This is a genomic window from Natronolimnohabitans sp. A-GB9 (assembly GCF_030848565.1).
Lineage (GTDB): Archaea > Halobacteriota > Halobacteria > Halobacteriales > Natrialbaceae > Natronolimnohabitans.
The window spans coordinates 57672-169580 of sequence record NZ_JAVDDV010000005.1 but is presented as its reverse complement, the minus strand read 5'-3'; the positions used below and the strand labels follow the sequence as shown (position 1 = coordinate 169580).

Annotated in this window: 114 protein-coding genes and 3 pseudogenes (2 of these 117 running past the window's edge); 50 read left to right on the top strand and 67 right to left on the bottom strand. The window is 64.1% G+C overall.

The features are described 5' to 3' along the window. The 5 genes from RBH26_RS08910 to RBH26_RS08890 all read right to left on the bottom strand — a co-directional run. Positions 1-226, bottom strand: the 5' portion of a protein-coding gene (locus tag RBH26_RS08910; RefSeq protein WP_306757859.1) for a hypothetical protein. It extends 53 nt beyond the left edge of the window; only the first 226 of its 279 coding nucleotides appear in the window; the start codon lies at positions 224-226; its stop codon lies beyond the left edge, outside the window. Positions 227-370: 144 nt separating this feature from the next. Beyond that, the gene (locus tag RBH26_RS08905; RefSeq protein ID WP_306757858.1) at positions 371-826 is read right to left on the bottom strand and encodes a universal stress protein; all 456 of its coding nucleotides are present in this window, start codon (positions 824-826) and stop codon (positions 371-373) included. 2 nt (positions 827-828) lie between these two features. Further along, entirely contained in the window at positions 829-2487 is a 1659-nt protein-coding gene (locus RBH26_RS08900; protein WP_306757857.1) for a cation acetate symporter, read from the bottom strand. Continuing rightward, complete coding sequence (locus RBH26_RS08895) at positions 2484-2912, bottom strand: DUF4212 domain-containing protein (protein ID WP_306757856.1); 429 nt, start codon at positions 2910-2912, stop codon at positions 2484-2486. Before RBH26_RS08895 ends, RBH26_RS08900 begins: the two co-directional genes overlap by 4 nt. 439 nt (positions 2913-3351) lie before the next feature. Then, positions 3352-3708, bottom strand: a complete 357-nt coding sequence (locus RBH26_RS08890) for a nuclear transport factor 2 family protein (protein WP_306757855.1) — start codon at positions 3706-3708, stop codon at positions 3352-3354. Between the two features lie 117 nt (positions 3709-3825). On the opposite strand from RBH26_RS08890, the gene RBH26_RS08885 reads away from it, so the two are divergent. Then, entirely contained in the window at positions 3826-4326 is a 501-nt protein-coding gene (locus RBH26_RS08885; protein WP_306757854.1) for a DUF367 family protein, read from the top strand. Between the two features lie 490 nt (positions 4327-4816). Continuing rightward, positions 4817-5011 (top strand): annotated as a pseudogene (locus tag RBH26_RS08880) (IS6 family transposase); the annotation flags it as partial. A 162-nt stretch (positions 5012-5173) separates the two neighbouring features. Here RBH26_RS08880 and RBH26_RS08875 read toward each other — a convergent pair. Together RBH26_RS08875 and RBH26_RS08870 are read right to left on the bottom strand one after the other, a co-directional pair. After that, positions 5174-5632, bottom strand: coding sequence for a DUF5518 domain-containing protein (locus RBH26_RS08875; protein WP_306757853.1), 459 nt, complete (start codon positions 5630-5632; stop codon positions 5174-5176). A 73-nt stretch (positions 5633-5705) separates the two neighbouring features. Continuing rightward, positions 5706-6371, bottom strand: coding sequence for a hypothetical protein (locus tag RBH26_RS08870; RefSeq protein ID WP_306757852.1), 666 nt, complete (start codon positions 6369-6371; stop codon positions 5706-5708). Between the two features lie 343 nt (positions 6372-6714). Between RBH26_RS08870 and RBH26_RS08865 the strand changes: the two genes are divergently transcribed. Beyond that, the gene (locus RBH26_RS08865; RefSeq protein WP_306757851.1) at positions 6715-6864 is read left to right on the top strand and encodes a 50S ribosomal protein L40e; all 150 of its coding nucleotides are present in this window, start codon (positions 6715-6717) and stop codon (positions 6862-6864) included. A gap of 116 nt (positions 6865-6980) precedes the next feature. Here RBH26_RS08865 and RBH26_RS08860 read toward each other — a convergent pair whose 3' ends face one another. Both RBH26_RS08860 and RBH26_RS08855 read right to left on the bottom strand, forming a co-directional pair. Further along, entirely contained in the window at positions 6981-7397 is a 417-nt protein-coding gene (locus RBH26_RS08860) for a hypothetical protein (protein WP_306757850.1), read from the bottom strand. A gap of 259 nt (positions 7398-7656) precedes the next feature. Beyond that, positions 7657-8268 carry an MBL fold metallo-hydrolase gene (locus RBH26_RS08855; protein WP_306757849.1) on the bottom strand — a complete coding sequence of 204 codons (612 nt, stop codon included), beginning with the start codon at positions 8266-8268 and terminating at the stop codon, positions 7657-7659. A gap of 201 nt (positions 8269-8469) precedes the next feature. On the opposite strand from RBH26_RS08855, the gene RBH26_RS08850 reads away from it, so the two are divergent. The 6 genes from RBH26_RS08850 to RBH26_RS08825 all read left to right on the top strand — a co-directional run bounded on the left by RBH26_RS08850 (position 8470) and on the right by RBH26_RS08825 (position 14231). Continuing rightward, positions 8470-8643 (top strand): DUF5786 family protein, encoded by a 174-nt coding sequence (locus RBH26_RS08850; RefSeq protein ID WP_306757848.1) that lies wholly within the window; start codon positions 8470-8472, stop codon positions 8641-8643. After that, the gene (locus tag RBH26_RS08845; RefSeq protein ID WP_306757847.1) at positions 8643-9209 is read left to right on the top strand and encodes a DUF99 family protein; all 567 of its coding nucleotides are present in this window, start codon (positions 8643-8645) and stop codon (positions 9207-9209) included. The genes RBH26_RS08850 and RBH26_RS08845 overlap by 1 nt, the downstream gene beginning before the upstream one ends. A 127-nt stretch (positions 9210-9336) precedes the next feature. Continuing rightward, complete coding sequence (locus RBH26_RS08840) at positions 9337-9942, top strand: uracil-DNA glycosylase (protein WP_306757846.1); 606 nt, start codon at positions 9337-9339, stop codon at positions 9940-9942. 179 nt (positions 9943-10121) lie between these two features. Then, positions 10122-10781 carry an imidazole glycerol phosphate synthase subunit HisH gene (hisH, locus tag RBH26_RS08835; RefSeq protein WP_306757845.1) on the top strand — a complete coding sequence of 220 codons (660 nt, stop codon included), beginning with the start codon at positions 10122-10124 and terminating at the stop codon, positions 10779-10781. A 1169-nt stretch (positions 10782-11950) separates the two neighbouring features. Then, positions 11951-13150 carry an orc1/cdc6 family replication initiation protein gene (locus RBH26_RS08830; RefSeq protein WP_306757844.1) on the top strand — a complete coding sequence of 400 codons (1200 nt, stop codon included), beginning with the start codon at positions 11951-11953 and terminating at the stop codon, positions 13148-13150. A gap of 247 nt (positions 13151-13397) precedes the next feature. Beyond that, a complete protein-coding gene (locus tag RBH26_RS08825) occupies positions 13398-14231 on the top strand; it encodes a hypothetical protein (protein ID WP_306757843.1) in 834 nt (277 codons plus the stop codon). Positions 14232-14441: 210 nt separating this feature from the next. Here the strand turns inward: RBH26_RS08825 and RBH26_RS08820 are convergent, their stop codons facing one another. Beyond that, positions 14442-14798, bottom strand: a complete 357-nt coding sequence (locus tag RBH26_RS08820; RefSeq protein ID WP_306757842.1) for a hypothetical protein — start codon at positions 14796-14798, stop codon at positions 14442-14444. Between the two features lie 93 nt (positions 14799-14891). On the opposite strand from RBH26_RS08820, the gene RBH26_RS08815 reads away from it, so the two are divergent. Both RBH26_RS08815 and RBH26_RS08810 read left to right on the top strand, forming a co-directional pair. Then, positions 14892-16013 (top strand): tRNA (guanine(26)-N(2))-dimethyltransferase, encoded by a 1122-nt coding sequence (locus RBH26_RS08815; protein ID WP_306757841.1) that lies wholly within the window; start codon positions 14892-14894, stop codon positions 16011-16013. Between the two features lie 279 nt (positions 16014-16292). After that, positions 16293-17609: a YihY/virulence factor BrkB family protein gene (locus RBH26_RS08810; protein WP_306757840.1), complete on the top strand. Its 1317-nt coding sequence runs from the start codon at positions 16293-16295 to the stop codon at positions 17607-17609. A 131-nt stretch (positions 17610-17740) separates the two neighbouring features. On the opposite strand, the gene RBH26_RS08805 is transcribed toward RBH26_RS08810, so the two are convergent. Then, on the bottom strand, positions 17741-18538 hold the full coding sequence (locus RBH26_RS08805; protein WP_306757839.1) for an alpha/beta hydrolase: 798 nt from the start codon (positions 18536-18538) through the stop codon (positions 17741-17743). 130 nt (positions 18539-18668) lie between these two features. Here RBH26_RS08805 and RBH26_RS08800 point away from each other — a divergent pair, with 130 nt between their 5' ends. Continuing rightward, on the top strand, positions 18669-19499 hold the full coding sequence (locus RBH26_RS08800) for a DUF2250 domain-containing protein (RefSeq protein WP_306757838.1): 831 nt from the start codon (positions 18669-18671) through the stop codon (positions 19497-19499). On the opposite strand, the gene RBH26_RS08795 is transcribed toward RBH26_RS08800, so the two are convergent. From RBH26_RS08795 to RBH26_RS08780, 4 genes are all read right to left on the bottom strand, one after another. Beyond that, positions 19496-20128 carry a hypothetical protein gene (locus tag RBH26_RS08795; RefSeq protein ID WP_306757837.1) on the bottom strand — a complete coding sequence of 211 codons (633 nt, stop codon included), beginning with the start codon at positions 20126-20128 and terminating at the stop codon, positions 19496-19498. The genes RBH26_RS08800 and RBH26_RS08795 overlap by 4 nt on opposite strands. Positions 20129-20222: 94 nt before the next feature. Continuing rightward, the gene (locus tag RBH26_RS08790) at positions 20223-20573 is read right to left on the bottom strand and encodes a hypothetical protein (RefSeq protein WP_306757836.1); all 351 of its coding nucleotides are present in this window, start codon (positions 20571-20573) and stop codon (positions 20223-20225) included. Positions 20574-20655: 82 nt separating this feature from the next. Continuing rightward, on the bottom strand, positions 20656-21669 hold the full coding sequence (locus tag RBH26_RS08785; protein WP_306757835.1) for a single-stranded DNA-binding protein: 1014 nt from the start codon (positions 21667-21669) through the stop codon (positions 20656-20658). 193 nt (positions 21670-21862) lie between these two features. Beyond that, complete coding sequence (locus tag RBH26_RS08780) at positions 21863-22852, bottom strand: EamA family transporter (protein WP_306757989.1); 990 nt, start codon at positions 22850-22852, stop codon at positions 21863-21865. A gap of 260 nt (positions 22853-23112) precedes the next feature. On the opposite strand from RBH26_RS08780, the gene RBH26_RS08775 reads away from it, so the two are divergent. Further along, the gene (locus RBH26_RS08775; RefSeq protein WP_306757834.1) at positions 23113-23910 is read left to right on the top strand and encodes a helix-turn-helix domain-containing protein; all 798 of its coding nucleotides are present in this window, start codon (positions 23113-23115) and stop codon (positions 23908-23910) included. A gap of 31 nt (positions 23911-23941) precedes the next feature. Here RBH26_RS08775 and RBH26_RS08770 read toward each other — a convergent pair whose 3' ends face one another. Then, positions 23942-25519, bottom strand: coding sequence for an HTTM domain-containing protein (locus tag RBH26_RS08770; RefSeq protein ID WP_306757833.1), 1578 nt, complete (start codon positions 25517-25519; stop codon positions 23942-23944). 343 nt (positions 25520-25862) lie between these two features. Beyond that, positions 25863-26381 carry a hypothetical protein gene (locus RBH26_RS08765; RefSeq protein WP_306757832.1) on the bottom strand — a complete coding sequence of 173 codons (519 nt, stop codon included), beginning with the start codon at positions 26379-26381 and terminating at the stop codon, positions 25863-25865. 226 nt (positions 26382-26607) lie between these two features. On the opposite strand from RBH26_RS08765, the gene RBH26_RS08760 reads away from it, so the two are divergent. Together RBH26_RS08760 and RBH26_RS08755 are read left to right on the top strand one after the other, a co-directional pair. Next, entirely contained in the window at positions 26608-27567 is a 960-nt protein-coding gene (locus RBH26_RS08760) for a hypothetical protein (protein ID WP_306757831.1), read from the top strand. A 67-nt stretch (positions 27568-27634) separates the two neighbouring features. Beyond that, complete coding sequence (locus RBH26_RS08755; RefSeq protein WP_306757830.1) at positions 27635-27781, top strand: hypothetical protein; 147 nt, start codon at positions 27635-27637, stop codon at positions 27779-27781. A gap of 69 nt (positions 27782-27850) precedes the next feature. On the opposite strand, the gene RBH26_RS08750 is transcribed toward RBH26_RS08755, so the two are convergent. Then, a complete protein-coding gene (locus tag RBH26_RS08750; protein WP_306757829.1) occupies positions 27851-28675 on the bottom strand; it encodes a hypothetical protein in 825 nt (274 codons plus the stop codon). A 294-nt stretch (positions 28676-28969) separates the two neighbouring features. Between RBH26_RS08750 and RBH26_RS08745 the strand changes: the two genes are divergently transcribed. From RBH26_RS08745 to RBH26_RS08735, 3 genes are all read left to right on the top strand, one after another. Continuing rightward, positions 28970-30952: an FAD-dependent oxidoreductase gene (locus RBH26_RS08745; protein ID WP_306757828.1), complete on the top strand. Its 1983-nt coding sequence runs from the start codon at positions 28970-28972 to the stop codon at positions 30950-30952. A gap of 221 nt (positions 30953-31173) precedes the next feature. Next, positions 31174-32097 carry a CBS domain-containing protein gene (locus tag RBH26_RS08740; RefSeq protein WP_306757827.1) on the top strand — a complete coding sequence of 308 codons (924 nt, stop codon included), beginning with the start codon at positions 31174-31176 and terminating at the stop codon, positions 32095-32097. Positions 32098-32219: 122 nt separating this feature from the next. Beyond that, positions 32220-33809, top strand: a complete 1590-nt coding sequence (locus tag RBH26_RS08735; protein WP_306757826.1) for an HTTM domain-containing protein — start codon at positions 32220-32222, stop codon at positions 33807-33809. A 249-nt stretch (positions 33810-34058) separates the two neighbouring features. On the opposite strand, the gene RBH26_RS08730 is transcribed toward RBH26_RS08735, so the two are convergent. Further along, positions 34059-34268: a hypothetical protein gene (locus tag RBH26_RS08730; RefSeq protein WP_306757825.1), complete on the bottom strand. Its 210-nt coding sequence runs from the start codon at positions 34266-34268 to the stop codon at positions 34059-34061. A gap of 360 nt (positions 34269-34628) precedes the next feature. Between RBH26_RS08730 and RBH26_RS08725 the strand changes: the two genes are divergently transcribed. After that, complete coding sequence (locus RBH26_RS08725; protein ID WP_306757824.1) at positions 34629-35399, top strand: glycosyltransferase; 771 nt, start codon at positions 34629-34631, stop codon at positions 35397-35399. Between the two features lie 89 nt (positions 35400-35488). Beyond that, positions 35489-35878, top strand: coding sequence for a pyridoxamine 5'-phosphate oxidase family protein (locus RBH26_RS08720; RefSeq protein WP_306757823.1), 390 nt, complete (start codon positions 35489-35491; stop codon positions 35876-35878). A gap of 429 nt (positions 35879-36307) precedes the next feature. Here RBH26_RS08720 and RBH26_RS08715 read toward each other — a convergent pair whose 3' ends face one another. Continuing rightward, positions 36308-37501: an NAD(P)/FAD-dependent oxidoreductase gene (locus RBH26_RS08715; protein WP_306757822.1), complete on the bottom strand. Its 1194-nt coding sequence runs from the start codon at positions 37499-37501 to the stop codon at positions 36308-36310. A 271-nt stretch (positions 37502-37772) separates the two neighbouring features. On the opposite strand from RBH26_RS08715, the gene RBH26_RS08710 reads away from it, so the two are divergent. Further along, the gene (locus tag RBH26_RS08710) at positions 37773-38273 is read left to right on the top strand and encodes a small multi-drug export protein (RefSeq protein WP_306757821.1); all 501 of its coding nucleotides are present in this window, start codon (positions 37773-37775) and stop codon (positions 38271-38273) included. Positions 38274-38420: 147 nt separating this feature from the next. Here the strand turns inward: RBH26_RS08710 and RBH26_RS08705 are convergent, their stop codons facing one another. The 3 genes from RBH26_RS08705 to RBH26_RS08695 all read right to left on the bottom strand — a co-directional run bounded on the left by RBH26_RS08705 (position 38421) and on the right by RBH26_RS08695 (position 42610). Then, positions 38421-39188 carry a Nif3-like dinuclear metal center hexameric protein gene (locus tag RBH26_RS08705; RefSeq protein WP_306757820.1) on the bottom strand — a complete coding sequence of 256 codons (768 nt, stop codon included), beginning with the start codon at positions 39186-39188 and terminating at the stop codon, positions 38421-38423. Between the two features lie 106 nt (positions 39189-39294). Further along, positions 39295-41751, bottom strand: a complete 2457-nt coding sequence (locus RBH26_RS08700; protein ID WP_306757818.1) for a cbb3-type cytochrome c oxidase subunit I — start codon at positions 41749-41751, stop codon at positions 39295-39297. A gap of 364 nt (positions 41752-42115) precedes the next feature. Continuing rightward, on the bottom strand, positions 42116-42610 hold the full coding sequence (locus RBH26_RS08695; RefSeq protein WP_306757817.1) for a universal stress protein: 495 nt from the start codon (positions 42608-42610) through the stop codon (positions 42116-42118). A gap of 166 nt (positions 42611-42776) precedes the next feature. On the opposite strand from RBH26_RS08695, the gene RBH26_RS08690 reads away from it, so the two are divergent. Together RBH26_RS08690 and RBH26_RS08685 are read left to right on the top strand one after the other, a co-directional pair. Beyond that, positions 42777-43700: an acetamidase/formamidase family protein gene (locus RBH26_RS08690; RefSeq protein WP_306757816.1), complete on the top strand. Its 924-nt coding sequence runs from the start codon at positions 42777-42779 to the stop codon at positions 43698-43700. A gap of 184 nt (positions 43701-43884) precedes the next feature. Then, positions 43885-44715: a hypothetical protein gene (locus RBH26_RS08685; RefSeq protein ID WP_306757815.1), complete on the top strand. Its 831-nt coding sequence runs from the start codon at positions 43885-43887 to the stop codon at positions 44713-44715. 146 nt (positions 44716-44861) lie between these two features. Here the strand turns inward: RBH26_RS08685 and speB are convergent, their stop codons facing one another. Both speB and RBH26_RS08675 read right to left on the bottom strand, forming a co-directional pair. Then, complete coding sequence (speB, locus tag RBH26_RS08680; protein ID WP_306757813.1) at positions 44862-45710, bottom strand: agmatinase; 849 nt, start codon at positions 45708-45710, stop codon at positions 44862-44864. After that, positions 45710-46084, bottom strand: coding sequence for a translation initiation factor IF-5A (locus tag RBH26_RS08675; RefSeq protein WP_306757812.1), 375 nt, complete (start codon positions 46082-46084; stop codon positions 45710-45712). Before RBH26_RS08675 ends, speB begins: the two co-directional genes overlap by 1 nt. Before the next feature lie 182 nt (positions 46085-46266). Between RBH26_RS08675 and RBH26_RS08670 the strand changes: the two genes are divergently transcribed. Then, positions 46267-46848, top strand: a complete 582-nt coding sequence (locus RBH26_RS08670) for a hypothetical protein (RefSeq protein ID WP_306757811.1) — start codon at positions 46267-46269, stop codon at positions 46846-46848. 82 nt (positions 46849-46930) lie between these two features. Here the strand turns inward: RBH26_RS08670 and RBH26_RS08665 are convergent, their stop codons facing one another. The 4 genes from RBH26_RS08665 to RBH26_RS08650 form a co-directional block, all read right to left on the bottom strand. Continuing rightward, complete coding sequence (locus RBH26_RS08665) at positions 46931-48010, bottom strand: hypothetical protein (protein WP_306757810.1); 1080 nt, start codon at positions 48008-48010, stop codon at positions 46931-46933. A gap of 30 nt (positions 48011-48040) precedes the next feature. Continuing rightward, positions 48041-49690, bottom strand: a complete 1650-nt coding sequence (locus RBH26_RS08660) for an AarF/ABC1/UbiB kinase family protein (RefSeq protein ID WP_306757988.1) — start codon at positions 49688-49690, stop codon at positions 48041-48043. A gap of 76 nt (positions 49691-49766) precedes the next feature. Then, a complete protein-coding gene (locus RBH26_RS08655; protein WP_306757809.1) occupies positions 49767-50132 on the bottom strand; it encodes an Hsp20/alpha crystallin family protein in 366 nt (121 codons plus the stop codon). 145 nt (positions 50133-50277) lie between these two features. Next, on the bottom strand, positions 50278-51099 hold the full coding sequence (locus tag RBH26_RS08650; RefSeq protein WP_306757808.1) for a GIDE domain-containing protein: 822 nt from the start codon (positions 51097-51099) through the stop codon (positions 50278-50280). A 102-nt stretch (positions 51100-51201) separates the two neighbouring features. Between RBH26_RS08650 and glp the strand changes: the two genes are divergently transcribed. Continuing rightward, positions 51202-52497, top strand: coding sequence for a gephyrin-like molybdotransferase Glp (gene glp / locus RBH26_RS08645; RefSeq protein ID WP_306757807.1), 1296 nt, complete (start codon positions 51202-51204; stop codon positions 52495-52497). A gap of 59 nt (positions 52498-52556) precedes the next feature. Here the strand turns inward: glp and RBH26_RS08640 are convergent, their stop codons facing one another. The 3 genes from RBH26_RS08640 to RBH26_RS08630 form a co-directional block, all read right to left on the bottom strand. Further along, the gene (locus tag RBH26_RS08640; protein ID WP_306757806.1) at positions 52557-53684 is read right to left on the bottom strand and encodes a serine hydrolase domain-containing protein; all 1128 of its coding nucleotides are present in this window, start codon (positions 53682-53684) and stop codon (positions 52557-52559) included. Positions 53685-53744: 60 nt separating this feature from the next. After that, positions 53745-54089 carry a hypothetical protein gene (locus RBH26_RS08635; RefSeq protein ID WP_306757805.1) on the bottom strand — a complete coding sequence of 115 codons (345 nt, stop codon included), beginning with the start codon at positions 54087-54089 and terminating at the stop codon, positions 53745-53747. Between the two features lie 131 nt (positions 54090-54220). Continuing rightward, complete coding sequence (locus tag RBH26_RS08630) at positions 54221-55699, bottom strand: MATE family efflux transporter (RefSeq protein ID WP_306757804.1); 1479 nt, start codon at positions 55697-55699, stop codon at positions 54221-54223. A gap of 223 nt (positions 55700-55922) precedes the next feature. Here RBH26_RS08630 and RBH26_RS08625 point away from each other — a divergent pair, with 223 nt between their 5' ends. The 3 genes from RBH26_RS08625 to RBH26_RS08615 all read left to right on the top strand — a co-directional run bounded on the left by RBH26_RS08625 (position 55923) and on the right by RBH26_RS08615 (position 58956). Continuing rightward, positions 55923-57785: a molybdopterin biosynthesis protein gene (locus RBH26_RS08625; RefSeq protein WP_306757803.1), complete on the top strand. Its 1863-nt coding sequence runs from the start codon at positions 55923-55925 to the stop codon at positions 57783-57785. A 140-nt stretch (positions 57786-57925) separates the two neighbouring features. Then, complete coding sequence (locus tag RBH26_RS08620) at positions 57926-58579, top strand: helix-turn-helix domain-containing protein (RefSeq protein ID WP_306757987.1); 654 nt, start codon at positions 57926-57928, stop codon at positions 58577-58579. 113 nt (positions 58580-58692) lie between these two features. Then, positions 58693-58956, top strand: coding sequence for a glutathione S-transferase N-terminal domain-containing protein (locus tag RBH26_RS08615; protein ID WP_306757801.1), 264 nt, complete (start codon positions 58693-58695; stop codon positions 58954-58956). A 69-nt stretch (positions 58957-59025) separates the two neighbouring features. Here RBH26_RS08615 and RBH26_RS08610 read toward each other — a convergent pair whose 3' ends face one another. The 4 genes from RBH26_RS08610 to RBH26_RS08595 all read right to left on the bottom strand — a co-directional run bounded on the left by RBH26_RS08610 (position 59026) and on the right by RBH26_RS08595 (position 60688). After that, positions 59026-59229 carry a hypothetical protein gene (locus tag RBH26_RS08610; RefSeq protein WP_306757800.1) on the bottom strand — a complete coding sequence of 68 codons (204 nt, stop codon included), beginning with the start codon at positions 59227-59229 and terminating at the stop codon, positions 59026-59028. Between the two features lie 95 nt (positions 59230-59324). After that, a complete protein-coding gene (locus RBH26_RS08605) occupies positions 59325-59954 on the bottom strand; it encodes an HAD family hydrolase (protein WP_306757799.1) in 630 nt (209 codons plus the stop codon). A 62-nt stretch (positions 59955-60016) separates the two neighbouring features. Continuing rightward, positions 60017-60400 carry an LWR-salt protein gene (gene lwrS / locus RBH26_RS08600; protein WP_306757798.1) on the bottom strand — a complete coding sequence of 128 codons (384 nt, stop codon included), beginning with the start codon at positions 60398-60400 and terminating at the stop codon, positions 60017-60019. A 6-nt stretch (positions 60401-60406) separates the two neighbouring features. Further along, positions 60407-60688: a 4a-hydroxytetrahydrobiopterin dehydratase gene (locus RBH26_RS08595; RefSeq protein ID WP_306757796.1), complete on the bottom strand. Its 282-nt coding sequence runs from the start codon at positions 60686-60688 to the stop codon at positions 60407-60409. 148 nt (positions 60689-60836) lie between these two features. On the opposite strand from RBH26_RS08595, the gene RBH26_RS08590 reads away from it, so the two are divergent. Then, positions 60837-61016 (top strand): hypothetical protein, encoded by a 180-nt coding sequence (locus RBH26_RS08590; protein WP_306757795.1) that lies wholly within the window; start codon positions 60837-60839, stop codon positions 61014-61016. Between the two features lie 78 nt (positions 61017-61094). Here the strand turns inward: RBH26_RS08590 and hemA are convergent, their stop codons facing one another. From hemA to RBH26_RS08570, 4 genes and pseudogenes are all read right to left on the bottom strand, one after another. Next, positions 61095-62423, bottom strand: coding sequence for a glutamyl-tRNA reductase (gene hemA, locus RBH26_RS08585; RefSeq protein WP_306757794.1), 1329 nt, complete (start codon positions 62421-62423; stop codon positions 61095-61097). After that, positions 62420-63076 (bottom strand): bifunctional precorrin-2 dehydrogenase/sirohydrochlorin ferrochelatase, encoded by a 657-nt coding sequence (locus RBH26_RS08580; protein ID WP_306757793.1) that lies wholly within the window; start codon positions 63074-63076, stop codon positions 62420-62422. The genes hemA and RBH26_RS08580 overlap by 4 nt, the downstream gene beginning before the upstream one ends. Before the next feature lie 179 nt (positions 63077-63255). After that, positions 63256-63384 (bottom strand): annotated as a pseudogene (locus RBH26_RS08575) (Lrp/AsnC family transcriptional regulator); the annotation flags it as partial. A 183-nt stretch (positions 63385-63567) separates the two neighbouring features. Next, a complete protein-coding gene (locus tag RBH26_RS08570) occupies positions 63568-63969 on the bottom strand; it encodes a DUF5778 family protein (protein ID WP_306757792.1) in 402 nt (133 codons plus the stop codon). 118 nt (positions 63970-64087) lie between these two features. Here RBH26_RS08570 and uppS point away from each other — a divergent pair, with 118 nt between their 5' ends. Further along, positions 64088-65041 carry a polyprenyl diphosphate synthase gene (gene uppS / locus RBH26_RS08565; RefSeq protein ID WP_306757791.1) on the top strand — a complete coding sequence of 318 codons (954 nt, stop codon included), beginning with the start codon at positions 64088-64090 and terminating at the stop codon, positions 65039-65041. Between the two features lie 165 nt (positions 65042-65206). Here the strand turns inward: uppS and RBH26_RS08560 are convergent, their stop codons facing one another. Further along, positions 65207-65812, bottom strand: coding sequence for an undecaprenyl diphosphate synthase family protein (locus tag RBH26_RS08560; protein ID WP_306757789.1), 606 nt, complete (start codon positions 65810-65812; stop codon positions 65207-65209). A 232-nt stretch (positions 65813-66044) separates the two neighbouring features. Between RBH26_RS08560 and RBH26_RS08555 the strand changes: the two genes are divergently transcribed. Next, positions 66045-67394 (top strand): DUF92 domain-containing protein, encoded by a 1350-nt coding sequence (locus RBH26_RS08555; protein ID WP_306757787.1) that lies wholly within the window; start codon positions 66045-66047, stop codon positions 67392-67394. A gap of 84 nt (positions 67395-67478) precedes the next feature. Here the strand turns inward: RBH26_RS08555 and RBH26_RS08550 are convergent, their stop codons facing one another. The 3 genes from RBH26_RS08550 to RBH26_RS08540 all read right to left on the bottom strand — a co-directional run bounded on the left by RBH26_RS08550 (position 67479) and on the right by RBH26_RS08540 (position 70164). Continuing rightward, positions 67479-67718: a hypothetical protein gene (locus RBH26_RS08550; RefSeq protein ID WP_306757786.1), complete on the bottom strand. Its 240-nt coding sequence runs from the start codon at positions 67716-67718 to the stop codon at positions 67479-67481. 86 nt (positions 67719-67804) lie between these two features. After that, complete coding sequence (gene dnaG / locus RBH26_RS08545) at positions 67805-69208, bottom strand: DNA primase DnaG (protein ID WP_306757784.1); 1404 nt, start codon at positions 69206-69208, stop codon at positions 67805-67807. Positions 69209-69318: 110 nt separating this feature from the next. Further along, the gene (locus tag RBH26_RS08540; protein ID WP_306757783.1) at positions 69319-70164 is read right to left on the bottom strand and encodes a helix-turn-helix domain-containing protein; all 846 of its coding nucleotides are present in this window, start codon (positions 70162-70164) and stop codon (positions 69319-69321) included. A gap of 536 nt (positions 70165-70700) precedes the next feature. Here RBH26_RS08540 and RBH26_RS08535 point away from each other — a divergent pair. From RBH26_RS08535 to RBH26_RS08525, 3 genes are all read left to right on the top strand, one after another. Then, positions 70701-70994: a DUF3311 domain-containing protein gene (locus RBH26_RS08535; protein ID WP_306757782.1), complete on the top strand. Its 294-nt coding sequence runs from the start codon at positions 70701-70703 to the stop codon at positions 70992-70994. Continuing rightward, a complete protein-coding gene (locus RBH26_RS08530) occupies positions 70991-72466 on the top strand; it encodes a sodium:solute symporter family protein (RefSeq protein ID WP_306757781.1) in 1476 nt (491 codons plus the stop codon). Before RBH26_RS08535 ends, RBH26_RS08530 begins: the two co-directional genes overlap by 4 nt. Before the next feature lie 201 nt (positions 72467-72667). After that, positions 72668-73453 (top strand): SDR family oxidoreductase, encoded by a 786-nt coding sequence (locus RBH26_RS08525; protein ID WP_306757780.1) that lies wholly within the window; start codon positions 72668-72670, stop codon positions 73451-73453. Positions 73454-73889: 436 nt separating this feature from the next. Here the strand turns inward: RBH26_RS08525 and moeB are convergent, their stop codons facing one another. Further along, positions 73890-74732: a molybdopterin-synthase adenylyltransferase MoeB gene (gene moeB / locus RBH26_RS08520; protein WP_306757779.1), complete on the bottom strand. Its 843-nt coding sequence runs from the start codon at positions 74730-74732 to the stop codon at positions 73890-73892. Between the two features lie 147 nt (positions 74733-74879). On the opposite strand from moeB, the gene RBH26_RS08515 reads away from it, so the two are divergent. The 3 genes from RBH26_RS08515 (at position 74880) to RBH26_RS08505 (ending at position 78633) form a co-directional block, all read left to right on the top strand. After that, positions 74880-75065, top strand: coding sequence for an HVO_0416 family zinc finger protein (locus RBH26_RS08515; RefSeq protein WP_306757777.1), 186 nt, complete (start codon positions 74880-74882; stop codon positions 75063-75065). A 515-nt stretch (positions 75066-75580) separates the two neighbouring features. Next, positions 75581-77446: an ATP-dependent helicase gene (locus tag RBH26_RS08510; RefSeq protein ID WP_306757776.1), complete on the top strand. Its 1866-nt coding sequence runs from the start codon at positions 75581-75583 to the stop codon at positions 77444-77446. Further along, the gene (locus RBH26_RS08505) at positions 77443-78633 is read left to right on the top strand and encodes a M24 family metallopeptidase (RefSeq protein WP_306757775.1); all 1191 of its coding nucleotides are present in this window, start codon (positions 77443-77445) and stop codon (positions 78631-78633) included. The genes RBH26_RS08510 and RBH26_RS08505 overlap by 4 nt, the downstream gene beginning before the upstream one ends. Before the next feature lie 65 nt (positions 78634-78698). Here the strand turns inward: RBH26_RS08505 and RBH26_RS08500 are convergent, their stop codons facing one another. Both RBH26_RS08500 and RBH26_RS08495 read right to left on the bottom strand, forming a co-directional pair. Further along, a complete protein-coding gene (locus RBH26_RS08500) occupies positions 78699-78839 on the bottom strand; it encodes a hypothetical protein (RefSeq protein WP_306757774.1) in 141 nt (46 codons plus the stop codon). 51 nt (positions 78840-78890) lie between these two features. Then, on the bottom strand, positions 78891-79181 hold the full coding sequence (locus tag RBH26_RS08495; protein ID WP_306757773.1) for a hypothetical protein: 291 nt from the start codon (positions 79179-79181) through the stop codon (positions 78891-78893). A gap of 129 nt (positions 79182-79310) precedes the next feature. Between RBH26_RS08495 and RBH26_RS08490 the strand changes: the two genes are divergently transcribed. Next, positions 79311-79916 carry a riboflavin synthase gene (locus RBH26_RS08490; protein WP_306757772.1) on the top strand — a complete coding sequence of 202 codons (606 nt, stop codon included), beginning with the start codon at positions 79311-79313 and terminating at the stop codon, positions 79914-79916. Between the two features lie 29 nt (positions 79917-79945). On the opposite strand, the gene RBH26_RS08485 is transcribed toward RBH26_RS08490, so the two are convergent. The 3 genes from RBH26_RS08485 to RBH26_RS08475 all read right to left on the bottom strand — a co-directional run bounded on the left by RBH26_RS08485 (position 79946) and on the right by RBH26_RS08475 (position 81813). After that, positions 79946-80296 carry a hypothetical protein gene (locus tag RBH26_RS08485; RefSeq protein ID WP_306757771.1) on the bottom strand — a complete coding sequence of 117 codons (351 nt, stop codon included), beginning with the start codon at positions 80294-80296 and terminating at the stop codon, positions 79946-79948. A gap of 70 nt (positions 80297-80366) precedes the next feature. Then, positions 80367-80615 carry a hypothetical protein gene (locus tag RBH26_RS08480; RefSeq protein WP_306757770.1) on the bottom strand — a complete coding sequence of 83 codons (249 nt, stop codon included), beginning with the start codon at positions 80613-80615 and terminating at the stop codon, positions 80367-80369. A gap of 193 nt (positions 80616-80808) precedes the next feature. After that, positions 80809-81813 (bottom strand): PrsW family glutamic-type intramembrane protease, encoded by a 1005-nt coding sequence (locus tag RBH26_RS08475; RefSeq protein ID WP_306757769.1) that lies wholly within the window; start codon positions 81811-81813, stop codon positions 80809-80811. Positions 81814-81926: 113 nt separating this feature from the next. On the opposite strand from RBH26_RS08475, the gene RBH26_RS08470 reads away from it, so the two are divergent. Both RBH26_RS08470 and RBH26_RS08465 read left to right on the top strand, forming a co-directional pair. Next, complete coding sequence (locus tag RBH26_RS08470) at positions 81927-82115, top strand: hypothetical protein (protein WP_306757768.1); 189 nt, start codon at positions 81927-81929, stop codon at positions 82113-82115. A gap of 61 nt (positions 82116-82176) precedes the next feature. Then, entirely contained in the window at positions 82177-83598 is a 1422-nt protein-coding gene (locus RBH26_RS08465) for a DUF402 domain-containing protein (RefSeq protein ID WP_306757767.1), read from the top strand. Between the two features lie 33 nt (positions 83599-83631). Here RBH26_RS08465 and RBH26_RS08460 read toward each other — a convergent pair whose 3' ends face one another. Together RBH26_RS08460 and RBH26_RS08455 are read right to left on the bottom strand one after the other, a co-directional pair. Beyond that, positions 83632-84090 carry an NUDIX domain-containing protein gene (locus tag RBH26_RS08460; protein ID WP_306757766.1) on the bottom strand — a complete coding sequence of 153 codons (459 nt, stop codon included), beginning with the start codon at positions 84088-84090 and terminating at the stop codon, positions 83632-83634. A 111-nt stretch (positions 84091-84201) separates the two neighbouring features. After that, positions 84202-84351, bottom strand: coding sequence for an FmdB family zinc ribbon protein (locus RBH26_RS08455; protein ID WP_306757765.1), 150 nt, complete (start codon positions 84349-84351; stop codon positions 84202-84204). A gap of 59 nt (positions 84352-84410) precedes the next feature. Here RBH26_RS08455 and RBH26_RS08450 point away from each other — a divergent pair, with 59 nt between their 5' ends. Further along, entirely contained in the window at positions 84411-84644 is a 234-nt protein-coding gene (locus RBH26_RS08450; protein WP_306757985.1) for a hypothetical protein, read from the top strand. Positions 84645-84801: 157 nt separating this feature from the next. Continuing rightward, entirely contained in the window at positions 84802-85077 is a 276-nt protein-coding gene (locus RBH26_RS08445) for a hypothetical protein (RefSeq protein ID WP_306757764.1), read from the top strand. A gap of 15 nt (positions 85078-85092) precedes the next feature. On the opposite strand, the gene RBH26_RS08440 is transcribed toward RBH26_RS08445, so the two are convergent. The 5 genes from RBH26_RS08440 to RBH26_RS08420 form a co-directional block, all read right to left on the bottom strand. Then, complete coding sequence (locus RBH26_RS08440) at positions 85093-85863, bottom strand: hypothetical protein (protein WP_306757763.1); 771 nt, start codon at positions 85861-85863, stop codon at positions 85093-85095. Between the two features lie 88 nt (positions 85864-85951). Continuing rightward, positions 85952-88528: a dihydropteroate synthase gene (gene folP, locus RBH26_RS08435; RefSeq protein ID WP_306757762.1), complete on the bottom strand. Its 2577-nt coding sequence runs from the start codon at positions 88526-88528 to the stop codon at positions 85952-85954. Positions 88529-88622: 94 nt separating this feature from the next. Beyond that, the gene (locus RBH26_RS08430; protein WP_306757761.1) at positions 88623-88817 is read right to left on the bottom strand and encodes a hypothetical protein; all 195 of its coding nucleotides are present in this window, start codon (positions 88815-88817) and stop codon (positions 88623-88625) included. A gap of 79 nt (positions 88818-88896) precedes the next feature. Continuing rightward, complete coding sequence (locus tag RBH26_RS08425; RefSeq protein WP_306757760.1) at positions 88897-89358, bottom strand: DUF5518 domain-containing protein; 462 nt, start codon at positions 89356-89358, stop codon at positions 88897-88899. Between the two features lie 89 nt (positions 89359-89447). After that, a complete protein-coding gene (locus tag RBH26_RS08420; protein WP_306757759.1) occupies positions 89448-90233 on the bottom strand; it encodes an ABC transporter ATP-binding protein in 786 nt (261 codons plus the stop codon). Between the two features lie 176 nt (positions 90234-90409). Here RBH26_RS08420 and RBH26_RS08415 point away from each other — a divergent pair, with 176 nt between their 5' ends. Further along, positions 90410-92071, top strand: a complete 1662-nt coding sequence (locus RBH26_RS08415) for a hypothetical protein (RefSeq protein WP_306757758.1) — start codon at positions 90410-90412, stop codon at positions 92069-92071. A gap of 229 nt (positions 92072-92300) precedes the next feature. Here RBH26_RS08415 and carB read toward each other — a convergent pair whose 3' ends face one another. The 6 genes and pseudogenes from carB to RBH26_RS08385 all read right to left on the bottom strand — a co-directional run bounded on the left by carB (position 92301) and on the right by RBH26_RS08385 (position 98854). Further along, positions 92301-95516 carry a carbamoyl-phosphate synthase large subunit gene (carB, locus tag RBH26_RS08410; RefSeq protein ID WP_306757757.1) on the bottom strand — a complete coding sequence of 1072 codons (3216 nt, stop codon included), beginning with the start codon at positions 95514-95516 and terminating at the stop codon, positions 92301-92303. Between the two features lie 307 nt (positions 95517-95823). Next, positions 95824-96360 (bottom strand): DUF5815 family protein, encoded by a 537-nt coding sequence (locus RBH26_RS08405; RefSeq protein WP_306757756.1) that lies wholly within the window; start codon positions 96358-96360, stop codon positions 95824-95826. 81 nt (positions 96361-96441) lie between these two features. Continuing rightward, positions 96442-96702, bottom strand: a pseudogene (locus RBH26_RS08400) (ABC transporter); the annotation flags it as partial. Positions 96703-96778: 76 nt separating this feature from the next. Continuing rightward, positions 96779-97189, bottom strand: coding sequence for a hypothetical protein (locus RBH26_RS08395; protein WP_306757755.1), 411 nt, complete (start codon positions 97187-97189; stop codon positions 96779-96781). A gap of 65 nt (positions 97190-97254) precedes the next feature. After that, positions 97255-97491, bottom strand: a complete 237-nt coding sequence (locus tag RBH26_RS08390; protein WP_306757754.1) for a hypothetical protein — start codon at positions 97489-97491, stop codon at positions 97255-97257. Positions 97492-97615: 124 nt separating this feature from the next. After that, a complete protein-coding gene (locus tag RBH26_RS08385) occupies positions 97616-98854 on the bottom strand; it encodes an FAD-dependent oxidoreductase (protein WP_306757753.1) in 1239 nt (412 codons plus the stop codon). 180 nt (positions 98855-99034) lie between these two features. Between RBH26_RS08385 and RBH26_RS08380 the strand changes: the two genes are divergently transcribed. From RBH26_RS08380 to RBH26_RS08355, 6 genes are all read left to right on the top strand, one after another. Then, positions 99035-99631, top strand: a complete 597-nt coding sequence (locus RBH26_RS08380) for a DUF6149 family protein (RefSeq protein ID WP_306757752.1) — start codon at positions 99035-99037, stop codon at positions 99629-99631. Positions 99632-99751: 120 nt separating this feature from the next. Beyond that, complete coding sequence (locus RBH26_RS08375) at positions 99752-100984, top strand: MFS transporter (protein WP_306757751.1); 1233 nt, start codon at positions 99752-99754, stop codon at positions 100982-100984. 103 nt (positions 100985-101087) lie between these two features. Continuing rightward, positions 101088-103757: a methyl-accepting chemotaxis protein gene (locus RBH26_RS08370; RefSeq protein WP_306757750.1), complete on the top strand. Its 2670-nt coding sequence runs from the start codon at positions 101088-101090 to the stop codon at positions 103755-103757. Positions 103758-103912: 155 nt separating this feature from the next. Next, positions 103913-104794, top strand: coding sequence for a homoserine kinase (locus RBH26_RS08365; RefSeq protein ID WP_306757749.1), 882 nt, complete (start codon positions 103913-103915; stop codon positions 104792-104794). Positions 104795-104809: 15 nt separating this feature from the next. After that, a complete protein-coding gene (locus RBH26_RS08360; protein WP_306757748.1) occupies positions 104810-105136 on the top strand; it encodes a hypothetical protein in 327 nt (108 codons plus the stop codon). A gap of 78 nt (positions 105137-105214) precedes the next feature. Further along, on the top strand, positions 105215-105439 hold the full coding sequence (locus tag RBH26_RS08355; protein WP_306757747.1) for a hypothetical protein: 225 nt from the start codon (positions 105215-105217) through the stop codon (positions 105437-105439). A gap of 48 nt (positions 105440-105487) precedes the next feature. Here RBH26_RS08355 and mutL read toward each other — a convergent pair whose 3' ends face one another. The 4 genes from mutL to RBH26_RS08335 form a co-directional block, all read right to left on the bottom strand. Next, complete coding sequence (gene mutL, locus RBH26_RS08350; protein WP_306757746.1) at positions 105488-107701, bottom strand: DNA mismatch repair endonuclease MutL; 2214 nt, start codon at positions 107699-107701, stop codon at positions 105488-105490. A gap of 182 nt (positions 107702-107883) precedes the next feature. Beyond that, positions 107884-110028: a hydrogenase iron-sulfur subunit gene (locus RBH26_RS08345; RefSeq protein ID WP_306757745.1), complete on the bottom strand. Its 2145-nt coding sequence runs from the start codon at positions 110026-110028 to the stop codon at positions 107884-107886. Positions 110029-110222: 194 nt separating this feature from the next. Next, positions 110223-110621: a hypothetical protein gene (locus RBH26_RS08340; RefSeq protein ID WP_306757744.1), complete on the bottom strand. Its 399-nt coding sequence runs from the start codon at positions 110619-110621 to the stop codon at positions 110223-110225. Positions 110622-110674: 53 nt separating this feature from the next. Continuing rightward, positions 110675-111736, bottom strand: a complete 1062-nt coding sequence (locus RBH26_RS08335; RefSeq protein ID WP_306757743.1) for an NAD(P)-dependent glycerol-1-phosphate dehydrogenase — start codon at positions 111734-111736, stop codon at positions 110675-110677. A 161-nt stretch (positions 111737-111897) separates the two neighbouring features. Here RBH26_RS08335 and RBH26_RS08330 point away from each other — a divergent pair, with 161 nt between their 5' ends. Beyond that, positions 111898-111909, top strand: the 5' end (the start) of a protein-coding gene (locus tag RBH26_RS08330; RefSeq protein WP_306757742.1) for an MFS transporter. It continues 1164 nt past the right edge of the window; the window shows 12 of its 1176 coding nt (coding positions 1-12); its start codon is at positions 111898-111900; its stop codon lies beyond the right edge, outside the window.

The following is a 111909-nucleotide window of genomic DNA, read 5'->3' as shown; positions in this document are numbered from 1 at the left end:
TGTTCGACAGCCGCGGCGTGAATCCGCCGGTGAGGATGACGGCGACGACGACCAACGCCGCCGAGAGGACGACGAAATCAGCGCTTGGCTCGTAGCCTGCGAGACCGGCGCCGGTCGAGACGACGAAGATCGCGAGGGCGAAGACGATCGTCGCGAGGAGGCCGATGACGAGGATTCCGATGACGCTGGCGAGGAGTCCCCGCAGGACGGAGCGAATCGGTGGCATCGTTGCACTCGGGTTCGCAGCGGGAGACCGTAGGCATTGTGACATCGGTCTTCCGGTCGGCCCGGTCGCTGATACGCGCGTCCGAGTGCTGGCAGACTACCGACCAGTCTCCCGTCGCGTCGAAACTCGGTACGGCCGTCCGTCTCAGTCGTCTCCGCGGGCGTCGACGACTAACACCGGCAGTTGCGTGGTTCTAAGCGTTCGCTCGGCGACGCTGCCGAGAATGGCTCGACGGACGCCACTCCGTCCGGCCGACCCCATCACGACGAGGTCGATTCCGTTGGCCGTCGCGTATGAATCGATCACCCGATGTGGCTGGCCAGCTTCGACCGACTCGATTACCTCGAGGTCGTCGGCCTGTTCGGTGACGCTACTGGTCGCCGCCGTGGCGCGCGCTTTCAGCTCGGTCATCTCACCGAACTGACCCCCTTTGATGCGCTGGACCTGTTCGGTGCCGAGGCTGATATCGATCGCGTCGATGTCGACGACGTACAGCGCGTGCAGCGTCGCATCGTACCGTCGTGCGAGGTCGATCGCGTGATCGATGGCGTTTTCGGCGACGTCGCTTCCGTCGGTCGGAATGAGTATGTTGTCGTACATCGTTAGTCGTCTGCGGGAGTGCCACCGTCAGTGGCGACGTCTTCTGCGGAGTCCATCTTCGACATCGGCTTTGGACTGTGACACTGTCGGACGAGGCGTTTGACGTCTTCCGGCGGATCCTCGGTGAACATCGAGACGACGATGATCGTGAGCATGACAGCCGGGACGCCGACGAGCGACGAGGACGTCGCGGGGACGATCGTCGCGAACGTCGGGAAGATCGCGTCGCCGGACAGCGCGCCGATGTACTGCGGGAGGATCTCGTTTAAGATCGATCCGAAGCCGAAGAACAGCCCGACGAGCATGCCGGCGATCGCGCCCTCTCGAGTGGCGTCTTCCCACCAGAGTCCCAGGAAGAACACCGGGAACAACACGGTGCCGGCGAGTGCGAAGGACATGCCGACGACTTCGGCGATGAGTGCTGGCGGGCTAAGCGCCAGGTACGTAACGATCGCACCGAGCACGAGGATCGTCGAACGACCGACGATCATCTGCTCGCGAGCGCTTGCGTCTTGCTTGTAGAGATTGGTGTAGATGTCGTGTGCAGCCGCCGAGGACGCGGAGATGAACAGTCCGGCGGTCGTCGCCAGTCCGGCCGCGATCGCACCGGCGGCGACGAGGCCGACGAGCCACTCCGGAAGTTCGGCGAGGTACGTGGTGAGGACGACGAGCGTGTCGGCTTGCTGGCCGGTCATCTCGGTGTAATCGCCACCGCTCTGTTCGTATAGCAGGGTGCCGAACGCGGCGTAGACAGTCGTTCCGAGGAACAGCAGCAGGGTAAAGAACAGCCCCCAGACGGTCGCCCAGCGAGCGTTGCGCTCGTTGTCAGCGGTGTAGAACCGCACGAGGACGTGGGGTAGTCCACAGGTCCCGGCGATCAGACTGACACAGAGGGCGATCCAGTGGTAGTAGCTTGCGTCCGTGAACGGCTCGGTGAACTGACGGTCGATCTCCGTCGCGATTTCGGTCGACTGTGTACCGTACTCGATAAACGGTAGGACCGTCGACCAACCCTGGACCCAGCCGGTCGCGTACAGCCCGAGCAGGAACGCGGAGATAAGGATGACGTACTGCAGCGCCATGTTCTTGGTCGCGCCCAGCATCCCCGAGAGGGCGACGTACCCGATCGTGATCGCCATCAGGAGGACGACGCCGACTTCGTAGGAGACGCCGAAGATGTACTGGGCCATCAGGCCGAGGCCGTTCCCCTGGGCGATGATGTAGACGAACGCGATCAGAAGCGTCGTCGTTGCAGCGATTGCCCGGCCGAGATCGGAGTAGTACCGGTCACCGACGAAGTCGGGTGCGGTGTACTTCCCGAATCGGCGGAACTGGGCGGCGAGGAAGATCAAGAGGATGAAATATCCTGTCGTCCAGCCGACGACGTACGCCAGCCCGAAGTATCCCAGGAACGCGATCGTCGACGCCACGCCCAGGTAGGCAGCGACGCTCATCCAGTTGGCCGCAATCGCCATCCCGTTCTCGATCGATCCGATCGAGCGGCCGGCCACCCACATGTCGTCGACCGCCGCAACACGGAAGAAGTAGCCGACTCCCAAGAAGATCACCAGCATCGCGGCGAGTGTCAATGCAGGCAGGAGTTTGAAGTCTCCCTCTAAGAAGTCGGTTGCGACTCCCTCAAGAAGGATCGGTTCGATCATGGCTTTTCACCACCGTCGGCGGCGACGGCCTTACCGGCTTCCGCTTCGGCTTCGGCCTCGGCTTCGGTCTCGTGGCTGACGCCGTACTCCGCGTCCAGCCGGTCGCGCTGCCACGCGTAGGCCGCACACAGCACGAGCACGCTGACCGGCGAACCGATCGCGGTGAGGAAGTAGTGGAGCTGGAAGCCGAGCACGTGAGTGCCCGTCATGAAGTCCGTCGCGAGCAGCGTCGCGGTCACCGGACCGAACGTGAACACCACCCAAACGGCAAACAGCCCCCAGATCAGCTTCAGATGATCCCGCATAAACGGTGTCGCGGGTCTGAACATGTGGATTTTCTCGTCGAGATAGTCGACGGTCTCGTGACCACCGTCGGTCTCGAGTTGGCGTTGCTGTCCGTCGGTAGTAGACTCGTCGTCAGTCATCGGCTAGAAACTCACCCGAAATCCACCGTTCCGTATCAGCTAGCCTCGAACTGACCGGCCCACCCCCAGACGATAATAATCGTATCTGATATTCTATATTTTGCGGTGTGTTGCCACGAATGCCACTCATGCACGCCAGTATAATTTATTATGATAGTTAAGGGTGCACAAACTCACAATACTTGCCCAAAACCGCAAGGAGGGACAAGGGTAACGGTACCTATCCACACAGTATTATACGCTACTATTACCTTGATAAATGGAACCATACCGCTGAATATCGGATCGGTTTCGCTATAACGATACATATCAGAAATATGTCCTTTGGCGGTAGACACGCCGAAATCCACGGGGCCGTACGAAAAGCGATGTCTCTCGAACTACTCGACTCCGAGCCTGCTCACCGGCTCTAACGAGGTCGGTCTCCGGTCACCACGTGTCACTGCGTATACGTCTCGAGTCGACCGATCCGACCATCCTCGAGTACGAAGAAGTCCGCGAACTCGAACAGCGCCGTCTCGCCATCGAACACCCGGCCGCGGACGGCGACACGATCGCCGTCGGCGACGACGGTCTCGAGTTCGTGTTCAGTATCGGGGTTCGGCCGCGCGTCGCGCATGAAACAAACGAATGCCTCGCGACTTTCGAACGTCCTGTCGGGACGACGCTGGACGAACTCGCTCGTAAGAACGTCCTCGAGCGTCTCGTAGTCGTGCTCGTCGAGGGCCCTGTAGTATTGCTTGACGACCGAGACGGGATCGGTGTCGTCCGAATCCGACGGTGAAACGGCGGGCATACCGGAACGTTCGTGGCCACCGCCAAAAGTGTCGGCGCTCGCGGTTCTCGAGCAAGCGGTTGTGGTTCCGTGGGTCGATCCGCGATTCTTTTGAGTCGGCTGGCCCTACGGCTTCGCGTGGAGTGTCACGTCTACTACGAGGGCGACGACGACCCGAACAAGTGCACTGCGCGTCGCCTCGAGAAGTTCGACGAGGCGACGCTCTATCGGAAGATGGAGCAGGTGCCCTACGGTGTCGTCCTCAACCCCCACGCCGAGCAGGCGCTCTCGCCGGCCGACGCCGAAGACGGCCTGGGTACGCTCGTCGCGCTCGACTGTTCCTGGGAGTCCGCCGAAGCGGCCTCGTTCCGGATGAACGGCGTTCACCGCGCCCTGCCGTTTCTCGTCGCCGCGAACCCGGTCAACTACGGTCGGCCGTTTCGGCTGACGACCGTCGAGGCGCTGGCGGCGGCGTGTTGTATCTTCGACGAGTACGACCGCGCCGAGCAGCTCCTCGAGCCGTTCCGCTGGGGCGAGACCTTCCTGACGCTAAACGAGGAACCCCTTCGCCGCTACAGCGAGTGTGCGGACTCGAGTGAGGTCGTCGCAGTACAGGAGGATTATCTGGCTGACGACTGATACTGTTTGACAGCACGAGTCGACGATCGGTCGCGCGACTGCGGCCGTCCCGAGGGTGACGGCCCGCGTTCGCGACCGACGGCTCACTGACTGCTGTCCGACAGTATGAGACGGTTTCCACTGCTATCCCGGTGACTCGAGGCCGACCGACCTACGTTGGCACACCCATTCACCGACACAACATGACCTACTGTGGAGCCGCCGGCACATCGATACAGGAGATCAGACGAGACGTTCGGCGGTGATCAGCACCTCAGCATTGGTCTTTAGTTAGGACTCAGCTGCCGGTTTGATGACGGTAGCGAGTTGTTCCTGAAGAACTGGCCGTTGTTTGTGGATCTTCTGCGCGTCGGCGATCGGCCGATCAAGCAGTGGCGGTGGAGAGTACCTTACCGCACCATCCTTTTAACACTTGATAAGTTGCGTCGCTATAGTTCGGTCAAGTTCGTCCACAGCCAGTACCCTTCAGTAAACTTGCACAAATAGAGTCTCGGCGGCGTTCCTTCACCGGCTCACTGAGAAACACGACGTCTCGGAGACCGAGTTTTTGGTTGACGGCGGCGGGTATCTAACTGCTCTCCTTCGCCACGAATTGAGCGGTCACCTCAACTATAGCGAGCGGAACCACATCGAGAAGTGGTTCCAGACGGTCACAATGCGTATTGACTGCTTTCATTCGTGCTGGAGAGAAGGTAGCGGCTCAAACTCGTCACGGACTTCAGTACACGATAGGAAGTCCAGGGTCGGTATTATCTGTTGTTATCAACTTCTATGATGTTCTCTCATTTTAGGTCCAAATCTGAGGGATGGAATGTGATTAAAGTTGTGTGAATTATGTTGAGTGAGTTCACTCCCTGTGGATACGTTTGGGTCCGATCGATCCATCCGAGTTCAACCAACTACCAATGAAGCCACCAATGTAGCCGATTATCGACAGGACGATTACCAATATTCCGAACGTGATCACCGCAGCCCCAGCCGACGAAATGGCCATCAGTCCGGAGTCACCGACAATGTCAATCAACAGCGAGTGACCCCACCACTCAGTCAAGACCGTAACAGTTTGCCAGACAAGTATGGGGACACCACCTACCAATCCGGTTACTATCCCCACACGAGTCCCGCGTATCGGCGTGGACTGATATAGATACCCTGAAATTACGCATGCAACAAACACCGGTAACGCCTCAGCTTGAGTAGGCGAATATAGTAAATTGATCCCGATTGTAAACGGAATTGAGGCGATCCCAAGAAGTATTGCTGTTCGAAATTCCGTGAATTCCATGGAACTCTCAGTCGTGGTCATGATGATTCGTTGTCCAGTATTATTGTACGGAAACGTAAATAAGTAGTCACTTAATTATTTCTTTTTAATTCATTTATTCTTGGAAGTGGAATGTGTGATTTACGGTTTCACAGGAGCTACCGGTGACATAATAATAACAGAGTTCCCCAGAAACATGTATCCGGTCAACTCCCCACCCACTATCAGATCTCGGATCAGCGACTAGTTCGGCGTTGACAACTCCAATATCACCACTGATTTTATATTCGCTCGAACAATCATCGTTCCTGCCGGTACCTATACACGCTGCGAGACATACATTGACTTCCCATTCACAGCCCCCGTAGTGGCATGCTTCGATTCCTACGGTGGCTGGGCCGACGTCAACGCTCGTCGGGAGACATAGTTCGGCATCTTGCGTGCTAACTTCATTATCTTCGCTAATTACTCCATGGGGTTTATATCTCACTTCATCATCTTCATGAATCGTAAACCAATCAGGAGTTTCGTCATTGTCACTGATCCAATCAGTCACACCTTCTTCAACTTTTACTCTATCGCCCCCATCGTATTCACCGATAGATTTCGGTTCATATTCGGTAACTTCGCTCGAATACTCATCATTGTCACCTGCGACAATTCCTGGGAAAAGTAGTCCTCCCGCACCAACCGTGCCGATAGCACTCAGCGCTTGCCGGCGAGTTGATTTCTGTTTATATTCGTCGTCTTTCCGATCAGAGTTAGTGAATTTCTCCACCATACGAACCTATTGTGGATTGCCTCTAATATAAAATTTTCGCACATTTAGGCCTTAGTTAAATGGCGGCGAGAACCGCTCTTCTGGCCGATTGTAGTAACCATCAGCAATGAGTCGATCTTGACTGGGCTTTCGGCGTAGATCGTGACATACACCATCGTGACCGTGGGCGGCCGTGAGCGTGACCAGATAGGCGAGCATCACTCGTCGGTCGACACTCGTCGTTTCTGCGTGAGTAACCGATAGGAACTTGCCCTGCTAATAGCACCTCAGTTGGCGGCCATCGAAGGACTCGTTCCAGGCGGCGACCACAGCGGTTATATGTACTACGGGCTAACGGGGCGATATGCCCAGTTTCGACGCTGCTGAGGAACGAACGCTCGAGAAGATGATCTGTATGCGCTGTAACGCCCGTAACCCGGGAGATGCCGACTCCTGCCGGAAGTGTGGCTACAAGAACCTCCGTCCCAAGGCGAAGGAACCGCGCGCAGCATAACGTCGGGCAGTTCGTTTTCCGATACTTCGACACCTGCGATAGCGACGGCTCGGTTCTCGGCCAGTTCTCCGACCGATGTCCGTACCGAAATCGCGTCAGGTGCCCACTACTCCATGTCAATCGACGTCGTGTGGCTGTGCGTCGAGTTCCGTACACGCATCGAGGAGATTCGCCAGCGGCGTCGGCGGTTGTCTGTACCGAACCGCTCCGTTTCGTCGGTCGTACTCGACCGTTCCGATCTCGCTTAGTTTCGGTAAGTCGACGTGGACGACGCTCGTTTTCGCCCGTTCGAACTCGCGTTCGTTGAACGTCTCCTGATCACCGGCGGTCTCGGCGACGTGTCTCGCCAGGCTGTCGATATCCGTGACCTCGTGTGCTTCCAAATAGTAGAGGATACGACGTCGACGTCGATTCGAGAGGAGCTCTAAGTAGTGACTGAGTTGTGTCTCGTCAGTATTACAGTCGGTGTCGATACGTCGTTTCTCGAACGGCGGACCGTCCGACTGATCGGACGCATCCTCCCCAGTAGTCATGATCCTAGAAAACGAATTCAGCAGAATATTATTTGTGGTTTACCAACATGTGCCGAGGGGTACAGTAATACCGGAGATAGCTAAACAGTAGTTTCTCAGTTACAACGATCGGTTGATAGAACTACACGACGGAAAGCGGTAGCTGTGAGAATGTTGTTTTGCTGTCGTTCGTGCTCTACGTTCATCCCCCTGAAACGGAGTCCGAACGGATTCGACTGCGTTCTCGTCGACGACTGCGTTCTCGTCGTGTCGACTGCCCCTACTCGTCGGGATATTTCGGTTCTCGTTTCTCCGCGCGCTCGAGTGCGGTTTCGACGACGTCTCGCACGTCGCCGTGGAAGACGCTACCGTGGCCGGCGTACATGTGTTCGACGCCCTCGGGCATGCGATCGAGTAGCTCTTGGATGCTCTCGATGAGGCGTTCGCGCGACTGGCCCTCCATATCGGTGCGGCCGAAACTCCCGTAGTCGAACGCGCCATCGTCGTGAACCACCACGTCGCCCGAGAACAACGTGTTCTCGGAGACGAACGAGACGTGGTCGTCGGCGTGGCCGGGAGTATAGACCACGTCGAACGTCTCGTCGCCGATCGTTACCGTATCACCGTCGTCGATCGCGTGTGTCCGCATCGGATGGTCGTCGTAGGCGTAGACGTCCGGATCGAAGGCGTCGGCGACGGCCTCGAGTTGTTCGACGTGATCTCCGTGCTGGTGTGTCAGCACGACGGCATCGACGCCGTCGGTGTGGCTGTGGAGCTCGTCGACAATGTCGTCCCAGGCGCCGGCGTCGACCAGCGTCGTCTCCTCGCCGATCGCCAGGAAGGCGTTGCAGGTGAACGTCGCTGCGTCGTCGGTGACGTGATGGACTTCCATACGTGATCAGTCACGGGCCGGCCCCAAAACGATGCTGTCCGCGGCACGGCTGTCGGCCGTCACGGCCGTCGGTCGTCACGGTTTGCCTGTATCTCTGAGGCTCGATCTATGGGTCGCTTACAGGTCCCTAACAGCCCTATAAACAGAGGTAATCGAGTGACCACGAAGATTTTTCAATCGCAATCCCAAAGAGAACACTGTATGGGATTCGGGAGCTACGACGAATCCGAGCAACAGGAAGTCGACGCTGATTTTGACGACGATGACGCGGTAAAATCCGGTGAGAACAGCCACGAAGGCACGATCGAGTTCGAAAACGGTGCTTCCAGCGACGAGTTACTCGATCGTCTACAGGAGATCAAAGACGAGGACTAATGAAGCCCGGGGTGCGGGCGCTGGGCATCGCCGAATCGGTCCGCGGCGACGATGACCGGAGCACGCTTGCTGGAGCTGTCGTCCGTGCCGACCGTGTCCTCGATGGACTCGCGTATCGTCCGTGTACCGTCGGGGGAACCGACGCGACCGACGCCGTGGCAGCTCTCGTCGACGACCTCGGTCGCCCCGACGTGCGATACCTGCTGCTCGGCGCGATCGCACCCGCGTGGTACAACCTGTTCGATCTCACCCGTCTTCACGAGGCCGCCGACCGACCGGTGATCGCCGTCACCTTCGAGGCGAGTGACGGACTCGAGGCTGGCCTCCGAGACGCCTTTTCCGGACGCGAGCTCGAGGAGCGTCTCGAGACCTACCGGTCGCTCCCCGAGCGCCGTGAACTATCGGTTAACGACGAGACTGTCTACGTACGTCACGTCGGCTGTGACGCTTCGACGGCCGACGAGGTCGTCCGGACGTTCACTCCAGACGGCGGTCGACCGGAGCCGATTCGAGTCGCACGGGTCGCCGCTCGGGCGGGCGCTGCGTACGTCGGTGACCTCGAGTGACGGGACGTCAGTGATCTCGAGTCTCGACTGTCAGTGATCTCTGTCGGCAGGGCCGATGACGACGGTGGCGATCGAGTGCGCACTGACTTTCAGTGGCTACTATAGGTGATGACCGGCTACCTCCGGTATGGAAGAGCCGGGACAGATGGACGGGCTCTGTGTCACCGACTGCACACAGTGTCCAAAGCTCGTCGACTCTCGTAGCCGGATCGTCAACGGAACCGGACCCGAGGACGCCGATCTGCTGTTCGTCGGCGAGGGACCGGGCGCCAACGAGGACGAACAGGGCGAACCGTTCGTCGGACGAAGCGGGACCGTCCTCGACGACGGACTTCGTGACGTCGGCCTCGAGCGGTGTGACGTTCGCATCACGAACTGTGTTCGCTGTCGGCCGCCCGAGAACCGCGACCCGACGAAAGACGAACTCGCGAACTGTCGGGGCTACCTCGAGACCGAAATCGAGCGGTTAGATCCCGACGTGATCGTTACGTTAGGCAAGGTTCCAAGCGAACACCTGTTGGGGCGGTCCGTCGCGGTAACGAAGGAAGCGGGCTCGCTCGAGGAAGTCCGTATCGGGGGGACGCCACGACGCGTCCTGATCTGTGTCCACCCGGCTGCGACGCTGTACGATCGCAGTCAAGAGGAGACGTTTGCGGATGCACTCGAGCGAGCGGCCGACCTCGCCGACGTCGGCGACGGCGAGAGCGGTCAGACGCGACTCGACGGGTTTTGATCCGTCGCACTGGCCCGAGTCGACCGGACGACTCGAGTTCGTCGGACGCTGTGACTCCGACTCGGTCTCTCGCTTGCGGTCGTTCCCTCGAGTGCGTGACTCGATGCCGATACCGGGGGATCGAAATCGAGCATTGCTCGAATGGTAATTGACTTCAAGGCGCCGCACCCATGGCCGGTATGAGCACCGTTTCGTCTTCCAGCGATCAATCCCTCGCATCCGTCGTCGTCGTCGACTACGGACTGGGGAACCTGCGTAGCGTCACCCGTGGCCTCGAACGTGCCGGCGCGGACGTCGAGATCACCGACGATCCAGCGGCCTTCGCGTCGGCCGACGGCGTCGTCCTCCCGGGCGTCGGCGCGTTCCGCGAAGGCGTCGAGAACGCCGATCCGATCCGCGAGGATTTACTCGAGGTCGCCGAGAGCGGGACGCCGCTCTTTGGCATCTGTCTCGGGATGCAGATGCTACTGACGACCAGCGAGGAGGGGGAAAACGACGGCGAGTCGGCCGTCCAGGGCCTGGATCTGATCCCGGGAACCAACGTCCGGTTCGCCGAGGGCCAGAAGGTTCCTCACATGGGCTGGAACGAACTGGACGTCCGTCGTGACCACCCCCTCGTGGAGGGTATCGACGGTCGATACGCCTACTTCGTCCACTCCTACTACGCCAGACCTGACGATGGGAACGCGACGGTCGCGACGACGGACTACGAACTCGAGTTCCCCTCGATCGTCGCCAACGAGGAGGGAACTGTTTTCGGGACGCAGTTCCATCCGGAGAAAAGCGGCGAGACGGGACTTCAGATCCTGCGGAACTTCGTCGAGATCTGCGCCGAGTAGCCACGACCCGCGACCGATCGTGGGATCGTGCTGTCCGACAGTATGAGTCGACTCGAGTGGAGAGACACACCCCTCGTTGCCGCTGTATGGGTTCGGGAGAGTGGCTGTACTGAGAGAAATTCGGGAATCCGTCTATAGTGACTCTCCGGCAGGTTGTCGACTTTCGATCGAGAGGATCTTTGATCGATATCCATAAATACTAGTTCTGTGTGAAAGTCCATTGAGTGTATTGAACGCAATAGCGTTCAATCGGTATTGAACGCGGCGTCGCCGCTCGAGACGAATCGGACCCAGACGAACCGGACTCTCAGGTCCGTCTGGCTTTTTCGGTTCGCCATCGTTGTGTTACTCTCGGACCGTGCTTCCGTTCCCTGTTGTGCTACTCTCGGACCGTTCTCGAGCGTGTTTCCTCGGCCACTCCGCTGTTTCGGATCGTCGTGTGCTTCGGTCGCTGCCGATGTACGCCTTGGTTTCGGAATCTCGAGTCAGTTTTCGGTCGCTCGGGTGGGCCCTTCGGTGAGGTTTTGGTCGCTCGGGTGGGCCCTTCGGTGAGGTTTTGGTCGCTCGGGCGGCCCCTTCAGTGATCACGATCGTGCCGTCGGCTGCCCGAACGTACCCTCGTTTCGAGTCGACCACCACCCATCCATCGTTACAGCGGCAACGCGGGGTGTGTGTGTCCCCGATACAGCGGCACCGAGGGGTGGAGACCGACGGGATCAATTCCTATAGAAACTCTTTTCAATCAATACAGCGGAAATACGGTACCTGCCCTACTGCCGGGACGGCTCGAGAACATCCGGCCGATGGCTCGAGCACGGTCTTCTCCCGGTTTACAGCGATCGAGACGAGACGTCCCGTTCCCGCGTGTCGCTTCGATCGGCTGGCTTCTGTCGCCTGCAGGGCCATCCGCTCTTGACTGCCACCGCCCCGCTATACAGCGGCATTCCGGGGTCCGATGGCAGCTATACAGCGGCACTCCGGGGTTAGCCGTTCACCGACGACGGCGGTGACTATACAGCGGCACCGAGGGGTGTGAATGCGTCTATACAGCGGAACTAAGGGGTGCGTACTAGGGCTTTCAGACACTCTTTCCTGAGAACTCGAGTTATACAGCGGCAGCGCGGTTCCGAACGTTTAAGCTATCGTAGTGTGACGTCACCGATACCTGAATGTCGGATTCGATGGACTACTTCGGAAGCGAGAACGAGATCTTCCGGAACAAGGAACTCCTGCAGGTCTCGCACCTCCCCGACGGCGATCGGATCATCGGCCGTGAGGACGAACTGACGAACCTCGCGAACGCGATCAAACCCGCGACGCGGGGGAACACGCCGAACAACGTCCTCGTCTACGGGAAGACGGGAACCGGCAAATCGCTGTGTTCGAAGTTCATCACGAATCAGGCCGTCGAACGGGCAAAGGGCAACGACGTCTCGATCGGCGTCGCCTACGTCGACTGTCTCCAGGAGTCGACCGAAACACAGGCCGTCCAGTCCGCCGGCCACCAGCTCAACGACCAACCCGAGACCGACATTTCGATCCCCCACTCGGGGCTGAGCACGTCCGAGTACTATCGTCGGCTCTGGCGGATCATCGACACTCGATACGACGTCGCCCTGATCATCTTAGACGAGGTGGACAAGATCGAGGACGACGACATCCTGATGCAGCTCTCGCGGGCGGTCGAATCCGGCAAGCTCACCTCGAGTACGGTCGGCGTCATCGGCATCTCGAACAAGGTCCGGTACAAGGACTCACTGGACGAACGCATCAAGTCGAGTCTCTGTGAGCGGGAGTACGTCTTCTCACCGTACGACGCGACTCAAATCCGTGAAATCCTGCGTTCGCGGTCGGACGCGTTCCACGAAGGCGTCCTCGAGGACGGCGTCGTCCCCCGAGTGGCCGCACTGGCGGCTCGCGAACACGGCGACGCTCGCAAGGCGATCGATATCCTCCGGTTCGCCGGCGAGATCGCCGAGGAGAACGACTTAGAGACCGTCACGGAGGACTGCGTCGACCAGGCCCACGAACGCGAGGAGACCAGCCGACTGGCAGAACTGATCTCCAAGAGCCCGAGTCACGCGAAACTCGTCCTCGAGGCGATGGCCCTTCTGACTCAGCAGAAAGGCGGTGACGACGTGCCCGTCACGACCAACGAGGCTTACGACCTCTACAAGCGCCTCTGTGAGCGCGACCAGTCCGACCATCTCAAGCTCCGTCGGGTCCGGGATATCCTCTCGGAACTCGAGTTTCTCTCGATTATCGATCAGGAGCGCAAGTGGGCCGGCAAGGGGAAGGGCAACTACATGGAAAACCGGCTGATCGACGATCCGGAGGTCATCATCGCGGCCTGTAACGAGTCCGAGTGAGCCTGTACCGCGATCCCCACAGTTATCCCCGAGACGGTGGGTCGAACCGACCCGCACGACAGGATTCGACCCAGCAGTGCAGGCCTGGAATGCCACTAGTACCGTTCCAACCGTCGACTGATGGGTCGAATCGGACGACACCGCAGGATTCGACCTATCAGTGCAGGCGTGGACCGCCACTAGTCCCGACTTCGGTGTTCGGAACGTCACGTCAGGCTTTATCACTCCCACTCACGCAGTCGATAGCATGTACGGCATCCTCACCGACGATCCCGAGCTGGCCCGAACCGGCCCGGGCGAGGTCACACACTTCTTCGCCGAGTACGTCGATGGAACGCGCAACGAACCACTCGAGGGGGCGATCAGCTCCGTTTCGTGTTGGGGGGATACGAAAACGGTTCGCGACGAACCCGGCCGGGCCGCCGTCGCGGCCGACGGAACCCGTGCCACGCCCGACGCCGAGGGCCACCACTGGGGGACGGTCTGCCCGACAGATCCCGACTACCGCGCCGCTGTCCTCGAGCGGATCGAGCGTCTCGGCGCCACAGGTGACGTCCGGCTCACGACGCTTGGCTTCCCCGGGGCGTCGTTCTGTCACTGCGATCGGTGCGACCGCGAGTTCGAGGCGAGCGATGCCACGGACCGCACTGCCTGGCGGACCGACGTCATCACTGACTTCGTCGCCGACGCGGCAGCACGCGTCTCGGGTGAGCTGCTAGCAACTCTGTATCCGGACCCCTATCCCGGGAACCTCCGCGAACGCGCCGGGCTCGATCCCGAGGCGCTTACACCCCACGTCTCCGAGTTCGTCGTCCCGCTCTGTGGCGCCGGCTACGGGACGACCTACTGGGTGGAGTCGCTTGCTCGCGGTTTCGCCCGCGAACTCGAGGATCTCGACGCGACGTTTGCGATCCAGCTCTCGACGACCGACGTCGATCCCGACCGACTCGCGGGGCTGACGCGTCAACTCGACTCGCATGCAGACACGATCGTCTACGGGACCTATCCGGAGACCGAAGCCGTCGTGAGAGACGTGATTCGCAGCGTCGGCGAGACCGAGGCGCCGACGCCATCCGCCTGAGTACCGTTCCACCCGTCGACTGATGGGTCGAATCGGACGACACCGCAGGATTCGACCCATCAGTGCAGGCGTGGACCGCCACTAAGACTGTCGAACAGAACGATTAGAACGATTAGAACGATTCAACGGGCGCTCGCGATACGACGTCACAGCGACCGACACCACATATTAGCCCCAGTCGAGCGTTTTCGAGGGGCTGGTACCCAGCGCCTACAGAAATTCTCGAACCTCGGAGTACCACATGTCGTGGTAGTCGACGTGGCCAACTCGACGCGCGATCGCGACGGCAAGCGAGTGCCAGCAGCGATCGGTCGGGTCGTCGGCATCTAAGTTGTACTCGCTGTCCTTGCAGGTACAGCCGCCATCCTCGACGATGTACTCGTCCTCGTAGCCGACGACGATCGTGAAATCGCGGTAAGCCTTCACCCGCCCTTCGCCGACGGCTTCGATCGCGCGGACGCCGCGGTCGCCGTGGATCCGAGTGATCCGGTCGACGATCTCGGGTGTGAGTTCGCCCGACTCCTCGAGAGCTGCCTGCCATCGCTCGACTGGGTTGGCCTCCGGCACGACCGAAACTGTGGTCCGGACTGTAAAATCGGTTTGGTTGTCCGTCGTCCGAGACCACGCTGCTTTTCGCACTGCCCCGCCGAGACGTCCCGTATGCGTGTCACCGAGGGCGGCGTCGAACTCGAGGTCCCCGGCGAGCAGACCGAGGGTATCGAGGAGACGGTGTTTTACAACCCCCGTCAAGAGTTGAACCGGGATCTGACGATCGCGACGCTGCGGGCCTTCCGCGATCGCGAGGAGCGGGCCGAGACGTATCTGGACGCGATGACGGCAAGCGGTGTTCGGGGGATCCGTGCGGCCGCCGACGGCTGGGACGTAACCTGCTGTGATCTCGAGGGCGAGGCCGTCGACCTCGCTCGACAAAACCTCGAGCGAAACGACCTCGCTGAGAACGCACGCGTCGAACACCGAAACGTCAACGCCCTCATGCACGACGAGGCGTTCGACGTCATCGACCTCGATCCGTACGGGAGTCCGATGCCCTTCGCCGACGCGGCCTTCGCCCGCTGTCGGGATCTGCTCTGTGTGACGGCGACCGACACCGCGCCGTTGTGTGGTGCTCACTTCAACAGCGGCGTCCGATCCTACAGCGCCGTCCCACGAAACACCGACTACCATCCCGAGATGGGTGTTCGGATCCTCATCTCCGCGCTCGCCCGCAGCGGGGCCCGCTTCGACGTCGGCGTCGAACCGATCTTCACGCACGCGACCAGCCACTACGTTCGAACCTACCTCGAGCTCGACCGGAAAGCGAGTGCAGCCGACGCGGCGATCGACGAACTGGGCCACATCTATCACTGTGAGGATTGTCTCTACCGCGAGGCCGACCCCGGACTGGTCGCCGACCCGCTCGAGTCCTGTCCCCACTGTGGCGGACAGCGCCTGCTTACGGCTGGCCCCGTCTGGCTCGGATCGATTCAGGACCCAGCGTTCGTCGCCGCCGTTCGCGAGGAACTCCCCGAGGAGTTCGGGACCACTGAGACGGCCCGCGAACTCTGTACGACACTCGAGAACGAACTCGACGTGCCGACCCACTACGACCAGCACAAACTCTGTAAGAACTGGGGACTGCCCGCGAACGCGATGGACGAGTTCCTCGCCGATCTCCGGACGGCTGGCTATGCGGCCTCGCCGGCTCACTACGGCGGAACGACGTTCAAGACGGACGCAAGCGTCGACGAGATTCGCGCGGCGACCGAGGAGAGCCTGGACTGATACTACCGGACAGCAGTTAGTACACACCCGATCGTGTCTCGACGCCTGTCGTCTCGCGACGGTGTCTCGAGTACGATCGGTGTGTGCATCGTGTTGTCCGGCAGTATGAGACAGACCGCGAGACTCGGTTCCGTCCGAGTTACCGGTACTGTCGGGCGATTCGCAGACAAACAGACGACGCCTCGAGCGAACGACGTGGAACTCACCGATGGCCCCTTTTTGAACCCTGGCCCGTGCCACAGAATCGCCTATACTGCTGGCCATCGACAATTACGAGACGTGACCGACCGCCGTCCGAGTCTCGAGTTCGCGACCGACGTTGTTCGGCTCGCACGCACCGAACAGTTAACGCTGCTGGCGGCTGGCGTCGCCTTCTATGGCTTTCTCTCGCTGGTCCCGATCCTGTTGCTCGCGCTGGGGATCGCCGCCTCGCTCGGTGGCGAGGCACTGGCCGACCAGCTCACGGCCGCCGCCAGTGGCATCCTCACGCCGTCTGCTCAGGAACTGCTCGCCGAGACGGTACTGGACGAGACCGGCCGTCAGAGCGCGACCGTCGTCGGCGCGTTCGGCCTCCTGTGGGGCTCGAGTCGGGTTCTCCGGGGACTCGACCGGGCGTTCTCACAGATCTACGGCACTGCAGCATCGAAGTCGTTTCTCGACTCCGTCTGGGACGCGACGATCGTCTTTCTCGTGATCACGTTCGGGCTCATCCTCGTCGCGGTCCTCGAGGCCATGATCCGGCTCGTCCCGTTTCTGGGGGTGTCCGTCGTCGGTCCGATTCTCGTCGTGCTCGGCCTAGTCGTGACCTTTCTGCCGCTGTACGTCGTCTTTCCGGATTCAGACGTCAGGATTCGGGAGGCACTTCCGGGAACGATCGTCGCCGCCGTCGGCTGGTTCGCTCTGAGCCGGACGTTCACGATCTACGCCCAGTTTGCGACTGAGCAAGTCGTCTACGGTGCACTCGGGGCCGTCTTCCTCGTGCTCGTCTGGCTGTACGTCGGCGCGATCATCCTCGTTTTCGGCGCCGTCCTCAACGCCGTCATCGCCGACCGTGAACTGGATCGGCAGCTACAAAGTCCCGGCGCTCGACAGATCCCAACAGAAGCGATGACCGACGACGCCACGGGTGCCGACGAGGGGGCGACGGAGGACCGCGAAGGGATGGGCGCAGCGACCGCTGAGTCGACCTCGAGCGCTCGCCGAAGCGCCCGCACGCGGGACCGATCGGACGATCCCGAAGCGCTTCGCGAGGAGATCGAGCGGCTTCGCGATCGAGTCGAGTCGTTCGAGGACGACGTCGAGCGCCGAACTGTCAGGAAAGAATCCCTCGAGAGCGAACTCAAGCGATACGTTCGCCGTCGACTCCGCCGCGGCCACGCCCGCGACTGGGGACCGTATCTCGTCTTGCTCTACGGGACCGCGATGTCGATCGCGGCGTTTTACTTCCTGTCGGGCGGCTGGGCGATTCTCGCGATGTTCGTCGTCTGGACCTCGACGCTGGGCGTCTACGCGCTGATGGTGCTGTTTGGCTTCGGGATTTCGATGCTCGGCGTTCCTGGCCGCGTGCGCGATATGATCGGTGAACGCCGCTCCTGAACCGGCGATCACCGCTCTGTCGCGACCGTTCCTCGTCTCCCTTTCAAAACGAGAGAGTCCCCGTCACCGTCGGGCGACGCCCGACTGCCTGAGGGTTCTTCGACCCCTCTCCGTTCACGCCGGGGAGGCTGTCACTGCAGTTGCTCGACCCGTCGTCGGATGAAGTTGTGAACGCGACTCGTGTACGTCTGTGGTCGGTGTAAGTTACAGATGTGGCCGACGTCGGCCAACACCTCGATACGACCGTCGACGGCCGCTGCCGCGTGTTTCCTCTCGCCTCGGCGCATGATCTTGTCGTGTTCGCCGTTGAGGATCAGCGTCGACCCGGAATACGTCGAGAGCTTGGCCCGAAAATCCTCGTCTCTGATGTCGGGGTCTGCACGTCCGAACTCGCGTGGGTAGATCCCGGCGTCGATGATCGCCGCTTCGACGTCTTCTGGCAGATCCCGATTGCGGACCCACCGGTAGCCGAGTCGCTCGACTGCTCGACAGCCGACGTCGGGTTTCGTCGCGAGTCTGGAGAGACCACCGACCGCGCGTGTCAGCATCGCCATGCCGCCGACCGGGTTCGCACTACACCCGGTCAACACCAGCCCGTCGACCTCCTCGGGGTTGCGATAGGCGTACTCCGTTGCGACGTACCCTCCGAGCGAGAGCCCAACCAGCACGGCGCTGCCGTCCGTGTACTCGTCGATCACGCTCTCGAGGAGGTCGATCGCGGGATCCATCCGGAACGTCTCGTGGCTGCGGACGCCGTGTCCGGGTAGGTCCGGTGCAACGACGCGATACTCGTTTTCCAGTCCCGCCAGTTGCGGGAGCCACAGCTTGCGCGTAAACATCGCGCCGTGAACGAATACGATCGCCTGGCCGTCTTCGGGGCCGGCGACGTCGATACCCGAACGTCCGCTGTCGACACCGAGTCGTTCCATAGCTGGCGTATCACGAGCGTCGACTTAGTTGTCTGGCCGGAACACACAGCGACTCGGGGTTGCTGCCGTCCTGTCGGCTCGCGACCGGTAACCGGTACCGGTATCCTTTCCGCTACCCTACTGTCGACCGATGGTCGTCTCACGGGCAGCGATCGAACGACTGCGGACCGAGGCCGATACCATTTTCACGCGTCTCGAGCGGGTAACCAAGGCCTTAGAGCGGGCTCGCTCGGAGGCCGGCGACCACTGGGAGCAACGGGAGCTCGAACTCGACCTCGAGACGCCGACCGGAGAGACGATCGCGGTGACGCTCGATCTCGACTGCAGTGCAGCCGAAAACGCCCAACAGCGGTACGAACGGGCGAGTGAACTCGAGTCGAAGCTCGCACAGCGAGAGGCCGTCGCGGGAAAGCTGGCGCCGATTCCCGCAGCGCCACTTGCCTATCTCGTCCTCCATCACCTCGCGGCGACCGACGGCGACGGCTCGCGGTCGATGGCGGGCGACCTCGACGCCGACCACGACCGCGTCGCCGACTGCTGTGCCGAACTCGTCTCGAGCGGTCATCTCGAGGTCGATCGCGAAGCGACGCCGACCACCTACCGGCTCACCGACGACGGCCGTGCGATCCGCTCGTTTCTCGAGGAGCGCGAGGGGAAACTGACCTTCCTGCGGTGGCTCGACGACCCGCGAACGCTCGCCCGCCGGATCTCACGTGGCGGGCCGGACTATCCGCGGATGACCGCCAACGAACTCGGGATGGAGCTGACACACGTCCGTCACTGCTATCGGTCGATGGCGGAGATCGACCTCGTCGAAACCTACGACGGCTCGATCATCAAAGGGACCGAGCGAAAGCTCAAGCCGAAAGACGAGACACACCGAAAACACACCTACTACGTGACGACCGACGTCGCCGATCGGCTCCTGCGCGAACTCGACGATGACGATCGTGACGGTTAGCGTTCCTCGCTGTCGTCACACTCGCCCGACTCCGTCTCGTCCCCGAAGTCGGTCAGTCGCTCCTGTTCGGGACCGTCCTCGAGGTCCGTCTCGCGTGTGTCCTCGCTCGTCGGTTCGCCGTCTGCTGACTCCGGGTCGGTGATGGCGTCGGGATCGACTGCGGCGTTGGTCGGCTCGTAGTCCTCGTTGGGATCGATTGCGGCGTTGGTCGGCTCGTAGTCTTCGTCGGGGTCGACGGAGATCCCGGTTCGAACGCCGGGCTCTCGGTCCCCGATCAACTCGGTGGGATCAGCCTCGAGGCCACGCTTTCGCTCCGTTCCGGTGTCGTCGCCCCGGGCCCGTGCCGTCGGATCGGCTTCGGCGCCACTGTCCTCTTTGTCTTCTACCGGGAGAGTCCCCTCGAGGCGGACGGCCTCGTCGGTGATCTCCCGGATCGATTCCGCCTCGAGCGGCCGTGTCACGTCGGCGACACCCTCCCAGCCGATCGAGGATTTCACGGAGTCGACCGCGTCGACGGTCGGTCTGACGTGGGCGCGGTCCCCATCGACCGAGGCGACGACGCCGACTTCCTCGCCGTTACCGTTCTCGACGGGCTTGCCGACATCGTCATCAGTAAACATTGCACACATGCGTGAATATAACAAGGAACCGTGTAAAGCCAGTGGTGCCTGCAGTCGTCAGGGAAACGTCGTTGTCGCCGACACCGACGTATCTCCACCGTCGTTACCGATCGGGCTGTGGACTGCCGGGTTCGTCCGCCGTGTCTCGGCCCGACTCCGACTCGGTCTCGGTCTCCCGATCCGGTTCAGGCCGCGTGTCCGTCGCGCCGTCGCGAGAGAACCCTTCTTCCAGGTGGACTCTCGTCTCGGTGATCGCGTCGACGGCGTCGGCATCGAGGGTGAACGGGTCGTCGATCTCCGCCCAGCCGAACCGAGCCTTGATCGTATCGACGACGTCGGGCGCGGGCTCGACTCTGGCGCGGTTCCCTTCGACGGATCCGATGGTCCCGATAACCTTCCCGTCGGCCCGCTCGACGGGTTTGTCGATATCCTCGTCGCTGAAGGTCGCACACATGCGTAAATCTCGCAGTGCGGGCTGAAAACGTGTTGTGCCTGCACTGGCCGCGTCTTCGAAAGACTGGACGTACGAAACGCGATCAGTCGATCGGAAACCGCAACAGCGCTCCGATGCCATCGAACGCCGTCGCGAACCAGCTTCCGTCGGGGAAGTCGTCCGGAACGACGACTGTCTCACCACCCTGCCGTTCGGTCCGCTCACCGAACTTCTGGAGCGTGTCGCCTTCGAGGGCTGTCGAGAGCAACAGCGTCTCGACCGCGTCGAACTCGAGGGCGTCGTCGACGTCGTCGCGGCCGTACACGACGGGCTCGTCGTCGTCACCGACGCGGTCGAAAAACGCCTCGAGAGACTCCCGTACCCGCTCGCGGTCGCGCTCTTCGATCGCCTCCTGACCCGTCTCGGCGAGTTGCTCGAGACCCTGCTGGGTAGCGTACTCGACGGCGAACTCACCGACGATGCGGTCCTCGAGTCGGTGGTCGAGGTCGGCCTCCTCGCGAAACGTCTCGACCGCTCCCGTCGTTCCGCCCAGGAGAACGCTGTCGACGGGTTCGTCGCCGAGGAAGCTCCGTTCGGCCGACTGGCCGCCGGCGCTCGATTTCCCGGGGACGTCGCTCTCGAGCGTGTCGGTCGGCTCGACGCCCTCGTCGTCGAGGACGCCCAGCGCGGCACCGCCGCGTTCGACGACCAGCAGGCCGTGTGTCGATTCGGGTTCGGTGACGTCCTCGAGGGGCTCGAGGTCGAACTCGTTTCCGTGGCGGTAGATCGACTCCTCGATCGGGACGGGAAGGTCGTCGAAGACGGCCGTCACGAGGTCGCCGTCGGGTGCGCCGGCGTAGATCGCCAGGCCGTTGTCGGGAATCTCCTCGTACTCGTGTAACTCACTGCGGACGGTCTCTACGGCGTCCGTCAGCGGTTCGGGAAACGACTGTTCGTCGGGCTGGCTCGCCTCCGCGTAGTCGGTCTCGACGGGCTGGCGGGCCTCGCCGATGCTCTGTTCCGGTGGCACGGCCAGAGAAACGAGGATGTCGCGGTCGGCGGCCGCAGACGAGAGGCGATCGAGGCGTTCGTGGAGGTCGTAGGATGCGAGTGACATGGTATCGTCCTCGAAACGCGAGTGCCGACCTGACGGCAATCGAACCCGGCGCGGCCGCGGTCGGCGGCTATCCGTGGTAGGGAGAGTGTCCGGTTGAGCGATCTGCTGGCGCACTCATGCAGACGGGGGCTCGAGAACGTGCTCTCGGTAGTTCCGTTCGTAGGACCGTGAACAGGACGGTGAGGAGAAGTCCTCAGTCGGAGCGGTAGCCACGTGGTTCTTCGGTGACCGCCGTTCCGTCGTCACGGTTCGACGTGTCAGTCGGCCACTCGGGGAGCAGCTTCGAGAGCGCGATCGACTCGCTGCCGAGCACGGCGAAGCCGGCAAAGATCGTCAGGAAGCCGACGACCGCAAGCGGCGCGATCGACTCGCCCAGCAGGACTGCACCGCCAAGCGTCGAGACGACCGGCACGACATAGAAGATCAGGTTCGCCTGGATCGCACCCGTCGACTCGAGCAGGCCGAAGTAGGCGATGTACGCGAGGACGCCGGCGACGACGCTGACGTACGCCAGCGCGAGCAGTGCCTCCGGGGTCCACGCGATCGTGCTCGCCGACTCGCCGGCCGACCAGGACAGCCCGTGGCTGAGCGCCGCTGCGATGGGGAGTCCCCACGCGACACGGACCGTACTCGAGAGCGTCGCCCGGGCGTTCACACGGCGGATGAGGACGGCCCCGAGCGCGGCGCTTACGGCGCCAGCAAAGAGGATCGCGCGGCCGAGAGCGTCGCCGCCGACCAGCATCGCGGGGTCGGGACTGACCACGAGCGCGACGCCGACGAGTCCGAGGACCATCCCGACGGCGCCGCGACTCGAGAGACGTTCGTTCGAGAGCAGTATCGCGGCGAACACGGGCGTCAGGATCGGATTGAGACTGAAGACGATCGCACCGACGGCGCTGGTGGCGTACTGCTGGCCGACGAAGATGAGCGCGTTCGCCAACCCGATCGCGAGCCCGCCGGTCGCGAGGATCCCGACGACGTCGGCCCGCGTCCGTGGACGGACCTCCTCGCGAGAGGCGGTGACCGCGAGGTAGCCGAGCATAATCAGCGCCGCGACGTCGAACCGGAGCGCGACGAACAACAGCGGCGGGAAGTACTCGAGTCCGGCCTTCGCGGCGACGAACGTCCCTCCAAAGAAGAGACTCGAGAGGACGAAGAAGGCGATCGTGCGACGGTCCATCAGGGTCTCACCTCGTCCGAGCGTACGAACGGCGGCGCCGATCGGAACGCGACCGGCGTGGAGGGAGTAGACGTCATCTTAGTTCGACGTAGGGACTCTACGGCCTTAGTTCAATTCAGAAAATATTTCATAGCAAGAAACTCGATGAAGCCGGGTTCGAGACGGCACGTCGGGAAACACCTGAACCGTCGGCGGCGACCGTCGACCCATGAAAGCATTTCACGGTACGAAAACACTATGAGACGAGGGCCGAAATCTCCGGTATGGAATCGGCACTCGAGGAGATCGAGTTCCTCGCGCTCTCGGCCAACCGCGTCGAGGTACTCGAGTTGCTCGCCGAAGACGGACACACCCGGACCGAGCTCGCGGCCGCGACGGGCGCCTCGCAGGCGACCCTGGGACGGATTCTCAGCGATTTTCAGGAGCGTTCGTGGATCCGCCGTGACGGCAGTCAGTACGTCGCGACCGCGACGGGGCAACTCGTCGCGTCGGGCTTTACGGATCTCAAAGACATCGTCGAGACCGAGCGTCGGCTCCGGGAGGTCGTCGACTACCTCCCGACGACAGAACTGAGCTTCGATCTCCGGCGGCTGGCCGACGCGACGATCACGACGCCGAGCCAGACTCGACCGAACGCGCCACTATCCCGGCTGCTCGAGTTACTCTCCAACGCCGACGACGTTCGGACGGTCTCGCATGCCTTCAACGAACAGACGGTGTCGATCGTTCAGGAGCGTACGACAGCCGGCGAGCAGACGTTTCGGGGCGTCTTCTCACGACCCGCGATCGAAGCACTGATCGACGACCCGGAGCTTCGGGACCGACTCGAGGCCCTGCTGTCGACCGACGAGGCGGCGATCAGGGTCCGCGACGGTGCGGTTCCCCTCGCAGTCATGCTCATCGACGACGTCGTCTACCTGCTCGTCCGCGACGAACAGGGTGTCCTGCGTGCCTCGATCGACACCGACGATGCAGCCGTTCGTTCGTGGGCCCGCGAGACGATCGACGACTACTGGTCGAACGCCGCTACCCTCGAGGCGGCGGGGTTCTCTCTCGAGTGACTGCTGATCGACTGCACGGTAGCAATCCGTATCAGCGCGTTGGCGGCTCGATATCGGTCGGCTCACGATCGCCACAGCCGTGTCGGTGGATTCGGAACGCGTCCCTGTCGCGATCAGCCGGGTCGTCGATCGTCTCCCGTGTGACGTCCTCCTCGACGACGTACATGTTGACGTGGGTGAGTTCGTCGTCGCGGTCGGTATTCCACTCGGCACAGACGTGTTCGGCCAGACGCTCCGGCGTGGCCGGTGGGTCCCCTGTGCGGACGCTGTTCATGTAGAACCGCTCCCGATACGTCTCGTACTGGGTCTGGAGTTCGGCTGCTGGTCTGTCGTACGTGAGCGGCCGCTCGTTGTAGACGTCGATTCGCTCGCCGCTTTCGGTTCGTGCCGGGAAGACGTAGTAGCGATCCGTCGTCCGGGGCGTCGGCGCGAAGATACTCCATTCGGTCTGGTGGTCGACGAAGCCGACAGCGCCCTGCTGGGCCGTCGCCGCCGGATCGACGTCGTCGGCGACGAGCCCGCCGGCCGAAAGCACCGCGACGAGGGCGAACACGGTAAAGAGCGCGAGGCCGGCCGCCAGCGCGGTCCGACGTGGGTTTCCTGAGAGTCGACCGACGATTCCCTCTACGGGTTGGCGCTGCGGAAAGTAGGTTGCGACCGCCTGGAGTCGCGAGAGTCGCGTCGCCACCCCAGCGACCGGAACTCCGAGCCGTTTTAGCAGGCCCCGGAGGCCGTCCCAGAACGGCGCCTGGAGAAACAAGAGCAGACCGGCGATGGCGACGAACGCGAACGCGCCGATGCGGACGGTGACGGCAAAGGAGAGGTGAGCGAAAAGAAACGGTGCCACGAGCGCCGTTCGCAGCCGCCCACGCACCAGCAGGAGAACCCACGCGAACGCGAGCATGTAGTACCACGCCAACCCGCCGACCTCGAGCAGCGTCGGCGCCGACCTGACGACGTCGGCGAGCAGGAAGGTCATGTCGTCGAGTCCGAGCACCAGCGCGGCCGCCTCGCCGCTCGTCCACAGCTCCGATTCGGACTTGTGGTAGCCGTTGACGACGTACATCGTGACCATCTGGCCGAGGATCAGCGCCGAAGCAACGCCGGCGACGCTTTGTCGAGGCTCGCGGTCGACGTGGACGGCATCGACCGACCAGCGCTCGCCAAGCGGGAGGAAGATCGCCCAGAACAGGAGCCACGCGAACAGCGTGTCGGCGTAGCTCAACACGAGTGGGTTTCGCAGATCGAGCGAAAGGACGAACACCAGCGAGAGGGCGGTCGCGATGCGGGTCCGATAGCCGATCAGCAACTGAACGGCGATCAATCCATGGAGAACGAACAGCGCCGCAGTGCCGACGGGACTTCCCGTGAGAAAGTACACCGACGCCTCGACGGGAAGAGCGTCCATCGCGAGTGATCGCGGGACGACCCCCTGGTCGGTGTAGAAGTACGAGAAGTTCCGCGCTCGGAGGAACAGATCCGCGAGGATGAGCACTGCGGCGACGATCCGAAAGACGGCCAGCGCCCGCGTATCGATCCGCAGACACTCCCGAAGATACGATCGGCAGCGTCCCACATCTCGTCGATCGACACTCGAGGCAGACCCCATCCTTTGGAGGTCCTTACAGCGTTAGTATATGTTTTCCCATACGGAGCGTCCGTATCGCCCGACCGATCGAACGAAGTATCATCGGTGCTGTCGAACGGCGGCGACCGAGTGTGGCCACTCGGCCTCGAGAGCGCCAGCGCCGGTTCGATCCGCGCTCAGTTCGCTCGTATCCAGTCTTCTTCTTTGTCCATCTCGAGGTGCCACTCCTCGAGTGATACGGATTGCTGTACCGATGTACCGGCGTAACCGCCGCTCGAGTCGGTCGGGGACCGCGTCGTCGACGTCGACGACGGCTGCCGGGTCGATTCCGTCGGACTGACAGCTGTGACGACAAGAGACCGTATCAGTCGTCGCGGGATTCGTATCTGGCGTCGGTCCAGATTTCGTCGGCGTTTTGGTGCTCGAAGTAGATCCGAATGCGGTCGATAACCGACTCTCGAACACGTCGCTCCCACTCTTCGAGGGCGGTCTCGTGGTATTCGTCGACGACGTCCTCGTCGACGTCGTCGCCGTGATCTTCCCGGACCGCCGCCCGTGCTTCCTCTCGTGTCGGGACCGTGAGATGCGTTTCGTTCGGGTGGACACCGTCGTCGTTGCGGACGAACGTAGCCGGCTCGAGGTGTAGCGGTTCGGGCTCCTGGTCCGGCGGGTACCGTTTCGGTCCTTCCTGGACGTATGGCTCGGCACGGACTTCCTCTTCGAAGGGGGGCACGAGACGAAGGACGTGGGTGCACAACGGATTCCCTTCCTCGTGGTTTCGTTTGAACGCCTCGACGACGTCGTTCGGATCGACCACGACGGTTTCGATCTCCGTCGCTGGATGCCCCGATAGCGTCTCGTCGGTGGTGGGAGCGTCTCGCATGTCTCGTCTACTGGCGCTCCGTTCAGTTAACGTTGCACGATTACCGCCCTCGATACTCGATCGGGCGGGCGTCGACTGGTACGGACTGCTGTCCCGAGTTCCCAGGCGCGTGTGGAACCGCTCCGCATCACGGCGCGCCGACACGTTCGTCGTCGCCGGACGATTTCGCCGCTCGCCCGTCAGAACGTTTCTTCCGCTGTGCTTCGTTCGGATAGCGTTAATCAGATTGACCTGGACGGCTGTAAAGGTCCAGTATGCAGTTTCGGGTGCGGCACAGGGAGCGGCAAGCGGTATCGTCCAGCGACAATCGGTTTCCGTCAGCCAGGTACAACACGCCGCCCTCGGGGCTGCGCGAGGCGCCGTCCAGATCCAGGAGGTCGAGGTCCGACAGGCCCAGTACGTCGCGTTCGGTGCCTCGAGTGGCGTGGTCAGACAGGAACAACGAGTGACCGTTCGCCAGGTCCAGCGAGCGGCCAAAGGCGCGTGTCGGTCGGTCGACCGACTGGTCCAGGAACAGACGGTCGAGATCGACCAGCTCCAGGCGATCGTCGAACACGCAGGATCGGAGACGCTGCGCTACGCAGCCGAGGCCGGCACCGACGATGAAGACGAGCTGGAACAACAGGCGTTGATGTCCGTCACAAGGGCTGCTGAAGAACCCGAGGAGGTGGACGAGCCCGACGACCGGCCGGAGGACCTCGACGACCTCGAGGAAGCCGACCCCGATGAGGCGCCAGAAGCAGACGACCTCGACGAGAACGACGTCGATCCCGACACCGACCCGGTGGACGAGGACGCAGACGCATCCGACGAATCGGACGACCTCGAGGAAGATCCGGAGACGGACGTGGACGACCCCGACTCCGAAGACGACGCCGAGATAGCGGACGATGACGGACTCGAGACGGCGGAAGACGACGGCCCCGATGATCGCCCGGAGACAGGGGACGATGGCTCCGACGGAGATTTCGATGCAGACGGTGGATTCGAAGACGAGGGTAGTCCGGAACCCGGACCCGAACCGGCACCGGAGTCTGGCTCAGAAGCTGAACCTGGACCGGAGTCCGGCCCCGGCCCGGCACCGGAGCCCGACTCTGATCCTGGACCCGGACCGGAATCCGGCCCCGATTCGGCACCGGAACCCGATCCAGCGCCCGAATCCAATGGTGGAGCACCGGACCAATGACCGGGACGAGAACCGACGCCGATCGGAACGACCCACGATCATCACGACGATCGATACTCGATCACGAATGAACCTCCTCGAGCCGCTCACCGAACTGGTCGACGATAGCGACGTCACGCTCTACGAGTGTCGCAGTTGCGGGACGACGCTCTCGGCGGACACTGAGGAGTGTCGCCAGTGTGGATCGACCGAGATCGCCCACTACGAGTGGTAGCTCGCGGATAGTGCTCGAATCGGGTCTCGAGACCGGCTCCCGTTCACCGAACCGCCGTTTGCCGGTGGGCTACTCCAACACGGCCGAGAGGTTCTCGTGCCAAAGACACGGTCGGAAGAGGACGTCGTAGCCGGTCCGGTCTCTGACGTTCGAGAGTCCGTCACGGAACCGCTCCCACTCCTCGTCCGTCAGATCGACGTCGTCACCCGTCCCCATCACACCCGTGTTCTCGGGGTCGTCATCGTGACAGAGAGCGAGGTGTGCGATCTCGTGGAAGACGAGTCGCGCTTCCTCGAGGGGATCGTCCCGTTCCGCAACGACCGCACGGTTGCCGACGCTGAAGCCGTTGACGTAGCCGTCGATGCCGCTACCGGTTGTGTCCATCCAGTGACTGTAGATACGGCCCTCGACACCTGGCTTTGAAACCCCCGGGACGACCACCAGTTGTAGCGCGACGTTCTTGAGATCCGATTCGATCTCCCCGGCGTAGAAACTCCGCCGTCCCCACAGCAGGTCTTTGACCGCCGTCCCATACCGCTCCGTGACTTCCTCGAGGTCGTACCGCCGGGGATAGTCAAGCCACTGTGCGTGGATCCCACGTGCCCGACACTGTTCGACGATCGTCCGCTTCGTGCTCGGAACGAGTTGCGTTTCGCCGACGTATCTGACGTCGAGGAGGAGGTCGCGACGGCCGACCTCGAGTCCCGAAAACTGCTCGGCGCCGAAGATCGACTCGAGTCGGCGGTGAAACGCGGCCGATCGTTTCGTTCGGTCGGGGATTCCGTCGCCGTCGCTGTCCTCGGCGCTCGCTCGAACGTGACCGACGATCGAGACGCTTCCGGCAGCGCCGGCCGACAGGAGAAGCGATCGGCGGGTCCGAGGTCCGTCGGCCATTGCGTCAGCGATCGATGTGAACGGAGCACCATTACCCTGTACCTGTAATGAGACGTGCTTCATACGGCCTGAGAGAGTGGTGGAAACGGATCCGAACCGATCGATATTCCTCGAGTACGGTGAATACCGGGTGAAGTACCGCGGGTACGGTGGCCCGGGGCACTCTGCCTGCTCTTGATGTAGAATATGCTATCGGATACTACTCGAAAGGTGGAACATCACGAACATTTATGCCGGCGCCGGTGGACGGTAGCCCACTGTTTGCCCTCTCCGTTTCCAGTGCCTATGTCACCAATGAGTTCCGAATTCCCACACCTGTTCGACCCCGGATGTATCGGTCCCATCGAACTCCGAAACCGCCTCGTTATGGCGCCGATGGGGACGAATTACGCCACCGCCACCGGCGAAGTTACCGACCGGCTTCTCGACTACTATGCCGAACGCGCGGCCGGCGGAACCGGCCTCATCACCGTTGGTACTGCGGCCGTCGAGCATCCGCGGGGACGCGCTATCGTCAACCAGCTATCGATAGCCGACAACAGCCGCGTCCCGGGACTCTCGAAGCTCGCGCGGCGCATCCAACAACACGGAGCGAAGGCGTTCGTGCAGCTCCACCACGCCGGCGGCGGCACCACAGTAAAGAAAACCGGCGGGGCCCGACCGGTGGTGAGTTCGAGGGCCGAGAACGCGTACAACGCCCGGAACCCGCGGGTTTTGGAAACCGAAGACGTCGAATCGTTGGTGGAACGGTTCGTGGATGCCGCGAAACGCGCACAGAAGGCGGGATTCGACGGGGTAGAACTGCACGGCTCACACGGCTACCTCATCCAGGAGTTCATGTCGCCACGGAACAACCGACGGGACGACAGATACGGTGGCGACTTCGACGCTCGGATGCGATTTCCGACGGAGATCGTCGACGGTATCCGTGACGCGATCGGCGACGACCTCGCGTTGTCGTTCCGGTTGAGCGCCGAGGAGTTCGTCGACGGCGGCTACGAGCTCGAGGAGGCCACGCAGATGGCCGAAGTGCTCGCCGCGGCCGGCGTCGACGTCCTCGACGTCACGGTTGGCGCCTATGGCGCGCCGACCCGGACCCTCGAACCGATGGGGTACGAGGAAGCCTGGCGCTCTCACTACGCTGCAGCGATCGGTGACGCCGTCGACGTCCCCACCATCACTGTCGGTGTCGTCCGCCAGCCGGAGACGGCCGAAGCAGTACTCGCCGAGGGCGACGCCGACTTCGTTGCTCTCGGCCGCGGTCACATCGCTGACCCACACTTCGCGCGCAAGGCTCGGGACGGACGCATGGAGGAGATCAACCGGTGTATCGGCTGCAACATCGGCTGTATCGGCGAGGGTATCTTCGCCGACAGGGAGATGGGCTGTACGGTCAACCCGACGGTGGGCCGCGAGCGGGAGTTCGCCACCCTCGGGCCCGCACCGGAGCGCCAGCGGGTACTCGTCGTCGGCGCCGGCCCGGCCGGGCTCCAGGCGGCTATCCGAAGCGCCGACCGGGGTCACGACGTCACGCTGTACGACGCGGCCGAGGAGGTGGGTGGCCAGCTCCATCTCGCGGCTGCTCCGCCGCGAAAAGGGAAAAACGGATGGTACCTCGAGTACCTCGAGACGCAACTCGACCGTCGGCCGGTCGAGGTTCGACTCGGAGAGCGCGTCGACCGATCGACGGTCGAGGCGGTCGAGCCCGACGCTGTCGTCGTTGCGACCGGCGCCAAGCCCCGCAGGATCGACGTTCCAGGGATCGACGCAGATCACGTCGTCCAGTCGTGGGACATCATCGACGGGTCGGTACCGGTCGGTGACGAATCGGTCGTCGTCATCGGTGGGGGCGACGTAGGCTGTGACACCGCCGGTTTCCTGGCCGAACGGGGCTGTGAGGTCACCGTGGTCGAGCAGGCCGACCGGATCGCTCCGGACAAAGAACAGATCAGTCGCATCGATATGCTCGACGCCCTCGAGTCGAACGACCGTATCGCGCTCGTCACGGGTGAGACGGTGACGGCCATCGAGGAGGATGCCGTGATCACCACCGACGCCGACGGTGGGGCGACGACACACGAGGCCGACCGAGTGGTGCTCGCGGTAGGACACGAGCCGAACGACGACCTCGCCGACGAACTCGATGCGTACCCCGCGTCGGTCTACGTCGTCGGCGACGCCCGGGAGTCTCGAGACATCTATCGTGCGACCCTCGACGGCACCGAGGCCAGCATCTCGATCGGCGATCCGTATCGGACCTTCAGCCCGCAACTGTAGCCTGTCTCCGATCGTGGCCGAATCCCGATTCTCGATCGTCGAGAGCCGAGCGGCCGTTCCGACGGTCTCCTGTCGTCACGTCCCACCGATCGCCGTCCTCGTCCTGGCCATCGACGGCCACTAGGTACAGCAGTCCGTACCGTGCCGGACCAGCCCACGATTCCATGGCGCTGAAAACCGGGTCGCCATACTATGATCGGCGGCAGCGTACGTGTCGGTCCATGTCGTATCCGATCCGCGTCGCAGACGTCATGAGTACGCCGGTGGTCACGGCTGCGCCGAACGAGACGGTCGCCGACGCCGCGGGGACATTCCTCGAGGAGGGAATCAACTCAGTCGTGATCGTCGAGGACGACGAGGTCGTCGGTATCGTCACCGGAACGGATCTCGTCCGGGCGCTCGACCGAAGCGAATCGCCGCGTGATAAGTCGTTAACGGACGTCATGTCGACGCCGGTTGCCACGACCGATCCGGCTGCTGAACTCAAAGACGCCCTCGAGACGATGCACGACCAGAGGGTGGCGCGGCTGGTCGTCGTCGAGAACGGCAGTCTCGTCGGCCTGGTAAGCACCGACGACGTGATTCGGTACGCCCCACAGGTCTTCCACCGGGATGCACTCGCCGTCGAATCCGAGCCGACGCCGCAGTATCACGCCAGACAGGAGACCGAGTACGAACACTCCGACTGGACGTTCGAGTGCTCGACGGTCTCCCGCGACCATCTAAGTGTAGGCGATCGGGCTGAGTTCTCGAAGACAATCTCCGAGGCGGACGTACGGTCGTTTGCGACGGCGTCGGGTGACACCAACCGTCTCCACCTCGACGAGAGCTACGCTCGCGAGACGCGCTTCGGTCAGCGGATCGCTCACGGAACGCTCGTAAGCGGGCTCATCAGCGCCGCCCTCGCCAGGCTCCCGGGAGTGACCATCTACGTCTCCCAGGATCTGTCGTTCCTGGGACCGATCGGTGTCGGAGAGCGTGTCACGGCAGTCTGTGTGATCGTCGGCGAGATCGGTGACCGGAAGTTCGAACTGACGACCGACGTCCTCAACGCGGACGGAGAGCGGGTCATCGAGGGTGAGGCGACGGTGCTGGTCGACGAGCCACCCGAGACGGCGACCATCGAGGTCGAAGCGATCGCCTAGCGAGACTGGTGGCATCGCGAGGGGACGCCACCAGGTTCCGCTCGAGGCGCGAAAACCGGACAGTTGTGGTGAACAATATATATGGGGCACTCGGTCGTGAGTAGAACTGTTTCACGTTGGGTATGATTCCACTTCGCACGATCGCGACGCGTGCTCGAGGATATCTTCGTGGGGCCACGTACATCGATCCGGGCGCGATTCGAATCGATACGCGGGCGCTCGCTGCGTTTCGGATCGCTGCCGGGTTGCTCATCGTTGCGGACATACTCCTTCGCTTCCGAAATTTCACGTTCTTCTATACAGAGACGGGCGTCGTTCCGCAGTCCCTGGCCACGGAGATGACAGCGGACAATGCGTTCTCGGTCTACTACTTCACGACGGACTCGACCGTAATCGCGGCGTTGTTCGCCCTCACGATACTGATCGCGATCCAGCTGATCGTCGGCTACAAAACGAGGATCGCGACCGTCCTGTCGTTTCTCCTGGTCGTCTCGCTCGATCACCACAATCCGCTGGTCCTCAGTTTCGCGGACACTCTCTTCCGGATGCTCCTGTTCTGGGCGATGTTTCTCCCGCTTGGCGAGCGCTGGTCGGTCGACGCCGTCCACGCCGACTCCTCGCCGAGAACGGGAATCACGAGCCTCGCGTCCGCAGCGATCCTGGCGCAGGTCGTCTACATGTACGTCCTCAACGGCTACCACAAGCGGGAATCCGAGCTGTGGACCGGCGGGGAGGCCACGCCGCTCATCATGGGACTCGACAATACGACCTTTCTCCTCGGAGAACTCATGCGGAACGTCCCGACGCTCCTCCAGTACGGAGGGGTGACGTGGTACTACATGCTGCTGTTCGCCTGGCTTCTCATCCTCCTCCGGGGGAACACACGCGCGTTCTTCGTCGCCATGTTCATCGCCGGCCATGCTTCGTTCGCGATCACAGTTCGAATCGGCGCGTTCCCCTACGTCGCAATGGCCGGCCTGCTCCTGTTCCTGCAGGCACCGGTCTGGGACAGGCTGGAGGCCCTCGTCCGCTCCGTGACTTTCGACGGGTCTCGACTCGCCCACGTCCGAACCGAACTGGAACGGCTCGGCTCTCGGCTCCCTCGAGCGCGGATCGACTCGAAGACCCTCGGGCACGTCAGAACGACCGTCTACACTATCGCACTGGTCGTCGCGGTCGTTTCCCTTCTCGTCGTGCCGACGCTGTCGTACCTCCCCGTTGCTCAGTTCGTCGACGAGGAGGACGGTCCGAAAGACCGCATCGACGACAGGGCCGATACGATCCGCGTCAGCCAGCCCGACTGGACCGTCTTCGCACCCCATCCACGAACCGTCGACCGATACTACGTCTTCCCGGCCGAAACCGAAGGCGGTGACACGGTCGACGCGTACAACGAGCGCCCAGTGACACACGACAGACCATCCGACGAACTCCAGAAGCAGTTCGACACCTATCGGGAACGCTTTTACATGAACAGCGTCAGACGTGGCGGTCCCGACGATATCGTCGTCGAAACGCTCGCCGAACACCTCTGTGAGACGTGGGCGGACGACCACGGCGAGGAACTCACACACGTCAACGCACACTACGTCGCCGAGGACGTGACCCTCGAGACGATCGATGAGCCGGCAGACCGCGATCGAGAAATCGAGTCGATCTACTACCACGGCTGTGGCGACAACGAACCGGACGCTATCGAGCCTCCCGAGTGAGCGATTCCGCTGGTCGATGGATCGACGGTGGTGAACATCGAACGACCCGGGTTCGGATACCGTGGCGACAGCCAGCACCTCCTCGAGACGGGTCGGGTTCTATCGTCAAAATCGGTGGCCTCGGCACTCATAGGGCTCGTCGTCACCGGGTGCCGAGTCCGGTTCGGAGCGAGTAGATCGTCATCGGCCACTCGAGTCTAGCCGAGCGACTCCAAAGACGGTTTGGATTCTACGAGTCGGACCGCGTCGTCAGGCGCCGCCCGCCGAATCGGCGGTCGCGAACGCGGCGTTGAACTCGTCGATCAAGTTCTGGAGCTGGGCCGTCTCCTGGTGGGAAAACGTCTGCGGACAGCGTTCGACGGCCGACCGAGTAGTGGTTCGTTCGGCCGTCGTTCGTGTGCGGGTCGATGGATAGTTCGGCTGCGATTCGGATCGTGTCTGCAGGGGTTGGGTGCTCATGTCGGTCGGGGTTGATGTGGTGTCGTCGTCGAACGATACGGAAACTCCTCGGAGAGGGGCGAACTTACGCTGCTACGTGTACGACCGACATCTGTACTCACCCGTACAGGCTCTTTGGTTATAAAAGTTCATGATAGATAATCCTCCCACTCCCAGGTGTATAAAAACAAGTGTCTTGGTACCGTATGACTCGTTCTTCTGATCACGACGATCAGCCAGGGCGACGATAGTCACGTGTCGCCGATCGGAGATCCCGTGCTGGCGATCGGCGGGAACTCGGTACAGCAGTCCGTATGAAACCACGCGACGAAACGCCGATACCTTAAGCCGTCCGACTACGACCACTCGAGTAGAGTACCGATGGACGAGGGGCAGGCTGACGACGTCGAAGACCGAGATGCGACATCGACGTCGACCGACAGGACCGACGCTATCGCGATAGGGAGCGTTCACGACCGACCGGACGTGAGTTTCGTAATCCCGACGCACAACGAGGAAACGTATCTCCGCGGTGCACTCGCGAGTATCGCCGCGCTCGACACCGACTACACCTACGAGGTTCTCGTCGTCGACGGGAACTCGAGCGACGATACGCGATCGATCGCTCGCGAGTACGGCGCGACCGTCCTCGAGGGCACTGACTCGACGATCGCACGGGCGAGAAACCGGGGCGCGACACGCGCCGACGGTGAGTGGCTCGCGTTCGTCGACGCGGATACGGAACTGCGGGCGAACTACCTGACCGAACTGCTCGGCTACCTCGAAGCAAACGGGCTGGCAGCCGGCAGCTCCCGGTGTCGGATCACCGGTCCGCGGCGGGCGAAACTCATGGAAGCGACGATCAACTACGTCTTTCCGCGCCTCGAGCAACCGATCTTGCCGGGGTTCAACGTCGTCGTCCATCGACGGGCGTTCGACGACCTGGGCGGCTTTCCGGACGTCCCCAACGAAGACACGGCGTTCAGTCGCCGTCTCGCCCGGCAGTACCCGACGGGATACTGTCCCGCGGTGTTGATCGAGAGCTCCGGGCGCCGGATCGCCGCCGACGGACTCATCGGCACGCTCTGGCACTACCTCTCCCTCGATATCGAACGGATCCGACACTCGGGTGGCTACGGGTCCACGCCGTAGTCGGGGCTCGAGGCCGCCAGCGGCGGTGGGACGCCGACGCGGCACCGTCATGCGGACCGTTTTTGTCGTCGAGCGTCGCGAGCGCTACCGTGACGGTGCCACCGGAGGCCGAACGGCTCCTCGAGAGCGAACCACTGATGGCTCACCTCGGGACCAGCGTCGACGACCGACCACATGTCGCGCCGGTCTGGTATCGGTACGTAGCCGACGAGGCGGTCGTCGAGATCACGACGACGGGCCGCAAACTCGAGAACATCCGGGAGAATCCTCGAGTCGCTCTCTCCGTCCAGGCCGACGACAGAGGCGAGACGCGCTGGATGGTGACGCTGCTCGGCACGGCGTCGATCGTCGAGGACGACGCCGAGGGGGACGCCATCCACCGTCGGATCAACGCGAAGTACGGCGCCGATCCTGACGTCTACGACGAGAACACGCCCGTCCGGATCGACGTCGGGTCGGCGAGCTATCGAACGTACTGACACCGAGACCCACCGAGATGGCTCGCGGCCACCTCACCGAGATGACTCGAGGTCGACCGACGTGCGGTGGCGCACGCTGTCGATCGTGTCGAGCGACAGCGAGGACCGATCGACGATCGCGTGCGAGGGACGAGGACCGCAGCGAAGCGAGGACCGCAGTCGGCTGGGGAGGACGTGGGAACCATCGTGTCCACGTGAGTAGCGGCTCCGTGATGGTTGTGATTCGTACTTGTTCTCGAGTATCGCACGCTTCATTCCAGCAGTCGAATATCGAACCCGACAGCCGAACGAGGTGAGTTGGCCATACTGCCGGCCAGCACGATTACCGACCGGTCGCGCGACTGCGGCCGTCCCCGCGGGTACGGCCGCGAGTTCGCGACCGACTGCTCACTGACTGCTGTCCGACAGTATGACTGCTGTCCGGCAGTATCAGTCGCGACCAGGTGATGGGTCCCGAAGCCCCGGGTGGGTTTTCAGTTCGCGGACGCGTCGCATTTGCGCTCGTAACGCCGGATCGCTTCCCGGTGCCTCGAGGCCGTCTCCGGCGACGCCGTCGCCATCACTGTTCGCGCGCGTGTCATCTCCTACATCGTCACCGTCGCCGTCACGACTCTCGAGGTCCGCGATCGACTTCGGAAACGGCCGCAGGTCCTTGTGGATCGCGAGCCCGGCGGAGGCGCCGTCGCCGATCGCGATGGTCGTCTGGTTCTGACCGTGCGTGACGTCCCCGACGGCGTAGGCGCCATCGACGCTGGTCTCGCGGTTCTCGTCGACGGCGATCGCCCCGTCGTCGCGCAGTGTACACCCGAGGTCGGCGGCGAGGTCGGCGTTGTACACGGAGCCGTACATCGCGAACCCTCCGAGGTAGTCCCGCTCGGTACCGTCGCCGGACGCCGTCCGGCTGCCCGTGGAATTCGGACCCACGCTGTCGGCGAACTCGAGGCCGCCAAGCCACGGCGGCTCGTCCGCGTCGATGGTCTCGTCTGCGTAGGCCGAGACGACGGCCGTGTCGATACGGTCGACCGGATGGGCCCGGATGCGGGTGTCGGTCTCGTCGTCCCACTCCGGCTCGCGGCCGTCGAGTAAGAGATCGACGTCGTCGGTGAAGTTACACATCGTCATCGCGACGTGGGCTGCGCTTTCGGTGTGGCCGAGTACGAAGACGGGGCCGTCACCGAGTGTGTACGCGTCGCAGTGGAGACAGTAGTGCAATCCCCGTCCGGTAAAGCGCTCGAGTCCCGGCACGTCCGGACTCCGGTCTCGGAACCCTGTCGCGAAGACGATCCTGTCGGCCGTGACCGTGGCGTGGCTCGACTCGAGGCGAAACCGGCGTTCGTCGCCCACGTCCCCCTCCCGCTGGACCGACTCGACGGCGTCGGGATAGAAGTCACCGCCGTAGTGCTCGAGTTGCTCGACGGCGTGGGTCGCAAGCTCCTGACCGGAGACGTTCTCGGAGACGCCGAGTACGTTGTGGACGTGATCGACGGTCGTGTGGCGGCCGCCTTCCTTCTCGAAGACGGCCGTGCGATGTCCCAGCCGGGTCGTATACAACGCGGTCGTCAGCCCAGCGGGCCCACCACCGATCACGACGACCTCGTAGGTCGGGATCGAACGTTCGCTCATTTACCCCTGGTTCCGCACTCGAGGGTGTTGACCCTACGGCGTGCATATGCTCCACACGAACGAACCGACGTTCGTCGAGGTCCGTCCAGCCGACGAGCGGTACGTATTTGACTGGAAGATGCCTATGGCACGACGACACCGTACTTATACTGCCGGACAACGTGCTGTACACACCGATCGAACTCGAGACGCCCTCGCGGGACGACAGGCGTCGCGACGCGATCGGATGGCTACTGACTGTTGTCCGGTAGTATAAGACCGACGACGAGAGATGACCCTTACACAGGCTGCCCTCGACGTAGGATCGATACTCGAGGACGCCGGCGGCGTCCTCCAGTACGCGCTGGTGTTCGTCTTCGCGGCGATTCCGATCGTCGAGATTCTCGTCGTCGTTCCCATCGCAATCGGCCTCGGACTCGACCCACTCGTGACGGGGCTCGTCGCCTTTGCCGGCAACGTCGTTTCGGTGTACGCACTCATCGCGGCCCACCAGCGTCTCACGACGTGGTGGCGCCGCCGCCGGTCGGACGCCGACACGGATTCGCGCGACCGGTACGCGAGAGCGCGGCGACTGTGGGAGCGATACGGGCTCCCCGGACTCTCTTTCGGTGCGCCGGTTCTCACCGGCGTCCACATCGCTACACTCGCCGCGTTGCTCGCCGGAAGCTCCGCCCGTCTCACGGCCGGCTGGATGACCGTCGGGATCGGTGTCTGGACGGTACTGTTGGTCGTCGCCTCGGTGTTCGGCGTCTCGCTATTGGGCGTGATCTGAGAGGAGAGATGGCGGGTGACGGGGCCGTTCTCGCCGGCGCCTGCGTTTCATACGGACTGCTGTAACGGGTTCCCGCCGATCGCCACGACGGGGTCAGCGATCGGCGGTAATTGATGACAGGAGACTGTATCAGTCCTTTCGAACCGATCAGAGTCCGGTCGGAACCTCGAAGTACGTCGTCTCGAGACCCCACCCCTCGACCAGTTCCTGTAGCGACCGGACACCGAAGGTCTCGGTCGCGTAGTGGCCCGCCAACACGACGTTGATCCCGGCTTCCCGAGCCTCGTGGTAGACTTTCTGTTTGCCCTCACCAGTCACCAGTGTGTCGGCGCCGGCGTCGACGGCCTCGTCGAGCCAGTCCGTCCCGCTGCCGGTGACGATCGCGATCTCCTCGATCTCCTCGGGCCCGAACTCGAGGGTCTGGACCGACTGCCCGCCGGTCTCGAGAGTCGACTCGAGTCGATCGCGAAGGTCATCGATCGCGTAGGGCTCGCGTGCGGTCCCGCGCTGGCCGATGTACTCGGGGCCGAGTTCGCCGAAGGGCTCGCAGGCCTCGAGTTCGAGGACGTCGGCGACGCCGGCGGCGTTCCCCAGCTCTTGGTGGCCGTCGAGTGGGAGATGAGAGACGTACAGCGCGAGGTCGTTCTCGATCAGCGGCGCGAGCCGGTCGTATGTACGGCCGGTGACGTGGTCGAAGCCGCCCCACGAGATCCCGTGGTGGGTAACGAGGGCGTCCGCGCCGGCGTCGATCGCCCGCCGGAACGTCGCCTCGACGCCGTCGGCGGCGAAGGCGACGTGCTCGACGTCAGCCTCGTCCGGCCCGACCTGCAGGCCGTTGGCACTGGCATCGAGGTCGGCGTAGTCGTCGGTTCGCAGCTCGTCGTCGAGTCGATCGACGAATTCCGAGAGCTCCATGGCTCGAGGTTGCTCGGCGACGCCCTTGTATCCGACCGGTTGTGATCCGATATCGGATCGAACCGACGGCGAACGATGCCGGGTCGAAACGACGGCGAAAGCCCGCCTACATCAGGTAGAACAGCGGGAAGAGGAAGACCCAGACGATGTCGACGAAGTGCCAGTAGAGTCCGAAGAACTCCACTGGACGGTGATCCTCGAGGTAGGCGTCGATACTCGCGACCCGGTAGATCATGAACACGGCGATCAGCAAGCCTAAGAGCACGTGTAGCGCGTGTAGGCCGGTCGTGACGTAGTAGATCGAGTACTCGAGGCCGTACCACCAGTACTCGCCGTCGGCGAACTTCACGCTGTACTCGTAGGCTTTGACGCCCATGAACGTCAGGCCGAGCAGTAACGTCGCACCGAGCGCACCGAGCAGCCCCTTCTTGTTCTGGCGCTCGGCGAAGACGAGCGCGAGGACGACGGTGAAACTCGAGGTGAGCAACACGTAGGTGTTGAGCAGGCCGGGCCAGGAGGCAAAGGGAACCGTCGTCCACTCGCCCCAGCCCATGTGTAGGCGCATGAAAATGTATGCGCCGATCACGGCACCGAAGACGACGACGTCGGAAGCCAGGAAGACCCAGACGCCGAGTTTCGTGGTTCCAACGCCTTCGAACGGCCAGCGTTCGGCGATCGCCAGCTCGGGGGCGACGAACTCCTCACGCCCGTACTTGAACAGCGTATATCCGAGGATCACAACGCCGAGGACCGTCAACACGGGATACAGCACGTTCTGCTCGGCACCGGTACCGACGAGTCCGTCGGGGGCCGTCCCGGTCCCCTCCGCGAACTCGACCATATAGGGCGTGATGCCCGACAGGCCGAGGAAAAAGACGAACATCCCGAACCCGATTCCGAGCGGCCAGATGCTGGCGTGGTCAGCGTGTTCTTCCTGACTCACTTCGGCGGTCGCCACGCCGCCGTCGGTCGCTGTTTCCGAGTCGACGAACTCGAGGCGACCACTGGCGTAGCTGGGACGTCCTCCCCAGTTCTCGAGTGGCGGCGGCGAGTTCGTCGCCCACTCGGCGGTACGGGCGAACTCCCACGGGTTGTCCGGTGCTTCGGGACCGGAGACCCAGCTTTTGGCGAACGTATAGAACATGATCAGGAACGACGCGCCGAGGACGAACGCGCCGACGGTCGCGACCTGGTGGTAGATCTCCATGCCCTCACTGAAGTGGAAGACACGGCGTGGGGTCTCCCAGGCGAGAAACAGCGGGAAGTACAACATGTTGAAGCCAACGAAGTAGACAGCGAAGTTGAGTTTCCCGAGCGTCTCGGAGTACATCTTTCCGGAGATCTTCGGCCACCAGTAGTAGAGGCCGCCGATCAGGGCAGTGACCCCCGAGACCATCACGTAGTGGAAGTGGGCGACGACCCAGTAGGTGCCACGGAACTCGTAGTCGAGCACGACCGCACCCAGGAACACTCCGGTGATCCCGCCCAGGATGAACAAGACGAGCGCACCGAGTGCGAAGAGAAACGGCGTCGTGAACCGAACCCGTCCCTTGACCATCGTGTAGATCAACGCAAAGACCATCAGGTCGAACGGTAACGAGATCCCGATGGTCGTCGCCATCATCAGCGTCTTGATCTCTAAGTTGATCGTCGTCAGGAACATGTGATGCATCCAGACCAGGAAAGACTGGACGGCCACCAGGACCATCGCGATGATGACCCACTTCCGGCCGACCAGACGACGTCCCGTAAACGTCTGGAACGTCTCGAACATGATCCCCAGGGCAGGGAAGAAGACGATGTACACCTCCGGATGGCCGAAGAACCAGAACAGGTGTGCCCACAACAGACTCGAGCCCTGATCGGTTGCCAAATACTGCGTCAAGAAGACACGATCGGTCGCCTGTAACAGCAACGCGGCCAGTAACGCGGCGAACGCAAACAGCATCATCCAGACGGTCAGCAGCCACGACCAGGTGAAAAGGGGCATATTCCAGAGTCCCAGCCCCTCTGCACGCGAGCGATGGATCGTCGTGATGAAGTTGACCGTCCCGATCGTGATCGAGAAGACGAACAGAATCAACGCGAGGATCGTTCCGTTGCCGCCGGTCGTCGCCTCCATCGCGGGCGTGTACATCGGCACGTTCAGCGGCGCGTACATCGTCCACCCGCCGGCGAACGTCCGTCCCTGGAAAAACGAGACCGCAAACAGGAGTCCCGAGAACAGGTAGAACCAGTAACTCATGGCGTTCAGCCGCGGGAATGCGAGGTCTTTCGCCCCGATCTGCAGCGGAACGAAGTAGTTCGCGAACCCCGTCGCAATCGGCGAAAGGAACCAAAACACCATCAACAGCCCGTGAGCCGAGACCGACTGATTGAACTCGTCGGCCGAGAGCAGTCCCGTCCCACCGGCTTCCCACAGGTGGGCCCGGAACAGGAGTGCGAGGACGCCACCGAGCAGGAGGAAAAACAGCGACGTCGCGAGATAGAGAATCCCGACGTCCTTGTGATTGGTCGTGACTAACCACCGTTTAATCGACGTCATCGGCGGAAGGTCACTCATCGCCGACCCCTCCGACAGGTAGTGATTCGACCGTCGTTACTGTCCGTTCCCGGTGACTGTTCGGCCGAATCGACAGTCCTCGCGAACCGCACTGATACGACGTCGGCCGTCCGGACGAACGAATCAGGGGACCCATTAACAGGGGATTTCTCCACTCATTCTCCGCATCAATGTGTGCCATGAACATGCAAGGGACTGTCCGACGTGACGTCGGTTCGCCTCGTTCGATCGTTGCTCACATTCGAGTGTTGGTTCATTGAGGAGACAGTCTCGCCACTGACACTGACACGAGGATGTGCCGGATACCGATACCCCCACCTCAGGGCAGTCGGGTCGCACCAGTATCGACGTCCGGCAGTCCGTCTCAGGCTGGCTCGACCGCAGGCTCAGCCACCTCGTAAGCGTCGTCCTCCGTATCGACGACCATCACTGGCACAGGTGTGTTTCGGGTGACGCGTTCGGTGACGCTACCAAGCAACGCGCGTGTAACGCCACCGCGACCGCGAGAGGTCATCACGATGAGGTCGATATCGTTCTCCGCGGCGAAAGACGTGATCTCCTTGTACGGGACGCCAGCCTCGATGACCGGATCGACGTCGATCGATTCGCTGTCGATGTGATCGCGGACACGTTCGATCGCTTCGGCAGCTCGTTCGTGGATCTCCGTCATCTCGCCGAACTGTCCCGTATCGAGTCGATCGACCTGCTCGGAGCCCAGTGCGTGACTGAGCGCGTCGGTGTCGACGATATACATCGGATACAACGTCGCGTCGAACCGCTCGGCCAACTCGGCGGCGTATGGAACCGCTCGTTCTGACGCCTCGCTTCCATCCGTCGGAACGAGAATGTTACCGAACATACATTTGGTAGTACGTAGCACATAAGTAAAACAGTAGGGGACACTACTCGCCGCTCGTGACTCTCACGGATGCTGATCGCCGAGGCCGGCTTCGTGTCGACGACCGCACGACGAACCGATCGATCGGGGGATCGTTTTACCATCTTGGCCGTTGATAGATCGTCGTATGGCACGTCGAACGATTACCGACGAGGACGGTGCTATCTACGAGTTCTCCCCCGATCTCGAGCCGATCGCCACAGTGGAGTCGGGAACGGAGCTAACGATCGAGACGCGAGACAGCCTCGATGGGGCCGTCCAGGACGAGTCGGACGTGATCGAGTCGATCCCCGAGGAGGTAAACGCCGCGACGGGACCCATCGCGGTCGCGGAGGCCGATCCCGGCGACGTCTTGCGGATCGAACTCGAGGAGATCCGACTCGCGGAAGACCAGGGCCGTGTGGTCACCATCGACGGCTTCGGCCTGCTCGACGGTCACGACGAGATCGAAGCGCCCCGCACGCGGATGGCCCCTGTCGACGCGGACGGCGATACGCTCGAGTTCAGCAACACGGGTCTCGAGGTGCCGATCGAACCCGTCATCGGGACGATCGGCGTCGCTCCCGCGTCCGAGTCGCATACGACGCTCGTCCCCCACGACCACGGCGGGAACCTCGATACGACCGACGTGACTGGGGGGAACGCGATCTACTTCCCCGTCTTCCAGGACGGTGCGATGTTCGCGATGGGCGACTGCAAGGCCGCGATGGCCGACGGTGAGATGTGTGGCACCGGTGGCGAGATCGCCACCGAGATCGACGTAACCGTCGAGGTAATCGACGGCGGTGCGACCGACGTCGACGTCGCGCGGCCACTGATCGAGACCGACGACGCCTGGAAGACGGTCGCGAGTGCCGAGACGCTCGAAGCGGCCTGCGAACTGGCCAATCGGGACGCGATCGAACTGCTGGCGGCCGAACACGGGGTCGACGAGACCGACGCCTACATGTTCTCGAGTCTGGTCGGCGGCCTCGAGATCAGCCAGGTCGTCGACCCGCTGGTGACGGTTCGCAACGCGGTGCCCAAGGCGTACCTCTCCGAACCGTTCTGATACTGTCGGTGTCTGACCGAAACGTCGCGATGAACGAGGACTGTCGTTTACGGTTCGGTGGCGGTCGCGCCCATACGGTCGCTCGAGGCGACGGCGCAAAACCGCTGAGCCGGGACGCGATGGGGACGTGGTCCGTTCGACGACGGATACGACGTTTTATTACACTTCGTTGACCAGTTCCGATATGATTCCGTTCGACGTCCCGGCGATCGTCCCGCTGGCTCTCGTACTGTTCGGATTCGCCGCCTTCTACCAGGCGTACAAGACGTACGGCCGGTACGCGGCAGTCCGTGAGACAGCCCCGGCCGTCGAGACGGGGGCCGCCGGTGACGCGACGACCGTCTCCGGACCGGTGTCGACCGTCGAACCCGCGGCGCCGCGGCGGGAGCCACCCGAGGGCGTGATCGACGGGACCGCCAGGCCGGCGCTCGTCGCCTGGCGCGTCCGTCGCCACGTCTCGGGCGGCCGCAACGGCCGCTCTCGGTGGAGAACTGCCGACGGCGGACTGGCCGTCGGTGAGTTCGACGTCCGCCACGGCGGGAGATACGTTCGGATCGACGGCGACACCCTCCCGGACGCGGGTGACGACGGTCACCAATCGGCCGATTCGTTCGATCCGTTCGACGACTCCGCCCTCGAGTTGGGCGAGCCCGAGACCGACGTTCGACTCGGCGAGCCAGACCCATTGACGAAGGTCTTAGAACGACTCCGGCTGATCGGGACGAACGGCGTGCTGGGCGATCCGAACCTCTCGCTCAGTATCGGCGGGAACTCGCTGAGTCCGGACCGGTATCAGGCGACCGTCGTCGACAACGGCGACGAGATCGCAATCGAGGGCGAACTGGCGGAGACGCGCGACGGGCCCGTCCTGCAACGCTCCGGCGGCGACCGTCCGACCGTCGTGGTCGGTACCCTCGAGAAACGAGAGTCGCAGTTGCGGTCGCTCGCGCTCAAACAGGCCGGTCTCGGTGGAGCCATGATCGCCCTCGGATACGTCGTCTCGGCGGTCGCGTGACTCGCTGTTGGTGAGACGAGACGGGAGACAGCGGGATGTCGGTGACCTGATGGCTTCTAGTACCGTTCCAATCGTCGACTGATGGGTCGAATCGGACGACACCGCAGGATCCGACCCATCAGTTCAGGCGTGGACCGCCACTAGTGTCAGCCCGAGTCCGCGACAGCGCGTTCGAAGACGAACTCCCGGAGAAGTTTCCCGGCGAGTGACGCGGTCTGTCCGTCGTCGCGGTCGTTGACCTCGACGACGTCGAACCCGCTCGCCTGCGGTGCTACGTCGCGGACGACGTCGCGCATCTCACGGGGTTCGAGGCCAAACGGTTCCATCGTTCCCGTTCCCGGCGCGTAGGCGGGATCGGCGGCGTCGATGTCGACGCTCAGGTAGACCTCGCGGTCCTCGAGTCGCGTTGCCGACCAGTCGGCGACGTCTTCGGGCTCGACGACCGTCACGTCGTCGTGGCTCGCTCGTTCCCACTCCGGCTCGCTTCCCGTTCGGATGCCAAGCAGGACGATCTCCTCGACACTGTCGACCTCGAGGATGCGACGCATCACCGAGGCGTGGGAGAACTCGTTGCCGTCGTATCCCTCATAGAGGTCGAGGTGGGCGTCGAGACAGACGACTACCTCGGGTTCGACGGCGCGGACGCCGGCCAGCGTGACGGTGTGTTCACCGCCCAGCAGCAGCGGGACGGCGTCGTCCCAGACGACGCTTCGCAGCGTGCTCTCGAGATACTCGAGGTACTCAGCAGTGTCGTCCCACGCGCGGACGTCGCCGTGGTCGGTGACGTTGAGTTCGGAGAAGTGTTGGTCCGTTCGTCGATCGTAGTCGTCGAACGGCTCTGCAAACGTCCGAATTCGCCGGGGCCCAAAGCGGGTGCCCGGCTGAAAGGTCGTCGATACGTCCAGGGGCGCACCGACGACCACGAAGTCCGCACCACGGTCGGCAGTCTCCGTCGTGTCAGTACTCCCGCCGTCGTCAGTCGCCCCGGGGAACATTAGACGATCTTTCGCTGATCTTCCATCTCGAGGTACTCGATGTTCTCGTCGGGCGAGACATCGACGTCCTCGGGGATGCGCATCGTGATCGTCTCGTAGGTTTCTAAGTCCATGACCTGCATGTCGTCGCCGTCGACGGAGACGACCTGGCCCTGTTTGCGCTCGATGATCGGGACCCAGATCTTCGCGTCGACTGGCTGGGAGAGCGAGCGCTTCTTGCCGTCGAAGACGCCTTCGGCCTCGATTCGGGCCTTGGCACTGCCGTGTTTGCCCGGCTTCGCCGTGGAGTAGGCGTTGATCTTACACGGCGAGTCGTCGATCATCACGTAGCTGCCTTCCTGGAGGTCGCGAACTTCTGTCTGCTGTTTCGCCATGTCCCGGCGTAATCAACCGACGGTCATAAACCGTTTGGAATGGACGCTGGCCGAAACGGCGACCGTTCGCGCCGCTGAAACGATTATCCCCCTTTCGATCGGTAGCGCGAAAGCACGCGCCGGCGCCGGTCGAAATTGACTACAGCAAACCGTATGACTGACTGGCCCGAAAAACAGTCCCGATGATCGGTAGCTTCGCCATCGCCGGCCTCCTCGTCGTCGCGGGAACCGGGCTCGGACTGGTCGCGTGGCGCCGCTGGCGAACTCGAACACATAATCGACGCGCGCTCGCGCGCGACCTCGAGACGCGTCTCGCCGACACCCTCGCACCCGGCACCGGCTCTCATCTCTCGACGTCCCCGACGGTCCGCCGGATCGCCGTCGTCGACAGCCACCGTGAGGGCGAGACCGAACGCCCCGTTTACGTCCCGATCGTCCGAATCGATCTTGAGACGACCGATGCCCCGGGGATGCAACTCGCCCTCGAGTACGTGGCGGACGTCCTCGAGGCGATCCATCCCGAACTCGAGAGCCGCGAGGAGGCCGTCGCTCACTACGACGTCGAGTTTTCGTTCGGCCCGGACGGCCTCTTCGTCGAAGGGGAGTGTGGCCGCGTTTCGGTGGCGCCGGAGCTGGCCGATCGGCTGCTCGAAGCGGATCGCTACGGGGGGTTCGAGCTCTGGCGTGACGTCAAACGAGCGGACGGGGACGAGACGTCACCGACGACGCTGTGGGGGCCGTGTCGGAACGATCGGTCCGATTGAGACGGTCTCCTGTCGTCCTCCCGACGCTCGCCGACCCCACCTGTCGATCGGCGGGACGCGGTACAGCAGTCCGGACGAGACGTTACCGAAAGCCCTGCGGGTCGGCTGGCGGATCGAGCGGACTTGTCGGCAGGTCGTCGCCGACCGAGGCGTCGTTGTATGCCCGCGGGGCGATGTCGTTTGGCCCCTGGGGGTAGTACAGCGCTGCCAGCGTCTGGAGCTGGCCGCGACCGACACCGAGTTCGAACTGGCCGCCGCCGTACAGGTCGATTCCGCGTTCCTCGCAGTAGTCGATCGTCTCGCACAGCGACTCCAGAGACCCGAACCGGGAGGGTTTGACGTTGAGCCAGTCGGGCTCCCACGGCAGGGCTTCGACGTCGCCGACGCCGTGGATCGGGGCGTCCCACGAGACCCGCCGACGAACGTCGGGATCGTCGAACAGCGGTCGCGTCTCCGCCGTCAGTGCTGGATCCTCGATAATCGCGTCGGGAAACGCCTCGAGTACCCGTTCGTAGAGATCGGGATCCGCCGGAACGTCGACCGTCGTTCCCTCGTACTGACCCTTGAGATCGAGGATCGCGACCGCGTCGTCGCCGACTGTCTCGTCGATCGCCGTGACGACGTCGTCGTCCCATGCCGGGGTCGGATCGAGTTTGAACTCGAGGTCGGGCACCCGCCCGCGTAGCGTCTCGAGGCGGTCGGTCGTCGGTGGCTCGCCGAGTCGAGTACTGGTAACGAACCGGATCGGCTCGAGCGAGCGACCGGTAGCAGTCGCTAGGTCCGTCCCGGCCTGGCGAAGCGCGAGATCCAGCGCCGCGGCCTCGAGCCCCCAGCGTCGGTAGTTTCGGAACACGTCGCGGTCGGGTGCACCCGCCGGGAACAGGTCGACGTCGTCGAGGCGTGTGGCAAACGACTCGACCGTGTACTCGCCGGTCAGGTCGGGGAGCTCCGAGACGGCCAGTGCGTCGTGTTCGTCCGTGTCGTAGGTGACGTCTTCACCGCGACCGACGACCGTGTTCGTTCCGTCCGTCCCGGGCGTCCCGGGACCCGACAGCACGAATTCGGTCGTGACACGGCGCCCGTTCGACGTCTCACGCTCGAGACGGTCGGTCGACACCGCGTTGATCGACAGTGACAGGTCGGCGAGCCGATCGTACTCCATACCGGGTAGTCGGCGGGCAGCCGAAAGAACCTACTCCTCGCCGCGTCGCTGACGCATGCTCTGACGGGTAAACTGTGGCTTCGTTCGGATCGATTTCGGCTCGCGAAACGAGCGATAGAGCTGGATCACGACGATAAGCGAGAAGACCGCCGCGACGATCGACGCCTCCGGCGCCTCGAGGGCGTAGAGAACGCCCATCGAAAACAGCGACATCGTAAGCAACATGCCGTAGATGAGCCGTTTGGCGAGGTCTTGGAAGAGTTCCTCTTCGTCCTCGAGGCCGATACGAACGTAGAGGTCGTCCCGTTCGAGCCGATCGAGGGTGCGCTCGGTTTTGGGTGCGAGCCGCGTCAGCGACTGGCCGGTATCGCGGAGCTGTTTGCCCGTCTCACGGGCATACTGGCGGATCGACTCCTCGCGGTACCCCTGTTCGATGAGGTAGTCGGTCGCAGTCTCGATGAAGTCGAAGTCGGGATCGAGGGTGACACAGACCCCCTCGACGACGGTCGCGACCCGCATGACCAGCGCGAGGTTCTTCGGCAGTCGGAACGGGAAGACGTAGATCGAGTCCTCGATCTGGCCGATGATCTGGTTGATCCGGTACTGTTCGACGTCCTCGCCGCGGGCGTCCTGGATGGCGATCTCCATCACTTCGGCCATCACCCCACGGTCGGCGTCGGGACTGAGCGTCCCGACCTCGATCAAGGCGTCCAAGATCGCGTCGATGTCCTCGTTTGCGACGGCGACGTAAAAGTCGATGATCTTCTCCTGGACGAACGGATCGACCCGCCCTGACATACCGAAGTCGTAGAAGACGATCCGCCCGTCGTCGGTCACTGCGAGGTTCCCCGGATGTGGGTCGGCGTGGAACACGCCGTCGTCGATGATCATCTGTAGGTACGCCCGCTCTAGGTTCTGTGCGACCCGCGTCCGGTCGATATCCCTGCGCTCGAGTTCCTCGACGTCGTTGATCTTCGTCCCCTCGACGTACTCCATGGTCAGGACGCGGGGTCCCGAATGACTCTCGATCACATCGGGGATGACGAATCGATCGTCGTCCGCGAAGTTGGCCCGGATCTCCTGGAGCATCTCGGCTTCGCGCTCGTAGTCCATCTCCTCGCGGATCGTCTTCGAGAACTCCTCGGCTAAGTTCTCGAGCGAGAACGCACGCGATTCGTCGACGAAGTACAACAGGAACGGAAGCGACCACTTGATCACGCGTAGGTCGGCCGCGACGAGTTCCTCGATGCTCGGTCGACGGACCTTGACGGCGACCTCGCGGCCGGCACCGTCGGCACGGGTCGGTTCGGCGACGTCGGTAGCTTCCGGATCGAGCCGCGCCCGGTAGACCTGTCCCAGACTCGCGCCGCTGATCGGCTCGGTCTCGAACTCGTCGAAGTTGTCCTCGACGGGACCGAGTTCCTCCTCGAGGACCTGTCTGGCCTCGTCCCACTCGGCGGGCGGAACGTCGTCTTGCAGGGACGCGAGGACGTCGATGTACGCCGGCGGCAACACGTCCGGCCGGGTCGAGAGCAACTGACCGAGCTTGATGAACGTAGGCCCAAGCGTCAGCAGCGACTCGAGCAACAGTTCCGCCCGCTTGCGATGGGTCTCGGGACCTACCTTTCGGGAGCGGCCAAACAGCAGGAAGCGACGCCGGTCACGGGCGTAGGCGAGCAACAACGGGAGAAACTGCCATGCCACGAGGACGAACCGCTTGTACGCACGGAGGGTAACCAGCCTCTGTCACCTCGCGTTACTCCGTCTCGCCGTCGACGACGTCGATCGTCGTCTCGCTGCTTGCAGACGTCTTGGGAACTGTCAACTCGAGGACGCCGCGGTCGACACTCGCCGTTGCCTGCTCTCCGACCGCGTCGTCGGGCAGTGGAAGGTCGACATCGAGAAACAGCGACCGGTTCTCCTCGAGATACCGATAATCGCCCTCGGGTGTTTTCTCCCGATGGGCGTCGATGGAGATGCGCCCGTCCTCGATGGCCAACTCGAGCGTGTCGGCCGAGACACCTGGGACGTCGAGGACGAGCAGATAGGCGTCCTCGCTCTCGAGCAGATCGAAGAAGACGTCCTCGGAGAGGTCCCGCAGTGCGTCGCGAAGCGCTGACATGGGTACTGGTTCGAACGCCGATACGAAAAAGCCCGCGGTAGCGGCCGATTCGGGGGGTGACGACGTGGGGTGTGCCGGTCGCCGTCGCCGGAACGGCCTCGAGTCCAGCCGGCAGAGCGCGGACGACCTCGAGTGTTGCCGACGATCAGACGAACGATGCCACGGTAACCGTGATGGCGACGAGTGCGATCGTGATGGCACTGACACCGTACGCGCCAGCACGAACTCCGAGTTGGCGGTCGACGTCGTCGGAGATCACGACCGGATCGTCGAACAAGAGATCCCGGAGCCGATCGCTGAGACGTGGCGATGGCGCCGCATCCGGGGCCCCGACGACGACATCCACCGGCCTCGTCTCCCACAGGGCGGCCGAATCGGTTCGAACCGTCCCGAGGACGGAGACGTCGTCGCCGGGAACGAGCAGTCGCTCACGGACCCGCCGGTCGTTCGCCGAGACGCGACCGACCGACGCGGTTGCAGCCGACTCGTACCGACGCTCGATGGCGTTCTGTTCGAGCGCGCGAGCGATCTCTGCCGACGGCTCCGTCCCCCCAGGCACGTCGATTCGGGTGTCGGCCTCGAGCCGGAAGTCGGCGTCGAGCGTCGTCACTAACGCCGTTCCAGCGTCGTCCTCGAGTCGAAACGGGACGGACTGGACGCCCGAGGCGATAGTCACCCAGTGGCGTTCGTTGCGGACGGTGCGTGCTTCCTCGACACAGTACTCACAGACGAGACAGGGCGTGTCGGTAAACGGCGAGCGAAGCGTCCGATCGTCGTCGATCGGCCGCGCGCGGCCGCGGAGTTCGACCCGTCCGTCCGTCGGCGCCTCGAGGGTAGCAGCGGGTCCCGAACGGAGGATGCGGTTGGCCGTCCGCAACTCACCGAACCCGTACCAGAAGAAGACGACCGCCACGGTACCCGCCGCGGTGATCGCGAGCAGGACCGGGTCGATGTGCGTGGCTGGCATCCCTACTCGTAGCTCCGGGCCGATCGCCAATACATGTGTGGGGTCGCTTCACACTCCGTTCGGTCCCCCACGCTTTTGCCGTCCGCCACCCCGAGTGAAGGTATGGACGGAGCCGATAGCGAGCGCAAGACGGCCGGGTTCAAGGAACGGACGCCGGTCGACGAGGCGCGTCGGATACTCGAAACGGCAGTCGTGGGGGATCGTGACGACGAGGACACACCGCCCGTCGGAACCGAACGGATCGACGTCGAACGCGCCGACGGCCGGGTGCTCGCCGCGCCCGTCACGTCGGCACGGAACGTCCCCCACTACGAGCGGGCGGCGATGGACGGCTATGCCGTCCGCGCCGCGGACACGTTCGGGGCCAGCGAACGCTCACCCGAGGTGTTGCGGGTCGCCGATGGCACCGGCGACGACGCCAGCGTCGGCCCCGAGACGGCCGCCCGTGTTCACACCGGCAGCGCCCTCCCCGAAGGCGCCGACGCCGTCGTCATGATCGAACACGTCACGGAACTCGAGTCGGTCGGCGAACTCGAGGTCGAAGACGCCGTCGCCGAAGGGGAAAACGTCGCGCCGATCGGCGAGGACGTCGAGGAAGACCAGCAACTCTACGACGTGGGCCACCGGCTCCGGCCGTCCGATCTCGGCCTCCTGCGGTCTGCGGGCTACGCCGAGGTGGCGGTCGCCAGGCAGCCGACGGTCGGCGTGATTCCGACCGGCGAGGAACTCGTCGACGGCGATCCGGGTCCGGGCGAGGTCATCGAGACCAACGGACTCACGATCTCCCGGCTGGCGAAGCGATGGGGCGGGCAGGCGACCTACCGTGACGTCGTCACCGACGACTTCGAGTCGCTGCGCGTGGCGATCCAGCGCGACCTGACCAAAGACGTCGTCGTCACCACCGGCGGCTCTTCGGTCGGCGAGCGGGACCTCCTGCCGGAGGTGATCGACGAACTGGGCGAGGTCGTCGTCCACGGCGTCGGGCTCAAGCCCGGCCACCCCGTCTGTCTCGGAATCGTCGAGGAGACGCCCGTCATCGCCCTGCCGGGGTATCCCGTCGCCTGTATCGTCAACGCAGTCCAGTTCCTTCGGCCGGTCCTGGCGTGGCTCGAGGGGACTGACCCTGCCCCCCATCCGACAACGAACGCCCGCCTCGAGCGCAAGATCCCGAGCGAACCCGGAACCCGGACGTTCGCACGCGTCCAACTCGAGGAGCGCGACGAGGCGGCCCTCGAGCCCGGCGAGCCGCGGTTTACGGCGACGCCGACGCGAGCCAGCGGCTCTGGTGTGCTCTCGAGTGTCGCATTGGCAGACGGCTGGGTCGTCGTCGACGACGACCGCGAGGGGATCCCCGAAGGCGAGACGGTCGCCGTCGAGAACTGGGAGCCGTCGCCGTAGGCCGGCCGTCGCCCGATCGGGTTCGTTCGGGCAGCGTGGTACGGACGATGGGATCCGTCTCACCGAATCGCCAATCGGACCGCGTCCGCGAGCGCGTTCACTCGAGCGACGTGTTCGTAGGAGCCGTCACGGACCCCGTTCGTGACGTACGCGAAGCCGACGTTTTCTTCGGGATCGGCCCAGCCGACGCTGCTGCCCAGTCCAGCGTGGCCGAACGTGTGTGGCGGCGACAGCGAGCCGTAGGGTGCAACCGTCGTCCCGCCCTTCCAGAACCCCAGACAGAACCGTGCCTCGCGGCCGAGCGTGCCGTCGGCATCGGTCTCGGCCTGGAGTGTGGTCATCGCGTCGACGGTCGCTTCCGAAAGGAGCCGGGTCCCCTCGAGTTCGCCCCCGTTGGCCAGACAGGCGTAGAAACGAGCCATGTCGGCGGCGGTCCCGATGCCGTTCGAGGCAGGGATCACCGCCCGGTGGAGCGCTTCGTCGTTGAACGGCGCCGCGACCTCGGCGTTCGCACCGAGTCCCTCACCGGGGTCGCGACAGCGGTCGAACGGCTCGAAGCCGACCAGCGTCGCGACGTCGTCGTCCTCGTCTTCGCGCAGCCCGATACCGGTGTCGTCCATCCCGAGCGGTTCGAAGACGCGCTCGCGGGCCGCCTGTTCGATCGGCGTCCCCGATACCCGGCCGACGAGTTCTCCCACGAGCCAGCCGAACGTCAGCGCGTGATAGGCCGGCACCTCACCAGGCTCGTCGTTGAGTTCCATTCCCTCGAGATGGTCGACGACCGCCTCCCAGTCGGTCCAGACGTCCGGCTGGTCGTCGATCTCGCTCTGGTTGAGACCCGCAGTGTGGCTCAACACCTGCCGGACCGTGATCTCCGCTTTTGCCGTCCCCTCGTCGGCAAACTCGGGCCAGTGGTCGACGACGCGGTCATCGTAGGCGAGTTCCCCGTCGTCGACCAGCGAGTGAAGCGTCACCGCGGCGTATGGCTTCGTACACGAAAAGACGATGTGGCGTGTCTCCGGCGTCTCGGCCTCACCGCCGGGGCCGGTTACCCCGCCCGCGAGGTTTAACACCCGCTCGCCGTCGACGTAGACGGCCAGCTGGGCGCCGTGGTGGAGTCCGACCTCGAGATGGCGATCGAAGCGGGCAGCGATGCGCTCGCGATCGGTGTCGGCAAGTCGTGGCATACCATCTGGAACCAGTAGCAGACTTGTAACCGTTGTGCCACGAACGAGTTCGTTTCGAACTCACCGATCGAGTCGGTTCCAGCAGCTCTCCGACTCGAGCCCTTCGAGCGCCGGCTCGAGGTCCTGTTCGGCGGCGCCGTAGAATCGCTCCCGGCCGACGGGGGTCCGGACGCGGATGACGACGGTGTTGCTCGTCACCCGGAAGATCGAAAGCGCCCACCGGCGTCCCGTGTGTGTCCACTCGCTGTGTCGTGTTGCTTCCTCGTCGTCGACGACGTCCGACCCGAGCTCCCAGCTCAGTCGTGTCAGCTGTGCTCGATCGAACGGGATCGCGTCGGGAAGCGAGACACCCCGTCCGGTCCCGGTTCCGGACTCTGTTTCCCCCTGAAAGCCATGGGCAGCCATACCACGCTATTCGACATTCCGTGTGAAAAAATCATCCATTCCGGTGTGCTTATAACGCGGTCGGCGGGTTGCTCCGTGGATCGCTCCCTCGAGGGCCGGCGATCGGCGGGCAGTGACGACAGGAGACCGTCTCAGTCACTCGCCGCCCCTTCCGGACGGTACGCGCGGCTGATGGCCTTCCAGTGGCCGGCCGCAAACCGGTAGTAGGTGACGGCGGCGGGAACGAGCGTCTCGAGGATCAATGCGGCATAGAGCGCGCCGATACCGAGCGGTGTCACGGTCTCTACGTACGGAATCGGAACAGCTGTCGCACCGAGGAGGGCGACGGGGATTGCGGCGACGTACAGCCCGAGCACCTGGCCGTAGAACGGCCAGCGCGTGTCGCCGCTGGCCCGCAGCGGCCCGGTCGCACCGCCGCTGATCCCGCGGAAGACGACGCTGACGCAGGCGACCGCGATGAACGTCGTCACGAGCGGCAGGATCGACGGATCGTCGACGAACAGTCGACCGACCTGCTCGGCGAAGACGAGGACGAGCCCCGCGCTGACGAGGTAGACGGCGGTGCCGAACCAGAGCACTTCGCGGCCGTAGGTGTCGGCGGCCCGTTCGTCACCAGTGCCGAGTTCTTGGCCGACGAGGCTGCTCGAGGCCAGCGAGAACCCCCAGCCGGGTGTGTCCATCAGGTCCCTGACGCGGCGGGCGACGACGTAGGCCGCGAGGACGTTCGGACCGAACAGCGCGACGATCGCGAGCATCGGGAACTGGGCGGCCCGGCGGGCGACGTTCGTAAACACGAGCGGCGTCCCGATGTCGATCACGTCGCGGGCGTCGGCGATCGTCGCGTGGGGCCGCGAGCGGTCGATCGTGACGGGGAACGCGCCGATCCCTGGCAGCCAGCCGACGGTGAAGCCGACGCCGAACGCGACTAACACGAGGGCGTTGGCGACGACTGTACCGATCGCCGCGCCAACGACGCCCATCTCGAGTCCGAAGATCAGAACGGCGTTGAGGACGACGTTGGCGACCGCACCGCCCGCGCGCAACATCATCGGCGTCCACGCGTCGTCGGCGCCGACGAGGGTGCGACTCCCGATGAGGTTCAACGCGGCGAAGGGGACACCCAGGGCGACGACGGCCAGATACTCGGCGCCGTAGGCGATCGAGGCCGCGTCGTTCCCGACGAGCGCGATCAACGGTTCGGCGACCGTCAAGTAGAGGGCGGCAAGCGGGAGGGTGAGTGCAGCGACGACGACGGCGCTGGTTGTCACCGCAAGCGAGAGTCCGTCGGTCGTCCCGCCCGTGTAGCGCTGGGAGACGAGACTGATCGTCGCGCCGGCGACGCCGCCGCCGATCGCGAACGCCAGCCCCCAGTACGGTGCCGCGAGCCCGACCCCTGCGATGGCCGCCGGACCGAGAGCGATCCCGACCATCGCGACGTCGGCCGCGGACTTGGACATCCGAGCGATCCCCGTCACGATCCGCGGCCAGGCGAGATCGGTCGTTCGCTCGGCGCGGCGGGGATCGATCACCCCCAGTCGCGCGAGTAACGACCCGATCGAGAGCAAGAGCCACCGAACGGGATTGGGGACGGTACGCCAGCGAGAACTCACGACAGCGGGTTCGTGATCCGGCGTGAAATGATTTCATATTCCGAGGTGTCTCGAGGGGATTTCGCACATTCCCGTGGTGTTATACCATCATCGTTCACCATCTCTACCCTCCCAGAATCTGATAGGTATGCCGATAGAAGCGAGGGGGCCGACCGTATCGACCGAGCCCTCTCCTGTGTCGTCTTCGACTGACGTTTTTACCCCCGGCCCGCCAACTGCGGGTATGGAACGCAAGGAGTTTCGTGATCTTGCCTCACCCGAGGAGGCACACGCGGCGATCGACTCGCTGTCACTCGAAGGCGGACTCGAGCGTGTCTCGCTAGAGAACGCCCGCGGTCGAGTGCTCGCAGCACGACTCGACGCAGAACTCGACGTCCCCGGCTTCGACCGGGCGAGTCTGGACGGCTACGCCCTCCGGGCGGCGGACACGTTCGGCGCCGACGAGGCCGATCCCGCCCGACTCGAGGTGGTTGGGGAGGTCCACGCCGGCGAGGAACCCGACGTCTCCCTCGAGGACGGGCAGGCCGCCGAGATCTCGACGGGTGCGGTGATGCCGTCGGGAGCGGACGCGATGGTACCGGTCGAACGGACGGACGTCGACGACGACACCGGTGACGTACTGATTCGAACGTCGGTCGCTCCCGGCGACAACGTCATGTTCGCCGGCGCGGACGTCGCCGCGGGCGAGCGCGCGCTCGGTCCCGGGACGACGATCACGCCCCGGGATATCGGGCTGCTCTCGGCGCTCGGGATCGACGAGGTACCCGTCCGTGCACCACCGAAAGTCGGGATCGTCTCGACGGGCGACGAACTCGTCCGTCCCGGCGGCGACGTCGCAAGCGAGCGCGGCGAGATCTACGACGTCAACAGTTATACGATCGCTGCCGGGGTCGAGGACGCCGGCGGCGAGGCGGTGCTCTACCCCCACGCCGGCGACGAGCAAGACGAGATGGAACGAATCCTGCGGGAGGCCGCCACCGAGTGTGACCTCGTGCTCTCTTCGGGATCGACCAGCGCGAGTGCCGTCGACGTCATCTACCGTGTCATCGAGGAACAAGGTGAACTGCTGCTCCACGGTGTCAGCGTCAAGCCCGGGAAGCCGATGCTCGTCGGCCGACTGGACGATTCGGCGTACGTCGGCCTTCCCGGCTACCCCGTCTCCGCGATGATGGTCTTCCGGACGTTCGTTGCGCCTGCGATTCGCGAAGCTGCCGGCCTGCCGGAGCCGAAGGCAGCGACCGTCTCCGGAACGATGGCCAGGGAGGAACGGTACGGCGAAGGCCGGATGCGCCTGTTGCCCGTTGGCCTGGTCGAAGACAGCGACGGCGAGACCCTCGTCTACCCGGTCGACAAAGGGTCTGGCGCGACCACCAGCCTCGCCGAGGCCGACGGCGTCGTCGAGGTCGGTCCCGAGACCGACTACCTCGAGGCCGGCGAATCCGTCACCGTCCGCCTGTTCTCGCCGGACGTGCGACCGCCGACGCTGCTTGGCGTCGGCGAGGACGATCCGACGCTGAACCGATTGCTCGACCGCCTCGAGAACCCCCGATACCTCTCGGTCGGGAGCCGACCCGGCGTGCGTCGGTTCCGCGAGGGCGTCCCGGACGTCGCCGTCGTCGCGGGGCCGCTCGATCGCGATCTCGAGGCCGACGAACTCGGCCGCTGGAATCGCGAGTGGGGACTGATCGTCCAGGCCGGCAACCCCCACGAGCTGGACGGGCTGGGTGATCTGGTCGATCGCGACCTCAAATTCGTCAATCGGACGACCGACTCCGGCCTGCGCTCGAGCCTCGAGGCGACTCTCGACGAGCTCGCGGCCGATCGGGACGAAAGCGCCAGCGAGCTCCGCGAGGCGATCGATGGCTTCGAACTCGGGCTGCGGGCCTACGAAAGTCCCGCTCGGACGGTTATCGCGGGCGACGCCGACGTTGCCCTCGGGCTTCGCGAGACCGCCGACCGACTCGACCTCGGCTTCGTCCCCGTCGGTGAACAGCCGGTTCGTATTCTCGCCACCCCCGATCGGACGTCCAAGACAGGCGTTCGCGAACTCGAGGGGGTCCTCGACGGCGACCTCGAGGACGTCTGACCGCGATTCGACGGCTCTGGGGCTGTTGAGGGTCGGTCGTCACTCGTCGACCCACGTCTCTCCCCCCTCGATATCAGCGTAACCGACAGTCACGACCGTCGGAACAGCGATTTTTACCCGAGCAGGATGTACGAGGTATGATGTCCACGATCGCCGAGTTTCGGCTTGCGGCTGCGGAGACGACACTGGGGACGGCTCTCGAGTACGCACCCGACGCCACGTTCGAACTCGAGTCGTCGGTCTCGAAGACGCGTCCCTCGCTGTGGGTCGCCGGCGTCGACCGCGGGACGGCCGCGGCGGCCTTCGAGGCTGACCCATCGGTCGAGGATTACGAACTCCTCGTCGAAACCGGATCGAGACTGCTGTACGACGTCAGTTTCGTGGACGGGACGACTCGGCTCAGCGACGAACTGCTCGCCGACGGCGGCTCGCTGCTCGAGATGTGGGGCACCGACGGCTGGTGGCAGGTCCAGGTCCGATTTCGCGACCGTGAGGCCCTCTGTGATGCCTACGACCGACTCGAGGCGGCCGGCTTCTCCGTCGACCTGCGGCGAGTCAGCGACGTCACCGGCGTCGCCGATTCCGAGACACGACTGACACCCGAACAGCAGGAAGCCCTCGAGGCCGCACTCGAACACGGCTATTTCGAGATCCCGCGGGGGATCTCGATGGAGGAACTGGCCAACGAACTGGGAATCTCCCACCAGGCGCTGTCCGAACGGTTTCGACGCGCCTACGAGACGCTGGTCGACGACGAACTCCAGCCGGCAGGGAACCGTTCAGAACTCGAGTGAGCCGGTCTTCGCACTGAACCGACTCGACGCCGTCCTCGAGTATCGCTCACGACGTGACCGTTGCGTAGCCGTGGCCAACGCTTACGGACGCGAGTGACGAGGGTACAGCCACCGTGCTCGAACTGTATCAGGCCGAAGGCTGTCCGAACAGCACCGATGTCCGGGAGACGCTTACGGGGCTTGGTGTCTCGTACGTAATTCACAACCCGCGCCGTCCGGGCGCCGAGGGCGGTGACACGCTCAACGAGCGGACTCAGCAGGCGATGCTGGATCTGGGCAGCGAGGACTCGATCCCGTTTCTCGTCGACACGTCCCGTGGGGAGACGCTACACGAGAGCGAGGCGATCGTCGAGTACCTCGAGCGTCACTACCAGTGACGCGGTGGTCGGATCGAACCGACCGCTAAACCGGAAACGGACAGAAGAGAGAACAGCCGACAGCGCCGATCAGTCGCCTTTTGCGTGTGGCAGCAGGTCACCAACGAGAACCTCGTCCGGAACGTCGGGAAGCCGCGGCGGCACGACGCCGTCGCTCGAGTCGATCGTGTGGCCCGTCTCGACGTGGTGTTCGATCGCCTCGCGCGATCGGGTCCGGTCTGATGGCTCGTCGGTCGCACTCAGGCTCCAGTCGCAGTTGAGGCAGTACTTCATCGGTCTCTACCGAACGCAGCAACCGGGTTCCTGAAGGCCTTTCGGTATTCCGTGGCTCGAGGCTGTTAGCGTCTATTTTCGAGACATTCGTCGATCTAGAAGAGTTCTTCGAACGACCGGACGCGGTAGTCTCCACGGACGCACCGGCCCCGGCGCTCGTGGCCGACGCGTTCGACGTGGATCGCGTCGAGGTCGGCGTTCCAGGCCGCGCCGATGTCGCTTGCGCCGTCGCCCGCGAGGACGCCCTCGTGGCCGTTGTCCGCGACACCGAGATCGTCCATCACGCGATAGACCGGTTCCGGGTCGGGTTTCCAGCCCGTCTCCGGCGTACAGCACAGCCGCGAGTCGAACCAGTCACGGATCCCGAGGGTGTCCAACACCGGTTCACAGAGGAACTCCTGGCAGTGAGTCACCAACCCGACTGGCTCCTCGAGGTCGGTGACGAAGTCGGCGTCGTCGTGGAGGTAGGTCTGTTCGGCCCGGACCATGGGGTCTTCCTCGTCGTGAAAGACCGTCCAGAACTCGTCGGGTTCGATCCCCCACTGCCGGAGCTGTCGGTCCCTGGAGCCGGTCAGCCCGCTCCAGATGATATCGGCCTCGCGATCGGTGAACTCGTATCCGAGTCGGTCGCCGACTCGGTCGAACACCTCCCGCGTGTACGACCACTCGACGTCGACGAGCGTCCCGTCGAGGTCGAGTAGCCAGAAGTCGTACTCGTCGTCCATCGGACATCTAGATACGAACGTCTCGAGTAAAGAGGTATCGCCTTGCTCGATCCGGACTGGCCCTACCCTCCGTCGGTCACTCTAATACTCGAGCCGAGGTACTTCGAGAGGACCTCCGAGACGGTCTCGGCGTTGAACGCCTCGAGGTCGTCCGCGATCGCCTCCTTCAGCGACTCGAAGTACGCCTCGTCGACCTGGAGTTCCTGAAAGGCGATCGACTCGACTGGCTCGCCGAGCCATTCTTCGGCGAGCTGACAGCCGTATTCGTCGTCGCCGACCTGACCGCGCCAGAGCGTATCTCGGAAGAACAGCCAGCCCTCGGTGCCCGGCTCTGGCGCCTCGCGAGAGACGGTAACGGTCGTCTCGGCCGTCGATGGCTCGACCGAGATGCCCGGCCGTTCGGGCTCGAGTCGACACGTGACGCGAAAGACGTACCGTCCGTCCATCGGGATTTAGGCGTCGCGTTCGGACTCGATCAGGTCGGCCATCTCGATGTCCTGCTCCGTGATCCCTCCTTCTTCGTGGGAGGTTAGCCGGATCTCGACCTCCTTGTACCGGATGACGATCTCGGGATGGTGAAACTGTGCTTCGGCGATCTCGCCGACCATCTGCGCGAAGTTGACGCCCCGGAGGTAGTCATCGAACTCGTACGTACGGACGATCTCGTCGCCATCGCGGCTCCACGAAGCCGGTAACTGAGACTCGATTTCGTCGTCGGAAAGCAGGTCGGCCATACTCCGGCGAACGGAACCCAATCAAATAATGATTGTGCCGTAGGCGGGTCGCTCGAGACGAGATCCGAAAGTCGCTACCATAGCGCCGACACCGGTTTCGACCACCGACAACGACTTACCGACGAACGCAGTACGTGGTTGCAGTGCGATGTGTGACCGGTCAGGAAACTGTGAGAACGACGGCACCTGCCAGCTCGTTATAAGAAACGAGCACACCGGGATCGAAACGACGGAGTACTACTGCAAGGCCCATCTCGTCGGGCGAATCCTGGAAATCGATGCCGAGGACGACGTCGAAGTCGTCGACGCCACGAAGCTCTGGCACTGACGGCGCTTTCCGGTAGCGCCGCTCTCGATCATAGAATATGGCCCCAATCGACTCGAGGGTCTTGACTCGAGGCCGACCCTAATCGTCGTCGGTCGCCTCGAACGTAGTTCCGGTGTTCGAGCTACTCTGTATCGACGGGGCGATCGGCCCGTCGTCGCCGAAGTCCGGATCGAACAGTTGGAGCGCGGTGTGGATCGTACTCCAGTCGTCTTCGGCCGCTGCGTCCCGCAGGCTCTTGGTCGGTGGCGCGAGCAGTTGGTTGACAAGTGCGTCGGCCATCGCCTCGACGACCTCCCGTTGCTCGTCGGCGGACGCGTCGCCCTCGAGTTCGGAGAGGGCCCGCTCGACTTCCCGTTCTTTGACCCGCTCGGCCGACTCGTACATCGCGGCGATCACTTCGTCGGCGCGAGCGCGTTTGTACTGTTCACAGAGGAGGTCGAACTCGTGGTCGACCATCGACTCGACCTCGCGGGCCGCGTCGGCACGCTGCTCGCGGGTCTCCTCGGTGATCGACTCGAGATCGTCCAGATCGTAGACGGTGACCGCCGGCGAGTCGGCGGCCGCGGGCGCAACGTCCCGGGGCTGGCCGAGGTCGACGACGACCCGGTTTCGATCCGTTCCACCGTCGGTCTCGAGATGCTGTGGCTCGAGGACCGGTTCGGTGCTGCCGGTCGCCGCGACGACGACGTCGGCCTCCTCGGCGACCGTCGACAGCGACTCCAGCGGGACGGCATCGGCGTCGACGTCGAGTTCGTTCACGAGACGGTCGGCGTGCGAGACCGTCCGATTCGCGACGACGAGTTCGTCAACGTCGGCGTCGGCGAGGCTCCGTGCCGCGAGTTGTCCCATCTCGCCGGCGCCGACGACGAGCGCGCTCGCACCCGCGAGCGTGACGTTTCTGGCGGCGAGTTTCGTCGCCGCAGAGCCAAGCGAGACGACGCCCTCGTTGATCTCGGTCTCGGTTCGGGCGCGTTCGCCGACGTGGATCGCCTTCGTCACGGCCGCCTCGAGCATCTCACCGATCCCGCCGGCGTCGCGGGCGTCCTCGTAGGCCGTCCGTACCTGTCCGATGATCTGATCTTCGCCCAATACGACCGAGTCGAGACCCGCGGCGACGGACAGCAGGTGGCGTAAGCTTCCGTCGTGGTCAGTGACGACGACGGCGTCGTCGTCGACCGGCGCGAAGAACTCCTCGAGAGCGGCCCGACCGACGGCACCGTCGGCGGCGACGACGTACGCCTCGACGCGGTTGCACGTCGAGAGTACGTACGCCTCCTCGACGTCCGGAACCGAGAGGAGCTCGGCGACGCCGGCCCGCTGGCTCTCGGGACTGGCGACGGCGAGATCGTCGACGCTCCCACTCTCGTGGGTCACTCGTGCGGCGGTCACGACCCCGGCCGGAATCACGATCGATCACCTCCAGTAGACAGCTCCTCCCCCAGCACGTCCTCTATCACTTGTCCACAGTTAGAAGTACCCGTACGTAAAGCTGTCCAAACGTCCGGAGAATTGACGACATTAGTGACGATCTCCCGGCGCCGCTCCGGGGCTACGTCGCGTGATTTGAGCTCCGAACGCAGATCGGCACAGAGCCGTGCCATCTCGCCTGAACCGGCAAGCGTCTCCTCGAATTCTCTCCGGAGATACTTGCTCAACGCCGGCGCCGTGGCCCCGGTCGCGACCGAGACGACGACGGGGTCCTCACGGACGGTCGCGGGGACGACGACGCTGCCCGGCTCGCGCTCTCCGGCCCGATCCGCGCGATTGACGAGGGTGCCCCGCGCTCGAGCCGCGTCCTCGGCGGCCTCGTTGAACGTCTCGTCGTCGGTCGCGGCGACGACCAGCGCGGGCTCGGTTCGCTCGAGCCACTGATCGACTGCGTCCGGTTCGGGAGCGGCCCGGATCAACTCGGCCGAGCCGAACTCCCGGTCGACGAAAGACGGACTGACGACGAACACCTCGGCTTCGCGGGCGAACCGGCGGGCCTTTCGAGCCCCGACCGGACCGCCGCCGAAGACGAGGACCGTCGCGCCCTCGAAGTCGTGCAGGAGTGGGATCATGGTGGCTGTTGTCAGTCGTGTGTCACTCGCGAGTGGCTTCATACTACCGGACAACAGTCAATACACACCCGATCGCGTCTCGAGTGCGATCGGTGTGTGCATCGTGTTGTCCGGCAGTATCAGTGTTGGCGTCGATACGACACTGACTCGTCCTCACTGTGGCCGTGAGTCATCGTGCAGATCTCGACCCCGCGATCGCGAACGGCGGCCGCGGTGGGTTCGAACGGCCGGTCCGTGATGGGAAAGCCGTCCTGGAAAGCGTTGACGACCGCCCGCTCACGTGCCGTGAGGCCGACGCCAGTGCTCATAGTGAATCTCGGGATGCGCCGAATATAAGCGGCCCGGACGCCGAGTCAGTTTACGACGAATACTCGCGGCCCTCGTGTTGCAGCAATATTTGCGGCTTTATGGTCTACTGTAGTCAGTTACAGCAGTCCGTATTATCGTTCTTCGCCGGTGTCGGAAGTGGTCCGACCACCGGAGAGTAACGGTTACCCTTCGACGCCCGTGACGTCGTAGCCGAGGTCGCGGATGTCCTCGAGGATCGCCTCGTGGTCGGCGCTGGCCCGGTAGTAGATCACGATGTCGAACGAGCCGTCACGGAGCAGTTGCTGGCACTCCCAGACGAACTCCTCGTCGTCTAAGGTCAGTCCCTGGTGTTGGTTCGAGGAGAAGTCGGTGTCGTCGTTCCCCGAGTAGACATAACAGTCGGTCGGGTCGTGGCCCGAGTGCTGGGCGATAATATCACCGACGTCGATCGTCGCCTGCATCATCTGGACGTCTTCCTGACCGTCGTAGTCGGTGTGGACGATCGCCCCGTTGAGTTCTATGTCGCCGGGCTCGAGCAGTGCCTTGGTTCGCCGATAGAGATCGTCGTCGATCGCGTCTGCCATTGTCCGGAACGAACACGTCCGGACGGATAGCGGTCACGGTTTTTCCGAGGTCGCAGGCGTTCTCATGCGCTCGTTTCCCACACAAGACACATAGGTATCGATGACGTTTCCCCGTTCGATGAAGCGGTGGCTCCGGCGGCGTGTCGACGATGCGTACGAGCAGTTGCTCACTCGTGAGATTTCCGGTGCACCGACACACGTCGCAGTGATCATGGACGGTAACCGGCGGTACGCCCGCCGGAAGGGCGAGGACGCTCCCGAGGGCCACCGCGAGGGGTCCCGGACAACCGAACGGATCCTCGAGTGGTGTCAGGATATCGGCGTCGAAGAGCTGACGCTGTATGCGTTCTCGACGGAGAACTTCAAGCGTCCGGACGAAGAAAACGAGGCGCTGTTCGATCTACTCTGTGAGAAACTCCGAGAGTTCGCCGACGCCGATCGTGTCCACGACAACGAGGTCCAGATCCGGGCGATCGGCGACGTCAGTCGGCTCCCCGAACGGGTTCGAGACGCCGTCGACTACGCCGAACGACGCACCCAGGAGTACGACCAGTTCGTGCTCAACATCGCGTTGGCCTACGGTGGCCGGTCACAGCTCCTCGAGGCGGCCCGTGACGTCGCGAGCGACGTCGAAGCCGGCGGCCTCGAGCCCGACGAGATCGACGTCGAGACGATCGAAGACCGCCTCTATGCGCGGCCAGTCCGCGACGTCGATCTGATTATCCGAACGGGCGGGGACGAACGAACCTCGAACTTCCTGCCATGGCACGCCAACGGCAACGAGGCGGCGGTCTTCTTCTGTACGCCGTACTGGCCTGAGTTCTCGAAGACCGACTTCCTGCGGGGCATTCGAACGTACGAACACCGCGAGGAGTCCTGGCGACGGACGCGTGCCCGCCGGGCGCTGGCCCTGCTGGGAGCCGTCGGCGATACCGAACTCACGGAGGCTCGGTCGGTCGTCGAACGCTTCCGTGACTCGCTGCCGACGGGCGAACGGCCCGATCCCGACGAGTTCGAGACGATCGAAGGCGACCAGCTCGAGGGTTCCGAAAGCGGCCAAACCGCCGACTAATACTGTTGGACAGCACGATTCGACGATCGGTCGCGCGACTGCGGCCGTCCCGACGGTGACGGCCGCGCGTTCGCGACCGACGGCTCACTGACTGCTGTCCGACAGTATAAGGGACCACGTTTCTTGCCCGAGTCACGAGGCTATCTTTGAACAGCGAGAGGGATGTCACTGGCCGAACCGCCGTGACCGATTGCAGTACTCCCGAACCGCCCGCAGAAAGTCGCGTTTGCGAAAGTCCCGCCAGTTGACGTCCGTAAAGTAGAGTTCGGAGTAAACGGACTGCCAGATCATGAAATCAGAGAGGCGCTCGGCGCCGGTCTTGATCACCAGATCCGGCTCCGAGGGGAATATCAGGTGATCTTCGACCCGCTGGTCGTCGATCTCGTCGGGCTCGAGGTCGCCGTCTTCGACCTGTTGGGCGAGCGTTCGGACTGCACTGGTGAACTCGTGTTTGCCGCCGAGACCGATCCCGATGCGGATCGGCGCATCCGCGGGCGTTCGGTCGTCCGGACCACGGACGGCGATCTCTTGTGGTGTATCGAGAGCCTCGAGTTCGCGACGCAGCGCTGGTACTGCGGCCGCATCCAGGACGCTCACGTAGACGGTCACCTGGGAGGCGTACTCGAACGCCCACGTGAAAAAGTCCGTCAGCGTCTCGTACGCGCCCCGCTCTAGGAGGTCGCGTTCAGTGATCACGAGCGCGATGTGGTCGGGTGGCGCCCCCTCGTGGCGCCGGATTCGCGTCGCGAGATACTGTTCGTACAGACCCACGCGAGTTGGTTTCCGGTCCGGTGGCATACGGGTTTCGGGTTCTTGCAGACAACGATGGAATGGAGACTGTCTCCTCGCTGTGACCACTCTCGCGGAATCGCGGGGGCGACACTGAAATACCACGTAGCGTATCAAAACGTAGCTCCCGTGTCAGGTCGGTTGAACGGCCTGAGAACGGCTACAGCGTGGTTCACGAACCTTCAAGTGAACTCCACAGAAAGGACCCGATATCGTGACAGCACCCGTTCGGCGAGCAGGCGTGTTCGCGATCCTCTGTACGCTCGCTTTCGCCGTTCCTCTCGGCGGTCCCTGGGTCGGGGCCGCGATCGCCGCCGTCATCGTCCTTGGGGCGGTCGCCGTGACCGACGGCCCACTGTTCGACCTCCTTGCCTATCCGAGCGACTACAAAGCCGGCCGTCTCTACGGCCTCATTACGCTCGTCCTCGCCGCGGCGACGCTCGGACTCATCGCCGTCACGACGACGATGGCAGTCGCAGTCTTCGTCGGCACCGTTTTGCTCGTCGGCTACGGCAACTTCGCGGAGCGCCTCGCTCGCGGTCGGACGGATCACGACGTCGCCCTCGTCGCGGTCTTCTGTACCGTCGCGGCCGGCAGCGCCGTCGCCGGCCAGGCCGCAACGCGTGCGGTAACCGACGGCAACTCACTCGAGGCGCTCTCCGGGGCGATCCCGACGATGGTCTTTCTCGGGGCCAGTGGTGCGTTGCTCGCGGCCCTGCTCCGGGACGTCCTGTTCGCCCAGGACGATCCCGTCGTCATGCTCGCCGTTGGACTCCTCTCGTGGCTGCTCGCAGAACTCGAGCCGGCACTTTCACTGACTGCCGGCGAGATCACTGCCGCACTCGCGGTCACCGTCGCGCTGGGATACGTCTCCTACGCCCTCGAGACGGCCTCGATCGCGGGGATGCTCACCGGCATTTTGCTTGGGCTGTTGACGATCGTCCTCGGCGGCTACGGCTGGTTTATCGTACTGATCTCTTTTTTCGCCATCGGCGGACTCTCCTCGAAGTTCCGGTACGAGCAAAAGGCGGAACTGGGCGTCGCCGAGGACAACGACGGCGCTCGTGGCAGCGGCAACGTCTTGGGTAACGCTGCAGTCGCGATCGCCGCCGTCCTCGGCTATGCGGCCAGTTCGGCGACGATGCTGCCCGGCGATCCGGATCCCAACCTCTTTTTGTTCGCGTTCGCCGGCTCCGTCGCCACTGCGATGAGCGACACTCTCTCGAGTGAGATCGGCAGCGTCTTCGATACGCCACGGCTGATCACCACCTTAGAGCCCGTCGAACCCGGTACCGACGGCGGCGTCACCTGGCAGGGCGAGGTCGCCGGTATCGCGGGCGCGGTCGTGGTCGCCGGCATCTCCTACGTGCTCTTTCCCGCGGTCACACCCGTCGGCGCAGCGATCATCGTCGCCGCCGGCGTCGTCGGTATGACCGTCGACAGCCTGCTGGGGGCGACCCTCGAGGGAACCGTTCTCGGGAACCAGGGCGTGAACTTCCTGGCGACGCTGTCGGGCGCGCTGGTCTGTGCCCTGCTGGTGGTGTCGTTTGCGATCCTCGGCTAGCTCGCCGCAGGACGTGGATCGAACTCGAGGTTCTGTCTCGGAAAACAGTACGGATTGCTGTAACGATTATTACAGCAGTCCGTCTCAGTCGTCCGAGACGGAACCGAATCGATCTGCCGTCTCGTGGGACGATCGGTCTCGAGACGTGGGCTCGTCGGACGGCGTCTGGCGTTGCGGTCGCGAGTGAGACCGATAGCCATAATCAGTGGCGTCCATCCCGCCGTTGGCGCGCCACTGGTAGTACGCTGTGGCGCTCGTCGTTGCAAACAGCGCGAGCGCCCAGGCGCCGAGGAGAACGACTGCGGCAAGCGGCGGTGGGGACATGACAGTCGAAACTCGGTCGCGTTCGGTTATCAACATCTCGGAAGCACGCCGGCTTGACAGAGAAAATCACGGCCCCTCGGTGCGTATCAGGGCGGCTCCTCGGCGACGTCGTCGATCGCGTAAATCCGCACGTCGGTCGGCCGCTTAGTGAACTGGCCGAGCGACCGTGCGATGATCCGCTCGACGCCACGGTCGGCTGCCAGATCGAGCAGTCGTTGTCCGAGGATCTCGTCGAGGACGACCGTCGTCGGCGTCGAGTCGACCTCCGTGAGGGTTGCGTAGGCGTCGCTCGCGTCGCCCTCGTCGACGACGTCACAGTCGTCATCGAGAAACCGGACGCGGTCGGTCCGGTCGCGAATGATCTCGTTGGCGTGGCCGTAGACGGTCTCGTAGTCGGCCGACGTGTCCCCCGACTCGGTCTCGGTGGCGGGTTCCGAAGGCGCCACGTCCGACCGTGACTCCGATCGCGGTGTCGAGGTGGTGTCGTTATCGTCGCTTTCCGCCGCGTCGAGGTGGTCGTCGGTGACGTCTGGAACCGGAGTCGCCGGACTCGGCGTTCCGGGACTCGAACTCGAGTCGGGGGGCTCGTCGCTTTCGCTCCCGTCGGCTGTCTCGTCGTCGGTCGGTGCCGGTGCCGGCGACGCGCTTCCGTCGGTCGCGGCGATGGCCTCGCGGGGTTCGTTCAGTTCCGAGACGGTCTCGTAGGGGACCTTGTTCCGAAGCGACCCGAACAGTTCGTGGTGGTCGAGGTCTTCGACGGACGTCCCCGCGGGAGCGAAGGCGACGTAGTCGATGTCGCCGACCTGTGCGAGTTCCTCTAAGATGAGATCACCGCCACGGTCGCCGTCGAGGAAGGCCGTGACGGTCCGGTGGTTGGTGAGTTCGGCGACAGCGTCGGGGACGTTCGTCCCCTCGACCGCGATGGCGTTTTTGATACCGTATTTGAGCAGCGTGAGAACGTCGGCACGGCCTTCGACGACGATGATCGCATCGCTGTCGGTGACCCGGGGGCCGGCGGGCAATCCTTCGTACTCGGTGATGTCCTCGACGCGGACGTGCTGGCGGACCTCCGCGAGGATCTCCTCGGAGGTCATCACCGAATCGTCGAATCCCGTCTGAAGCAGTTCCTTCGCCCGCTCGACGACCTCCTTGCGCTTTGCCGCGCGGACGTCTTCGATCTCGGTTACCTCGAGGTCGGCCCGACACGGTCCGACCCGATCGATCGTCTCGAGGGCGGCGGCGAGCGTGGCGGTCTCGACCTTGTCGAGGCTGGTCGCGATCGTCAGATGGCCGTGTGACTGGCCGGCGGTGCTCGCTATCTCGACGTCGATGCGTCCGACTTTCTGTGACTGGCGGAGGTCGCGGAGATCGAGTTCGTCGCCGAGCAAGCCTTCGGTCTGACCGAAGATAGCGCCGACGACGTCGCTCCGCTCGACGACCCCGTCAGCCGTAACGTCGGCGTGGATGAGATACTTCGATGTGTCTTCCATAGATCTGGCCTCGTGAGTGCGGGCCCGCAACCGCGGGCGCCGCGATCGGTTTATGTAGCTTTTGGATCGTGACGGGGAAATAGCTGTTGACCTGTACGGAAAATTCCCGGTCAGTACCGCGGTCGGTACCAGTACTGGTAGCCCATGACAGCGAGCAGGACGACGAGTCCGCCGAGGAAAAAGAGCAGTCCAGGGGGGACCGTCGACACGAGCACCTCTGCCATCTCCGCGCTCCCGTCGGCCGCGGCGTCGGCGGTTCCGTCGTCGGCCGCCGGAGCGTCCCCGGTATCGGCGTCGAACGATTCCGATTCCGATTCTGATTCCTCGTCGGTATCGGCGGTGAACGACTCCGCTTCGTCCTCGGTCTCGACGTCGTCGGAATCGGGAGCGGTTTCCTGTGTCCCGGTTCCGTCGGGTTCGTCCGCGTCGCCGGTGGCGGTCTCGCCGTCGTCTTCTGTGGCCGTCTCGTCCGTTCCCGCCGGTGGCACGTCCGTACTCGATTCCTCGGCTGCCGACTCGGCCCACCGGGTGAGTCCGTGTTGGACCAGCAAACTCCCGCCGGCGAGCGCGCCGATCCCACCGACGAACCGCGAGAGCGCCTCCCGCAGGCGACTGGCCGTCGACTCGTCGCTCGTGACGATCAGCGGCCCGTCGGTCGTCGCGTAGACGCTCATCTCGTTGCCCCGCGAGGAGTACCACGTGTCGACGACTTCAACCAGCCCGGCGTCCTCGAGGTTCTCCAGGTGATAGCGGACGTTCTGGATCGAGGAATCGACCGCGTCGGCGACGTCACTCGGCGTTCCCGGCTCCTCGTCGAGGCGGGCGTAGATCCGACGGGCCGTCGTCGAGGAGAGCGCGCCAAAAACCGCGTCGGCGTCCTCACCCTCGAGGCCGACGACGCGTGGCTGTCCCTCCTCGTCGTCGGGATCGGACCGGAACGGGAACAGCCGGGCCATGTCAGCTCGAGTGGTAGTCTCCTGGCGACCCCTATACGCTTTTTCCTCCCTGAAAGAGCGATTTTAGTTTGGACTTTGCGCGGGTCAGACGGACTACTTGACCGCTGTACCCCGATCGCCAGGGAGGGGAGCCGATCGTTGAAGAACGATCCCCAGCAGGAAGAGGGCGATCGATTCCATTGCAAGCGACGTTGCCAGCGCACAGAGACACAGTGATACGGCGAAGATGACAGCTACTTCACCGAGACCGAACCCAAAGAACCTCATACTGTCGGACAGAACTATTGTGAGCATTTGCCGCTTCCGTCCGGCGAATTCTCTTCAGTGACTGCTGTCCGACAGTATCAGTACCACCGCGAAGCGATTGCTCGTTGCATCGTGGTCGGCCGAATTTCCGATCTCGGATAAAAAGCGTGTCGGTACGCGAACACGGCCGCTTTCCCGGTTCTTGCCGACTTCCGCGGACGATAGCTGAAGTTCTTCAATCGAGATCGTTGAAGGGAAACGGTTACCAACGTCGATCCCAACGACCGGATATGCCCCGTCTGGAGCTCGTCGGCTGGATCGCGGTCGCGGTCGTCCTCTGTGTGTTTGCGATCCCGTGGTTCCTCTGGGACGACGCGACGGTCGTCGCCGGTGTCCCGCTGTGGCTCTGGTGGCACATTGGCTGGATGGTGCTCGCGTCGCTCGTCTTCTGGCTATTCACCCAGCGTGCGTGGGGGATCGGAATCGAAACCGCATCCGAGGACGCAAGCAGCGGCGTCGACTCGAGTGACGCGGCATCATCGAAACGACCGTCGCGACCGGCCAGTGGAGGTGATCGTCCGTGACGCTGACGCTTCAACTCGGGATCATCGTTGGCTACCTGCTTCTGGCGCTGGTGATCGGGCTGGTCGCCTACCGGCTGACCGAACGGACGGCCGAGGACTTCTACCTGGCGAGTCGGACGTTTGGAACGATCGTTTTGCTGTTTACGACCTTCGCGACCCTGCTGTCGGCGTTTACCTTCTTCGCCGGCCCGAACGTCGCCTACCAGCAGGGACCGGAGTGGGTGCTCGTTATGGGACTGATGGATGGGATCATCTTCGCGATCCTCTGGTATGTCATCGGCTACAAGCAGTGGCTGCTCGGTCGCCAGTACGACTACGTCACGCTGGGCGAGATGCTCGGCGACCGCTTCGGCGCTACGTGGCTTCGCGGCCTCATCGCGGGAATCAGCTTGCTGTGGCTCTTTCCATATGTCATGCTCCAGCAGGTCGGCGCCGGCACTGCTCTCCAGGCGCTGACCGAGGGTGCGGTTCCCTACGCCGTCGGCGCCGGACTGATCACCGCGTTCATGATCCTCTACGTCGTCGTCGCCGGAATGCGTGGGATCGCCTGGACCGACACTATCCAGGGAGCCTTTATGCTCGTCGTCACCTGGGTCGCGATGCTGTGGGTGCTTGCCGCCGTCGGCGGTCCCGGCGTCGCGACGGCCGCGCTCGAGGCCGAAGCCGCTCAGCATCTGGCACTCGGCAGCGACCACTACACACCTCAGTGGATGCTCTCGACGGCGATCGTGATCGGCTTCGGCGTCGCGATGTTCCCACAGGTCAACCAGCGCTTTTTCACTGCCGGCTCGAGGACCTCCTTCAAACGCTCTTTCGTCCTCTGGCCGATCCTCTGTGTCCTGCTGTTCGTCCCGTCGTTCTTGCTCGGCGCGTGGGCCCTCGGCCTCGGCATCGAGGCCGACATCGCCGGCGGGGACAACGTCCTTCCGATGATCCTCGCCGAGTACACGCCGGTCTGGTTCGCCGCGCTGGTCATCGCCGGCGCGATGGCCGCGATGATGTCTTCCTCCGACTCGATGCTGCTCTCGGGGTCGTCGTACTTCACCCGGGATCTCTACCGGCCGTTCATCGATCGGACGATCTCGGAGCGCACGGAGGATCTGATCGCCCGCATCGGCGTCGTGGTCTTCGCGACCGCGTCGTTTCTCGCCAGCCTCTGGAACCCTGCGACGCTGTTCGAACTCGGCGATGCGGCCTTCAGCGGGTTCGCACAGCTGGCGCTGCCCGTCATGGTCGCACTCTACTGGCGCCGGACGACTCGAGCCGGGATCACCGCCGGGATCCTCGCGAGCCAACTGTTCTATCTCTCGAGTCTCTTCCTCGCGGTCGTTCCCGCGACCTACGCCGGCTGGTCGTCCGGCCTCGTCGGGATGGGGCTGGGGCTGGTCGTCACCGTCGCGGTCTCGCTGGTGACGACGCCGGCGGCCGACGAGCGCGAGGCGATCTACTTCGAGGGACTGGGCGCCGACTGATACGGATCCCTGTAACGATGTACCGACGCAACCGCAGCCCGGATCGCGGTTGCGACGGTACCGACGTACAGTAGTCCGTATGATACGGTCTCCTGTCGTCACTGACGGTCGCTCGCCACGCGGGGTCGGCGATCGGCGGGACGTGACGAACTCCTTGCCTCCGACACCGGGACTTTGTAGCTCCTCCCTGTGGTATCTCGCATGGATCTCGATCTCGACGGCAACAGCGCACTGGTGACAGCCTCCTCGAGCGGCCTCGGATTCGCAAGCGCACAGGCGCTGGCCGAGGAGGGTGCGAACGTGATGCTCTGTGGTCGTGACGAGGCGCGTCTCGAGGACGCTCGCGAGGAACTCGCCGAGACGGCGACCGGCGAGGTGCGGGCGACGCCGACCGACATCACGGATCCGGACGACGTGTCCCAGCTCGTCACCGAGACGGTCGACGCCTTCGGCGGTCTCGATCACCTCGTTACGTCGGCAGGCGGGCCGCCGAGTACGACCTTCCTCGAGACCGACGAACAGGACTGGTACCAGGCCTACGACCTGCTGGTGATGAGTGTCGTCTGGACGCTCGAGAACGCCTACGAGCATCTCCTCAACTCCGACTATGGGACGGTCACCTGTATCACCTCTCGGACGGTCCGGGAGGCCGCCGACGGGCTCTTGCTGTCGAACTCCGTTCGCCGGGGCGTGATCGGACTCGTCAAGACCGTCTCGCGGGAGTTCGCGCCCGAAATCCGGGTCAATGCCGTGTTGCCGGGGACGATCGAGACGCCTCGTATCGAGGAACTCGTCGAAGCGCGTGTCGAACGCGGCGTCTACGACGACTACGAGGAGGGACTCGAGGATCTCGCGACCGACATCCCGATAGACCGTATTGGGGAACCACGGGAGCTGGGTGATATCGTGGCCGTCCTCTCGAGCCCTCGGGCCAGTTTCGTCAACGGCGTTTCGGTGCCGATCGACGGCGGGCTGTTGCGGAGCTGACGGCGTTCGGAACGCGAGTGTGACCGCTGTTCGTCTCGAGTACGACCACGAGACGTGGACCGTCGTGGCTCGCTCGAGTCATCGTCCCGAAACGTGATCACACTCGAGACGGAGAACCGGCGAATTGGCTGATATAGCTGTACCGATGTATCGACGATCACCGACCTCTTCTGGCTCTCTTCTGGCTCTCTTCTGGCGATCGGCAGGACGTGGCTACAGCAGACCGTACGAATGGGTGTGACGGCTTCGTGTCACGCTATGCCGACACGGAAACGATCGCTTCTCGACGCTCGATTTCGTGGCAACAGGGATTTCCACGTCCTCCCCAGCCGACTCACTCGGTCGCTTCGCTCCCTCGTTCGTCCCTCGCACGATGGTATCGATCGGTTCTCGCGCTCGCTCGAACACGATCGACAGCGCGCGCCGTTCCGGCCGTTCAGTCGGCCGTGATCTCACAGCTCCCCTCGTAGGCGACGTCCTCGACGGACTCGATCTCGGGTTCGTCGCCACAGACCGGACACGAAGGGTTTGCGAGCACGTCGACCGTCTCGAAGCTCATGTCCATCGCGTCGTACATGAGCAGGCGCCCCTCGAGTAACTCGCCCTTTCCGAGGAGGTACTTGACGACCTCCGTCGCCTGAATGCAGCCGACGGTCCCGGGGAGAACGCCGAGGACGCCCGTCGTGGCACAGTCGGGGACGGTGCCGGGTTCGGGTGCCTCGGGGAAGATACAGCGGTAGCACGGCGGTGATTCGTCGGAGTCGGAGCCACGCTCGTTCGTAAACGTCGTCACCTGTCCCTCGAAGCGGTAGATCGCGCCGTGAGAGAGCGGCGTTCCGGTGAGCACGCAGTGGTCGTTGAGCAGATATCGGGTCCCGAAGTTGTCACTGGCATCGAGGACGATATCGTACTGGCTCACGAGATCGGCGACGTTGTCGGCCGTAATCCGGGTCTCGTGGGTCTCGACGTCGACGTCGGGGTTCAACGCCGTGACGTAGTCGGCCGCGCTCTCGACTTTCGGGCGGCCAACGTCGCCATCGCCGTGGACGATCTGGCGCTGGAGATTCGACCGTTCGACGACGTCGTCGTCGACGATCCCCAGCCGACCGACCCCGGCCGCTGCGAGGTACTGGATCGCGGGCGACCCCAGTCCGCCCGCGCCGACGACCAGTACCGACCCCTCGAGCAGGCGCTGTTGGCCCTCGGGGCCGATCTCGTCCATGATTACGTGTCTCGAGTAGCGATCGAGTTGCGTCGCGTCGAGGCGCAGGTCGCTCATGGCAGGGGTTACGGTCGAGACAGAGAAAAGTTCGCGGGTCGAACCGATCGTCGTCGCGTTCGTTCGGCACCCGAACACGTTCCGCGATTGAGGCAGATCTGGGTGTCAACCCCACCGTTTAATACTATGGGATACATTCACACACCTATGGCAACCTCACCCAACGACGGCGGTGACGACGTCATCGACCAGTTCCTCGCTGACCGCGGGCACACCGTAGAACGAGTCGGGTGGGAGCAAGAGTATAACAAGAAGCAGTGTCCCGACTGTGGGGGTCTCCACGACACGTCTGCCACCAGTTGTACCGTCTGTGGGTGGGAACCGACGCCGTAGGAGACGGCATACCGAATCCAACCAGCTGTTTTTTCGGCCCGTAGTCGACGCCCGTCGAAGTCGTTGACTTCGATAGACGAGACCGTAGTCGTCCGAACAGCCGTAATTTCAACACACAAAATCCAAAATAATTATACTATCCTGGTTCCTTACCGCTGGCTAAGGAGTACCTATGCCGGAATGCCAAAACTGCGGTGCGTTCGTAACGGATGCGTACGCCCGTGTCTTCACCCCCCGCGACGTTGAGGACCCTCGAGTCTGCCCGGACTGTCAGGACAAGATCCGTGATGGTGCCGAAGTCAGGACTGCCCGCTCGTCGCGAAACACCTGATACGGAGCCCTGTACGACGTTCCGACACGTTCGAAGCCAGACCACGGGTGTGCCGGCCTATCGTCGACCGGCCCTCCGTCACTGGTTTCCATCTATCACCCCGGCGCCGTCGTTCGATTCTCGCCGATTTTCTGTCGCCGAAAACCCACGTGACTTATGGGTGTTGCGACCCTGTACAGGGATAATGGCTACTACGGAGACGAAGGTGACCCGGTTGTTCGGTGGGCCGGGCAGCGGGAAGACTACGGCCCTACTCGATCACGTCGAAGAGATCCTCGAACAGGAGGGCGTGACCTTCCGGGATATCCTCGTCGTCTCGTACACGCGAGCAGCAGCACAGGAGGTTCGTGAACGACTGGCCGAGCGCCTCGGCGAGAGTCCGCGCGCACTGCAGGGCAACGTCTGTACGATGCACGCAAAGGCCTACGAACTGCTCGATCTCTCCCGGAGCGACGTCATCGGCGAGTCCGACAAAGAGGAGTTCTGTGAGGAGTACGGCCTCGAGTATGAGGACGAGTACAGCGGCGCCGGCCGTCGCACCGCCCGATCGACGACGATCGGGAACAAAGTGATCGCGACCAGTCAGTGGCTCCAGCGGACCAGTCGTGACGTTTCCGACTGGTACGACGTTCCCTTCCAGTGGGACGAAGAGGAGGTCCGACTACCGCCGGAGATCGACCCCAACGCCCAGGACGGGAACAAGTACACGCCGACCTGGCCCTCCGACGACGACCGGATCGACGTCCCCGAAGCCATCCGTGGCTGGCGCTCCTACAAGGGCGAAGAGGGTAAGATCGGCTTCGCTGATATGCTAGAGCGGGTCCAGCAACGCTCCCTGCTCCCGAACGTCGACTACCTGGTGATCGACGAGTTCCAGGACATCACGACGCTGCAGTACGACGTCTACGAGGAGTGGAAACCACACATGGAGCAGGTGCTGATCGCCGGCGACGACGACCAGGTCGTCTACTCCTGGCAGGGTGCCGACCCCGCGCTCTTGCTCGAGGAGGACGTCGACGAGGACATCATTCTCCCGAACTCCTACCGACTGCCCTCGAACGTCCTCAACGCGGTCAACAAGGAGATCCGCCACATCGAGACCCGCCAGGACAAGGACCTCAAACCCCGCAAGGAAGGCGGCACCGTCGAGGCCCGGGCCAACGCCTCGATGCTCGACGTCGTCCGAAACGTTCGGCGGACGCTCACCCAGACCGACGGTACCGTGATGGTGTTGTTCCGAGCGCGCTACCAGATGTTCCAGTTCATCGACGAGTTCATCACTGAGGGTGTCCCCTTTACCTCGCTGACCGACCAACGGATGTGGACCGACCGGCTCACCCAGTACGTCCGCGCCGTCGAGGCCATCGACGAGGGGAAAGACGTTACCGGCCTACAGGCCCGCCGACTGGCCGACATGCTCCAGGAGTCCGCGTTTGGGACCAACGACCGCGACGACCTCTTCGACACCATCGACGAGCGCCAGGAGGAGGCCGGCATCGACGACCTCGAGGAACTGATGATCCCTGTCGAGGTCGTCCAGGACCACGTGCCGTTCATGCCCGGTCCCGCCTCGGCGGCCGACATGGTCCGGAAAGTCACCAACTTCCAGAAGAAAAGCGTCCGCTCGTACTTTGCGATCGGCGAGTACTGCGGCATGGACACGGATCGCGTCCGCGTCGGTACCATCCACTCCGCGAAGGGTCGTGAGGCCGACCACGTCATCGTCGGCACCGACTTAACCGAGAAGGTCGTCGAGCAGATGGTCGCAACCGTCGACGATCCCGAGGACGTCCCCGGCGTCGAGGAGTTCACCAAGAACACCTCGCCGGTCCCCGTCCTGACCGACAACGAACGCCGTGTCTTCTACGTCGGCATGTCCCGGGCCCGCGAACGGCTCGTCCTCCTCGAGAACCTGGTCGACGGTGCGCCGACACTCCCGATCGACGTCCTCTTGCGGAACGAACTAACGGATATGACACTCGAGGAGTTAGTCGAGGAGGCCCAGCAGCCGGTCGACGACGGCGAGGAGGTCGAAGCCGAAGCACCGTGACCGACGCCGACTCGTCATCCGAACTCGTCTCCGAGGACCGTTCGGACGTCTCCACGCACCTCGAGTCGGCGGTCACCGCCGAACTCGAGCGTCGAGATGCGGTCGCCGTCGTCCACGCGGGCTTCCGTCGCGATCCGACGGTTCGGTACTGTCTGTCGGCCGGTGACGATGGTTCGCCGCCGACGGACCGCCATCGGGCCCCGACCGCGGTCGCGTACGACGGGACGAGTGGGGAGTGGCTCACCGTCACGTCGACGGACACGTCGGCCGCTCCGGCCCGCGAACTCGCCTCGCAGCTGGCCGACCGCCAGAACGTCGAGTCGGGGACGGTCCTGGCGCCACCGTGGCTGCCCCACGATGCCGCGCTCTACCTCGAGGAGGCCGGCTTCGAGCTCGCCTCGACGACCGTCTTCGACGACGCTCGAGCGACGAAAACCGACGGCGAACGCGACCGAATCGCCACAGCACAGACCGCCGCGGCCGCCGGACTCCGTCGAGCCGCGTCGTTGCTCACGGACGCGACCGTCGAAGGCGATCGACTCGTCGCCGACGGCGAGGCGGTGACGCCACGTCGACTGCGGACGGCCGTCGACGAAGGGATCGTCGCCGCGGGCGCGTTTCCCGCGGGCAACACCGCCGTCAACCCCGACCCCGGGCACACGCCCTCGACGAACGCTGCCGACGCCGACGGCGACACCGCGGACGTGCCGCTTCGACCCGCCGAACCGATCGTTCTCGAGACGACACCCCGCGGCCCCGACGGCTACTACGGGAGCCTCACCAGAACGTTCGTCGTCGACGGCGAAGGCGGCCGCGAACGCCGTGCACACGTCGGTGTGACCCAATCGTTTCGCTCCGCGGCAGCGATGGTGACCGCCGACGTCGAGTCGGTGACCGCCGTCGAGGCCGATCTCGAGGCCGAGGTCCGCGCGTTCGGTTTCGAGGAACCCGATGCCGTCCGGACGCGGGCGTTCGGTGTCGGCCTCGAGCCACAGGAGCGACCGATGGCGGGCGGCGACGAGATCGAACCGGGAAGCGCGGTTCGACTCGAGTCGGCCGTTCGAGTCGACGGCGACCAGTGGCTCCGGATCGCCGATCTGCTGGTACCGGGCGACGACGGGGAACGTGCCGCATATCTCGTGGCTCCGTCTCGGTCGCTTGCGCCGTCGGCATTGCTCGAGGAGTGAGACGGGTTGCTGTACCGATGTCTCGCCGATCGCCAGAGTCGTCGGTGCTCTAGAGCGCCTTCGAACTACTGACTCGAGTCGGGATCGTCCGCCGATCGGCGGTCGTCCGCGTCGTCTTCTGATCCGCGCAATCGACCGTAGACGCTGAGGACGCCGTCGACGATCAACTCGCCGAGTTTGAGAACGGCGACGATACTGTCACCCATTTCGATTTCGTTGTAATTCCAGACGAAGTGATATAAACGTTCACTGTGTCGCTACGAGCGATCCTCGTCGCGGGGGACGTCGACGACGTCGTCGCCGTCGTCCGACTCGCCACTCGAGTCGCTCGTGACCGCGCCAACGACCCGCTTGGCCGCGATCCCTGGAACGTCGGAGGGGAGTGTGAGACGCCGCTGGATGACGACGAGTCCGACCGAGAGGACGAGCAGGATCGCCCCGGCCGTCTGGTCGCCGCGAACGAGGAACAACTCGAGTCCAGCAAGCGCCGCGGGGATCGCGAGGACGAGAACTCCGGCGAGTTTGACCGTGTCGATGATTCCGGCCATCGACCGCCCGTAGTACGGGCGGCGCCAAAAGCACGGCGACCCGGCGAGCGACCGCTCTCGTGTCGGTCACGAAACTGGGACGCGTTCCGGCTCCGGAACGGCTTTATCCGTCGACTGGCAGGTTCGAGTATGTTCACGGGAATCGTCGAGGAGACCGGCGAGATCGTCGCTCGCGAGCGCACCGCGGACGGCCTCCGTCTGCGAATCGGAGCCGACGAGGTCGCGACCGACCTCGAGCACGGCCAGAGCATCAGCGTCAACGGCGTCTGTCTCACCGTCGAGCGCTTCGAGGAGGGGTCGTGGTTCGAAGTCTTTCTGGCGACCGAGACGGTCGACCGGACCTATCTGGGCGAGTTGGCGGACGGCGACCAGGTCAATCTCGAGCGCGCGATGCCAGCCGACGGGCGTTTCGACGGCCACGTCGTCCAGGGCCACGTCGACGCAGTCGCGACGGTGACGAACATCGAGTCCGTCGACGAGGACTGGTTTTTCGAGTTCGAACTCCCCGAGGGCTACGGACGGTACGTCGTCGAGAAGGGATCGATCACGCTCGATGGAATCAGCCTTACCGTGGCCGATCTCGATTCGGACGCCGGCTCGGTGACCGTCGCGATCATCCCAGCGACGTACGAACTCACGACCCTTTCGGAGAAAGAGCCGGGCGATCCGGTCCACCTCGAGGTCGACGTGCTCGCGAAGTACGTCGAACGGCTGCTCGAGGAACGATTCGAGTAGCGGAACCGATCAGTAGACGGCGGCCCGTCTCAGACGCCTGGCACGCCGAACGCCCCGACGCCGAGCCCGAAGACGGCGTTCAGGACGAAGATGATGACGAGTGCAGCGGCCCAGGCGACGACGCCGACGAGCGCGGCGTCGACCCAGCCGCCGGGATACCGCCAGTTGATCACCCAGATCCAGGCGAGCAGCGCCAGGAGTGGGCCGAACAGCGGTATCCAGGCCGTCAGTGCCCACGCGATCGCACCGACGAGGGCCGTCACGACGGCATACGAGTAGTCCTCGACGTCGACGACGACCGAGGCGCCGACGTAAATCGCCAGGCCACCGACGAGCAGTGCGACCACGAACGCGACGATCGATCCGATAAACGGGACCATCACGTACAGCTAGGGGTGCAATGAAAATATAGACTGTGACGTATTCAATCGTCGGCCGTCGCCGCGCTCGTCACTCCTCGGAGTCGCACTCGAGTCTGATCATCGTACTCGAGACCTCGTCGACGTCGCGTGCGTGGATCGTGACGGTATCGTCCCGGTCGCCGTTCCAACATAGCGTCGCCCGGACCGAGTCGACGAGGCCGGCGCTGGTGTCGAGGAAGGCGATGTCGTCGTCGATCGCTTCGACGGTCCCGATCACCTCGCCGGCGGCGTTCTCGACGGGCCTCTCGAGGTCGTCGGTGGTGAACGGTTCAGTCATGAGTAGTGGTAGCGACGTCGCACCCGACACGACGGATACCCACTGAGACGGACTGCTGTCTGACTGTCCCAGCCGGTTCCAGCGGTCACTGTCGTTCCGAGTGCTCGAGACCGGATGATCGTCGTCCCTCTAGACTCCGACGACTCCGAGAGAAGCCAGTGGTGCTTGCATCCGCGGGCGATCTCGAGTGGACCTACCGCTGGGGCGGATCGAACTCGGTGAGTTCCGGCTTGGGTTCGGGACCGGTGTCGTCTCTGACGTCGCGGTAGGCCCGTCGGTAACGGACGATCTTCCGGTAGAGATAGTAGCCGACGGCGATGTCGAACGCGATCACGTAGCCGACGAACGCGACGCTGGGGGGAACGGCGTAGAGACTGGCGACGAGATCGGGCACGAACCCGACCGTCGTGTTGTACGTGGCGTGGACGAAGGCGGCGATCAACAGCCCCTTCGCGACGATCGGGCCGGCATTGTCGGGGTTGAACTTCGCGAGTCCGAGGTAGTACCCCGCGATCGCGGAGTAGATGACGTGGCCGGGACCGACGAGTGCACGGACCGTCGCGATTCCGGTCGCGGCGGTGATCGTCCCGATGTCGGCCTCCGCGACCGTTCCGGAGATGTAGATCGCGTTCTCGATCGCGGCAAAGCCCAGTCCGGCGACCGCACCGTAGACCGCGCCGTCGATGACTGCGTCGAAGGAATCACTGCGGTACGCGAAGACACGGACCGCGAGGAGTTTGACGGCTTCCTCGACGGGACCGACGATCAAGTAAAAAAAGAGCGCCGCGCCGACCAGTGGAATCGCCTGCAGCCCCGCGAACACGGAGTTGACGACGGCGGCGAACGTCGCGAAGAGGACCGCGAGGACGAACGTTGCGACGAGTAAGCCAAGCGGTTCGTTCGTCGTAATATCGGTGTACCAGATGAAACCGGCGAGCAGCGCCGCCGGGACGACCGAGAGCGCAAAGAAGACCGCAAGCGCCGGCTCGTCGGCGACGAGGATGGCCGGCTGGACGAGCAGCGTCGCCGTGATCGCAAGTGCGACGAGGAGAACGATCGCCTGAAACCCGTAACTGATCCCGTTGTAGACCGTATACGCGAGTGCGTCGAGCGGGGTGCGGGGTTCCCACGTAGACACCTCGTGGAGATCTCTCGACTCGTCGCTGGCTTCTTCGACCGGATCGCGTCCTCGCTCCATGGCGCTTGCGGTGGACTACGGCGTCCGGTCCGGTAAGCGTTCGGCGACGCTTCAGTGGTGGAACCACGAGTGAACTCGGAATCCACAAAGGCGTCGCCCGGTAACACAGGTACATGCACTTCGACCAGCGAACCCAGCGGGCGCTTCGCGACGTCGGCCTCGATACCGACGACCTCCAGGCCGCCTCACAAGCGGTCGTCGAGGACGGCCGGATCCTCCCGGACGATTCGGTAGAACTGACGCTCGGACCGACGATCGACGACCGCGTGCGGTTCGCGCCCGACCGCGAGACCCTGGAGTGATCATCGTGAACGCACAGGACGACGCGGAGACGGTTACGGCGGAGCCGACGGAGGGATGGCGATGACGACGGTACGCGTCCGCGGCATCTATACTACGGCCCTTACGCGACTGCTCGGGACGAACGGCCTCGAGGTCGTCCAGGCCTCCGATCCGATCCAGGAGCGGTTCGACGACGCCTTCGAGACCGTTCCGGCAGACGTCACGATCGAAACGACCCGCGACAGGCAGGGTGTCGAGGTCTCGGGCGATCCCGACACCGTCGAGACGGTCGCGGGCGAACTCGAGTCCCTCGCGATCGATAGCTTCCGCTGGAAGGACTCGGTCCCCCGCGGTGCCGTCTTCGACGCCGAAGTGATCGACGCCGGCGGCGGCAGCGGTGCGACCGTCGATCTCGGCGACGGCCGTCGCGGCCACCTGAAGTACGACGACGTCAACGGCTACGTCGACAGCGGTGATCGGTACCGCGTTCAGGTCACCGAACCCACACCACCGTGGACCGACGACGATCCCCGGGTCGAGCCGACCCTCGAGGTGGCCGATGGCCTCTGTACCCTCTCCCGGGGGCGGTCCGGTGTTTCAGCGGCACTCCGGGGTGAGCGAGCCGACGAACTCGTCGGGATGACGGATCTCCTGTCGGTCGACGTCCCCGACGGCTGGGGGATCCGCTGGCAAAGCGGGGCCGCCGATGCCGACCTCGAGGCGATGGGCACGGCTCTCGAGGCGGCGGCCACTCGAGCGCGCGAACTCGAGGCAGCACTCGAGGACGCTCCCGACCGACCGAGCGAGCCGGGACTGCTCGCGGGCCTGCAGTCGACGTCGTGGTGTTGGTTCGGCCGCGAGTCGCGGTTGGCACTGGACAACCGCCGCCGTGAAGTCGAGACGACGATGGCCGGCCACCACCGGATCAAGGCCGCGGACAGGGCCGCGAGCGCGGCCGTCGACTTCGCGGAGGCCGTCTGCGACGCGCCCGGCGAAGACGGGTTTCCCTTCGGCGTAGTCTCTCGCCAGTTCGGGCCGACGATGGGCGATCGAATCGAGATCGGTCACGGCAAGCCCGACGGCCGATGCATCTCGCTTGGCCGCGGAGAGGTGACCGACTGGGACGCCGACGGTTCGATCACGCTCGAACGCTCGATGCGTGGCGGGGGCACCTACGATGCCCTCGGCGTTCCCAAGGAGGATGGCGACGTTGCCGTCACGAAGTTCCGCGAGGGCCGATGGTGGTATCCGACGACGTATAAAGACGAAGACGGAACGGCGAAAGGAACGTACGTCAATATCTGTACGCCAGTGGAGCTATTTCCCGACGGCGCGCGCTACGTCGACCTCTACGTCGACGTGATCCGGCAACCGGACGGAACCGTCGACATCGTCGACGCCGCGGAACTCGAGGACGCAGTCGACGACGGCCATGTCTCGGACGAACTGTACGAGAAGGCGATGAACGTCGCCGAGGCCGTCGAACGCGCGCTTTCGAAGTAGTCGACGGTCGACCGCCCGAATCCGTTGTTGCGGTCAATCGGATATCGATGCGACGCTGTCGCTCGAAACGCCGTCGAAGAGCAGATGGACGTAGTCGTCGAGATCGAGTGCGAACGCGCCGGCAGCCCGTGGGTCGATCCATCGTAGATGAAAGTTCGAGCCGTCTTCGTCGCCGCCGTCAGTGACAGTGTGGACCCATCGGTCGCGTGGCTCGTGGACGCTCGCATGAAAGAAGTGGCGAACGTACCGTTTTGGCGGCTCCTCGCGGCGTGTCCAGACGTCGGTCGTCAGATGCGTGACGTCCTGTAGCGTGGCGAGCCCGCTCTCTTCGCGTACCTCCCTGAACAGCGCCTCTCGAGGCGACTCGCCGCCCTCGAGTGTCCCTTTCGGGATCTGGAGTCCGTCGTGGCCCGGTCCCTCGAAGACGAGGAGTTCCCCTGTCTTCCGCGTGATGTAGGCACACGCTTTCTGGACGTACGTGACGTCAGTCATGGCATTCAGTGTCACAATGTCGTGTCGTAAAAGCGTATCCCTTAATCTCCTAAAACGAACGACGGAGGTACGAAACGGACGTGTGTACCAGTGTCGGAACCGACATGGTACTCATGCCGGTGCCGGCTCCGACATGAAATCGGTTCGGTCGATGGGCGCTCCACAGACCGGACAGCCGTTGGCTATGGTCGCATCGCGCATCGGTTCAGTGACGGTGAACACCCGACTGCAGTCGGGACAAGTGAATTGGTATGTCGTCATAGTTTCTTCTCTCCTATCTAGAAGCTAGTCGTCGTCCGGGATAGCAACGGAACCCAGATATAGAGGGAGTTATATACCAGTTGGCGTTCGTCCCGAGAGGGCGACGCTCTCGAGGGTTCGACGTGACTGTCGGGACCATCACATACAACGCCAACAGTGACAGCGTCTCGGTCACCGTCGAGCCAACCTCTCGAGTTCGAGAACAGCTGTCGTCGGAACTCGGTGGCGTAAACGTCAGGACGGACGGTCAATTCGAGTTCGAGTTCAGAGTGACGAACACCGACGGCGAGTAGCCGTCGGCTTCGTTCTCGAGGAGGTCATAGCCACTCGCACGGACGCCGTCGTTCGGGGTCGATCGGTACGTACGACGCTACTGCCGACCGCCCGTGGTGCGTCTTCGGTGGTCGGCTCGATCCGAAGGCTCATGATCGGGGACTGACAACCATCGGTATGGTTGACGAACGGGCGCAGTCCGGCCGAGCCGGACGACCCAGGGCGTTGCTCGCGGTCGCCGTCTTCTCGTTTGCGGGATTACTCGTCCTCGGCGTGGTTACCTATCTCGAGATCGATCTCGGGCTCTCGCTGACCGTCAGTCCCCACCGCGTCACTCCGGGAACGGCCGTCGCGGCGGTGTTGCTCGTCGCCGGTGCGATCGCGCTGCCGGCCGCTATCCTCGCGGGGTGGCAGACAACACGAGAGGCAGCGACTCGAGAGCGCCGTCAGTAGCGTGTACGCTACGGACTACCGATCCTCAGTCTCGTCTTCGTCGCCCTCGCTTGCGCTTTCGTCCGGTTCGTCGGACGCGCTGTCGCTGTCCTCGCCCGGTTCGACTTTCATATCCGATGCGTCCTCCTCGGGGCTCTCTTCGGGCTCGATCGAGTCGGTCTGGGACGGCTGGGCCTGTTCCGGATCGGGGCCAGTCGCCTCGCTCGTTTCTTCGGCCATGGCCGTCTCGGAGACGTCGATCTCGACCGTCTCGTCGTCGGTGTCGCGACGCGGATCTTCCTCCTCGCCTACGTGTTCAGGTTTCGTTCGTGGCTCCTCCCCTTCGGCGTCCTCGGTGAACTCGACTCGCTCTCCCGTGTCGCCTTCGTCGCCGAGCTGGCTCGCGTCGTCGACCTCACCGCTCGCATCGATCTGCGACTCACGGCCGGAATCCGGTCGCTCGGCGGCGGCGTGGGCCTGATCCGACACGTCCTTGTCGTCGGTTCCGCCCTCGACCTCGTCCGTCACGGGTTCGAACGTCTCCGGGCCGCTCGAGCGCTGCCGTCGAAGCCCGTAGCTGAGCAGGCCGGCGGCGACGGCACCTTTCGGGAGCGCTCGGAGCTGCCCCTTCCGGAGCGATTTGAGCGCCGACAGAAGCAATACACCACCGCCCGCCAACGATAGCAGCCCGCGTTTATCACCGGGTGTGACGGCCGTCGCCGCCTCTACGGGACGCTGTGATGCGAGTTCTTCTACCGTCTCCGTCGGGATCTCTGCCGATAGGTCGTTGTCGTGTTCCTCGGACATCGTGTTCCTCCGCGCACGCTGCGCTTGCCGTCGGTACACGCTCCGGACGGTTGAACCTTCGACCGGCAGTTGAATACTCGAGTCGCGCTCAGGCGCTCCAGTCGAACCGTTCGGGGTCACGGGCCGCAAGCGCCGTCCGAACCGCGGCGACGTTCTCGGGGACGTCGTGTACCCGGACGATGTCGGCGCCACGGTCGGCCGCGAGTGCACTCGCTGCGACGGTCGGCGCGTCGCGCTCGTCGGCCTCGCAGTCGACGTGGCCGAACATCGACTTCTGTGAGTGGCCGATGAGCACCGGACAGCCGAGCGCGTGGAACTCGTCGGTGCGCCCGAGGATCTCGAAACTCTCGCGGGCGGACTTGCCGAAGCCGATCCCTGGATCGACGACGATATTCTCGCGGTCGACCCCCGCCTTCTCGGCGAGCAAGACACGTTCCGATAGCTGATCGATCACGTCCTCGACGACGTCGTCGTAGTCGACGTCCCGATCCGGGACGACCGGCGCGTCGATGCTGTGCATCACCACGAGCACGGCGTCGTGGTCGGCGACGACGAACCGCATCTCGGGATCCTCGAGGCCCGAGACGTCGTTGATGATGTCGGCGCCGGCCTCGAGGGCCGCGTCCGCGACGGCGGCCTTGCGCGTATCGATCGAGATGTGGACGTCCAGGTCGGCGATCCGTTCGACGACGGGGACGACGCGTTCGATCTCCGTTTCGGTCGAGACGGGGTCGGCGCCGGGTCTGGTCGACTCGCCGCCGACGTCGATCACGTCGGCGCCCGCTTCGACCATCGCTTCCGCCCGAGAAACGGCGTCCTCGAGGGCGTCGTACTGGCCACCGTCGTAGAAGCTGTCGGGCGTGACGTTCAAGATCCCCATGACGGCGGTGCGATCGTGCCAGGGATACTGTGAGTCCGAGTCCTCGCTACCTCCGTCCGTGGGAGCCGTGCGGTCGGACCGTGTGACGTCCCCGCTCGAGTCGGACGCACTCGTCTCGAGATCGATATCGAGAGTCGCTCGCAGCTCTCGAGCGACGTCGGCGAGCCCACCCGTGTCGGCGGTCGCGTCCGATTCGTCTGTGCCGTCGGTCTCGAGGATCTCGACGAGACGTTCGAACTGCGAAACGGTGCCCATCAGGACGGTTTCGACCGTCTCGTCGTCGCGCTGGAGCCCCGAGAGGGCACACTCGCCACCGAGACGCAGCAGTTCCCGCTCGACGGCCGTGGCCTGTCGGTAGCCAAGCGAGAGTTTGACTACGCGGTGGACGGCGTCGCCCTCCAGGCGCGCGCCGTCGGCCGTCGGGACGTTCGCTCGCTCGAGTTCCTCGCGGGCGTCCTCCCGGTCAGAGATCCGTTTTCGAACGCCCGCACTGGTCCAGCGCGAGCGGGCCTCGGCGACGGCAAACAGCGAGCCGGCGACGAGCACGCAGTCGTCTTCTCCGGCGTCGGCCAGGGCGGTCTCGAGGGCGTCCTGGACGGTCCCAGCCGTTCGTACGTCGACATCGTCGCTGTCCTCGAACACGCTCGCGAGGACAGCCCGGTCTTCGGCGCGTTCGAGGCTCGGTTCGGTCGCGAGCACGGTATCGGGGGTCGGCAGCGCCGCGGCCATCTCGCGGTGGTCCTTGTCGTGCATCGCGCCGAAGACGAGCGTGAGCTCGTCGTACTCGTAGGTCGACAGCGTCTCCGAGAGCTGCTGGCAGGCGCCGGGGTTGTGTGCACCGTCCAAGACGACCAGTGGGTCCGTGTCGATCACTTCGAAGCGGCCCGGCCAGTGGGCGTTTCGCAGCCCACGTTCGAGATCCTCGTCCGAGATGTCGGCGACCTGTCGGGCGAGGATCGCGGCGATCCCTGCGTTCTCGGCCTGGTGGGTCCCCAACAGGGGGATCTGCGTCTCGAGACACCAGTCGTCGTGCTCGACGGTGATTGCGGCTTCGGTGTGGTTCGTTCGGCCGTCGTAGGTGACCGCGACGTCCGGCTCGCCGCCCCGGTCTGCCGTCTCCCTGTCCCCATCCGCTGTGCCGACGGTGATCACGTCGCCGGCGACCGCACGGACGCCCTCGAGTGCGTCGCCGGACGCTCCCGTCACCAGCGGCCGGTCTTCCGGCGCGACGTGGGCCTTGTCGCGGGCGATCTCCTCGACGGTGTCACCGAGGATGCCCGTATGCTCTAAGGTGACACTCGTCACCGTGCTCGCGATCGGATCGACGACGCTCGTGGCGTCGTACCGGCCGCCGATCCCGACCTCGAGGACGGCGACGTCGACGTCCTCGCGACCGAAGTGCCAGATCGCCATTGCGGTCATGACTTCGAAAAACGTCGGCGACTCGCCGTCGGCGCCGCGCTCGGTGACGTACTCGCCGGCCTCGGCGACGAAGTCGCTGACCGCTGACCGAGGGATCTTTCGCCCGTCGACGCGGATCCGTTCGCGCAGGTCCTCGAGGTGTGGCGAGGTGTAGAGCCCGACCGAGAGCCCGGCTTCCCGGAGGCTTCGCTCTACCATTCGTGCCGTCGACCCCTTGCCGTTCGAGCCGGCAATCTGGACGACGTCGACGTCCTCGTGGGGGTTCTCGAGGTGGGCGAGCAGCCGCGCCGTCGATTCCGTCCCGGGCTTCGGGCGGAACCGCCGCAGATCGAAGAGAAAGTCCGCCGCCTCGTGATACTCCATACCCGAACCAACGCGTCCCCGCGCTTAGGGATGTCGGACTCGGGGCTCGGTACGGCGCCGGCGCGGGGAGCTCGAGGTGTCTGACCGTCACCGATCAGTTTGGCTGCCCCGTGTCGGGTCGCAGCGTTCCGACGTACCGGTATCTCGTGGCCAGATAGCTGACAGCCGCCAGCCAGAGTGCGACGATGAAGGCGTAGATCGCGTCTCCAGCTGGATTCACCGACTCGCCGAGTCGTACCGTGTAGACGAGCGCGTACATAGCGATCGGAACGCCAACGTAGAGCCACACGTTCGGGAACCAGGAACACGTATGCAAGAAGGATCTGCCACCAGCGCGACTCGAGGATGGACTCCCATCCCGCGCCGAATCAGTCTCGATCGCCGTCGAGGCGCCGTCCCACCCAGTCGCCGATCCAAGTACCGATCATCACGACGAGTACGGACACGCCGACGCTGATCGCGATGAAAACCGGCGTTAGCGTGAGCAAGAGCGCGTCCATCGTCGTCCAGTCGGGCCCGAACCGAACGACCTGTGCGGCCGTATCGGCAACGGTGAGTATCACCACCCCGATCGAGCCCGCCAGTCCGGTCCAGATCCCGGCGCAGCGTCTCGTCGTCTCCCGATCGCTGTAGTAGTAGCCGGCACACAGTCCGGCCACGAACAGCGCGCTCGCCGAGGCGTTGGCCTCGCTTCCGATCGACTCCCAGGAGAGAAACAGCGTGAATGGAATCGTCGCGAGACCCAACAGGATCGCGACCCGAAGCGATTCGTTGGTCAGGCCGTCACGGAGCGTCTGACGGGCGTTGTGGAGGGGGCGAAGCAGGGACATGGATATTGTTCGTCACTCGTTCGTTTCGTTCTAACTACATATATCGGCTCCGCACTCGAGAGCGGACACAGAGGCGGGGACGGCGACTGCTACTCCGTCGACGCCTCTGTTTGTCGCGCTGTCCGTTCACCGTGTTCCCGGGTCACCTCGAGGAACGCGTCCTCGAGACTGCGAGCCTCGCCGGTCTCGGCGCGTGATTTTAGCGTCTCGGGGTCGCCCTGGGCAACCAGTTGGCCGTCGTGGAGGACGCCGATCTCGTCGGCCAACTCGTCGACGACGGGGAGAATGTGCGTCGAGAGGAAGATCGTCATCTCTTGATCGGCGAGGTCGGCGATCGTGTTGCGCATCGTCCGGGCGGCCCGCGGGTCGAGACCGCTCGTCGGCTCGTCGAGGAAGGCGACTGCGGGTTCGTGTAAGACGGCCTGGATGACGCCGACCTTCTGGCGCATTCCCTTCGAGTACCCCTCGATCCGGCGATCGGCGTCGGAGCGGAGGTCGAATCGCTCGAGCAGCGACTCGATACGGGCACTCGCTTCCTCGTCGGGCAGATCGCGCAGTCCGGCTGCGTACTCGAGCTGTTCGCGCCCGGTGAGTTCGTCGTAGATCGGCGGCTCCTCGGGCAGATAGCCGATGTGAGGTGTGACGGCCTCGCGGTCGGTGATCGGGTTCCCGACGACCCGTGCCGTCCCGGAGGTCGGTTTCACGAGCGTCGTCAGCATTCGCATCGTCGTCGTCTTCCCCGCGCCGTTGGGGCCGAGGAAACCGTAGATCGTTCCCCGATCGACGGCCATCGTCAGCTCGGAGACGGCGGTAGTCTCGCCGTAGCGTTTGGTCAACCCGTCGGTTTCGATCGCGGGAGCGCCTGGAGGGCTCATGTCGGGGTCGTTTCTTGCGAGTCATCATAAACGTACAACACGTTCCTCGAAACGAGGTCGATCGCCAGTCATCGACTGGATGACAGTATCCGAACTGTTTACTGAATGCGCGACGCGCTCTCGAGTATGGTCCCCCTTCCGATGTGCAGTCGACGACTCGTCGACGGTGGTCCCGGATGAGCCGCGGTTCCCTCCTCGTCGCCCGGACCGAGCTCCGGCGGACGATCCGATCCGTCTCGGACGAGCGGACGAAACTGCTCATGATCGGACTGTTGGCGCTGTTCATGGGCGGTTCGATCATGGTTGCCGGCGGCTATCTGTTGCCACGGCTGGGCTCCGAACTCGCCGCCGGAGCGTCCCCGGCCGAGGCCGAACTGGCGACGTCGTTCGCCACTGGCGGCGTCGCTCTCGGCTGGATCTTCCTGACGTTTATGGCTGCGATCCGGGCGTTTTCGGCCGCGGCCGACCCCGATCAGCCGGCCTTCCTGCTCACCTCGAGTTCGCTGCGAAACGTCGTCGTCGGCATCGTCGGCGCCGAGATCGCGATGTTCGCCGCCTGGGTCCTCCCGCCGACGGTCTTGCTTGCGGGTGCGTTCGCCACCGGCACGGGGACGTTCGTGCCGGTGGTGATAGCGCCGCTGGTCGTTTCCTTTGCCCTCGTGACGGCCGTCCCCGTCGGCTTCGTGGTCGGTACCTGGGTTCGGCACCTCGTTACCGTCTACGAGCCGATCGCTCGCTACCGGTACGTGCTGTTCGGTGCGTTCTGGGTGGCGTACTTCGGGGCGATCGCGACGGGCCATCTCGATCTGGTCACGAGCCAGCTGTTTACCGCGTTACAGGACAGCCCGCTTGGCTGGCCCGGCCACCTCCTGTTGGTCGCGGTCCCGAACGTCGCCCCCTCGATACCCTCGATCGTCGGCGCGCTCGTCGGCGTCACCGTCGTCACCGTCGGCGCGTTCGCGGCCGGCGTCGTCTCCGCGCGCGTCCACTGGTTTTCCGACCCGGTACGGTTCGACGACGCCAAAGAGACGAGCCACGAGGCGCGCTCGAGTCGTCTCTCCCAACTGCTCGCTCGAGGCGTTTCGCGTCCGATCGGGACCGTCGCGGTGACCGCGATCCGTCGGACGAAGCGAGCCCCGATCCGTCTGCTCTACGTCGGCTACCCGCTTTTGGGATCGATCGCTTTCGTTCGGGAGATCGTCCGGACCGGAACCGTCCCATCGTACGTCGCCGTGGCGCTCTCGCTGTACGTCGTCTGGGGCGCTGGAGCGGCGTTTACGCTCAATCCGCTCGGTGACCTCGGCCGGGCGCTGCCCGCCGTGGTCGCCTCGCCGCTTTCCGGGCGTCAGGCCATCACGGGGCTGGTCGTCGCCGGCGTACTCGTCGCCGGTCCGATCGCCCTCGTCGCCTCGCTCGCGTTGGGACTGGCTAGCCCGCTTTCGATAGAGCAAACCGCCGTGCTGGTCGCGGGCACCACTGTCGGGGCCGTCCTGACGCCGGCACTCGCGACCGGCGTCGGCACGGCGGCGCCCCGATTCGGGAGCGTCAACGTGACGAACAGCCGCGAAGCGGTAATGCCGAGCAAGACCGCCTTCCTGGTCTACTCTGCCGTGGCGATCTTCCCGGCGATCGCCGCGGTCGTCCTCTACACCGACTCGCCCGCACTCGTCGCCGAGCTGTTCGTGGCGGTCTCGGCGTGGACGCCGGGCCCGGCACTCTCGGTTTCCGCACGCGAAATCGCTATCGCGGCGTGGACCGTCCTCGGTGTTGGCCTGGTCGCTCCCGTGATCTCGTATCTGTACGCCGTCGAGCGGTTCGACTGGTACAGCCTCGAGTGAGCGGTGCTGGCCGGACACCACCGCGACACAGTCGAACGCGAACTGAAAGCTACCGCGGCTCTCGCCACTGGCGACGGGGACGTCGATCTCGGTGCCGGACGGCTCAACGCGGCGGCCGTGATCGACGGAGAGGAAAATGTCGGTCGTCGACGGACGGATCGATGCGGTCCGCTGCCGTGAGAAGATCGAGTCGGATTCGAGAACGATTCAGACGGACTGCTGTATCTATTTATTCCGTCTTGCCCCACTCGGCGGTCTGCTTGGGGCGTTCGGTGATCGACTGGACGTCGATCGGCTCGTCTTTGGCCTCGAGGGCCTCCAGTGCGGCCGACGCGCTCGCGGGCGTCGAGAAGTAGGTGATCTCCTCCTCGACGGCGACCTCGAGCAGGTCGCGGTCGCGGGAGACGATGAGATCGACCTTGCCCTCGCGGACGGCCTCGACGAGGTCGACCTCCTCACAGAGGTCGAAGTGCTCGGTGAAGCCCTCGACGAGTGTCTCGCCCTCGTCGGTCTCCGGGTCGGGGAACTCGTCGGCCGAGAGGTCGATGATCGCCGTCCCCGACTCGGGGATCGGCTTGCCGGTCGCGTCCTGGGCCTTGTCGTAGGCTTTGCCAAAGGAGTCGGCACTGCCCATGACCTCGCCGGTCGATTTCATCTCCGGTCCGAGACGCGGGTCCGAGCCCGGCAGGCGGTCGAACGGCAGGACGACCTCCTTGATCGAGGTCTGTTCGGGGATCTGCTCTTCGATCTCGAGGTCCTCGAGGCTGTTGCCAGCCATGACCTTCGCGGCGATCTTGGCGATCGGGACGCCCGTGGCCTTCGAGATGAAGGGGACGGTACGCGAGGAGCGCGGGTTGGCCTCTAAGACGTACACCTCGCCGTCGCGAACTGCAAGCTGGACGTTGAGCAGTCCGACGGTATCGAGGGCCGTCGCGATGTCTTCCGTGACCTCACGGACGCGCTCGAGGACGTCGTCGTCGAGCGAGCGCGGCGGGATCATACACGCGGAGTCGCCGGAGTGGACCCCGGCGGCCTCGACGTGTTCCATGATGCCGCCGATCAGGACGTCTTCGCCGTCTGCCACGGCGTCGACGTCGAGTTCGACTGCGTCGGCGAGGAAGTCGTCGACGAGGATCGGCTTGTCCGGGCTGACGCGGACGGCCTCTTCGATGTAGCGCTCGAGTTCTTCGTCGTCGTAGACGACGTCCATCGCGCGGCCGCCGAGCACGTAGGAGGGACGCACGAGGACGGGGTAGCCGATCTCGTGGGCGAGTTGCATCGCCTCCTCTTTGCTGTGGGCAGCGCCACCTTCTGGCTGGGCGATGCCTAAGTCGTCCATCAGGGCGTTGAAGCGGTCGCGGTCCTCCGCTAAGTCCATCGCCTCGACGGACGTGCCCATGACCTCACAGTCGAGGCCGCGGCGGTCGATCTCCTCCTGGAACGGTTCGCCGATGTTGACCGACGTCTGGCCACCGAACTGGACCATCACACCGTCGGCGCCGGTCGCCTCGGCGACGTCGGCGACCTCTTCGGCGGTAATGGGTTCGAAGAACAGCCCGTCGGAGGTGTCGTAGTCCGTCGACACCGTCTCCGGGTTGTTGTTGACGACGTGGGCGTCGATCCCCATCTCACGGAGCGCCTGGACGGCATGGACCGAACAGTAGTCGAACTCGACGCCCTGCCCGATGCGGATCGGGCCACCGCCGACGACGATCACGCTCTCGACGTCGCGGTCGACCTCGAGTTCGCCAGCAGCGGCGTCGCCCTCGAGGGGGCCGGACTCGAACTCGTTTTTGCGCGCGGAGTAGTAGTACGGCGTCTCGGCCTCGAACTCGCCGGCACAGGTGTCGACCTGCTTGTACGAGCGGCCCGGGACCTCTTGTTCGACGGTGTCGACGTCGGCACCCGCGGCCGCGGCGATCGTCGCGTTCGTGTGGCCGGCGATCGCGGCTTCGGCGAAGTCACCCTCCTGGACGGCTCGCGTCGACTCGGCGATGCGCTCGAAGCGCTCGGTGTACCACTCGAAGATGCCCGTCAGCTCGACGACCTCTTCGACCGAGTAGCCGCGCTCGAAGGCCTCGAACATCGCATACGGACGGTCAGGGGAGGGACGTTCGAGGTACTGCTCCTCGAGTTCGTCGTCGCTTACCTCGTCCCAGTCGACGCTTGGGTCGTACTCGCTGGAGCGAAGCGCCTTCAGCAGCGACTCCTCGAAGGTGCGGCCGATGGCCATCGCCTCGCCGGTCGACTTCATCGCCGTGGTGAGTTCGAAGTCGACGTCGTCGAACTTGTCTTTGGGCCAGCGCGGAACTTTGGTAACCACGTAGTCGATCGCGGGTTCGAACGCCGCGGTCGTCTCGCCGGTGATCTCGTTTTCGATCTCGTGGAGACGCTTGCCGAGTGCGACCTTCGCGGTCACGCGGGCGATCGGGTAGCCGGTCGCCTTCGAGGCCAGCGCGGAGGAACGGGAGACACGCGGGTTGACCTCGACGACCCTATACTCTCCTCCTGGAGTGCCGTCGTCGCGCCAGGCGAACTGGATGTTACAGCCACCCTGAATGCCGAGTTCGCGGATGACATCGAGTGCGGCGGTGCGCATCTCCTGGTGGCCCTCGTCGGGGACGATCTGGGAGGGCGTAACGACCGTCGACTCCCCGGTGTGGATACCCATCGGGTCGATGTTCTCCATGTTACAGATGATGATACAGGAGTCGTCGGCGTCGCGCATGACCTCGTACTCGTACTCGACCCAACCGGAGATCGACTCCGTGATGAGAACCTCGCTGTTGCGCGAGAGACGAAGCCCCTTGCGGACACGGCGGAGGAGTTCGTCGAACTCGTGGACGACGCCCGATCCGGAGCCACCCAGCGTGTAGGTCGTACGGGCGATGACCGGCAGACCACCGACCTCGTCGACGGCCTCCTGGACGCGGTCCTCGAGGTCTGCTTCGGTCAGTTCCGAGACCTTTTCGTCCTCGTCCAGGGCGATCGTGGTCGAAGCGGGGACCGGCTGGCCGATCTTTTCCATACGCTGGCGGAAGAGGTCACGGTCTTCCGTCGCGTAGATCGTATCCAGCGGCGTCCCCATGATCTCGACGTCGTACTCCTCTAAGACCCCTTCCTCGGCGAGTTCGGCCGTGACGTTCAGACCGGTCTGACCGCCGAGACCGGCGATGACGCCGTCGGGATTTTCTTTGCGGATGATCTCGGCGATGGCCTCGGTGGTGATCGGCTCGATGTAGACTTCGTCGGCCATCTCCGGATCCGTCATGATCGTCGCGGGGTTGGAGTTGACGAGAACGACGCGAGCACCTTCCTCCTGAAGCGCCCGACAGGCCTGTGCACCGGAGTAGTCGAACTCGGCTGCCTGTCCGATCTGGATCGGTCCGCTGCCGATCAGCAGAATCGTGCGTCCGTCCCCTGTTTCGCTTTGGTCCGTACTCATTTCTCTTGTTCACTCGAAGTTCGCACATCGTAATAAGCCCCACGATACAGTACGAATCTCGAAACGGCTTTTCGAAATTCGAACTCTCGCCGAAATCGGCCCCGTAATCGTCGTGCGTATTCGATTCTCCAGAATCAGTGCTGGTTGGCTTGATGTCTATAGCTGATTACCACGTCAGTGTGGACAATCGACGAGCCTATCGGTCGACGATTTGGTTCGAGACCAAAAGCCACGGTACACGTGAACACGACTATCGGGGTGTATCGACGCGGAATACAGACCGACGACAGATCGATCCGGAGAGATACTACAGGGCGTGGTCGTGTTCGCTCTCGAACTCCCGCTGGCGTCGATACTGGTCGACGAACTCGCTGACGTCGAACTCGAGCATCTGGGACTCGAACTCGCTTACCGCAGTATCGTCTTCGGCGTGGCTGATCGCGTGTTCCATGAGTTCGACGACGAGTTCCACGACGATCTCGTGGAGCCGCCGGGAGTCGAAGTCGGTCACCCACAACATCGCGTAGCCGACGCCGCCGTCGTCGCTGCCGTCGTAGGTGACGACTTTCTCGGGAAACTCCTCCATGACGACGCCCATGAGGTGGGGCGTGCCGAACTCCTCGAACTCGTCGGCGGGTTCGATCGTCTCCTGGAGGATCGTGACCAGCGACTCGGGGAAAAACCGTGACGGCGGGTGAACGTCGGTGACGACGGCGTGTGTCTCGCCACAGGAACAGGTGTACTCGCGCATCCCCAGATCGATATCGTGGGGATCGAGTGAGGTGCCACAGGGAAGCTCGAGCGTTCGTTCACCGCCGGATCCCGGGACGCGTGGCGTTGCCATGGGCGATCTTCGCGCGGGCGAGTCATAAGGTCGGCGACTCGCCGTCCGTTTGCCGGTGAGTCGTCAGACGGGGCAATTCCTCTAGAAATCCGCGTCGGTGAACCGGTAGTAGCCGACGAGAAATGCGACGAGCAACCATCCCGCGAGGACGACGATTCCGACTTCGGGCGAGGCGTAGAACGGCTCGGCGTCGGCGGCCGTCACCTCGACACCGGCACCCGCCTGGGCCGGCTCGGAACCGACCGAACCGGTGAGATCGGGTACCAACGCAACGACCGCCGAAAGGTACGCCGAAGACGGTGAGAGCTGTGTCACAGTAAAGACCCAATCGGGGATCGTCGTACGGGTACGTCCTCGAGAACGGCAACCGCCTCGTACTCGGTGAAACTGCCGCCGTCAACCGCCGATCCGGGCCGGTTTAGGGCCAGTCGTCGCGAACCTGTTCGGCGTCGTCGTCGCCGGTATCGGCATCCGCAGCGACGATCCAGCCGGCGGCGTCGGCCGCTTCCTCGACGTCCAGGTACTCCCAGCCGACTTTGTCGGCGAGTTCCTCGTCGTCATCGCTCGAGCCGACGAAGACGTACCGTTCGGTGTCGAACTGATCTTTGACCCCCTGGAGGCTCTCGGCCTTGCCGCGCGGGCCGGAGAAGAAGTCCTGTCGGATGCGGTTCTTGCGCGTGAAGTTCGTCACCACGTAGGTGGGCTTCTCGGAGACGACGCCGATGTATTCCGTCCAGCCTCTGGCGTCTTCGAAGACGCTCTCGGGCGAGGCGAGTTCCTTCAGCGCCTCGAGTTCGAACGCCAGGGTCATGTCGCTACCGCCGTTCATACGATATCGAAAGCGCGCGCGGGGGAAAACGGCTTCGATACTACCGGCGCGTCGAAAGACCGGCTCTATACGTGATCGACGCGGTAGTACTCGGTGAAGACGATTACCTCCCCGATTTCGAGGTCCGTATCGGCCTCCAGTAGCGAACGGTCACCGTCGAGAGCAGCGTAGAACGTATCCAGTGTCTCCGTATCGAGTTGGTCGACGTGACGAGTGGTCGTCCCCGCGGGAATCGATTCGACGCACTCGAGACGCAGTGGACGACTAGCGTGTTCACTGGATGGGAGCTCACTGGATGCCATGTACACTGTTACCAAACACCAGGACAGTACTTAACGATTCCGGCAGCGGACAGCATCGCTGGTGAAACGACAGGACGGGAGCCACGTCGAACCGAAAGCGGCGAGAACGGTTGTGTATCGTCGACTACTGTTCCTGTGGTGCTGCGAGTTCGTCGAGGTCGACTTCCTGCTCGAGGAGGACCTCGGCCTGGTCGGCGACCTCGCGCTGTTCGCGCATCAGCTGTTTGAACTTGCTCTGTGGCGAGAGGTCGCCGATGAGGACGCCGCCGACGATTTTGCCGTCTTTGAAGGCGATGCGGCGCCACTCCGTGTCGCTGTACTTCCGTTCTGCGTGTTCGTCGCCGAGCGTCGGGTGACCGAACGAAAGGAACGGGAAGTCAAAGTGCGTGATCGAGTACGAGGAGACCCACTCGAAGGCTTCGGCCTCCTCGTCGGCGGCCATGTTGACTGCGGCGATTCGGCCCTGTTCCTTGGCCGAGCCCCACGATCCGTTCTGGGCCTGTTCACCCAGCAACACGTCGTAAAAGCGCGTGATGTCGCCGGCCGCGTAGACGTCGTCGACGTTGGTCTGCATGTACTCGTCGACGACGATGCCGTTGTCCTCCTCGAGGCCGGCCCCCTGGAGATACTCCGTGTTGAACGTCAGTCCGATCGCGACGCCTGCGAAATCGCAGTCGTAGCGTTCGCCGTTGGGGTCGACCGCGGCGGTGACGTGTCCGTCGTCGTCGGTCTCGAAGCGATCGACGCCGCTGTCGAAGACGGGCTCGACGCCGACGTCGCGCATGCCCTCGTGCATGATCTCGGCGCCGTCGGCCGACAGCGCGTAGCGCCACCAGCGGTCGCCACGCATCAGGTAGTCAGCCTCGATCCCCTGGGCACCACAGACGGCCGCGAAGTCGATCCCGAGCAGGCCGGCACCGACGATGACGCCTTTGTCGGCCTGGTCGGCGTGTTCGCGGATCGCGCGAGCGTCCTGGAACGTCCAGAAGTGGTGGATGCCGTCAGCGTCGCTGTTGTCGACGGGCAGCTGCGTCGGCGTGCCGCCGGTCGCGACGAGCAGTTTGTCGTACTCGAGTTCGTCGCCCTCGTGAGTGTGGACGATCCGCGCGTCGGTGTCGACGCTCGTGACGTGGGTGTTCAGTGAGAGGTCGATGTCGCGTTCCTCGTACCACCCTTCGTCGTGGATCGAGATCGGCGCCTCGGGGAGTTTGCCTTTCGCGTGTTCTTTGATGAGAATCCGGTTGTACAGTGGCTCCCCCTCATCGGTGATGACGGTAATCTTCGCCTCCGGGTCCTTCTCCCGAAGGGTCTCGGCAGCGGAGCTGCCCGAGATCCCGTCACCGATGATCACGTAGTGGGTCATATCCGGACCGTTCGTAATGCGGGTTAAAGTGGATTGCTATCTCGTCTATTTTGCCCATGGTGAGTGGTAACACTCAATAATCGATCGGTTCGGCGTCCCGAATCGACGACCGTCGGAGCGATTCTCGAGCCAACACTGTTGTCCAAACCGTTCTTTAGGCCATGCTCCATAGTCGACGACATGAAACTCCATCAGAACGCGCGCCACTTCGCATCCCGGAAGGCCCTCGAGACGCCGGTCGTCCGCTCAGTTGCCAAATCCGGACTCGTTCGGCTTCACACGAAAGTCTTCCTCGGAAAGGCCGATCCCGCCCACGCCGACGAGCGGAAAGACCACCTCGATGGGCTCTTCGAGGCGACGGTCGACACCTACCTGCGGGCGCTTCAGGAGGGCTTCTCGGAGGCCGAAGCCCGTGAGATCACCCACATCCAGGCCAACTTCGATTTCTACAACCACGGCTGGACCGAGATGATGGAGTTCCCGACGGACGAACTCGAGGCCCACTACGAGCGCTACGGTGACTTCTTCGAGCGCTGGGGAATCACGATCGACGATCCCCTCGGCCAGTTCGCGCCGCCGGAGGGACTCCCGGACGCGCCGTCGACGCCGGACCGACTCGAGGAACCGGAGCATCCCCATGCCGAGGGCGGCTTCGCGGACGACGTCTACGTCGAGACCGACGACGGCGAACTCGTCGTCGGCGGCCAAGACGGCCCGGACGACCCAGACGTCTCGAAGGCAGTCGGCGTCGACGACGAGGATCTCGAGGACGTCTGAGACGCCCTCGCTCGAGTTCCCAACGCGGCCATCGGCTCTATCTCGAACGGACGGTCGTCGGTTCTGCTTCTATCAAAGTCGCTAAGTGACCACGGCGTCGCCTTTGAACAAAGCGATCGAATGGCACTGGACAGCAACGATCGATCCATCGCCGGCTTCACGATGGCCGCCCACGCCCTCGTGCATTGGTTCGAGACGTCGATTCCGATCTTTCTGGTCGTCTGGCTCGCCGAGTTCGACGTCGGCGTCGCCGTGCTCGGTCTGATCGTCGCACTCGGCTACGCGCCGTTCGGAATCGGCGCACTCCCGGGCGGAATTCTCGCGGACCGGTACGGCACGAAGCGACTCATCCTGCTCTGTATCGCCGGCATGAGTGTGGCGTTTTTCCTGCTCTCGCTCGCGTCGTCGATCGCCACGATCGCCGTTGGCCTCCTCCTGTGGGGAGTCGCTGCCAGCGTCTACCATCCAGCCGGCCTCGCGCTCATCAGCACCGGCGTCGAGGATCGTGGAACGGTGTTCGCCTGGCACGGGATCGCCGGTAACGCCGGCATCGCACTCGGCCCGTTCGTCGCTGCGACGCTGTTGATCTTCCTCGAGTGGCAACTCGTCGCGGCGATCCTTGCCGTTCCCGGCGTTCTTGCCGTCCTGTACGGACTCAGCGCACGGTTCGATCCCACTGCAGCCGTCGACGACGACGTCGACGCGGGCCCGGACGAGGCGCTGTCGCTTTCGGAACTGGTCTCGAACTCGCGGGCGCTGTTTGCCAGTGCCTTCGCCGTCGTCTTCGTCATCGTCGCCTTCGAAGGGCTGTACTACCGGGGGATGCTCACCTATCTGCCCGAGATCCTCCACGGTCTCGAGGCGATGGACGGACTGGCTGTCCCCGACGGACTCGAGGGGATCGAGCCGGCTGACTACATCTACGTCGGCCTCTTGGTCGTCGGGATGGCCGGCCAGTACGCCGGCGGAAAGCTCACCGATCACGTCGATCCAGCTCGGGGAATGGTCGGCATCTTCGCCGTTCTCACGGTATTGGCCGTCGCGTTCGTTCCCGTCACCGACATGGGGCTGGTCGCCATCGCCGCGCTCTGTGGTGCGTTCGGCTTTTTCCTCTTTGCGATCCAGCCGTTCTATCAGAACGCCGTCGCGGTCTACACGCCCGCAGACAGCCGCGGACTCTCCTATGGCTACACCTACCTCGGCGAGTTCGGGCTCGGCTCGGCGAGTATCGCTATCGGCGGCTTCGTCCTCGGCGCAGCGTCGCTGACCGCGTTCTTCGCGGTGATCGCGATCTTTGCCATCGCCGGTGGAACGCTCTCGGTGGCACTGGCTGCTGGCCTGGGTCGATCGTGATCGTTCGGCCCCATCGTATATCTCATCCGTTTCGGAAAATTATCAAGGCTGATAATTGAAGGCGATAATATATGTGGTGACCATCTCATCGATCCGAATATCGATGAGTGCAATTCGAAGACTGGTACCGGCGGCGATACGTCGGCGATATGCAGTGAAGTTTGCAATCGTATTACTCCTCCTCGGTTTGACAATCGGTGGAATCGGGTTCGTTGCGACGGGGGCGATCACCGACGAAGTCGAAGACCGCGTCCACGACGAACGTGCGACCACCGTCGAACACGAGGCTGAGAAACTCGAGCAGTGGCACGGACAGAACGTCCAGACGATCTACTCGATGACGGTGTCGGACTCGCTCGAGACCGACGATTCGGCCGCCATCGAGGCGGACCTCGAGACCTGGAGCGAGGACTTTGACGCATACGCCGTCTCCTACGTCGATACCGAAGACGAGACGGTACTCGCGAGCACCGTCGACGAATACAGCGGCGAGTCGGCCGACGTCCTCGAGGCCGTCACCGAAGAGGGCTACGACGAGGCGACGGCCTCGGGCGGCCACGAGGATAGAACGTGGGTCTCGGATCCGTATCTCAGCGACGCCGCCAGTGACGATGCGGTCCCCGTCGTCGACTACGTGCTCGGTCCCTCGGCTGTCGACGATCGAGTGGTGGTGTTGACCGTCGAACTCGACACCTACGCGGACCAGGTCGGCGGTGAGGAACACGTCACGACGATGGTACTCGACGGGAACGACGAGGTGCTGTTCGACAGCATCCAGTACGGAGACGACTACGAGACGTTCGGCCTCGAGTACGGAAACACGTCGCTGCTCGAGACGGCTCGAACGACGGGAACGACGACCGACCACGTCGAGGGCACACCGAGCGGAGCGCTCGGAGCCGACGCCTACGGGTTCGACGACGACGAGCACGTCGTCAGCGCGACCTCGGTAAGCGGCACTGACTGGACGGTTACGACCCACGAACCCGAGAGCCAGGCCTACGGGTTCGTCCACACGGTCAACGACTGGGGCCACATCGCGACGGCGTTTGGCGTGTTGATGATCGGACTGCTCGGCGCCGTGATCGGCCGAAACACGGCTACCTCGATCGACCGCCTCACGGAGAAGGCCGACAAGATCGAACAGGGCGACCTCGACGTCGACCTCGAGACGGACCGCATCGACAACATCGGTCGCCTCTACCAGGGCCTCGATTCGATGCGAGACTCCCTGCGCGAGCAGATCGAGGAGGCCGAAACCGCCCGTGCAGAGGCCGAACGCGAACGCGAACGCATCGAGGAGATCAACGACTCCCTCGAGCAGACGGCCGACGAGTACAGCGACGTGATGGTAGCTGCCGCCGACGGCGATCTGACCGTGCGGATGGACACCGACGCCGACAACGAGGCGATGGCGGAGATCGCCGAGGAGTTCAACGGGATGCTCGCGGAGATCGAAGAGACCGTCGCCGAACTCAACCGCTTTGCGACCGACGTCGCGACGGCCTCCGAACAGGTGACCGCCTCGAGCGAAGAGGTCCGCTCGGCCTCCCAGCAGGTCACTGAATCGATCCAGGAGATCTCCGACGGCGCCGAGCGACAGAACGAGTCGCTGCAGTCGGTCAACCAGGAGATGAGTTCGCTGTCGACGACGACCGAGGAGATCGCTGCCTCCTCGAACGAGGTCGCCGACATCGCCGAACGGACGGTCGAAACCGGCCAGGACGGCCAGGAGGCCGCCCGGGACGCGATCACCGCGATGGACGAGATCGAGGCCGAAGCCGACGATGCGGTCGCGGAGATCCGTCGCCTCGAGCAGGAGGTCCAGCAGATCGACGAACTGATCAACACGATCTCCGAGATCGCCCGCCAGACCAACATGCTGGCGCTCAACGCTAACATCGAGGCCTCTCGCTCCGCGAGCGGAAACGACGACGAAGGGTTCTCCGTCGTCGCCAAGGAGGTCAAGGCCCTCTCCGAAGACGTCGAGAAGGCCGCCGAAGAGGCCGAAGAGCGCCTCGAGGCGATCCGCGAACGCACCGAGCAGTCTGCCGCCGAGGTCGAAGGGACCAGCGGCCAGATCGAGAACGCCAGCCAGCAGGTCACCGATGCCGTCGAGGCCCTAGAGGAGATCGCCGACCTCGCCCAGGAGACCAACGTGGGCGTCCAGGAGATCTCCGCCGCGACCGAAGAGCAGGCTGCCTCGACCCAGGAGGTCGTCGCGATGGTCGACGACGCGGCGACGGTCTCCGAGGAGACGACGGCCGAGGCCGAAAACGTCGCTGCGGCCGCCGAAGAGCAGACCACGGCCATGACGGAAGTGACTCACTCCGCCTCCGAACTCTCCGGACAGGCAGGAGAACTCTCCGCGGCGCTCGACCGGTTCGAGACCGACGCCGACCCCGAATCGCTCGCGATCGATTTCGACACGGACGGCGACGACGATCCGGACGCGCCACTCACTGCACCGTCGGCCGGCATGACCGACGGCCTGGAGTCGACGACCGACGACGAGTCGGTAGCCGCATCTGCTCCCGAGACCGAGTCGGAATCGACCTTCGGAGACGCGGCCGACGACGGACTCGAGGCCGAGGACATCCTCGGGATCGACGACGAAGAGAGTGGCGGACCCATGTCGGCCCCGGAACCGGACGGTACGGACGACGCTGCCCTCGAGGGCGACGGGGTCGACGGTGAGAACGACACCGGCGACGAGAACGACGAAGACGTGTTCACGTTCGGGGATCCGGACGAGACCGGGTCGGACGAGTAGCGCTACGCGCCCGAGATCCTTCGGACGCCGAACCCACTTCTCCCTGCGATTTTCGACGGTCGCCAGCACGGGGTCGGCGATCGGCGGGACGTGACGACAGGAGACCTCGGTCGCGGTCCGCTACCTTTTTGACTGCAGTCTTGAAAGCATCCGGCATGCTCACCGTGCGGGCACCTGCGACGAGTGCGAACCTCGGGAGTGGCTTCGACGTCTTCGGTGTCGCCCTTGGAACGCCCGCCGACGTGGTCCGGGTCGAACGCGCGCCGGAAACGCGGATCACCGTCACCGGCGCCGGCAGCCAGTACATTCCGGAGGATCCGGAACAGAATACCGTCGGGGCGGTCGCGGATGCCCTCGACGCACCGGCACACATCAAGATCGACAAAGGCATCCGTCCCTCCTCCGGTCTCGGCTCCTCGGCCGCCAGCGCCGCTGCCGCGGCAGTCGGACTCAACGCGCTTTATGACCGTGGTCTCTCTCGAGAGGAACTGGTTCCGATCGCCGCCGAAGGCGAAGCGCTCGTCTCCGGCGAAGCCCATGCCGACAACGTCGCTCCGTCGATACTGGGCGGGTTCACCGTCGCCACCGACGACGGCGTCACACAGGTCGACACCTCGATTCCTGTCGTCGCCTGTCTCCCCGAGACGACTGTCTCGACGCGTGATGCGCGGGAAGTCGTTCCCGACTCCGCGACCCTTGAGGACGTCGTCGACACCGTCGGCAGCGCCGCGACGCTTACCGTCGGCATGACGCGTAACGATCCCGAACTCGTCGGTCGCGGGATGGAAGACGCAATCGTCACCCCCGAACGAACCGCTCTGATCGACGGCTACGACCGCGTCCGCGAGGCCGCCCTTGAGGTCGGCGCCACCGGCGTCACGGTCAGCGGCGCTGGACCGGGCGTGCTCGCGGTCTGTCACGACGACGACCAGCGCGAGATCGCCGGCGCGATGATCGACGCCTTCGACGACGTCGGCATCGAGAGCCGGGCCTACCAGACTCACGTCGGCGACGGCGCACAGCTGTTCCGGGACTGAGCTTTCCAAGTCGGGATGGGACGACGGACCGACCTCGCACTAACACTGCTCGTTCTCGTCGCTGTCGGAATCGCGTTTACGCTCGCCGACGCGTCGCCGTCGCTGCTTGCGGCCGTCGTCGGCGGGCTCGGAACGATCGTCTTCGAACTGCTTGCCGCTCGAGCCTACGAGACGGTCCGGAGCTACTGGGAACGACCGCTCGTCCAGGCTGGAAGCGTCGTCCTCGCACTGGCCGGTATCGCCGTCGGTGCCGTCGTCGCCCCCTCGAGCGTCCTCTCCTTTGCGTTCGGTTCGCTCATGACGTATCTCGGCTACCTGGTCGTAGTCACGATCGCTCGCTGATCGATCCAAACTCAACAGGCGACGCTGTCGTCGGCTGCAGGCTGGCTGGTTACAACGACTGGCGGCCAACCGCTATGTATGAACGATCTCGGTGATCGACTCGTCATCCTCGTCATCGCGGCCACCGGCTTTCTCGTGTTGATCGCCGGCTGGGCGGGTGGCCTCGTCGAAGCAGCGGCGCCGATCGGCTGGGAGATCGCGTTGATCAGCGGACTCTTCGTCGTGTTACTGCTCGTCCTCGCCGGATTCTGGACGGAGTTCAGCCTGATCGATCGGGATCGGGAACAGGATCAGACGAACTGATACTGTCGGACGATCCGGTTTCGAACCTGCCTCCCGGTGTGCCGATCGCTACTGGTGGCCCGGATAATCCCGCTCGAACCGTTCCTCGAGCTCTCGCTTGTCGAACCGAACGATAACCGGCCGCCCGTGCGGGCAGGCGTAGGGGTTCTCACAGTCGTCTAACGCCTCGAGAAGGTCGATCACCGACCCTTCGGTCAGTGACGTGTTCCCCGTGATCGACGGATAACAGGCCAGATCGGCCAGGAACTCGTCGGCCAGCGCGTCGACGGTCTCTGCTCCCGCCTCTCGATCGCCGCCGACGACCGAGACGAGGACGTCCCGGAGCCGTTCGGGGTCGATGGTCGCTTCGAGGACGGCAGGGACCGCCGTGACGGCGATCGTCCGTTCGTCGACCCGCTGGGCGTCGAAGCCGAGTTCCGAGAGCGCCTCGCGGTAGCTCTCGAAGGCCTCGGTTTCGGCGGCGGTCAACTCGAGGTCGACCGGCTCGGCGAGCGCCTGTGCGGTGGGGTCGTCGGCGAACGCCTCCCGGAGGCGCTCGTAGTTGACTCGTTCGTCGGCGGCGTGTTGGTCGATCAGGACGAGTCCGTCGTCCGTCTCGCAGACGAGGTAGGTGTCGTGAAGTTGGCCAAGCACCCGCAGTGCAGGCAGCGAGTCGAACTCGGCGTCGTCGCCGGTCGCGACGTCTCCCGACAGCGTCCGCTGGTCTGTCGCGGCGGCGAACTTGCGCCCGGAGTCGGGATCGGATTCGGCCTCAGTCATGTGGTCGTCGGCCGTCGCCGTCCGACGGTCGCCCGTCGGTTTGGCCGTCTCGCCGGCTCCTGTCGTCTCGGTCTCGTCTACGCCACCGGTAGCGTCTCGATCGCCCGCCGACGTCGTGGCGTCGGGGCCGGCGGCTGCGGTGTCCGGTCCGTCGATCGCGGTGTCCCCACTGCTGCTCGTAGCGTCCGGTCCATCCGTCGTCGGCCCCGATCCGTCGACTTCGGTTCCAGCGGCTGTACTGGACTCGGAACTCGAGGCCGTCGCGGACGTGCCGCTCGAGTTCGAGTCGGAGTCGGCCTCCGCATCGATACGCGATCCCACCGACGACTCGTGTTCTCCCGACGATGCCGTCCGTTCGCTCCGGGCCCGTGGCGCGTGATCCGCGAGCGTCGAGTCTTCGAGCGTGGTGGGCTCGACTCGCGCTTCGCCGGGTGCCGACCGGCCCCGGGGCGCCTGCGAGCGCAACAGCCCGTGTTCGAGCAGCGCCGACTCGACGGCCGCGTCGACCTGCCGGCGGACGGCGTCGTCGTCGTCGAATCGGACTTCGCGCTTGCGTGGATGGACGTTGACGTCGACGGCCTCGCCCGGAACGTCGAGAAAGAGCACGACGAAGGGGTAGCGGTCGCTGTCGAGTTGCGCGCCGTAGGCGCCCATGATCCCCTCGCGGACGGCGTCGGCCGACACCGCACGGCCGTTGACGTACGTCGAGAGGTACTCCCGACTCGAGCGGTTGGTCTCGGGGTGGGAAACGAGCCCGGAGACCGACTCGAGGGGCCCCGGCGGTAGCTCGTCGCCGTCGGCCTCGATGGGGATCATCGCCGAGGCGACCTCGCGGCCGTAGACCGACAACACGGCGGCCTGCAGATCGCCCTGGCCCGTCGTCGAGAACACCTCACGGCCGTCGTGGGTCAAGGAGACGGCTACGTCCGGGTTTGCCAGCGCGTAGCGGGTGACGACGCGGTTGACGTGGGCGAACTCCGTCGCGGTCGTCTTGAGGAACTTCCGGCGGGCTGGCGTGTTGTAGAAGAGGTCTTCGACCTCGACGATCGTGCCCGCGGGACAGCCCGTCGGCTCGACGCTCGTCACCTCGCCGCCCTCGTAGACGAGTTCGGTCCCCGCGCCGTCGCCGTCCCGCGGTCGGGACTGGATCGTCACTCTCGAGACCGAGCCGATCGTGTGCAGGGCTTCCCCGCGAAAGCCAAGCGTCGCGACGCCTGACTCCAGGTCCTCGAGACCGTCGATCTTGCTCGTCGTGTGCTCGCGGACGGCCGCGCGAACGTCGGCCTCGGTCATCCCGTGACCGTCGTCGGCGACGCGAATCAGTTCGGTGCCGCCCGCTTCGACGGTGACGTCGACGCTGTCAGCGTCGGCATCGAGGCTGTTCTCGACGAGTTCTTTCACGGCGCTTGCGGGTCGTTCGACGACCTCGCCGGCGGCGATCCGGGCGACCGTGTCCTCGTCTAGCTGGCGGATGTCCGTGTCCTGTGGTGTGTCGTCGGTCATGGCTCGAGAGGCGAGTGAACGCGCGGCCCGGTGCCCGCTGGTCGACAGCGCCGTCGGCTTCGAGTCCGCGCGCTCGGCTTAGACTCCCGATCTCACTCGAGCGAGGTTAATCTGTGGTTCGCGACCGATCGATTCTACAGGCGGAGCAGGCCGAATGCCTCGGGGCTTGACCCCGAGACAGTTCACCTGTTGTGGAGCAGTTGCGCTCGGCACTCTGGACAGTACTGGAAGATGCTCTCTTCGGCGTCGGGCGCGAGGTTCGCGACGCGCTCGCCGACCCGGTCCTCGATGGCTTCGGCAGTCGCTTCGCTGGTGTACTCCCGTCCACAGCCGGCACACGAGAGCATCGAGCCCTCGTGGACTTGCGTCCAGGCAGGTTCGGGGTCGTCCGGCGCGCCGTTTTCGGGCAACAGCGAGAGGTCGAGTCCTTCCTCGACGGTCATGACGTTCTCGACGCAGACCTCCTCACAGAGTCCGCAGTTGACACAGCGCTCGTGGTTGAACTCGAGTCCCGTATCGGTCCGGCGGAGCGCGTCCGTCGGACAGTAGTTCGTACAGGTCGGGGTAAGCGTACAGCCGTCGCCGACCTCGACGACGCCGAAGTCCGTCAGACCGCGGATCAGCTCCCGCTCGGGTTCGGCGTGCTCGAGGATCGCGCGGACGCTCTCTAGGGCCCAGGCGTGGTTGTCGAACGCCGGGTTCTCCCGATCGGCGTCGTCGAGTTCGCCAGTCGCCTCGTGTTCGCCGGCCGGTACCGGCGACGCCTCGAGTTGTGTCACGGCGAACTGGGAGAGTTCCTCGACGAACGCTTTCGGTTCCTCGGGATCGGGCGCGAAGAACGCGACGCGCTCGCCGAGTCCCAGATCGGTCGTCGCCCGGTTGAGACGACGGACCAGTTCTGCTTTCGGATCGGGGCCGGAGTGGAGACAGCTCCCGCCACAGCCGACGATCGCGACGCCGTCCGCGCCCGCCGCGAGCGCGTGGAGGACGTGTGCGTCGCCGACCGTGTCGGTACAGTTGACGTCGACCGGCAGGATCGGGGGGTACTCGAGATCGGCCCGGCCGGCGGCCGCCAGCCGGCCGTACTCCCGGAGGGCGTCCTGGGCCCGCTCCGAGCAGACGAAGGCGACGATCGGCGTCTCGATGCCCGCACTCGAGCCACCGAGCAGTCCGCTGACGAAGCCGCCGTCGTCGCCGGTCGGAGCGAGCAACGCCTCGACCTCGCGGGCGATGCGCTCGTTGCTCGGTTCGTTGAGCTGGGTCGCGCCGGTCGGACAGGCGCTCGTACAGGCCCCGCAGTTCTGGCAGCTGTCGAGGTGGAACTCGACTTCGTCGATAGCCACGCGTTCGGCGGCCCCGTGGGGACAGGCGTCGGAACAGGCGGTACAGCCCTGTTCGCCGGAGCCGGCACCCGAAGCGCAGACGTCCATATCGAGGTCGAGGAAGTCGATCCCTTCGAAGCCGCCGAGCAGTCGTTCGACCTCGTCGATCGTTGCCGGGGTGATTCGACCGGTGTGGAAGCCGCGTTGCCCGCCGACGGTGCCGTCGTCGCCGTCGGGGTAGATCACCTGACCGCACTCGATCGTCCGCCTGACGCCGTCCATCTCGATGGCGTCGGTCGGACAGACGGTAATCCACTCGCCGACCGGCGCCTCGGGATCGATATCGACGGGGTGGCGCGTCACCATCCCGTCCGGGCCGGCGTGGACACACTTCATACAGGAGATACAGTCGTCGGTCACTCGCGCCTCGAGTGTGAGCTCGAACTCGCCGTACGTGCCGTCGACGTCGACGACGCGCCCGCGCTCGACGGTGACGTTTTCGAGGTCGGCGTCGACGGCCGCCAGCTCCTTACCGTCGGCGATCAGCGTGACGTCGGCCGAGTCGGCGATCGCCGCGGCGGCCTCGGCGTCACCGACGACGACGACGTCGTGGCCCGCCCGGTGAATACTCGAGCGCGGCAGCGTCTCCGTCTCCCGGCCGGCCTGGGCGGCGTTGACAAGCCGCGAGGTCTTGGCGGTCGCGGCCTCACGGTCGTGGACCCAGCCTGCGGCCTCTCGCTGGTCGACGAACTCGATGTCCTCGGCGAAGAGCCCGTTTTCCTCGGCGACGTGCTCGATTCTTTCCTGGGCTTTGGCCTCCGGACAGGTGACGACCAACTCGTCGAGGTCGTACTCCTCGATGAGCTGATCGACCGCCTCGAGTTTCTCCCCACAGAGCAGCTGGGAGCTCGCTGCCACCTCGACGCCCTCGACGTTCTCCCGGGCTTCCTCGAGGTCGATGTCGCAGGTCCCCGCACACGAACAAAGAAATGCACCCACGTTCATTGACCGCAGGGTATGAAGTACGGAGACGTAAACCTGTCGCGATACCAGACCGGTAAACCTCAACAATGATGGGTGCTCGAGAGAGATACTGTAGGTTCAATGCAGAATATCTGGATATATGATATCCGAAGACGTGGTGAGTCGACCGGGACACGGCGTCCGATACGTCGCGGTTTCGGACGGGAGGGTGGCCGTCAGGAGATCAGTTCGGCGCTCTCGGCCGAGATTTCGACCGACACGTCCTGTCGAGTTCCCTCGCTGATCTGATCGAGGTTGCGCGTCAGGACCTCAATGATGTCGGCCGGCTCGGGATAGACGAGGACGCTTTCGTCGTTGTCTTCGATCACGAGCTGGGTGTCCCGCAGCGTTACCGTGTCGTTTTCGATCCCCGCGACGGTGACGTCGATCGCCGCCGCGTTGCCGGCGTCGCCCTCCTCGACTTTCGTGATATACACCGCATCGAGATTGATGAGGTCCTTGTACTCGCGGATCTGTTCGGCACAGGCGACCATATCCTTCGTAATCGCCGTCTTCTGTTCGTTGCCGTGTTCCCCGGTATAGCAGTGCTTGCACACCCGTAGTTCCATCCGCATACACGTTCGTTACCGCCCCGTCACAATGACGATTACGAACTCGAGAGTTTGAATCAGTCGATGACGCCCGTTTTGGTCGCGACCTCGCGTGCGGCCCGTTCGTCCATCCCGTCACCCAGAATCGTGTAGCGATCGCGGATCTCGTGGCAGGTGGTCAACGCCTCGATGACGGTCTCGTCGCCGATTCCGAGTTCGGCGGCGGTCGTCGGCGCGTCGATGCTCGAAAGCGCATCGCGGATGTTCGTCCAGACGCCGTCTTCACCGCCATGAAGGTAGGCCGTCATGATCGAGCCGACGCCGACCTGGTGGCCGTGCAACGCCGCATCAGGCGCCAGCCGATCGAGTTGGTGGGAAAAGAGGTGTTCGGCACCGCTTGCGGGTCGTGAGGAGTCGGCGATGCTCATCGCGACGCCCGAAGACATCAACGCCTTGCTGACGATCCAGGCCGACTCCTCGAGTCCGGGGCGGACGAGGTCGGCGTTGCTGACCAGAATCTCGGCGGTCATCTCCGAGAGCGCGGCGGCGTACTCGGAGTACTCGGCGTTTTTGAGGCGTTTCGCAAGCCGCCAGTCCATCACCGCGGTGTAGTTCGAGATGATGTCGGCACAGCCCGCAGTCGTCAGTTCCCAGGGGGCCTGTGCCAACACTTCGGTGTCCGCGACGACTGCCAGCGGCGGCTCGGCTGCGACGCTGTGGCGCGTATCGCCTTCCGGGACGGAGCCACGGTTGCTGACGATCCCGTCGTGGCTGGCTGCCGTCGGTACCGAGCAAAAGCCCATCTCGAGGTGATGACTCGCCATCTTGGCGATGTCGATGGCCTTCCCGCCGCCGATGCCGACCAGATACGAGACGTCCTCGGCCTCGGCGGTCTCGATGACGCGTTCGACGGCGTCGAACGTCGCTTTCTCGATCGTGACGATCGCCGGGTCGATACCGGCGGCCACAAAGTCCGCGGCGATCGGGTCGGCGGCGACCTCGCGGGGTGTCGGGCTGGTGACGAACAGCGGCCGGCCCTGCAGGTGGAGATCGTCGACGACGTCGACGACGCGATCGATGACGCCGTGGCCGACGACGACGTTTCGCGGCAGACGGATCCACGTCGACTTCTCGAACATAGTTCGTTCCACGAGCGGGGACCCATAAAACCGTTCTCGTCGACACGAACGACGAGGTCCGTTGGCATCGATACGATAGCCGACGGCGATCCGACGAGCGTCCCGAGTCAATCCCGTAAGCTATGTCGTCTTTCTGTTCGTCCGGACAGACACGGATTCGAATGGAACGAACG

Coding starts and splice junctions, on each gene's coding strand:
- uppS (WP_306757791.1), top strand. CDS start 64,088: ATGAAGCGGTGGCTCCGGCGGCGTGTCGACGATGCGTACGAGCAGTTG.
- RBH26_RS08540 (WP_306757783.1), bottom strand. CDS start 70,164: ATGGCCCGGCTGTTCCCGTTCCGGTCCGATCCCGACGACGAGGAGGGA.
- RBH26_RS08470 (WP_306757768.1), top strand. CDS start 81,927: ATGCACTTCGACCAGCGAACCCAGCGGGCGCTTCGCGACGTCGGCCTC.
- RBH26_RS08735 (WP_306757826.1), top strand. CDS start 32,220: ATGATTCCACTTCGCACGATCGCGACGCGTGCTCGAGGATATCTTCGT.
- dnaG (WP_306757784.1), bottom strand. CDS start 69,208: ATGGAAGACACATCGAAGTATCTCATCCACGCCGACGTTACGGCTGAC.
- RBH26_RS08705 (WP_306757820.1), bottom strand. CDS start 39,188: ATGGAGCTCTCGGAATTCGTCGATCGACTCGACGACGAGCTGCGAACC.
- RBH26_RS08845 (WP_306757847.1), top strand. CDS start 8,643: ATGAAGCCCGGGGTGCGGGCGCTGGGCATCGCCGAATCGGTCCGCGGC.
- RBH26_RS08460 (WP_306757766.1), bottom strand. CDS start 84,090: ATGACTGACGTCACGTACGTCCAGAAAGCGTGTGCCTACATCACGCGG.
- RBH26_RS08895 (WP_306757856.1), bottom strand. CDS start 2,912: ATGACTGACGACGAGTCTACTACCGACGGACAGCAACGCCAACTCGAG.
- RBH26_RS08825 (WP_306757843.1), top strand. CDS start 13,398: ATGTACGGCATCCTCACCGACGATCCCGAGCTGGCCCGAACCGGCCCG.
- RBH26_RS08590 (WP_306757795.1), top strand. CDS start 60,837: ATGTGTGACCGGTCAGGAAACTGTGAGAACGACGGCACCTGCCAGCTC.
- RBH26_RS08510 (WP_306757776.1), top strand. CDS start 75,581: ATGGCTACTACGGAGACGAAGGTGACCCGGTTGTTCGGTGGGCCGGGC.
- RBH26_RS08465 (WP_306757767.1), top strand. CDS start 82,177: ATGACGACGGTACGCGTCCGCGGCATCTATACTACGGCCCTTACGCGA.
- RBH26_RS08710 (WP_306757821.1), top strand. CDS start 37,773: ATGACCCTTACACAGGCTGCCCTCGACGTAGGATCGATACTCGAGGAC.
- RBH26_RS08370 (WP_306757750.1), top strand. CDS start 101,088: ATGAGTGCAATTCGAAGACTGGTACCGGCGGCGATACGTCGGCGATAT.
- RBH26_RS08445 (WP_306757764.1), top strand. CDS start 84,802: ATGGTTGACGAACGGGCGCAGTCCGGCCGAGCCGGACGACCCAGGGCG.
- RBH26_RS08340 (WP_306757744.1), bottom strand. CDS start 110,621: ATGCGGATGGAACTACGGGTGTGCAAGCACTGCTATACCGGGGAACAC.
- moeB (WP_306757779.1), bottom strand. CDS start 74,732: ATGAGCGACCTGCGCCTCGACGCGACGCAACTCGATCGCTACTCGAGA.
- hisH (WP_306757845.1), top strand. CDS start 10,122: ATGAGCACCGTTTCGTCTTCCAGCGATCAATCCCTCGCATCCGTCGTC.
- RBH26_RS08385 (WP_306757753.1), bottom strand. CDS start 98,854: ATGACCCACTACGTGATCATCGGTGACGGGATCTCGGGCAGCTCCGCT.
- RBH26_RS08475 (WP_306757769.1), bottom strand. CDS start 81,813: ATGGAGCGAGGACGCGATCCGGTCGAAGAAGCCAGCGACGAGTCGAGA.
- RBH26_RS08360 (WP_306757748.1), top strand. CDS start 104,810: ATGGGACGACGGACCGACCTCGCACTAACACTGCTCGTTCTCGTCGCT.
- RBH26_RS08665 (WP_306757810.1), bottom strand. CDS start 48,010: ATGGAGTACGATCGGCTCGCCGACCTGTCACTGTCGATCAACGCGGTG.
- RBH26_RS08480 (WP_306757770.1), bottom strand. CDS start 80,615: ATGACTGAACCGTTCACCACCGACGACCTCGAGAGGCCCGTCGAGAAC.
- RBH26_RS08640 (WP_306757806.1), bottom strand. CDS start 53,684: ATGCCACGACTTGCCGACACCGATCGCGAGCGCATCGCTGCCCGCTTC.
- RBH26_RS08765 (WP_306757832.1), bottom strand. CDS start 26,381: ATGCGAGACGCTCCCACCACCGACGAGACGCTATCGGGGCATCCAGCG.
- RBH26_RS08525 (WP_306757780.1), top strand. CDS start 72,668: ATGGATCTCGATCTCGACGGCAACAGCGCACTGGTGACAGCCTCCTCG.
- RBH26_RS08500 (WP_306757774.1), bottom strand. CDS start 78,839: ATGGGTGACAGTATCGTCGCCGTTCTCAAACTCGGCGAGTTGATCGTC.
- RBH26_RS08805 (WP_306757839.1), bottom strand. CDS start 18,538: ATGGAACGACTCGGTGTCGACAGCGGACGTTCGGGTATCGACGTCGCC.
- RBH26_RS08840 (WP_306757846.1), top strand. CDS start 9,337: ATGGAAGAGCCGGGACAGATGGACGGGCTCTGTGTCACCGACTGCACA.
- RBH26_RS08875 (WP_306757853.1), bottom strand. CDS start 5,632: ATGACCACGACTGAGAGTTCCATGGAATTCACGGAATTTCGAACAGCA.
- RBH26_RS08670 (WP_306757811.1), top strand. CDS start 46,267: ATGATCGGTAGCTTCGCCATCGCCGGCCTCCTCGTCGTCGCGGGAACC.
- lwrS (WP_306757798.1), bottom strand. CDS start 60,400: ATGGACGGACGGTACGTCTTTCGCGTCACGTGTCGACTCGAGCCCGAA.
- RBH26_RS08620 (WP_306757987.1), top strand. CDS start 57,926: ATGTCCACGATCGCCGAGTTTCGGCTTGCGGCTGCGGAGACGACACTG.
- RBH26_RS08690 (WP_306757816.1), top strand. CDS start 42,777: ATGGCACGTCGAACGATTACCGACGAGGACGGTGCTATCTACGAGTTC.
- RBH26_RS08860 (WP_306757850.1), bottom strand. CDS start 7,397: ATGACTACTGGGGAGGATGCGTCCGATCAGTCGGACGGTCCGCCGTTC.
- RBH26_RS08570 (WP_306757792.1), bottom strand. CDS start 63,969: ATGGCAGACGCGATCGACGACGATCTCTATCGGCGAACCAAGGCACTG.
- RBH26_RS08355 (WP_306757747.1), top strand. CDS start 105,215: ATGAACGATCTCGGTGATCGACTCGTCATCCTCGTCATCGCGGCCACC.
- RBH26_RS08695 (WP_306757817.1), bottom strand. CDS start 42,610: ATGTTCGGTAACATTCTCGTTCCGACGGATGGAAGCGAGGCGTCAGAA.
- RBH26_RS08755 (WP_306757830.1), top strand. CDS start 27,635: ATGAACCTCCTCGAGCCGCTCACCGAACTGGTCGACGATAGCGACGTC.
- RBH26_RS08730 (WP_306757825.1), bottom strand. CDS start 34,268: ATGAGCACCCAACCCCTGCAGACACGATCCGAATCGCAGCCGAACTAT.
- RBH26_RS08380 (WP_306757752.1), top strand. CDS start 99,035: ATGAAACTCCATCAGAACGCGCGCCACTTCGCATCCCGGAAGGCCCTC.
- RBH26_RS08345 (WP_306757745.1), bottom strand. CDS start 110,028: ATGAACGTGGGTGCATTTCTTTGTTCGTGTGCGGGGACCTGCGACATC.
- RBH26_RS08515 (WP_306757777.1), top strand. CDS start 74,880: ATGGCAACCTCACCCAACGACGGCGGTGACGACGTCATCGACCAGTTC.
- RBH26_RS08610 (WP_306757800.1), bottom strand. CDS start 59,229: ATGAAGTACTGCCTCAACTGCGACTGGAGCCTGAGTGCGACCGACGAG.
- RBH26_RS08685 (WP_306757815.1), top strand. CDS start 43,885: ATGATTCCGTTCGACGTCCCGGCGATCGTCCCGCTGGCTCTCGTACTG.
- RBH26_RS08580 (WP_306757793.1), bottom strand. CDS start 63,076: ATGATCCCACTCCTGCACGACTTCGAGGGCGCGACGGTCCTCGTCTTC.
- RBH26_RS08725 (WP_306757824.1), top strand. CDS start 34,629: ATGGACGAGGGGCAGGCTGACGACGTCGAAGACCGAGATGCGACATCG.
- RBH26_RS08375 (WP_306757751.1), top strand. CDS start 99,752: ATGGCACTGGACAGCAACGATCGATCCATCGCCGGCTTCACGATGGCC.
- RBH26_RS08395 (WP_306757755.1), bottom strand. CDS start 97,189: ATGAACGGCGGTAGCGACATGACCCTGGCGTTCGAACTCGAGGCGCTG.
- RBH26_RS08850 (WP_306757848.1), top strand. CDS start 8,470: ATGGGATTCGGGAGCTACGACGAATCCGAGCAACAGGAAGTCGACGCT.
- RBH26_RS08595 (WP_306757796.1), bottom strand. CDS start 60,688: ATGGCCGACCTGCTTTCCGACGACGAAATCGAGTCTCAGTTACCGGCT.
- RBH26_RS08750 (WP_306757829.1), bottom strand. CDS start 28,675: ATGGCCGACGGACCTCGGACCCGCCGATCGCTTCTCCTGTCGGCCGGC.
- RBH26_RS08635 (WP_306757805.1), bottom strand. CDS start 54,089: ATGGCTGCCCATGGCTTTCAGGGGGAAACAGAGTCCGGAACCGGGACC.
- speB (WP_306757813.1), bottom strand. CDS start 45,710: ATGTTCCCCGGGGCGACTGACGACGGCGGGAGTACTGACACGACGGAG.
- RBH26_RS08830 (WP_306757844.1), top strand. CDS start 11,951: ATGTCGGATTCGATGGACTACTTCGGAAGCGAGAACGAGATCTTCCGG.
- RBH26_RS08415 (WP_306757758.1), top strand. CDS start 90,410: ATGAGCCGCGGTTCCCTCCTCGTCGCCCGGACCGAGCTCCGGCGGACG.
- RBH26_RS08440 (WP_306757763.1), bottom strand. CDS start 85,863: ATGTCCGAGGAACACGACAACGACCTATCGGCAGAGATCCCGACGGAG.
- RBH26_RS08495 (WP_306757773.1), bottom strand. CDS start 79,181: ATGGCCGGAATCATCGACACGGTCAAACTCGCCGGAGTTCTCGTCCTC.
- mutL (WP_306757746.1), bottom strand. CDS start 107,701: ATGACCGACGACACACCACAGGACACGGACATCCGCCAGCTAGACGAG.
- RBH26_RS08785 (WP_306757835.1), bottom strand. CDS start 21,669: ATGTCACTCGCATCCTACGACCTCCACGAACGCCTCGATCGCCTCTCG.
- RBH26_RS08390 (WP_306757754.1), bottom strand. CDS start 97,491: ATGGCATCCAGTGAGCTCCCATCCAGTGAACACGCTAGTCGTCCACTG.
- RBH26_RS08455 (WP_306757765.1), bottom strand. CDS start 84,351: ATGACGACATACCAATTCACTTGTCCCGACTGCAGTCGGGTGTTCACC.
- RBH26_RS08700 (WP_306757818.1), bottom strand. CDS start 41,751: ATGAGTGACCTTCCGCCGATGACGTCGATTAAACGGTGGTTAGTCACG.
- RBH26_RS08905 (WP_306757858.1), bottom strand. CDS start 826: ATGTACGACAACATACTCATTCCGACCGACGGAAGCGACGTCGCCGAA.
- RBH26_RS08870 (WP_306757852.1), bottom strand. CDS start 6,371: ATGGTGGAGAAATTCACTAACTCTGATCGGAAAGACGACGAATATAAA.
- RBH26_RS08675 (WP_306757812.1), bottom strand. CDS start 46,084: ATGGCGAAACAGCAGACAGAAGTTCGCGACCTCCAGGAAGGCAGCTAC.
- RBH26_RS08800 (WP_306757838.1), top strand. CDS start 18,669: ATGGTCGTCTCACGGGCAGCGATCGAACGACTGCGGACCGAGGCCGAT.
- RBH26_RS08890 (WP_306757855.1), bottom strand. CDS start 3,708: ATGCCCGCCGTTTCACCGTCGGATTCGGACGACACCGATCCCGTCTCG.
- RBH26_RS08795 (WP_306757837.1), bottom strand. CDS start 20,128: ATGTGTGCAATGTTTACTGATGACGATGTCGGCAAGCCCGTCGAGAAC.
- RBH26_RS08715 (WP_306757822.1), bottom strand. CDS start 37,501: ATGAGCGAACGTTCGATCCCGACCTACGAGGTCGTCGTGATCGGTGGT.
- RBH26_RS08770 (WP_306757833.1), bottom strand. CDS start 25,519: ATGGGGTCTGCCTCGAGTGTCGATCGACGAGATGTGGGACGCTGCCGA.
- RBH26_RS08775 (WP_306757834.1), top strand. CDS start 23,113: ATGGAATCGGCACTCGAGGAGATCGAGTTCCTCGCGCTCTCGGCCAAC.
- RBH26_RS08605 (WP_306757799.1), bottom strand. CDS start 59,954: ATGGACGACGAGTACGACTTCTGGCTACTCGACCTCGACGGGACGCTC.
- RBH26_RS08815 (WP_306757841.1), top strand. CDS start 14,892: ATGCGTGTCACCGAGGGCGGCGTCGAACTCGAGGTCCCCGGCGAGCAG.
- RBH26_RS08550 (WP_306757786.1), bottom strand. CDS start 67,718: ATGTCCCCACCGCCGCTTGCCGCAGTCGTTCTCCTCGGCGCCTGGGCG.
- RBH26_RS08485 (WP_306757771.1), bottom strand. CDS start 80,296: ATGGTCCCGTTTATCGGATCGATCGTCGCGTTCGTGGTCGCACTGCTC.
- RBH26_RS08740 (WP_306757827.1), top strand. CDS start 31,174: ATGTCGTATCCGATCCGCGTCGCAGACGTCATGAGTACGCCGGTGGTC.
- RBH26_RS08745 (WP_306757828.1), top strand. CDS start 28,970: ATGAGTTCCGAATTCCCACACCTGTTCGACCCCGGATGTATCGGTCCC.
- RBH26_RS08855 (WP_306757849.1), bottom strand. CDS start 8,268: ATGGAAGTCCATCACGTCACCGACGACGCAGCGACGTTCACCTGCAAC.
- RBH26_RS08650 (WP_306757808.1), bottom strand. CDS start 51,099: ATGCCAGCCACGCACATCGACCCGGTCCTGCTCGCGATCACCGCGGCG.
- glp (WP_306757807.1), top strand. CDS start 51,202: ATGGACGGAGCCGATAGCGAGCGCAAGACGGCCGGGTTCAAGGAACGG.
- folP (WP_306757762.1), bottom strand. CDS start 88,528: ATGGAGTATCACGAGGCGGCGGACTTTCTCTTCGATCTGCGGCGGTTC.
- RBH26_RS08790 (WP_306757836.1), bottom strand. CDS start 20,573: ATGTGTGCGACCTTCAGCGACGAGGATATCGACAAACCCGTCGAGCGG.
- RBH26_RS08625 (WP_306757803.1), top strand. CDS start 55,923: ATGGAACGCAAGGAGTTTCGTGATCTTGCCTCACCCGAGGAGGCACAC.
- RBH26_RS08335 (WP_306757743.1), bottom strand. CDS start 111,736: ATGTTCGAGAAGTCGACGTGGATCCGTCTGCCGCGAAACGTCGTCGTC.
- carB (WP_306757757.1), bottom strand. CDS start 95,516: ATGAGTACGGACCAAAGCGAAACAGGGGACGGACGCACGATTCTGCTG.
- RBH26_RS08655 (WP_306757809.1), bottom strand. CDS start 50,132: ATGTCAGCGCTTCGCGACGCACTGCGGGACCTCTCCGAGGACGTCTTC.
- RBH26_RS08490 (WP_306757772.1), top strand. CDS start 79,311: ATGTTCACGGGAATCGTCGAGGAGACCGGCGAGATCGTCGCTCGCGAG.
- RBH26_RS08535 (WP_306757782.1), top strand. CDS start 70,701: ATGCCCCGTCTGGAGCTCGTCGGCTGGATCGCGGTCGCGGTCGTCCTC.
- RBH26_RS08865 (WP_306757851.1), top strand. CDS start 6,715: ATGCCCAGTTTCGACGCTGCTGAGGAACGAACGCTCGAGAAGATGATC.
- RBH26_RS08365 (WP_306757749.1), top strand. CDS start 103,913: ATGCTCACCGTGCGGGCACCTGCGACGAGTGCGAACCTCGGGAGTGGC.
- RBH26_RS08420 (WP_306757759.1), bottom strand. CDS start 90,233: ATGAGCCCTCCAGGCGCTCCCGCGATCGAAACCGACGGGTTGACCAAA.
- RBH26_RS08900 (WP_306757857.1), bottom strand. CDS start 2,487: ATGATCGAACCGATCCTTCTTGAGGGAGTCGCAACCGACTTCTTAGAG.
- RBH26_RS08405 (WP_306757756.1), bottom strand. CDS start 96,360: ATGGCAACGCCACGCGTCCCGGGATCCGGCGGTGAACGAACGCTCGAG.
- RBH26_RS08425 (WP_306757760.1), bottom strand. CDS start 89,358: ATGTCCCTGCTTCGCCCCCTCCACAACGCCCGTCAGACGCTCCGTGAC.